Genomic DNA, 111,560 nt, shown 5'->3' with positions numbered 1-111,560 from the left:
GCCGGTGGGCTCGGTCTCGAGGTAGCGCAGCAGCGTGTCGACGACGAGGCGGGTGCCCTTGTTGCCGCTGATCGCCTGCTGGCCGGCCTCGTCGATCTCGAAGCCCTCGGGGTGCACGATCACGTCGACGTCGGGGGAGTGGGACAGCTCGCGCAGCTCCATGGGGGAGAACTTGATCTGCGCCGGGCCGCGGCGGGCGAAGACGTGGACGTCGCGGGCGCGGTTGGCGCGCAGGCCGTCGTACACGTTGGCGGCGATCTCGGTGGTGAGCTGCTCGTCGGCGGGCTTGGCGAGCATCCGGGCGACGTCGAGCGCGACATTGCCGGCGCCGATGACGGCGACGGACTCGGCGTCGAGCGGCCAGGTGCGCGGGACGTCGGGGTGGCCGGCGTACCAGGAGACGAAGTCGGCCGCGCCGTGCGAGCCCGGCAGGTCGATGCCGGGGATGTCGAGCGGCCGGTCCGCGACCGCGCCGGTCGCGAAGATCACCGCGTCGTAGAACCGGCGCAGGTCGTCGAGCTTGAGGTCGGTGCCGTAGTCGACGTTGCCGAGGAAGCGGATCTCGTCGCGGCTCAGCACGCGGTGCAGGGCCTTGATGATCTCCTTGATGCGCGGGTGGTCGGGCGCGACGCCGTACCGGACCAGGCCGTACGGCGCGGGCAGCCGCTCGATGATGTCGACGGTCGCGCCGGGGTGGTCGCGGGTGAGGATGTCGGCCGCGTAGATGCCGGCCGGCCCGGCGCCGACGACGGCGACCCGGAGCTCGCGCATGGAGTGCCTCCTGAGGCAAGGAAATAAGGTAAGGCAAACCTAACTACGTCGCGAGAGGGAGGCCAGGCCGGAGGACTGTGATCCCGGTCTCGACCGTCATGTCCGATTTCCGCGAGAGAGTGTCGGTGGGCCCCGGCAGGATGGAGCCATGACGACCGCCGAGAGCCTCGACTTCGAGCGCTGCTACACGGCCGTGCAGTCGCGGGACCGCCGCTTCGACGGGGTGTTCTACACGGCGGTCCGGACGACGGGCATCTACTGCCGCCCGTCCTGCCCGGCGCGCACCCCGGCCTCGCGCAACGTCTCGTTCCACCGCACGGCCGCCGCCGCGCAGTCCGCCGGCTACCGCGCGTGCAAGCGCTGCCTGCCCGACGCGACGCCCGGCAGCCCGGAGTGGAACCTCGCCGCGACCGTCGCCGGGCGTGCGATGCGGCTCATCGCCGACGGCGTCGTCGACCGCGAGGGCGTCGAGGGGCTCGCGACCCGGCTCGGCTACACCTCGCGCCACCTCGGACGGCTGCTCACGACCGAGCTCGGCGCCGGTCCGCTCGCGCTCGCGCGCACCCAGCGCGCCCAGACGGCGCGGGCACTCGTCGAGAGCACGACGCTCAGCCTCGCCGACGTCGCGTTCGCGGCGGGCTTCTCCAGCGTGCGCCAGTTCAACGACACCATGCTCGAGGTGTACGCCGCCACGCCCAGCGAGCTGCGCGGGCGCAAGGCGCCGGTGCCCGGCCCGGTCCCCGGCGCGATCGACCTGCGCATCGCGGTCCGCACGCCGTTCCGCGGCAGCGCGCTGCTGCGCTTCCTCGCCGACCGCGCGGTCCCCGGCGTCGAGGTCGCCGAGGTCGGTGCCGACGGCGGCGGCTGGTACGCCCGCACGCTCGACCTCCCGCACGGACCGGGGGTCGCGCGCGTCGACCTCGCGGACCTCGACGCGGTCGGGTCGTCGTACGTGCCGCTGCGGCTGGTGCTCGACGACCTGCGCGACACCGCGGCCGCCCTGGCCCGGATGCGGGCGATGCTCGACGCGGACGCCGACCCGGTCGCCGTCGACGAGCACCTGTCCGCCGATCCGCTGCTGCGTCCGCTCGTCGCCGCGCGTCCTGGGCTCCGGGTGCCCGGGCACGTCGACGGTGCCGAGATCGCTGTCCGCGCGGTGCTCGGCCAGCAGGTCACCGTGGTGGCCGCCCGGACGGCGGCGGCCCGGCTCGTCGCGGCGCATGGCCGTCCGGTCACGACGAGCGTGGCGGGGCTGACCCACCTGTTCCCCGACGCGGCCACCGTCGCGGCGCTCGATCCCGAGGACTTCCGGATGCCGCGGGCCCGCGGCCGGGCCCTGATCGGGCTCTCCGCGGCGATCGCGGCCGGCGACCTGGTGCTCGACCGCGGGCCCGACCGGGGCGACGTACGCCGGGACCTGGTGGCGCTGCCCGGCATCGGTCCCTGGACGGCCGACTACATCGCGCTGCGCGCGCTCGGCCACCCCGACGTGTGGCTGCCGACCGACGTGGGCGTCCGCAACGCGCTGGCCCGCCACGACGGAGCCGTCGTCGACCCCGAGGCGTGGGCGCCGTGGCGCTCCTACGCCCTCCTGCACCTGTGGACCTCGTTGGAAGGATGAGCCCCGCCATGTGGACCGTCATCGAATCGCCCATCGGACCGCTGCGCCTGGTCGAGCAGGACGGCGCGATCACCGCCATCGAGTTCTCGCCCTTCCGCGACGGCGCCCGCCCGCTCGGCGTCGAGGGCGCGGACCACCCGGTGCTCGTCGCGGCGGCGCACCAGCTCGCCGAGTACTTCGCCGGCGAGCGCACCGAGTTCGACCTGCCGCTGGCGCCCGCCGGCAGTGCCTGGCAGCGCTCGGTGTGGGCCCAGCTGCTGGGCATCGGCTACGGCGAGACCGCGTCGTACGGCGACATCGCGGCGCGGCTCGGCAAGACCAACGCCGCCTCGCGCGCGGTCGGTACGGCCAACGGCGCGAACCCGATCCCGATCGTCATCCCGTGCCACCGGGTGATCGGGGCCGACGGGACGCTGACCGGCTACGCCGGCGGGCTCGACCGCAAGCAGCTGCTGCTCGACCTCGAGACGGAGCCGCTGCAGGACGCCCTCTTCTAGCTCTGCTGGCTCCGAGGCGGACGCCCTAGCGGGCGAGGAGTCCCTGCTCGACGATGTCCGTCGCGACGTCGAGCAGGGCGCGCAGCTCGTCGGGTCCGTGCTGGAGGGCGTCGGGGCGCCAGGCCAGCCCGATGATGCCGTTCCAGGCCGCCCACAGCGCGGTCGCGGTCAGCTCGGGGTCGACCGGCCGGAGCTCGCCGGCCGCGATGCCGTGGGTGATCGCCGTGACCAGGCGCTGGTTCTGCTCGCGGACCCGGCGGGCGAGCTCGTCGGCCGTCCGTCGTCCGGCCGGGTAGCGGCCGGGCTCCGGGGGAGCGGCCAGCATGCGGAAGTGCTCGGGATGGGCCAGCGCGAACGCGAGGTACTCGTGCGCCGCGCCGCGGATCTGGTCGACCGGGCGCTCGCCGTCGACGTAGGCGCGGTCCATGTGGGCCCGGTCGACGTCGAGGGCCTGCTCGACGACGGCCGCGTGGAGCCCGGCCTTGGAGCCGAAGTGGTTGTAGACCGAGCCGACCGCGACGCCGGCCTCGGCCGCGATCTCGTCGAGCGTCACGTCGTCGAGGCGCCGGTCGAGGAAGAGCCGCTCGGCGGCGGCGAGCAGCGCCTCGCGGGTGCGGCGGGTCCGGGGATCCATCTTGCAAGCATTGCAAAAAGTTGGCCGAAGGACTACTTTCCGAGTTCTTGTAACCATTGCAAAAGGAGCTCCCAACCATGACGACCTCTCCGAGCCGGACCCCCGCACCGCCCCGGACCGTGCTGCCCGACGGCGCGGCCGCCTTCATCGCCGAGGCGGAGCGGCTGACCAACGCCTACGACGCCGCGGGCGCCGCGCGGGTCTACGCCGCCGACGCCAGCCTCGAGCTGGTGACCGACGGTGCGGTCGCGTGGCACCACGGGCGCGACGCGGTCGAGCGCGCGTGGCAGGTGGTGCTCGGCGCCGGGCGCGGGCGCGGTCTGCGGGTGACGAAGTCGCTCGTCGCGGTCTCGCCCACCACGGTGGTCAACCGGTGGGAGGGCACCTTCGGTGGCGGGGGTGCGTGCCGCGGCATCGAGTCGTGGACGTTCGGTGACGAGGGGCTCGTCGTGGAGCACCGGGCCGAAACGTTCCTCGTCGTACGGCCGGCGGAGTCGTGGCGGGCGCGGATCCGCGCGCTCGTCCTGGCGCCCCGGGTGGCGCTGGCGTTCGTCCGGGCCGAGCGCCGGGCCGGGCGGGCCGGTCGGGCCGGTCGCGACGGCGGAGCGCGCTGACGTGGCGGTCTCGGAGGCGCTCGGCGCCGAGCGGGTCGTCGTCCTCCCGCAGGGGCCGATCGCCCTTCGCGAGCGAGGAGAGGGAGTGCCGGTCGTGTTCGTCCACGGCGGCCTCGCCAATGCGGACCTGTGGCGGCACGTGGTGCCGCTGCTCGCCGAGCACGGCCGCTACCGGTTGATCAGCCCGGACTGGCCGCTGGGATCGCACCGGCATCCGCTGGGGCCCCAGGCGGACGTCACGCCGCCCGGGATCGTCGTCCTCATCAAGGAGCTCCTCGACGCGCTCGGCCTCGACCGGGTGGTGATCGTCGCGAACGACGCGGGCGGCGCGATCAGCCAGATGTTCGCGGCGGCGTACCCGGAGCGGATCGACCGGCTGGTGCTCACCTCGTGCGACCAGTACCTGCAGTTCCCGCCGCGCTGGCTCAAGCCGCTGCGCTGGGCCGCGGCGCTTCCGGGCGCGGGGGACCGGATCGCGCGGGCCTTCCGCCGGCCGCTGGTGCACCGGCCCTTCTTCTGGTCGGTGGCCCGGACGCCGCTGCCCCCGGAGATCCTCGACTCCTACCTGCAGCCGATGCTCTCCGACGCCGAGGTGCGCAGCGAGCTCGTCCGGTTCTTCCGCGGGACCCGGCCGCGGCACACCCTGCGCGCGGCGCGTGCCCTGCGCGGCTTCGCCCGGCCGGTGCTGGTGATCTGGGGCGGCTCGGACCCGTGGTTCTCGCGGCGCGGTGGCCGGCGCCTGGCCGCGAGCATGGCCGATGCGCGCTTCGAGGTCATCGCGCGGGCGCGGACGTTCGTCCCCGAGGACGCGCCGGCCGAGCTCGCCGCGCGGGTGGCGGCGTTCCTGGAGGCCGGGAGCGACGCCGTGCGCTGAGTACTACTCCGCCGCCGCGCGGCGCAGCGACTCCGAGAGCCGCTCGGCCGCGGCGAGCACCGCCGGTGCGTGCATCCGGCCGGGCTGGCGCGAGAGCCGCTCCAGCGGACCCGACACCGACACGGCGGCGATGACCTTGCCGCCGGGGGAGCGGACGGGGGCCGACACCGAGGCGACGCCCTGCTCGCGCTCGCCGACCGACTGCGCCCAGCCGCGGCGGCGGATGGCGGAGAGCTCGGCGGCGGAGAAGGCGGAGTTCTGCAGGCCGCGGTGGATGCGCTCCGGGTCGTCCCAGGCGAGCAGCACCTGGGCGGCGGAGCCGGCGCGCATGGTGAGCTGGGAGCCGACCGGGATGGTGTCGCGCAGGCCGGAGGGGCGCTCGGCGGCGGCCACGCAGACGCGGTGGTCGCCCTGGCGCCGCCAGAGCTGGGCGGACTCGCCGGTGATGTCGCGCAGCCGCGCCAGCACCGGGCCGGCGGTCGCGAGCAGACGGTCCTCGCCGGCGGCGGCGGACAGCTCGGCCAGGCGCGGGCCGAGCACGAAGCGGCCCTGCATGTCGCGGGCCACGAGACGGTGGTGCTCGAGCGCGACGGCGAGCCGGTGCGCCGTCGGGCGGGCCAGGCCCGTGCCGGCCACGAGGCCTGCCAGGGTGGCCGGGCCGGACTCCAGTGCGGTGAGCACCAGGGCCGCCTTGTCGAGTACGCCGACGCCGCTCGAGTTGTCCATATGGCAATACTGCCGTCTCGGGATCTGGGATGCAAGAGTAGGCTCGATCACGGTCGGCGGCAGTGGTGCCGTCGGCGACCCGAACGAGGAGGAGCGAGTCATGGGCAAGACCCTGGCGGAGAAGGTGTGGGACGAGCACGTCGTCCGTTCGACCCCGGGGGAGCCGGACCTCCTCTACATCGATCTCCACCTCATCCACGAGGTCACCAGCCCGCAGGCCTTCGACGGACTGCGCCTCGCTGGTCGCAAGGTACGCCGTCCCGACCTGACCCTCGCCACCGAGGACCACAACGTCCCCACGCTCGACTGGGACCAGCCGATCGCCGACCCGGTGAGCAAGACCCAGGTCGACACGCTGCGCAAGAACGCCGAGGAGTTCGGCGTCCGGCTGCACCCGCTCGGTGACATCGAGCAGGGCATCGTCCACGTCGTCGGCCCGCAGCTGGGCCTGACCCAGCCCGGCATGACGATCGTGTGCGGCGACTCGCACACCAGCACCCACGGTGCGTTCGGCTCGATCGCCTTCGGCATCGGTACCTCGGAGGTCGAGCACGTGCTCGCCACCCAGACGCTGCCGCAGGCCAAGCCGAAGACCATGGCCGTCACCGTCAACGGCACGCTGCCCGAGGGCGTCACCGCCAAGGACCTGATCCTCTACCTGATCGCGCAGACCGGCACCGGCGGCGGCCAGGGCTACATCGTGGAGTACCGCGGCCAGGCCATCGAGGAGCTCTCGATGGAGGGCCGGATGACGGTCTGCAACATGTCCATCGAGTGGGGCGCCAAGGCGGGCATGATCGCGCCCGACCAGGTCACCTTCGACTACATCGAGGGCAAGCCGGAGGCCCCCCAGGGCGCCGACTGGGACGCCGCCGTCGCCCACTGGAAGACGCTGGTCACCGACGCCGACGCGACCTTCGACCGCGAGCTCGTCATCGAGGCCGCCGACGTGACGCCGTTCGTCACCTGGGGCACCAACCCGGGCCAGGGCGTCCCGCTGGGCGCCAACGTCCCGAGCCCCGACGACTACACCGACCCGACCGACAAGATCGCGACCGAGAAGGCCCTGGAGTACATGGGCCTGACCGCCGGTACGCCGATGCGCGAGGTCAAGGTCGACACGGTCTTCGTCGGCTCCTGCACCAACGGCCGGATCGAGGACCTGCGCCTCGCCGCCGACATCATCAAGGGCCACCACGTCGCCGAGGGCACCCGCCTGCTCGTCGTCCCCGGCTCGGTGCGCGTGCGCCTCCAGGCCATCGAGGAGGGCCTGGACAAGGTCTTCATCGAGGCCGGCGCCGAGTGGCGCGGCGCGGGCTGCTCGATGTGCCTGGGCATGAACCCCGACACGCTCGCTCCCCAGGAGCGCAGCGCCTCGACGTCCAACCGCAACTTCGAGGGCCGCCAGGGCAAGGGCGGTCGTACCCACCTGGTATCGGTGCCCGTCGCGGCCGCGACGGCCGTGCGCGGCACCCTGTCCTCGCCCGCCGACCTCGTGCCGGCCACGGTCTGAAAGGGAGTCTGACCATGGAGAAGTTCACCACCCACACCGGCGTCGGCGTCCCGCTGCGACGCAGCAACGTCGACACCGACCAGATCATCCCGGCGGTCTACCTCAAGCGCGTCACGCGCACCGGCTTCGAGGACGGCCTGTTCGCCGCCTGGCGCAACGACCCGGAGTTCGTGCTCAACAAGGACGCCTACGCCGCAGGCTCGGTCCTCGTCGCCGGCCCCGACTTCGGCACCGGCTCCTCGCGCGAGCACGCCGTCTGGGCCCTGCAGAACTACGGCTTCAAGGTCGTCCTCTCCGCCCGCTTCGCCGACATCTTCCGCGGCAACTCCGGCAAGGCCGGCCTGGTCGCCGGTCAGCTCGACGAGGCCGACGTGGAGCGGATCTGGGCCTACCTGGAGGCCGACCCGGGCGCCGAGATCACCGTCGACCTCGAGGCCCGCACGGTCAAGGCCGGCGACATCGAGGTCACCTTCCAGATCGACGACTACACCCGCTGGCGCCTGCTCGAGGGCCTCGACGACATCGGCATCACGCTCGGTCACGCCGACGACATCGCGGCGTACGAGGCGGGCCGGCCCACGTTCAAGCCGGTCACCCAGCACGCGTGATCTGCGTCCCCTAGGGACGAATCCCGATGAAGGGACATGGGATGGACAGATACTGTTCATCTCGTGTCCCTTCTCGTTCGTGCGGACCGCGCGGACGAGGAGCCCCCTGAGGACACGGCCGATGCACCCGACGTCCCCGCTCCACCGCGCGAGGTGCTCCGGCGCGGCTTCCTCGGGAGCCTCCTCGCCGCGGTGGTCGCATCGGTCCTCCTCCAGGCCTCGACGCTGGGCCTGTTCAGCATCCGCTGGCTGGGCGACCAGCTGATCTTCGGCGTCGGCTTCTACGTCGACACCCTCGTGATCTGGCTGTTCCTCGGCCTGCTGTGGGCCGTGCTCGGCCGGCTGTGGTGGGCGATCGGCGTGGTGTTCGCGATCGTGCTCGCGGTCGGCGTCGCGACCCTCGTCAAGATCCAGTACCGCGAGGAGCCGGTCTACCCGAGCGACGTCGACTTCCTGCGGGAGCCGGGCTTCCTGACCTCGATGGTGTCGCCGGCGCTGCTGGTGCTGGCCGTCGCCGCGATCGCCGGCGTGGTCGTCGGCGGCGTGCTCCTGGGGCGCCGGATGGCGCGGCGCTACCCGCGGCCGCGGCTGCGCGACCTGCCCCGGCCCCAGGCATGGGTGCTCGCCGGAAGCCGTGTCCTGGTGGGCGTCGTGGCGCTCCTGCTTCTCGCGCAGGCCGGTCAGTTCAACCAGCCGGGCAACCTGTGGCGCGGCATGTACGAGGCGCGCGGCGAGCACTGGCGCTACTGGAACCAGAAGACGAACTACCGCTCCAACGGCTTCATCGGCGGCTTCCTCTTCAACATGCCGGTCGACGCGATGGCCGAGCCCGACGACTACGACGACGCGCGGATGGACGAGATCGCCGATCGCTACGAGCGGTTGGCTGCACGCACCAATGCCGGACGTACCGGCTCCCTCGACGACACCAACGTCGTGATCGTGCTGAGCGAGTCGTTCACCGATCCCACCGAGCTCGAGGGCTTCGACCTCGAGCGCGACCCGATCCCGCGCACCCGGGCACGGATGGCGGGCACGACGTCGGGCCACATGCTCTCCCAGATGTACGGCGGCGGCACGGCCAACATGGAGTTCGAGACCCTGACCGGCCAGTCCCTGGGGCTGTTCCGGCCGCAGATGCTCTCGCCGTACCAGATGCTCGTGCCCGAGCACGCCGACTATCCCTCGGCCGTGGGCTGGTTCCGGGCCCAGGGACACGACGCCATCGCCGTTCACCCCTACCGGGTGGGGATGTACAAGCGCGAGCAGGTCTACGAGCGCTTCGGCTTCCAGTCGTTCATCCACGACTCGACCATCCGCGAGACCGCCACGATCGACGACAACCCCTACATCTCGGACCATTCGGCGTTCGACGAGGTGCTCGCGCAGATCGACGAGCACGATCGTCCGCTGATGGTGAACCTCGTCACGATGCAGAACCACATTCCCGTCGACGGCAATTACGACGATCCGATCGGGGTCTCGGGCAGCGACGACGACAAGATCGGCCAGTACGCACGGGGTCTCGAGCACACCGACGAAGCACTCGACGAGTTCCTCGACACGTTGGAGAAGAAGCGCGAGAAGACCATCGTGCTCTTCTACGGCGACCACCTGCCCGGCATCTACGACTCCGACATCAAGCACCAGAACACCGGGATCTCGCTCTACCGCACGCCTTTCTTCATCTGGAGCAGCGAGCCCGGGCACAACCGCGCACGCACGATCCCGACCACGAGCCCGGCGTTCTTCCTGCCCCTGCTGTACGACGTCGCGGACGCGCCGGTGCCGCCTTACCTCGCGATGCTCGGCAAGCTCCACGAACGCGTCAGCGCACTGCAGCAAGGACGCATGCTGGACCCGTCCGGAGAGCGGATCGAGGAGTCCGACCTGGACGCGAAAACCGCTCAACTGCTGGCCGATCTGCGTCTCGTGCAGTTCGACTTCTCGATCGGCGGCCGGCGCGCGCTGGACCGCCTCTGGCCCGGCGCAGTGGCCCAAAAGCCCTGAAAAGGCCGAAATACCCCAGAAATCGCGAAAAAACACGCAAGAACATCGGCGTGGTGATTGTGAGTGTGCGTGCTAGTGCCTAGCGTTCCCATGAAAGGACGGCTGGGCGTGGGCTCAGCCGCATCATCCAGGGACGCGCAGGCGGTGCGTTTCGGAAGGACAGGTAGTGAACAAGTCTCAGTTGATCGACACGCTGGCTGACCGGTTCGAGGGCAGCCGCAAGGACGCGGCCCACGCTCTCGACGCGGTCCTCGACACCATCACGCGCCAGGTCGCCAAGGGCGAGAAGGTCGCCATCACGGGCTTCGGCTCCTTCGAGAAGGCCGTTCGCAACGCCCGTTGGGTCCGCAACCCCCAGACGGGCGAGCGGGTCAAGACCAAGAAGAAGTCGGTTCCGAAGTTCAGCGCCGGCGCTGACCTGAAGAACGTCGTCTCCGGCGCGAAGAAGCTTCCGGCCCTGCCGAAGCCCGCCAAGAAGGCTGCCGCCCCCGCGAAGAAGGCCGCCGCCTCCGTCGCCAAGAAGGCTGCTGCTCCGGCGAAGAAGGCTGCGACCGCCGCCAAGAAGGCCGCCCCGGCCAAGAAGGCTCCGGCCAAGAAGGCTCCCGCCGCGAAGAAGGCGGCTCCGGCCAAGAAGGCGCCCGCGAAGAAGGCTCCCGCCGCGAAGAAGGCGGCTCCGGCCAAGAAGGCGCCCGCGAAGAAGGCTCCCGCTGCCAAGAAGGCCGCTCCGGCCAAGAAGGCTCCGGCCAAGAAGGCCCCCGCCAAGAAGGCTCCGGCCAAGAAGGCCGCGAAGAAGGCCTGACGCCTCCTCCGTCCTCACGAACGGGCCGCACTCCCTCGGGAGTGCGGCCCGTTCGTCATGGTGCGACGACCTTCTGCGAGGCCGCGCCGAGACCGATCGCGATGGCGTCGGCGAGACCGTCGGCGTCGTCGACGTCGCGCCGCAGGGTGCGGAGCTCGCCCAGCGCGGGCCGTGCTCCGGCGCTCGTGTGGGCGCTCGCCGAGTCGACGCCGAAGCGCGGGTCGAAGTCGTCGTACCGCGCGGTGTAGAGGGTGGTGCCGGTCTCGTCGGCATCGCGCACGAAGCAGGAGGCGCCGGCCTGGGCGCCGGCGAACGCCAGTGCCGAGGCCAGATCGGCGGGACGCAGCGCCGGCAGGTCCGCGCACAGGGCGACGGGCTGGAGGTCCGGCCGCGCCCGTCGTACGACGTCCGCACCGTGGCGCAGCGCCGCGTTGAGGCCGCCGCCGGGATCCGCGCACGCCTCGGCTCCACGGGCCGCCAGCGAGGCCGCGAAGGCGGCGTCGTCGCTGACCACGAGGACGCCGGCGACACCGTCGGTGGCGAGGCAGGCATCGACCACGTCCGTGGCGAACGCCGCCGCCAACCGCGCGCGCTCATCGGGCTCGAGCGAGGTCAGGCGGGACTTGCCGGTGCCGGGTGACTTCACCGGCAGCAGCACGGCGAAGCCGCCGGAACGCGTGAACACCCTGGAATCCTCCCAGGCAAACAATGCCGTGCCCTCAAGTGGTCGGCGTCACTGACGGGTAACCTGCATCCTCGTGACGGTTCGGAAGTTGCAGGAGAAGCGGGGCTGGGCCTTCAACATCGCGGTGCCCATCCTCAAGCCCACCCTTCTCGCGACGACCCGGCGTGAGTGGATCGGCGGCGAGAACATCCCCGAGACGGGTGGGTTCATCATCGCGCTCAACCACATCTCCCACGCGGACCCGCTGACGGCCGCGCACCTCGTCTACGACCACGGCCACAAGCCGCGCTACCTCGCCAAGTCGGGGCTCTTCGACAACAAGGTGCTGGGCTACTTCCTGCGCGGCGCCGGGCAGATCCCCGTCAAGCGCGAGACCAAGGACGCCGTGGGCGCCTACGCGGCCGCGGTGGACGCCGTACGGGCGGGCGAGTGCGTGGTCATCTACCCGGAGGCGACGATCACCCGCGACCCCGACATGTGGCCGATGAAGGGCAAGTCCGGTGCCGCACGGATCGCGCTCGAGACGGGCTGCCCGGTCATCCCGGTGGGTCAGTGGGGAGCGCAGGAGATCCTGGCGCCGTACACGAAGCGGCCGCACCTGGTGCCCCGGCACAAGGTCACCATGCGGGTCGGCCCGCCGGTCGACCTCGCGGACCTGCGCGCCCAGGAGCCGCGCACCTCCGCGATCGTCAACCAGGCCACCGACCGCATCATGGACGCCATCACCCACCAGCTCGAGCTGGTCCGGGGCGAGACCGCGCCGGCGGAGCGCTACGACATGGCCGTGCGCGGCGACCGTTTCAAGAAGAAGAAGGCGAACTGATGGGTGGCAACAAGGTCGCGGTGCTCGGCGCCGGCTCGTGGGGCACGGCGTTCTCGATCGTCCTCGCCGACGCCGGCAACGACGTCTCGGTGTGGGCCCGCCGCGAGGAGGTCGCCGCGGCGATCAACGAGCAGCACGAGAACGTCGACTACCTGCCGGGCATCGAGCTCCCGCGCACCATCACCTCGACCCACGACCCCGAGCAGGCGCTCGCGGGCGCGGACGTCGTCGTCCTGGCTGTTCCTTCGCAGTCCCTGCGCGAGAACCTGCCGACCTTCCTGCCGTACATCCACCGCGACGCCGTCCTCGTCTCGCTGATGAAGGGCGTCGAGCTCGGCTCCCTCAAGCGCATGTCCGAGGTCGTCGCCGAGGTCGGCGACATCAGCCCGAACCGGATCGCCGTCGTCAGCGGCCCCAACCTCGCCCGCGAGATCGCCCGCCGCGAGCCCGCCGCCTCGGTCGTCGCGTGCGCCGACGAGGACGTCGCCAACCTCCTCCAGGCCCGCGTCCACTCGCCCGCCTTCCGCCCGTACACGAGCGTCGACGTCCTCGGCTGCGAGTTCGGCGGCGCCTACAAGAACGTCGTCGCCCTCTGCGTCGGCATGGCCGTCGGCCTCGGCTTCGGCGACAACACCACCGCCTCGCTCATCACCCGCGGCCTCGCAGAGACCGCCCGCCTCGCGATGAACCAGGGCGCCAACCCCCTCACCCTGATGGGCCTGGCCGGCCTCGGCGACCTCGTCGCCACCTGCTCCTCGCCCCTCTCGCGCAACCGCACCTTCGGCGAGAAGCTCGGCCAGGGCATGAGCGTCGAGCAGATCTACGCCTCCACCCGCCAGGTCGCCGAGGGCGCCAAGTCCTGCTCGTCGCTGCGCGCGCTCGCTGCCGCGACCGGCGTCGAGACGCCCATCGTGGACGCGGTCGACGAGGTCGTCCTCGGGCGGCTGACCACGGCGCAGCTGATGGATGCGTTCATCAGCCGCGACACCAAGGCCGAGCTCAGCTGAGCGTGGCGGGAGCGCTCTAGGCGTCGATCCGGTCGAGCGCCTGCTTGAGGTCGTCCCACAGGTCGTCGACGTCCTCGATGCCGACGGAGAGCCGTACCAAGCCCTCGGGGATCGTCGCGGCCTCCAGCTTCCAGCGCCGGCGCCGCTCGAACGTCGACTCCACGCCGCCCAGCGACGTCGCGTGCACCCACAGCGACGTGGCGCGGACCAGGAAGTCGCCCGCGTCGGCGCCGCCCTCGAGGACCGGCGCGACGATGGCGCCGAAGCCCGGGTAGCGGACCTCCGCGACGGACGGGTGCTCGGCGAGGCGGCGGGCGAGCTCGGCGGCGTTGGCGCAGGCGCGCTCCAGACGGACGTGGAGGGTGCGCAGGCCGCGCAGGGCCAGCCAGGTCTCGAAGGGGCCCGGGGTGGAGCCGGCGAGGCTGCGGCGGGCCTTGAGCGCGTCGTGCACCTCGTCGTCGGCGACCACCAGGGCGCCCATCAGCACGTCGCTGTGGCCGGCGATGTACTTGGTCGCCGAGTGCAGCACGATGTCCGCCCCGTCGGAGAGCGGCTGCTGGAGCAGGGGAGTGGCGAAGGTGTTGTCGACGACCACGCGGATGCCCAGCTCGCGCGCGGCCGCGGCCAGGGCCGGGATGTCGGCGATCTCGAGCGCCGGGTTGGTCGGTGACTCCAGCCACAGGAAGGCGCAGTCCTCGTCGTCGTGCATCGCCTGGACGACGGCGGCCGTGTCGGTGATGTCGACGAGGTTCGCGCGGAGCCGGCCGCGGGCCTCGGCGTCGGCGAGCGCGGCGACCGTGCCGTTGTAGGCGTGCCGGGGCGCGATCACGCTGCTGCCCTGGCCGACCAGGTCGAGCAAGGTGGTGACCGCGGCCATGCCGGAGGCGAAGGCCAGCGCCCGGCCGCCCTCCAGCGCGCCGAGGGCGTCCTCGAAGGCCGTCCAGGTGGGGTTGCCGAAGCGGCCGTACTCCAGCTCGCCCGTCGCGACGTACGTCGAGGTCATCGTGATCGGCACGTTCAGCGGCTCGTCGGGTTCGTGCGGGGGACGTCCGGCGGTCACGGCGAGAGTGGCAGGGCGCAACGTGGGGCCGGTCATGCCCCAAAGGTAGGGTCTTCCGCGATGAACGCTCCCACTGGCCGCCGTATCCGCGTCGCTGTCGTCTTCGGCGGCCGCTCCAGCGAGCACGCCATCTCGTGCGTGACCGCGGGGAGCGTGCTCCAGGCCATCGACCGCGACAAGTACGACGTCGTACCCGTCGGCATCGCGACCGACGGCCGCTGGGTGCTCGAGGCCGACGACCCCCAGCGTCACCGGATCACCGGTCCGGGGCAGCTCCCGTCCGTCGACGGCGACCGCGCCCCCGTCGCGCTCGCCCCGACCGACGACGGCACCGGCCTCGTCGTCAGCGAGCCCGCCGAGACCCCGCGCGCGCTGGGCGAGGTCGACGTCGTGTTCCCGCTCCTGCACGGCCCCTGGGGCGAGGACGGCACCATCCAGGGCCTGTTCGAGATGTCCGACGTCCGCTACGTCGGCTCCGGCGTCCTCGCTTCGGCGGTCAGCATGGACAAGGCGTTCATGAAGGTCGTCCTCAAGGACGCCGGCCTGCCCGTCATGCCCAGCGAGACCGTCACCGCCCGCGAGTGGAAGGCCGACCCCCAGGCCGTCCGCGAGCGCGTCGCCGAGCTCGGCTACCCGCTCTTCGTCAAGCCCGCCCGCGGCGGCTCCAGCATCGGCATCGCCAAGGCCCACACCCCCGACGAGATCGACGCGGCCCTCGAGGGCGCGCTCGCCCACGACCCCAAGGTCCTCGTCGAGGTCTCCGCCGAGGGCGCGCGCGAGGTCGAGTGCGGCGTGCTGGAGGCCCTCGACGGCGGCGTCGACACCAGCCTGCCCGCCGAGATCCGGATCACCGGCGAGCACGAGTTCTACGACTTCGAGGCCAAGTACCTCCCCGAGGAGCACACCGAGCTCGACGTCCCGGCGATCCTGCCCGACGGCGTCCAGGAGCGCATGCGCGCCATGGCCGCCCGCGCCTTCACCGCGGTCGGTTGCGAGGGCCTGGCCCGCGTCGACTTCTTCCTCATGCCCGACGGCTCGCTGGTCGTCAACGAGCTCAACACCATGCCGGGCTTCACGCCGCTGTCGATGTTCCCGCAGATGTGGGCCGCGACGGGGCTCGACTACGGCGCCCTGGTCGACCGGTTGCTGACGCTCGCGCTGCAGCGCGAGACCGGGCTGCGCTAGCCCGCCGCCGCTGCCCGCCGGACTGCGGCCGGCAGCAGCGCCATGTCGTCGACGACGACGCACTGCGCCGGCGGTACGGCGAGGGAGGCCGCCGCGTGCAGGAACAGGTCGGGCGCGGGCTTGCCGTGGACGACGTCCTCGGCGCAGGGGATCCGGCCCGGATCCGTCTGTCGGCGGGTGCAGCCGATGACGCCTTGGCACCGTACGCTCGCGGAAGGCGCCTAGCAGCGGCCGGTCTCGATGCTGGCCCGGTTGTCGGTCCAGGGCCGGCCGAGGCGATGCTCCTGGATCTCCGCGGACGTGATCAGCCGCCGTCGTCGCAGGGCTCGACCAGCTCGAGGTGCTCGCTCACCAGCGGCGCCAGCACCGACATCGCCGCCGCCACCGCCCCCGGCCGGTACGACGCGGGGATGGCCACCTCGATCCGCGGCCGGTAGCCCGCGGCATAGAGGGTGAGGTCGGCCTCCTGGTCGGTGTACTGCTCGTCGGGGATGTAGTAGCCGACCCCGTCGGCCTGCTCGCACGACGAGGTCAGGTCGAAGCCCTTCGGCTTGCCGACCCCGCAGGTGACCACGATCGCCGGGTCGCCGTACGCGCGGGCGGGGGCGTCGGAAGGCTCGATCTCGACGCGGTCCTGCTCGGCGAAGGTCGGGGGCAGGTCGTCGAGGAAGGCGTCGCAGGCGGTCTGGTCGGCTGCCGAGAGCTTCGGTACGTCGACCTCGACCGGGCCGCCGCAGGCGACCAGGGCGAGGGAGACGGGCAGGGCAAGGAGAGCCGGGAGCGGCGTGAGCCGCCGGCGGCGGGGGTGGGGCACCGTCAGATGTGGACGACGGGGCAGGTGAGGGTGCGGGTGATGCCCTCGAGGTTCTGGACCTTGGAGACGACCAGCTTGCCGAGCTCGTCGACGTTGCGGGCCTCGGCGCGCACGATCACGTCGTAGGGGCCGGTGACGTCCTCGGCGAGCGTGACGCCGCTGATCTGACCGACCTCTCGTGCTACCTCCGCGGCCTTGCCGACGTCGGTCTGGATGAGGATGTAGGCCTGAACCACCATGGGTCTGCTCCCGTCGACGTGATTGCCGGAACGATTCAACCTACCTTGCCCGGGCGCGGGAGGAGAACTCGCGCGTGATGGGATGGAGCCATGGCTGAGGCGATCGACCCTGACGCGACGGTGGCGGATCTCGGGGAGTTCGGGCTCATCGGCCGGATCGGCGAGATCGTCGCCGCGGGCGCGCCGGGTCAGGACGTCCTCGTCGGGCCCGGGGACGACGCCGCGGTGCTGCGCGTGCGCAAGGGGCACGTGGTGGTCTCGACCGACGTGATGGTCGAGGGCCGGCACTTCCGGCGCGACTGGGCCGAGGCGCTCGACGTCGGGCACCGGGCCGCCGCGCAGAACCTGTCCGACATCAACGCGATGGGCGGGCGCGCGCAGTGGCTGACGGTCGGACTGGCCACGCCGGCCGACCTGCCGGCGCAGTGGGCGCTCGACTTCACCCGCGGCTTCGCCGAGGAGTGCGCCGCCGTCGGTGCCGGGCTCGTCGGCGGGGACATCAGCCGCGCCGACCAGCTGATGATCTCGGTGACCGTCCTCGGCGCGTGCACCGTCTCGCCCGTGCTGCGCTCCGGCGCCGCGGCGGGCGACGTCCTCGCGCTCTGCGGGCGCCAGGGCTGGGCCGCCGGCGGGCTCGCGGTGCTGGGCCGGGGCTTCCGGTCACCCCGCGTGCTGGTCGAGGCCTACCGCCGCCCCGAGCCGCCGTACGACGCCGGGCCGGTCGCCGCCGAGGCGGGCGCGACCGCGATGATCGACATCTCCGACGGCCTGCTCGCCGAGGCCCGGCACCTGGCCGAGGGCTCGGGCGTGACGATCGACGTCGAGACCGCCTCCTTCGAGGTCCCCGAGCCGCTGGTCGCGGTGGGTCAGGCGCTCGGCGCGGACCCGATGCAGTTCATCCTGGGCGGGGGCGAGGACCACTCGCTGCTCGCCACCTTCCCGGCCGGCACCGCGCTGCCCGAGGGCTGGACCCGGATCGGCTCGGTCGGCGCCCGCGGGGACCTGCCGGTCACCGTCGACGGCGGGGCGTACGACGGCCCCACCGGCTGGACCCACTTCTGACCCTCCGGCGCGCGCGCCCAAAACGCCGAAGGCCGCCACCCGCGAGGGTGGCGGCCTCCGAACGAGGACTCAGCGAGTCGCGAAGGTCAGCGGGTGACCTTGCCGGCCTTGATGCAGCCGGTGCAGACGTTGAGGCGCTTCGGGGTGCCGTTGACCACCGCGCGCACGCGCTGGATGTTCGGGTCGAAGCGGCGCTTGGTGATCTTGCGCGACCACGGCCGGTTGTTGCCGAACGTCGGCTTCTTGTCGCAGATGTCGCACACGGCGGCCATGGTTGTCACTCCTGAGAGATTGCTCGTACTAAGTCGTGTCGCGCCCGTGCGCAGCAGGCGCTTCGGGCAACCGGAAGAGAATAGCCGACCGCGACGCGTCGGCCGAAATCGGCGAAGCCCGCGGGCCCTGCCCTAAGGTGACCTCGATGGATGAGGGGACGGCGCGCGAGGGGAGCCGGGAGACCGGCCCGGGGCGGAGCGGGATCGCACTGGCGTCCGTGGTCCGCTTCGTCGACATCGCGGTCGACGCGCTCGCCGAGGCGCGCGAGGAGGTCGACGCGCTCAACGTCTACCCCGTGCCCGACGGCGACACCGGCACCAACATGTACCTCACCGTCGTCGCCGCGCGCGACGCCATCCGGGTCGCGCTGGACGAGGACGCCGCGCCGCTGCCCGCGCTCGCCCGCGGCGCCCTGCTGGGCGCGCGCGGCAACTCCGGGGTGATCCTCAGCGAGATGCTCGGCGCCGCGGCCCGCCGGATCGCCGGGGCCACGCCCGAGGAGCGCAACGCGACCGTGATGGCCGACGCGCTGCGCGAGGCGTCCGTCGCGAGCTATGCCGCGGTGGGGGAGCCCGTCGAGGGCACCATGCTCACCGTCCTGCGGGCCGCCGCCGACGCCGGTACGGCGGCCGCGGCCCTGCCCGGCGCCCGCAGCGCCGACGTCCTCACCGAGGCGGCGGCCGCCGCTCGCGAGGCGCTCGGCCACACCCCCGAGCAGCTCGACGTCCTCGCCCAGGCGGGGGTCGTCGACGCCGGCGGGCGCGGGGTCTCGGTGATCCTCGACGCCGCCGAGACCGTGCTGACCGGGCGCCGCCCGATCCCGGTCACCGCGCCGCTCGGCAGCCACGTCATCCCGGTGCCGCACCTGGAGCCGGCCGCCGACGAGCTCAGCGCCGACGGCCCGGCGTACGAGGTGATGTACCTCCTCGACGCCGCCGACGACGCCGCTCCGGGTCTGCGCAGCCGCCTCGGCGAGCTGGGCGACTCGGTCGTGGTGGTCGGCCGCGAGGGCCTGTGGAACGTCCACGTGCACACCGACGACGTCGGCGCCGCGATCGAGGCCGGTCTCGGCATCGGCCGCCCGCACCGGATCCGGGTCACCCACTTCGCCGAGCAGATCGCGGCCAAGGCCGCGGCCGCCGAGGCGCCCGCTCCCGCGCTGCCCACGCTGACCGGACGCCGCGTCGTCGCGGTCGCGGCCGGGCCCGGGCTGGCCGAGCTGTTCGAGGAGGCCGGCGCGGTCGCCGTCCGCGGCGGCCCCGGCCGGCGGCCCTCGACCGGAGAGCTGCTCGCGGCGATCACGGCCTGCGGGGCCAAGGAGGTCGTCATCCTCCCCAACGACGAGCCGAGCGTGCGTGCCGCGCTGGCGGCCGCGTCGACCGCCGAGGCCGACCACGGCACCCGGGGGCTGCGGGTCGCGGTGATCCCGACCCACACCCAGGTGCAGGGCCTGGCCGCGGTCGCGGTGCACGAGCCGGGACGCACGTTCGACCAGGACGTCACCGAGATGACGGCGACCGCCCGCCACGTGCGCCACGGCGCGGTCACGATCGCGGCCCGCCAGGCGATGACGATGGCCGGCCCGTGCGAGCCCGGCGACGCGCTCGGCGTCATCGCGGGCGACTTCGCGGTGGTCGGCGAGGAGCTCGGCGGGGTCGCGCTCGTCGTCCTCGACCGGCTGCTGGCCGCGGGCGGCGAGCTGGTCACGCTCGTCAGCGGCGAGGACGCCGGCGACCTGGCCGACCGGGCGACCGCCTGGGTGGAGGAGTTCCACCCCCATGTCGACGTCGTGGTGTACGACGGTGGGCAGGAGCGGTACCCGCTCCTCATGTCCGTCGAATGAGGTTCTAGGTGGCTATCGACTTCGCATCGTCCGTGACCGCGGTCCTGGGGGCGACCACGCCTGCCAAGCGCAAGCGGTTCGCCGAGGGGCTCGGCATCGAGACCGTCGGCGACCTGATGAGGCACTTCCCGCGGCGCTACCTCGAGACCGGCTCGTTGACCCGGATCGACAACCTGCGTGTGGGTCAGCTGCTGTGCGTGGTCGGCGAGATCGACCAGTGCGAGATCAAGACCTACAACGACCGCCGCACCGGCCGTCCGGCGTACCGGGTCGAGGCGGTGCTGCGCACCGGCGGCCCGCGGCTCAAGATGACGTTCTTCGCCAAGAACCAGGGCACCGCCGGCTGGCACGCGCGCCGCGTCGCCCAGGGCAACCGCGGGGTCTTCCTCGGCAAGGCCGACCGGTTCCGCGACCAGTGGCAGCTGGTCAACCCGGCGATGACGATCTTCGGCATGGGCGACGAGGCCGAGGGCGAGGGGAGCGGTGTCGAGGACGTCTTGGACTTCGGCCCGCTGTTCCCGATCTACCCGCTCACCAAGGGCGTCGAGACCTGGGACATCACCCGCGCGGTGACCTTCGCCCGCAAGGTCATCGAGCCGGTCGCCGAGCTGCTGCCCGACCCCGTCCGCGACGAGTACGACGTCCTCGGCATCCAGGACGCCTACGACTGGGTCCACCAGCCCGAGGACCGCGACCAGGTCGAGCGCGCCCACCACCGGTTCCGGTTCGAGGAGGCGCTGGTCACCCAGCTCGTCCTCGGCCGCCGCCGCCGCGCCCGCCAGGCCGAGGGCGCGACCGCCCGCACCGGCGGGGACGGCGCCCTGCTGCGCGCGTTCGACGAGCGGCTGCCGTTCCAGCTCACCGCCGGCCAGGTCGAGGTCGGCGCCCAGGTCGAGGCCGACCTGGCCCAGCCGCACCCGATGAACCGCCTGCTCCAGGGCGAGGTCGGCTCCGGAAAGACCCTCGTCGCGCTGCGCGCGATGCTCCGCGTCGTCGACTCCGGCGGCCAGGCCGCGCTGCTCGCGCCGACCGAGGTGCTCGCCCAGCAGCACTACCGCTCGATCGTCGCCATGCTCGGCGACCTCGCCGACGGCGGCACGATCTTCGGCTCTGGCGAGGGCACCCGCGTCGAGCTGCTCACCGGCTCGATGAACAAGACCCAGCGCACCGGCCCGCTCTCGCGGATCGCCTCCGGCGAGGCCGGGATCGTCATCGGCACCCACGCGCTGCTCCAGGACCAGGTCATGTTCGCCGACCTCGGCTTCGTGGTCGTCGACGAGCAGCACCGCTTCGGCGTCGAGCAGCGCGCCGCGCTCACCGACAAGGCCGCCGCCCCGCCGCACCTGCTGGTGATGACGGCGACGCCCATCCCGCGGACCGTCGCGATGACCGTCTTCGGCGACCTGGAGACCTCGACCCTGAGCGAGCTGCCGGCCGGACGCGCGCCGATCCAGTCCAACGTCGTCCCGCTGGCCGAGCAGCCGACCTGGTTCGGCCGGGTGTGGGAGCGGGTGCGCGAGGAGGTCGGCAAGGGCCACCAGGTCTACGTCGTGTGCCCCCGCATCTCCGGCGACGAGGCCGAGGCCGGCCAGGTCGACGCGGTCGACCTGCCCGACCCGGACGACGGCGAGGTCGAGGTCGCCCCCAAGCCGCCCGCCGCCGCGGTCGAGGAGGTCGTCTCCCGGCTCGCCGAGGGCCCCCTGGCCGGACTGCGGATCGGCCGCCTCCACGGCCGGCTGCCCGCCGACGAGAAGGACGCCGTGATGCGCTCCTTCGCCGCCGGCGACATCGACGTGCTCGTCTCGACGACCGTGATCGAGGTCGGCGTCGACGTCGCCAACGCGACCGGCATGGTGATCCTCGACGCCGACCGGTTCGGCGTCTCCCAGCTCCACCAGCTCCGCGGCCGGGTCGGCCGGGGCGGGCTGCCCGGGCTGTGCCTCCTGGTCACCCACACCGACGCCGGATCGCCCGCCCGGGAGCGGCTCGAGGCGGTCGCCTCGACCACCGACGGCTTCGTGCTCAGCCGGATCGACCTGGAGATGCGCCGCGAGGGCGACGTCCTCGGCGCCGCCCAGGCCGGCGGCCGGACCAGCCTGGAGAACCTCCGCGTGCTGCGCGACGAGGACACCATCGTCGCCGCCCGCCAGGCCGCCGAGGGGCTCCTCGACGCCGACACGGACCTGGGCCAGGCGCCGGGCCTCGGTGCGGCCGTGCGCGACCTGGAGCGCTCCGTCCAGGCCGACTTCGTGGACAAGTCGTGACCCGGATCATCGCCGGAGCGGCCGGCGGCCGCCGGCTCCAGACCCCCAAGGGCGACCAGACCCGGCCCACCAGCGACCGGGTCCGCGAGGCGCTGTTCTCCGCCGTCGAGGCGTGGGCGGGGTCGCTCCAGGGCCTGCGCGTCCTCGACCTGTACGCCGGCTCCGGCGCGCTCGGGCTCGAGGCCTGGTCGCGCGGCGCCGCCGCCGTCACGCTCGTCGAGTCCGACCGCCGTACCGCGGACCTGGTGCGGGCCAACGCCCGCTCGATCGGCTGCGACGCCGCCCAGGTCCTGGCCCGCCCGGTCGCCGCGGTGCTCGCCGAGCCGCCGGCGGGGGAGCCCTACGACCTCGTGGTCGCCGACCCGCCGTACCCGCTGACGGACGAGGCGGTCGCCGCCGACCTCGCCGCCCTGGCCGCCCACGGCTGGCTCGCGCCCGACGCGCTCGTCATCGTCGAGCGCTCCCGGCGCAGCCCGGCGCCGCTGTGGCCCAGCGCCCTGGTGCCGCTCGCGGGCAAGCGCGGCCAGCGCAAGTACGGCGAGACCACCCTCTGGTTTGCCGGGGTGAGCGCGTCTCCGGCGTAGGTGGGTCAGCAAGCTGCCGGTGCCCCGCCTCCCGCCGCGCTGCCACCCGCTGGCTCGCCGAGCACCCGTCAGCCACTAGCCTCGCCCCATGACCCGCGCGGTGTGCCCCGGCTCCTTCGACCCGGTCACCTACGGCCACCTGGACATCTTCCGGAGGGCCTCGGCCCTCTTCGACGAGCTGGTCGTCGCGACCGGCACCAACATGTCCAAGTCGCGCCTGTTCGAGCCCGACGAGCGCCTGGAGATGCTCCGCGAGGCGTGCGCCGACCTGCCGAACGTGACCGTGATGGGCTTCACCGGCCTGATCGTCGACTTCTGCAAGGACATCGACGCCCACGCGATCGTCAAGGGCCTGCGCGGCGGCAACGACTACGAGTACGAGCTGCCGATGGCCCAGATGAACGCCCACCTGACCGGGGTCGAGACGGTCTTCGTCCCGACCACCGCCAGCCTGGGCTACGTCTCCTCCAGCCTGGTCAAGGAGGTCGCCTCGCTCGGCGGCGACATCTCGGCGTTCGTGCCTCCGGCGGTGCTCGCCCGGCTCACCGAGAAGCTCGCTGAACGGCAGTGAACGACGGGGCGGACGACCCCTGAATTGGCCCTGTCCCACCCGCCCCTCTAACATTGAACCGATCTGTTGTGCCCGGACCTGGAAGTGAACCCCTGAAGCATCTGGACCCGAGAGCGCCGCTCGTGCTCGACACCCGCGAGCTCGGACGCCGCCCGGGGTCCCAGCGACAGGTGTCACGGTCAGTGCCGGCACCAGCAGATCTGGGCATCGAAGTCCTCTCCGTCCCCGAGGGCGCGCCGGTCGAGCTCGACCTGCGCCTGGAGGCGGTCATGGAAGGCGTGCTCGTCACCGGGTCGGCGAAGGCCGGCCTGGAGGGTGAGTGCGTGCGGTGCCTGGAGCCGATCCGCGACGAGATCGCGGTGACGTTCCAGGAGCTGTTCGTCTACGACGACATCCGTGACGCCGAGGGAGCCGAGGAGGACGACGAGGTCAGCATGCTCCAGGACGACCTGCTCGACCTGGAGACCGTGCTGCGGGACGCGGTGGTGCTCGCACTGCCGTTCCAGCCGCTGTGCCAGGACGACTGTCCCGGGTTGTGCCCCGAGTGTGGGGCCCGGCTCGCGGACGAGCCGGACCACACGCACGAGGCTGCGATCGACCCGCGTTGGGCGGAGCTGACCAAGCTCGAGCAAGACCCCACGGACTGAAGAGGCGCTCGACCCCGAGCGCACCCGAACCAAGGAGAAGACAGTGGCTGTTCCGAAGCGGAAGATGTCGCGCAGCAACACGCGGCACCGTCGCTCGCAGTGGAAGGCTGTCGCCCCGTCGCTGGTGACCTGCGCCAACCCGGCCTGCGGCGCCAAGCACCTCCCGCACCGCGCTTGCGGCACCTGCGGTCAGTACGGCGCGCGCGCCGAGCGTCGCCAGGTTCTCTGAGCGACCGACCGGACGACGTCAGGTACACCAGCATCACCGCGTACGACGAGCTGCGTCGAGCGCTCGGGGATCCCTCGCTGACCCCCGAGCTGCTCGACCTCGCGCTGACGCACCGCTCCTACGCCTACGAGAACGGTGGTCTTCCGACCAACGAGAGGCTGGAGTTCCTCGGTGACTCGGTGCTCGGCGTCGTGGTCACCGAGACGCTGTACCTGACCCACCCGGACCTGTCCGAGGGTCGCCTCGCCAAGCTGCGCGCCGCGGTCGTCAACGCCCGCGCGCTGGCCGGCGTGGCCCGCGAGATCGGGCTGGGCGCCCACATCAAGCTGGGCCGCGGCGAGGAGGCGACCGGCGGGCGCGACAAGGCGTCCATCCTCTCCGACACGGTCGAGGCCGTGATCGGGGCGATCCACCTCACCGGCGGCATCGAGGTCTCCTCGGTCGTCGTGCACCGGCTGTTCGACCCGCTCATCGAGGCGGCCTCGGCGCTCGGCGCCGGCCTGGACTGGAAGACCTCGCTCCAGGAGCTCGCCGCCGACCAGACGCTCGGCGTGCCCGAGTACGTCATCGAGGACGACGGCCCGGACCACATGAAGACGTTCACCGCCCAGGTGCGCGTGGGCGACAAGCTCTACGGCAACGGCGTGGGCCGCTCCAAGAAGGAAGCCGAGCAGGGCGCCGCCCAGACCGCCTTCGGCGAGATCGCGGCCGCGCTCGGCCTCGACACCAACGGCCGCCCGGTCGGCTCCGGCAGCTGAGCAGGGCGTCGTGCCCGAGCTCCCCGAGGTCGAGGTCGTCCGAGCCGGCCTCGAACGTCACGTCACCGGCGCCACCATCGCCGCGGTCGACGTCCTCCACGAACGTCCCGTGCGCCGCCACCCCGGCGGTCCGCTCGGCTTCGCCGCGGCCCTGACCGGACGCCGTATCGACGGCGCGCGGCGCCGCGGCAAGTACCTCTGGCTGCCGCTCGACAACGGCGACGCGATCCTCGGCCACCTCGGGATGAGCGGCCAGATGCTCGTCCAGGAGCCGGCCGCCCCCGTCGAGCGCCACCTGCGCGTGCGGTTCGTCCTCGACGGCGCCGCCGAGGGGCGCGAGCTGCGCTTCGTGGACCAGCGGATGTTCGGCGGGCTGTCGGTCTCGGTCGACGGTGCCGAGCTGCCCCACGAGATCGCCCACATCGCGCGCGACCCGCTCGACCCGGAGTTCGACGACGACGCCTTCGTCGCCCGGCTCCGCAAGCGCACCTCCGGGGTCAAGCGGCTGCTGCTCGACCAGGGTCTGATCTCCGGCGTCGGCAACATCTACGCCGACGAGGCGCTCTGGCGCACGAGCCTGCACGGCGAGCGGCCCGGCGACCGGCTCACCCGCGCCCAGGCGCTCGCGCTGCTCGGCAACGCCCGCGACGTGATGAACGAGGCGCTCGCCCAGGGCGGGACGTCGTTCGACGCGCTCTACGTCAACGTCAACGGTGAGTCCGGCTACTTCGACCGCTCGCTGCACGCCTACGGGCGCGAGGACGAGCCGTGCGACCGGTGCGGTACGACGATCCGCCGGATCGCGTTCATGAACCGCTCGTCGTACTTCTGCCCGTCGTGCCAGCCGGCCCCGCGCCGGCGCCGGGGCTAGCCCCAGGGCGTCTGCTCCGCGCCCGGGGTGGGCTCGGGGGACGGCTCCGGCTCCTGCGGGCCGCTGCCCAGCCGGAGCACGACCCAGCGCTCGGCGCCCAGGTGGGCCGCCGTCCGCGCCAGCCGGACCCGCACCTTGACCTGCCCGCGGAACCGCGCCAGGTCGTAGGTCGCGCCGCCCTGCTCGTCGAGGCGCACCGTGCCGACCCGCAGGATCCGCCCACCCGGGCCGCGCCGGGCCAGCCAGACCTCGTCGCCGGCCTGCCCGCCGGTGACGTGGACCGTGAGCAGGCTGCCCGCCGTGCTCGTCGTGAGCGCCGGCCGGACCGCGACCCGCCGCTGCTCGCTCTGGAGCACCGTCGCCTCGCCCAGCCCGTCGACGACGGTCGTCTCGAGGCGCAGGTCGGTGCTCGCGGTGACCGGCTCGGTCGCGATCGAGACCCACCCGTCGGCGTCGGTGACCCCGCCGCCCACCTGGCTCCACTCGCCGCCCGCCGGCCGCTGCCAGAGCACGACCTCCTGGGAGGTGATCGGCATCAGCGCCGCGTCGCGCACCCGCGCGGTGATGGTGGTGCTGGCGCCGGCATCGACGGTCCGCGCGGTCAGCGAGACCCGGACCACGGCCGGCCCGGTCGGCGCCTCGTGCCGCCGGATGTCGGCGTGGCCGCGTTGCCGCGGGCGGCCCTCCCGGCCCGCGTCGGCGCCCGGGCGGGGGTCGGTGGGGGAGTGCGTCCGCGGGGAGCCGGTCGTGCGGCCGTCCCGCGGGTCGCCGTCGGGGCCCGCCGACGGGGGCTGCTGCGCGTCCGGCGTACGGGCCGGGGGGACGCCGAGACCGCCGAGCGCGTCGTGCGCGAACGCCTGGACCCGGTCGGGCAGCGCCTGGTTGTAGGCCGCCGCGGCGACCCCTCCGGTCAGCGCCAGCGCGGCGACCAGCGCGGTGCCGCCCGCGCCGATCCGGCCGACGACCCGGCCGGGGCCGCGGCGGCGTCGTCCGGGGTGGTGGTCGCGGAACGCGGCGAGCACCTGCTCCTCGCCGGCCAGCTCGGCCGCCGTACCGGGGGCGCGGAGGGCTCGCACGAGCGGGCTGTCCGCCAGCTCGCCGAGGTCGTGGTCGTCGTAGGTCATCGTGTTCCGTCCGCCGTCGGGGCGCCGTGGGCGCCGGCGAGCTTCTTGAGGGCCCGGTGGACCGCGACCGCCACCGTGCCGGGCTTCTTGCCGACGATCGTGGCCACCTCGGCGACCGACAACCCGGCCACCACCCGCAGCATCACCATCTCGGCCTGGACCGTCGGCAGCGTCGCCACCAGCCGTACCGCGGCCTCGGTGTCGGCCCGCTCCAGGGCTGCGGCCTCCGCGCTCGGCGCCGTACTGATGTCGATCACCTCGGCCGTCGGCACGCTCGGCCGCGCCGCCTGCGCCCGCGCCGCATCGATCGCCCGGTGCCGTGCGAGCGTGAACACCCACGCCCGGAACTCCGCCGCCCCACCCGAGAACCGCCCCAGGTCGCGCACGACGTGCAGCCAGGTCTCGGCCGCGATGTCCTCGGCGTACTCCCGGTCGCGGACCTTCAGGTAGCGCAGCAACGGCGGCTGCAGCAGCCGCCACACCTCCCCGAACGCCGCCTCGTCCCCCTCCAGGGCACGCGCCAGCGACCCACCGAGCGGGTCGGCGGGACCGTGACGCTCCGACGCGGTCAGGGTGCCTCCTCGCTCGGTGGTCAGGCGGGTCGACGATCCTGACACAACCAGGACAGCGGATCGCGGCGCGAAGTCATTACATCCGGCCGAGCCGGTAATGGATGCGGTGCCCCGGCCGCTGTCGGGGTCATGAACACGGACTCCCAGGACTCGGGCACCCACACCATCCCCTGCTGCTTCCGGCGCATCGCCGCCGGCGCCGGGCTCGCGCTCGGTATCGCTTCGCTCGCCGTCGGGCTGGGCGGGCCGTCCAGTGCTTCGGCTCCGCTGACCTGTCTCGGCGAGAGCGTCACGATCACCGGGTCCGACGGGTCGGACACCCTCGTCGGCACCCCGGGCAACGACGTGGTGCTGCTGGGAGGGGGCGACGATGTCTTCCACGGGCTCGGCGGCAACGACCTCATCTGCGGTGGCACCGGGGACGACGTGATCGTGGGTGGCGACGGCCACGACGTGATCGACGGCGAAGCCGGCGCCGACCGGATCGACGCCGGTGACGGCAACGACTGGGTGCGGACCTTCGAGGGCGACGACCTTGTCACGACGGGGGCTGGGCGCGACAGGGTCTACGTCAGGTCACCCGGCGCCCGGATCGACACGGGCGCCGGCAACGACTACGTCAGCGCGGAGTACCTCACCACCACCTTGGTCCTGGGGGAGGGGGACGACAGCGTGCGCCTGGTCCGGACCTCGGGCAAGGTCCGTGGTGGCCCGGGCAACGACACCTTCACCGTCTCGGAACGCATGAAGGGCGGACCGCCCGGGCTCAACACGTCCACGACCTCCACGATCCAGGGCGGCACCGGCACCGACTACCTCCGGATGCACACGGCAGGGGCGCGTGTCGACCTCGCCGCCCAGCGGGCGCGCTGGGCAGACGGGCGGATCGCCCTCGCCAGCATCGAGCGGGTCAGGGGCAGCGTCCGGGCCGACGTCATCCTGGGCGGGCCCGGGGCCGACGCGCTCGACGGCAACGGGGGAGCGGACGTGATCCAGGGACGTGGCGGCAACGACCGGATCGTGGGCGGCCTGGGCTACGACATCGCCGACGGCGGCCCCGGCCGCGACCGCTGCTCGGCCGAGCAGAAGCGGTCCTGCTGAGCCTCCGGGGGACGGTCGAGCGGGGCCGTCCCCCGGAGGTTTGACCCTGGCGAGCCGAAGTGGGACTCTTGTAGACGGCCCCCCTCGGGCTGACACCCTGTCGAACCGGAAGGCTCACTTCATGGCCAAGGCGCTGATCGGTCACCTGAACAGCGACCTCCGCGACCCCCGTCTCGCCGTCGAGAATGCTCGTCTGCGCAACCGGGTCGCCGAGCTGGAGTCCCTCGTCCTTCGCCTCTCGGAGGAGAACGACAAGTTGATGTCGGCCCGCGCGGCCGAGATCCTGACCGGCGACGCGCAGGAGATGCAGCCGGCCTGACCCCGGACTCCGACGACGAGCTCCCGTCGTCGCCCAGGTGCACCACACCACGGACCACCCTCGCCGTACGGCGCCGGGTGGTCCGACTGGTTTTCCGGCCCCGGCAATTGATTGGCGCCGGGGCCGGGTGCGGGCATAGCGTCTCGACCTTGTGGGCCGGGTGATCGAAGCAGTCGCGCCGGCCCGGCTCGGCCCGGGCTTCCGGCACCTCATGGCGTCGGCCTGGGTGAGCAACCTGGGCGACGGGATCGCGCTGGCCGCCGGGCCGCTGCTGGTGGCCTCCCAGACGCGCTCGCCGGCGCTGGTGTCGATGGCGATGCTGCTCGTCGGGCTGCCCTGGCTGCTGTTCGGGCTGCTCGCCGGGGCGGTCGCCGACCGGGTCGACCGGTTGCGGATGGTGGTCGTCGCGAACCTGCTGCGGTCGGTGGTCCTCGCGGTGCTCTGCGTGACGATCGTGACCGGGGTCGTGAACATCGCGCTGGTGCTGGGCGCGATGTTCCTGCTGGGGACCGCGGAGGTGTTCGCCGACACGGCGTACCGGACCTTCCTGCCGATGCTGGTCGACAAGGCGGACCTCGGTATCGCCAACGCGCGGCTGCAGGCGGGGTTCATCACGCTCAACCAGTTCGCGGGGGCGCCGCTGGGTGCGGCGTTGTTCGCGGTCGGGATGGCGGTGCCGTTCGGGGCCCAGATCCTGTGCGGGCTGCTGGGGGTCGTGCTGGCGACCCGGATCGCGCTGCCGCCGGGGCCGGTGCGCGGCGAGGTCGACACCCACGTGCTGCGCGACATCGGCGAGGGGCTGCGCTGGCTGATGGGCAATGCGCCGGTCCGCACGCTGGCGCTGGTCATCGTCACGTTCAACATCACCTGGGCGGCGGCGTGGTCGATCCTGGTGCTGTACTCGCTCGACGTCCTCCACATGGGCCCGATCGGCTACGGCCTGCTCACCAGCGCCGCGGCGGCGGGCGGCCTGGTCGGCACCTTCCTGTACGGCTGGCTGGAGCGGCACGTCCCGCTGGCCACGCTGATGCGCGCTTGCCTGAGCCTCGAGGTGGTCATGCACCTCGGCTTCGCGGTGACCCGGGTGCCCTGGGTCGCGGTGCTCATCATGTTCGGGTTCGGGGTCTACGCGTTCGCGTGGGGGACGCTCTCGCAGGCGGTACGCCAGCGCGCGGTCCCGATGGATTTCCAGGGCCGGGTGGGCTCGGTCTACAGCGTCTCGATCTTCGGCGGCACCGTGATCGGCAGCGGGCTGGGCGGGCTGATCGCGCAGCACGGGGGAGTGCTGGCGCCGTTCTGGTTCGCGTTCGTGGGCTCGGGGGTGACGCTCGCGCTCGTGTGGCGCCAGCTGGGGCACATCGCGCACGCCGACGACGGCGTCCCCGGGGTGCAGCGATCCGTCGGCCCCGCGGGGTAGCCTGAGACCCGCCGAGCTTCCCCCGCGTCGGACCCGACCTGACCGACCCCGAAGGGAGCCTGCGTGTATCTGAAGAGCCTGACCCTCAAGGGGTTCAAGTCCTTCGCGTCCGCGACCACCCTCCAGCTCGAGCCCGGCATCACGTGCATCGTCGGCCCCAACGGCTCCGGCAAGTCCAATGTCGTCGACGCCCTCGCATGGGTGATGGGCGAGGCGAGCGCCAAGAGCCTGCGCGGCGGCAAGATGGACGACGTCATCTTCGCCGGTACGTCGGGCCGCCCGCCGCTGGGCCGGGCCGAGGTCGTGCTGACCATCGACAACACCGACGGCGCGCTGCCGATCGAGTACTCCGAGGTCACGATCAGCCGGACCATGTTCCGCACCGGCGGCTCCGAGTACGCCATCAACGGCACCACGTGCCGGCTGCTCGACGTCCAGGAGCTCCTCAGCGACTCCGGCATCGGCCGCGAGATGCACGTCATCGTCGGCCAGGGCCAGCTCGACCAGATCCTGCACGCGACGCCGGAGGACCGGCGCGGGTTCATCGAGGAGGCCGCCGGCGTCCTCAAGCACCGCAAGCGCAAGGAGAAGGCGCTCCGCAAGCTCGACTCCACCGAGGGCAACCTCAACCGGCTCAACGACCTGCTCAGCGAGATCCGGCGCCAGCTCAAGCCGCTGGGCCGGCAGGCCGAGGTGGCCCGCCGGGCGGCGACGGTCCAGGCGGACGTCCGCGACGCCAAGGCCCGGCTGCTGGCCGACGACCTGGTGACCGCGCGGACGTCGCTGGAGCAGGAGCTCGCCGACGAGAGCGTGCTGCTCCAGCGCCGCGAGGAGGTCGAGACCGCGATCGCGACCGCGCGCGAGCAGGAGACCGCGCTCGAGGCCGCGCTGCGCGAGGACCTCCCGGCGCTGTCCGCCGCCCAGGAGACGCTGTCCTCCCTCCAGGCGCTGCGCGAGCGCTTCCGCGGCACCCAGAGCCTGGCCGCCGAGCGGGTCCGCAACGCCGCCGGCGTCGCCGAGGCCGAGGTCGAGACCGGCCGCGATCCCGACGAGCTCGACGCCGAGGCCGCCCGCTTGGCCGCCCACGAGGCCGAGATCACCGCGCTCGTCACCGACCAGCAGGCCGCGCTCGAGGCCGCCGTCGCGGCCCGGCGCGAGTCCGAGGACGCCGCCGCCGCCGAGGAGCGCCGGGTCGCCGGCCTGCTCCGGGCCGCCGCCGACCGGCGCGAGGGCCTGGCCCGGCTCCACGGCCAGGTCAACACGCTGCGCTCGCGAGCCACCGCCGCCGAGGAGGAGATCGGCCGCCTCGAGTCGGCCCGTACCGACGCGATCGCGCGCGCCGAGCGCTCCCAGCGCGACTTCACCGCCCTCGAGACCCAGGTCGCCGGCCTCGACGCCGGTGAGGAGGGCCTCGACGCCGAGCACGAGGCGGCCGTCGCCTCCTTCGACGACCTCGAGGACCGCCTCGCCAAGGTCCGCGAGGAGGCCCAGCAGGCCGACCGCGACAAGGCCGGCCTCAGCGCCCGCAAGGAGGCGCTCGAGCTCGGCCTCGCCCGCAAGGACGGCGCCGGCGCCCTCCTGGCCGCCAGCGACGAGATCTCCGGCCTGCTCGGTTCGGTGGCCGCGCTGGTCACCGTCCGCTCGGGGTACGAGGGCGCCGTGGCCGCCGCCCTGGGCGCGGCCGCCGACGCGGTCGCCGTCACCGACGCCGACACCGCCGTCGCCGCGATCCACCACCTCAAGGCCGACGACCTCGGCCGCGCCGGGCTGCTGCTCGGCGGGTTCGGCGGTGCCGACGCCGAGACGCCCGCGTCCTGGCCGGCGCTGCCCCCCGGGACGGCGTACGCCGCGACGGTGGTCGACTGCCCCGCCCCGGTCCGCCCGGCCCTCAACCGCCTGCTGCGCAAGGTCGCCGTCGTCGACGACCTCCCCGCCGCACGCGCGCTCGTCGCCGACCTGGCCGACGTCGTCGCGGTGACCCGCGACGGCGACCTGTTCGGCGCCCACTTCGCCTCCGGTGGCTCCCACGCGACCCAGAGCCTGATCGAGATCCAGGCCGCCGTCGACGAGGCCACCGAGTCGCTCGCCGAGGCCGTCGCCGCCGCCGAGCGCCTCTCCTTCGACCTGGCCCGGATCGAGAACGAGCGGGCCGAGGCCAAGCAGCGCGTCGACGTCGCGCTCGCCCGCCTCCACGAGTCCGACGCCACCCTCGCCGCCGTCGCCGAGGAGCTCGGCCAGCACGGCTCGCTCGCCCGCGCCGCCCGCGCCGAGGCCGAGCGGATGACCGAGGCGATCGCCCAGGCCGAGACCTCCCGCGAGCAGGCCCTGGTCGGCCTCGCCGAGCTGGAGCAGCGCCTCGCGAGCGCCGAGCAGGACACCGACGAGGAGCCCGACACCACCGAGCAGGAGCGGCTGGTCGAGGCCACCCGCAACGCCCGGCAGTCCGAGATGGAGGCCCGGCTCGCGCTGCGCACCTCCGAGGAGCGCGGCCGCGCCCTGCACGGCCGGGTCGAGGGCATGCGCAAGGCCGCCGAGGCCGAGCGGGTCTCCCGCGCCCGCGCCGCCGAGCGCCGCGAGCGGCTGCTCACCGAGGGCCGGGCCGGCCAGGCGGTCGCCACCGCGGTCACCTTCGTGCTGGCGCGCCTGGAGTCGTCGATCGACGAGGCCACCGGACGCCGTACGGCAGTCGAGGACTCGCGCCGCGGCCGCGAGCACGAGCTCATGGGCGTGCGCCAGGCGCTGCGCGACCTCGGCAAGGAGCACGGCGAGCTGATCAGCTCGGTGCACCGCGACGAGATGGCCCGCGCCCAGCAGCGGATGCGGATCGAGCAGATCGAGACCAAGGCGCTCGAGGAGCTCGGCCTCGAGCCCGACGGCCTCGTCGCCGACTACGGCCCCGACCAGCCGGTCCCGGTGCTCGAGCCCGCGGTCGCCGTCCAGGCCGACGCGGACGCCGGTGCCGGCGACGGCCCAGGTGACGCCGACGAGGCGGATGACGTACCGCGCACCGTGCCCTACGTCCGCGACGAGCAGGTCAAGCGCCTCAAGTCCGCCGAGAAGGCGCTCTCGATGCTCGGCAAGGTCAACCCGCTGGCGCTCGAGGAGTTCTCCGCGATGGAGGAGCGCCACCAGTTCCTCTCCGAGCAGCTCGAGGACCTGCGCCAGACCCGCAAGGACCTCCTCGACATCGTCAAGGACGTCGACGTCCGCGTCGAGGCCGTCTTCACCGAGGCCTACGCCGACGTGACCAAGGCCTTCGACCAGACCTTCGCCCGGCTCTTCCCCGGTGGCGAGGGCCGCCTGGTCCTCACCGACCCGGCCAACATGCTCACCACCGGCATCGAGGTCGAGGCCCGCCCGCCCGGCAAGAAGGTCAAGCGCCTCTCGCTGCTCTCCGGCGGCGAGCGCTCGCTGGTCGCGGTCGCCTTCCTGGTCGCGCTGTTCAAGGCCCGCCCCTCGCCGTTCTACATCCTCGACGAGGTCGAGGCCGCGCTCGACGACACCAACCTGGGCCGGCTCCTGGAGATCTACGAGGAGCTGCGCGAGAACTCCCAGCTCCTCGTCATCACCCACCAGAAGCGCACCATGGAGGTCGGCGACGCCCTCTACGGCGTCACCATGCGGGGCGACGGCGTGTCCGCGGTGATCAGCCAGCGGTTGCGGGACGAGTCCGCGTGACGCAGGCCGTCCGGGTCCGGAGCAGCCCAGGCGCCTACGGGTTGCACGGTGCCTTCGGGCTCGCCTTCCTCCTGATGGCCTGGTCCGTCGACTACCCGCTGATCGGCTACGCACCGGGCGCGCTCCTGCTGCTGCGGTCGCACTGGATGTGGCGGTGGCCGTACGTCGAGGTGCACCGCGACGAGGTGCTGGTCCGTGACGGCTACCTCCTGCCGCGGGCCCGCCGGGTGCCGATCGGGCCCGGTGATCGCCTCGAGCTCGACGGCACCACCCTGCAGATCCAGCCGGGCGGCCGTGAGGTCGTCCGCCTGCGTGCGCTCGACGGGATCCTCGCGGCCGACCGGGAGGCCCTGCGTCGCGCCCTGACCGACGACAACAGGAGTCTCACCCCGTGACGACCGCTCCCGACCGCACCCGCCCCGACCGCTCCGCCTACCGCGCCTGGCGTACGGCGACGACCCGCTGGTCCGACGACGACGTCTACGGCCACCTCAACAACGCCCGCTACTTCGACCTCATCGACACCGCCGTCAACGCCCACCTGCACGACGCCACCGGCACCGACATCCGGCGGCTGCCCGCGATCGGCGTGGTGGCCGAGGTGTCGTGCCGCTACTTCGCCGAGATGGGCTACCCGCGCCCGATCGAGATGGGCCTGGCCGTCGAGCGGCTGGGGACCTCCTCGGTCGTCTACCGGATCGGGCTGTTCCAGGGCGACCCCGAGGGCGAGGGTGCGCTGGCGTGCGCCGAGGGCCGCTTCGTCCACGTGTACGTCGACGACACCGACCCCGCGCGCCGCCCGACCCCGGTGCCGGACCTCATCCGCGAGGCGCTCGCGCCGCTCGTGGTGTGACCTCGGCCTCTCCGGCGCCGCCCGCGGGCGAGCCGGGGCCGAGCGGTGTGGACCGCCGAGGCAGGATGGGGACGGACGGAGATCCCTACTCGGAGGAGTCGAAGTGCTGTTCGTCGTACTGGCGGTCCTGGTCAGCCTCGCGGTCGCGGGCGCCGTGGTCCTCTACGTCGCCTACCCCCACCGGGGCGAGCAGGTGCCGGGCGTGCCGTGGCTGGGTGATGCGATGGCCAAGGCGGCCGACGCCGCGCCTGTCATCGAGGACGAGGAGCGCGACGTCCTGCGGCTGAGGTAGGGCGTGCCTCTCGGGCCCGCGCCTGCTGCGCGGTGCCGGGGACTCGATCTGGCGGCGTTCTCGCCGACTCGACCCACCCTCGGCCCCGCCTGCGGCCCGCCTTCGCGACTCGGCCTTGCCAGATCGGCCGCCGACACCGCTCGCGACGGCGCGGACCCGAGCGCCACGCCCTAGCCCAGCCACCAGCCGATTCTGGCGCCCGGGCGCGCGCGTGATGGGATACCCCCATGCAGGAATGGGTCTACCTCGTCATCGGTATCGCCGTGGTCGGCGTCCTCGCGATCGCCGGCTTCGTCGGCACGCGCGTACGGCGTACCGGGCGGCTGCCCGAGGACACCTCGACCGACGTCATCACCACCCCGGTCGAGACGCCCCCGGCGTCCACCGAGGCACCGGCGGCCGAGGCCCCGGTCGAGGCGGAGCCGGAGCCCGAGCCGGCCGCCCCGGCGGTCGAGACGCCGGAGAAGCCGGCCTCCCGCCTGGTCCGGCTGCGCCAGCGCCTGGCCGGCTCCAACGCGCTGGGCCGGGGTCTGCTCGGTCTGCTGAGCCGTGACCAGCTCGACGAGGACACCTGGGAGGCGATGGAGGACCTGCTCCTCGCCGCCGACATCGGCGTCGCGCCCACCCAGGAGCTCGTCGAGCGCCTCCGTACCCGCCTGCGCGTCGAGGGCGGCTCGACCCCCGACGCCCGCACCGTGCTCCGCGAGGAGCTCATCAACCTGGTCGACCCGGCCATGGACCGTGCGCTCAAGGTCAGTGGCGAGGGCGACCAGCCCGGCGTCGTCCTGGTCGTCGGCGTCAACGGCACCGGCAAGACCACCACCGTCGGCAAGCTCGCCCGGATCCTCGTCGCCGACGAGCGCACCGCCCTCCTCGCCGCCGCCGACACCTTCCGCGCCGCCGCCACCGAGCAGCTCGCCACGTGGGGCGACCGGGTCGGCGTCGAGGTCGTCCGCGGCCCCGAGGGCGGCGACCCGGCCAGCGTCGCCTTCGACGCGGTCAAGCAGGGCATGGACCGCGGCGTCGACACCGTGGTCGTCGACACCGCCGGCCGCCTGCAGAACAAGCAGGGCCTCATGGACGAGCTCGGCAAGGTCAAGCGCGTCATCGAGAAGCAGGCCCCGGTCACCGAGGTGCTGCTCGTCCTCGACGCGACCACCGGCCAGAACGGCCTGATCCAGGCCAAGGTCTTCTCCGAGGTCGTCGACGTCACCGGCATCGTGCTGACCAAGCTCGACGGCTCGGCCAAGGGCGGCATCGTGGTCGCCGTCCAGCGCCAGCTCGGCGTACCGGTCAAGCTGGTCGGGCTGGGCGAGGGCCCCGACGACCTCGCGCCGTTCGACGCGGCCGCGTTCGTCGACGCGCTGCTGGGCTGAGGCCGATCCCGGCGGCGGCGCTCGCCGCCGCCGTCACCGGACCGTAACGACCCGGCCGCACTCGTTACGACCCCGAAACAAGCGGCCGCCCGCCCCGAAACCTCCCCGGCCGAGGGTCGGGGCATGGAAAACGGCTACTACACCTGGATGCTGGTGTCGGCCTCGCTCGTCCTGTTGATGACCGCCCCTGGCCTGGCGCTCTTCTACGGCGGCATGAGCCGGACCAAGTCAGTCCTCAACATGATGATGATGTCGTTCAGCGCCCTCGGGGTCGTCGGCATCGTCTACGCCCTCTGGGGCTGGTCGATGTCGTACAGCACGACGTTCCTCACCGCGGACGGCGCGGCCGGCAAGGAGATCGGCAAGCTCTTCTCCAACCCGTTCACGCAGTTCGGCCTGGAGAAGACCGACCCCGCCAACTACGTCTTCGTCGCCTTCCAGCTGACCTTCGCGGTGATCACAGCGGCGCTCATCAGCGGTGCGGTCGCGGACCGGATGAAGTTCTCGGCGTGGCTGGTCTTCCTGCCGATCTGGGTGACGCTGTCGTACTTCCCGCTGGCCCACATGGTGTGGGGCGGGGGCTTCCTCAGTGGGGTGAAGGGCGGTCTGGCCGACCTGCTCTTCTCCGGTGAGGACGGCGCGGCGGTCGCGCCGATCGACTACGCGGGCGGCACCGTGGTGCACATCAACGCCGGTGTCGCGGGTCTGGTGCTCGCGCTGATGCTGGGCAAGCGGATCGGGTTCGGCAAGGAGCCGATGAAGCCGCACAACCTGACGCTGACGATGATCGGCGCCGGTCTGCTCTGGTTCGGGTGGTTCGGGTTCAACGTGGGCTCGATCGTCAACCTCGACGACTACACGACCGAGACCGGCCTGGTCTGGCTCAACACGACGCTCGCCACCTGTGCGGCGATGATCGGCTGGCTCGCGATCGAGAAGCTCCGCGACGGGCACGCCACCTCGCTCGGTGCGGCCTCGGGTGTCGTCGCGGGTCTGGTCGCGATCACCCCGGCGTGCGGCAACCTCGTGCCCTGGAGCGCGATGGTGCTCGGCCTGGTCGCCGGCGGCCTGTGCGCCCTGGCGGTCGGCCTCAAGTACAAGCTCGGGTACGACGACTCGCTCGACGTCGTCGGCGTCCACCTGGTCGGCGGTCTGGTCGGGACGATCGGCGTCGGCTTCCTGGCCTCCAACAGCGGCGGACTCCTCACCGGCGGCGGTCCGAAGCAGCTGGTCGTGCAGGTCGTGGTCGCACTGTTCGCGATGGTCTGGTCGGCGATCGCCACGCTCGTGGTCGCGCTGCTGGTCAAGGCGGTCATCGGGCTCCGGCTCGACGACGAGTCCGAGGTCGAGGGCATCGACTACGCCGAGCACGGCGAGGCGGCGTACGACTTCGGCACGGGGGGCGGCGCCCGTCGTACCTCGTCGATCCTGGGCACGGCCTCGCCGGCGTCCGCACCCGCGCCCACCGCATCGGAGGTCAACGCATGAAGCTCGTCACCGCGGTCATCAAGCCGCACAAGTGGGAGGACGTCCGCGAGGCGCTGGAGGCGTTCGGCGTCGCGGGGATGACCGTCAGCGAGGTCTCCGGCTACGGCCGGCAGAAGGGTCACACGGAGGTCTACCGGGGCGCGGAGTACGACATCGCGCTGGTGCCGAAGATCCGGATCGAGATCGTCGTCGACGGGAGCGACGCCGCGGACGTGGTGGAGATCATCGCCAAGACCGCGCACACGGGCCGGATCGGCGACGGCAAGGTCTGGGTGAGCCCGGTCGACACGGTCGTCCGGGTACGGACTGGGGACAAGGACACCGCCGCGCTGTGAGGCCCACGAGGCCGGGGTCCGCCGTCGGCGGACCCCGGCTTCACCCATGTGTAACGCTCTCGGGAAGACCTGTTACACCCGCGAAACAAAGCGCCCGCACAGTGGGCGGATGCCCGATCTGCTCCTCGCCTCCGCCCCGGCGACCGCCGCCGGCGACACCGCCTGGCTGCTCGCCGCCGCGGCGCTGGTGCTGCTCATGGCGCCGGGTCTCGCCTTCTTCTACGGCGGGATGGTCCGCTCCAAGAGCGTGCTCAACATGATGATGATGGTCTTCGGGGCGCTCGCCGTGGTGATGGTGGTGTGGGTGCTCGTCGGCTACTCCCTCGCCTTCGGCGACGACCTCGGCGGCGGTCTGCTGGGGGACCCGACCCAGTACCTCGGCTTCCGGGACATGCTGGCTCCGGATCCCGACGCGGCGTACCCGATCACGATCTTCGCCGCCTTCCAGGGCCTGTTCGCGGTGATCACGGTCGGCCTCATCGCCGGCGCGATCGCCGACCGGACCCGGTTCGGTACCTGGCTGCTGTTCGCCGGGCTGTGGACGGTGCTGGTCTACGCGCCGGTCGCGCACTGGATCTTCGGCGGCGGCTGGATGCAGGAGCGCCTGGGCGCCCTCGACTTCGCCGGCGGTACGGCGGTCGAGATCAACTCCGGAGCCGCCGGTCTCGCCGCTGCGCTCGTGCTCGGCCGCCGGGTCGGCTTCGGCCGGGACCCGATGAAGCCGCACAACCTGACCCTCGTCATGGTCGGTGCGGGTCTGCTGTGGTTCGGCTGGTTCGGGTTCAACGCCGGCTCTGCGCTGGCCGCCGACAACACCGCGGCGATCGTCTTCGTCAACACGCTGCTGGCCGGGTGCACGGGCCTGCTGGCCTGGCTCGGGGTCGAGCGCTTCCGCGACGGCCACGCGACGTCGTTCGGCGCCGCCTCGGGTGTCGTTGCCGGTCTGGTCGCGATCACCCCGTCGTGCGGCGCGGTGACGCCCATCGGCGCGATGCTCGTCGGCGTCGCGGCTGGTGCGATCTGCGCGCTGGCGGTCGGCCTCAAGTACACCTTCCGGTACGACGACTCGCTCGACGTCGTCGGCGTCCACCTGGTCGGCGGTCTGGTCGGCACGATCCTCATCGGCCTGCTCGCCTCGACCTCGGTGACTGGCGTCGACGGCCTGTTCTACGGCGGCGGCACCGGCCAGCTGGGCCGCCAGCTCGTGGCGGCCGGGGCCACGCTGGTGTTCTCGTTCGCGATGACCGCGCTGCTCGTGTGGGTGCTGGAGAAGACGGTCGGCTTCCGGGTCGACCCGGAGCACGAGGTGGCCGGCGTCGACCTGGCCATCCACGCCGAGACGGCGTACGACCTGCACACGACCGGTGGTGCTCGCCCCCATTTCGGTCCCGGGACTGGCACGCTGCACCCATGAAGCTGATCAGCGCGGTGGTCAAGCCGCACAAGTGGGAGGACGTCCGCCAGGCGCTGGAGGTCGTCGGCGTCACCGGGATGACCGTCAGCGAGGTGAGCGGCTACGGCCGGCAGAAGGGCCACACCGAGGTCTACCGCGGCGCCGAGTACGACATCGCGATGGTGCCCAAGGTGCGCATCGAGATCGTCGCCGACGACGCCGACGTCGACCGGATCGTCGAGACCATCACCACCGCCGCCCAGACCGGGCGCGTGGGCGACGGCAAGATCTGGGTGACCCCGGTCGAGTCCGTGGTCCGGGTCCGTACCGGCGACACCGGACCGGCCGCGGTCTAGCCCGCCCCAGGACCTGGATGACCGCCGCCGACCGCGCCGCCCGTACCGAGGCCGCCGACCTCCTCGCCCGCAGCGCGTACGACGGCGCGGGTGGTGCCGACGCCGGGACCGCCCTCGTCGCGGTGGGCGGCTACGGCCGGGGCGAGCTGGCGCCGTACTCGGACCTGGACCTGGTGCTCGTCGCCGACGAGGGACTGCCCGAGGACCAGTGGCGCGAGCTCGCCGGTCAGGTCTGGTACCCGCTGTGGGACTCGGGGCACCAGATCGACCACTCGGTGCGCACGCTGCCCGAGATGCTGGCCGCGGCCGAGGGGGACGTCCGGGTCGCCTCGGGGCTGCTCGACGTGCGCCACGTCGCGGGCGACCACAGCCTCGCGCTGCGCCTGCGCACGACCGTCCTGGCCCACTGGCGGCGCCAGGCCCGGGAGCGGCTGCCCGAGCTGCACGAGCTGGTCCGCAGCCGGCACCGGCTCGTCGGCGAGCTCGCGCACCTCTCGCTGCCGGACCTCAAGGAGGCCGAGGGCGGCCTGCGTGACGCGACGGTGCTCAAGAGCCTGACCGCGACCTGGCTGGTCGACGTACCGGCGGCGGACCTGGAGCGGTGCCGCCAGCAGCTCCTCGACGTCCGCGACCTGCTGCACGCCGCGGCGGGCCGGGCCACCGACCGGATCGCGCCCGAGCACTGGGCGCCGCTCGCCGAGGGGCTCGCACTGCCGGACGAGGCGTCGGCTCAGCGCTACGTGCGTGAGCTGGGACGCCGAGTCACCCACCTGTCGCGGCTGGCCTGGCGGCGTACCGACGACGCGCTGCGCCGGACGTCGGCCGCGCGACCCCGGCGGCCCGAGCTGACCCGGCTCGCGCCCGGCGTCGCGCTGTCCCAGGGCGAGGTCGTGCTCGACCGCGGCGCCCAGCCCGAGCGCGACCCCGTGCTCCTGCTGCGGGCGGCGGCCGAGGCCGCGGTGCGCGACGTCGTGCTCGCCCCGCCGACCGCGGCCCGCCTGGTCCGCGACTGCCCGCCGCTGCCCGAGCCGTGGCCCGACGAGGCCCGTCGCCAGCTGGTCCGCCTGCTCGCGGCCGGCCCCGGGCTGCTCGCCGTGTGGGAGACGCTCGACGAGACCGGTGCGCTCGACCGGATCCTGCCCGAGTGGGAGCGGATCCGGCTGCTCCCGCACGCCTCGGTCATCCACCGCTTCACCGTCGACCGGCACGTCGTCGAGACCTGCGTCGAGGCGGCGGCGCTGATCCGCGACGTCTCGCGCCCCGACGTGCTCGTCGTCGCGGCGCTGCTGCACGACATCGGCAAGGGCGGGCTGACCGAGCACAGCGTGGCCGGCGCCCCGATCGCCCGGGCGATCGCGGTGCGGATGGGCTTCGGTCCCGACGAGGCCGAGCTGATCGCGCGGCTCGTGCGCTGGCACCTGCTGCTCGCCGACGTCGCGACCACCCGCGACCCCGACGACCCGGCCACCGTCGAGGCCCTCACCGAGCACATCGACACCCCCGAGGCGCTCGCCCTGCTCACCGCGCTGACCGAGGCTGACGCCAAGGCCGCCTCGCCCAAGGCCTGGTCGTCGTGGCGGGCCGGGCTCGTGCTCGACCTGGCCCGGCGGGCCCGGGCGGTGCTGGAGCGGGGGAGCGCGCCGCCCGCCTTCGGCGACGAGGAGGTCCCGGTCCCGGCCGAGGTCGCCGACGGCGAGGTCGCGATCAGCGTCGAACCGGTCGCCGACGGCTCCCGGGTGACCGTGGTGGCGCTCGACCGGGTGGGCCTGCTCGCCGACGTGGCCGCGCTGTTCGCGCTGCGCCGGGTCGGGATCCGCGCCGCGCGGCTGTGGGCGCAGGGGGAGCACGCCGTCTCGGTCTGGGACGTCGACGCCGACCACCTCGACGTCGGTGCGCTGCGCGACCAGCTCGACGCGATCGTCGCGCGCCGGGTCGACCCGGCCGAGCGGCTCGCGCCCCGGCGCTCGCCCGGGGACCTCGACCCGGCGGTCGTCGTACGGCCGGAGGCGAGCGACCACGCGACCGTCATCGAGGTACGGGCGGCCGACCGGCTCGGCGTCGTGCACCAGGTCAGCGCGGCGCTCGCAGCGCTCGACATGACCGTGCGCTCGGCGCACATCTCCACGCTCGGACCGCAGGCGGTCGACGTGTTCTACGTGCAGGAGGCGGCGGCCGGCGGGCTCTCGGACACCCGGGCGGCCGAGGCCGCGCACGCCGTACGCCGGGCGCTCAGAGGCCCTTCTTGACCCTCACGACGCCCTTGGCCAGGTCGACGCGGACCGGCCGGTCGTCATCGTCGGGGTTGGGCGTGACCGCGCCCTGGTTGTCGTGCGACTTCAGGTCCCGGTCGGCCCGGGCACGTGCGGGGTCGAAGACGTCGATGAAGTTGCCCATGCCGTCGGCCACGCCGCTGCCGGTCGGGCCGCCGCTGCGCAGCGTCCGGTGGCCCGCGAGGATGACGAGCACGAGCAGCAGGACGCCCGCTCCGGCGAAGACGGCGACGGTCATGCGGGGGAGTCTACGTCCCTCAACTAGAGTGGAGCCCGGCCGTTTTCCGTCTCCCTGAGGACTCGCTCTTGTTCGCCACATTGTCCGACCGCCTCACCGCGACCTTCAAGAACCTCCGCGGCAAGGGACGGCTCTCCGAGGCCGACATCGACGCGACCGCGCGCGAGATCCGCATCGCGCTCCTCGAGGCCGACGTCGCGCTGCCCGTCGTCAAGGAATTCGTCGCCGCGATCAAGGAGCGCGCCCGCGGCGAAGAGGTCAGCGGTGCGCTGAACCCCGCCCAGCAGGTCGTCAAGATCGTCAACGACGAGCTCGTCGCGATCCTCGGCGGCGAGACCCGCCGGCTGCGCTACGCCAAGTCCGGCCCGACCGTCATCATGCTCGCCGGCCTCCAGGGCGCGGGCAAGACGACCCTCGCGGCCAAGCTCGCGCTGTGGCTCAAGGAGCAGGGCAAGACCCCGATGCTCGTGGCCTGCGACCTGCAGCGGCCCAACGCCGTCCAGCAGCTCCAGGTCAACGGCGACAAGGTCGGCGTCCCGGTCTTCGCGCCCGAGCCGGGCAACGGCGTCGGCGACCCGGTCTCCGTCGCGAAGGCCTCGATCGAGGAGGCCAAGCGCAAGCTGCACGACGTCGTCATCGTCGACACCGCGGGTCGCCTGGGCGTCGACGCCGAGATGATGGCCCAGGCGGCCGGCATCCGCGACGCCGTCCAGCCCGACGAGGTGCTCTTCGTCGTCGACGCGATGATCGGCCAGGACGCGCTCGTCACCGCGCAGGCCTTCCTCGACGGCGTCGGGTACGACGGCGTCGTCCTGACCAAGCTCGACGGCGATGCCCGCGGTGGTGCCGCCCTCTCCATCCGCCAGGTCACCGGCCGCCCGGTCATGTTCGCCTCCTCCGGCGAGAAGATGACCGACTTCGACGTCTTCCACCCCGACCGGATGGCCTCGCGCATCCTGGACATGGGCGACGTCCTCACCCTGATCGAGCAGGCCGAGAAGGCCTTCGACCAGGAAGAGGCGATGAAGGCGGCCGAGAAGCTCTCCGGCGGCGACTTCACGCTCGACGACTTCCTCTCGCAGATGCAGCAGCTGAAGAAGCTCGGCTCGATGCAGAAGATCCTCGGGATGCTGCCCGGCATGGGCCAGATCCGCGAGCAGCTCGAGAACTTCGACGAGCGCGAGATCGACCGGGTCGAGGCGGTCATCCGCTCGATGACCCCCGCCGAGCGCGCCAACCCCAAGATCATCGACGGCTCGCGCCGCGCCCGGATCGCCAAGGGCTCGGGCCGCAACGTCTCCGACGTCAACCAGCTCGTCGACCGCTTCTTCGAGGCGCGCAAGATGATGATGCAGATGGCCAAGGGCGGCGGCATGCCCGGGATGCCCGGCATGCCGGGGATGCCCGGCATGGGCGGCCCCGGCGGCGGCAAGCGCGTCAGCGCCAAGCAGAAGGCCAAGCAGACCAAGGGCAAGGGCGCCCGCCGCTCCGGCAACCCGGCCAAGGCCGCCCAGGACGCCGCGGCCGCGAAGGCCAAGGCCGCCGAGGCCAAGCCGAACCCGTTCGGCATCGGCCAGGACATCGACTACGAGGCGGCCGCTCAGAACCTCGAGCTGCCCAAGGACTTCTCCAAGTTCCTCAAGTGAGCACGCTCATCGTCGACGGCGCCAACGTCGTCGGTGCGCGCCCGGACGGTTGGTGGAAGGACCGCGCGGGCGCGGCAGCCCGCCTGCACGAGCAGCTGCTCGTCGAGGACGTCGGCTACGACATCGTCGTCCTCGTGCTGGAGGGACAGGCCAAGGGCGGCGTCCGGGCCGGACGTGACGCCCACGTCCGTACCGTCCACGCCCCCAAGGACGGCGACGCGACGATCGTCGCCGAGGCGGCCAAGGCTGCCGAGAAGGGCGGCCGGGTCGTGGTCGTGACCGCCGACCGGGCGCTCGACGCCCGGGTGCACGGTGTCGGCGCGACCACGGTGTCACCGACCTGGCTGCTCTCCGCGCTGGGGCGATAGCGTCGGGCGCGTGAGTGCGCTGCGGTTCTCCGGTCCGGTCCTGCCCGACGGCGACGTCCGGGAGGTGTACGTCGTCGACGGCCACGTCACCTACGAGCGGCCCGCTGGCGCCGAGCTCGCCGGCGAGGGCTGGATCGTCCCCGGCCTGGTCGACGCCCACAACCACCTCGGGCTCGAGGACGGGGGAGCGGTCTCCGACGACGAGATCGAGCGGACCGCGATCGCCGACCGCGACAACGGCGTCCTGCTCACCCGCGACTGCGGCTCCCCGGCCGACACCCGCTGGGTCCAGGACCGCGAGGACCTGCCCCGCCTGATCCGCTGCGGACGGCACGTCGCCCGTACCCGCCGCTACCTGCGCAACTACGCCCACGAGGTCGAGCCCGACGCCCTGCCCGACATCCTCGGCGAGCAGGCCCGCGAGGGCGACGGCTGGGTCAAGCTCGTCGGCGACTGGATCTCGCGCGACGACGGCGACCTCACCCCCTCCTTCCCGGCCGACGCGGTCGCGGCGGCCATCGGCGTCGCCCACGCCGAGGGCGCCAAGGTGACCGCCCACTGCTTCGGCGCCGACTCGCTCGGCCCCCTCCTCGACGCCGGCATCGACTGCATCGAGCACGGCACCGGCCTGACCGAGGCCCACCTCGCCCAGATGGTCGCCCGGGGGGTGGCGCTCGTGCCGACGGTGCTGCAGACCAGCAAGTTCCCGGAGTTCGTCTCGGCCGCGCGCGACAAGTTCCCGGCGTACAGCACGACGATGGAGTCGCTCTATGCCACCCGGCGCGAGGTCCTCATGAGCGCCTACGACGCCGGCGTCGCGATGTACGTCGGCAGCGACGGCGGCGGCTCCTCGCGCCACGGCGTCCTGCACGAGGAGATCCTCGCGATGGCCGCGATGGGCCTGCCCAACGACTACGTCCTCGGCGCCGCCTCCTGGCGCGGCCGCGCCTGGCTCGGCTGGAACCCGGGCCTGGACGAGGGCGACCCGGCCGACTTCGTCGTCTACCCCCGCAACCCGGTCGAGGACCTGTCGGTGCTCGCCGAGCCGTCCCGGGTGGTGCTGCGCGGCAAGGTCGTCGCCTGATTTCAGCCTCGGCGCACCCCCGTGGCAGACTTGATCCTTGAGTTCTGCGCCGTCCGGTCCCTCTCAACCGGTCGGTGCGGCGCCCATCGAGTCCGGGCCCCGGTGTTTCCCCACCTGGTCGCCCGCGCCTCACCCACCACGAAATCTCAAGGAGACACCACAAACGTGGCCGTCAAGATCCGTCTGAAGCGCCTGGGCAAGGTCCGGGTCCCGCAGTACCGCATCGTCATCGTCGACTCGCGCAAGAAGCGCGACGGCGCGGTGATCGAGGAGATCGGCAAGTACCACCCCAAGGAGGACCCGTCGTACATCGACGTCGTCTCCGAGCGGGCGCAGTACTGGCTGGGCGTCGGCGCGCAGCCGTCCGAGGCCGTCGAGGCGATCCTCAAGATCACCGGTGACTGGCAGAAGTTCAAGGGCATCGACGGCGCTGAGGGCACCCTCAAGGTCAAGGAGCCCAAGCGCGACAAGCTCGAGATCTTCAACGAGGCCCTCAAGGAGGCCGCCAACGAGCCCAAGGGCGCGGCGGTGACCAAGAAGGCCGACAAGAAGGCCGAGAAGGTGGAGAAGGCCGAGGAGAAGCCCGCCGAGGCTGCTGCCGAGACCCCCGCCGAGGAGCCGGCCGCCGAGGCCGAGGCTCCCGCCGAGGAGGCCTGAGCCGATGCTCGCTGACGCGCTGGAGCACCTCGTCCGCGGAGTGGTCGACCACCCCGACGACGTGGTCGTGCGCGACAAGCAGCTGCGGCGCGGGTCCGTGCTCGAGGTCCGGGTGCACCCCGACGACCTCGGCAAGGTGATCGGTCGGGGCGGCCGTACGGCCACCGCCTTCCGCACCGTGGTCTCCGCGATCGCCGGCAACAGCGGCACCCGGATCGACTTCGTCGACACCGACCGCCGCTGAGCTGATTCGTCGAGCAGCCCCGCACCGATGTGCGGGGCTGCTCGCATTTCCGGGACAATGGTGCTCGTGGAGAGCATCGAGGTCGTCGTCGGCCGGATCGGCAAGCCGCACGGCATCCGTGGCGAGGTGACGGTCGACGTCCGCAGCGACGAGCCCGAGCGCCGGTACGCCGACGGCGCGGTGCTCCAGGCCGAGGCCCCCCGCGGCTCGGCGTTCGCGGCGCGCACGCTCACCGTGAGCCGGACCCGCTGGCACCAGGGCGTGCTGCTCGCGACCTTCGCCGAGCTCGGCGACCGCAACGCGGCCGAGGCGGCGCGCGGTGTGGTGCTGCGGGCCGCCGTGCCGGCGGACGAGACGCCGGAGGACCCCGACGAGTTCTACGACCACCAGCTGATCGGCCTCGCGGTCTACGACGTCGAGGGCACCCACCTCGGCGAGGTCGCCGGGCTGACCCACGGCGCCCAGGACCTGCTGCGGGTCAAGACCCTCGACCGGCGCGAGGCGCTGGTCCCGTTCGTCAGCGCGCTGGTCCCCGAGGTCGACGTGGCCGGCGGCCGGGTCGTCGTCGCCGACCGCCCGGGCCTGGTCACGCCCTTCCCCGACGAGGCGGACGACGCGGACGGGGCCGAGGCGTGAGGCTCGACTACCTCACGATCTTCCCGGACTTCTTCGCGCCGCTCGAGCTCTCGCTGCCCGGCAAGGCCGCGGCGAGCGGACTGCTCGAGCTCGGCGTCCACGACCTGCGCGGCTGGACCCACGACCGGCACCGCACCGTCGACGACACCCCCTACGGCGGTGGCGCCGGCATGGTGATGAAGCCGGAGCCGTGGGGCGAGGCCCTCGCCGCGGTGGTCCGCCCGGGCAGCACGGTCGTGTTCACCACCCCGTCCGGTGAGCGCTTCGACCAGCGCCTCGCCGAGGAGCTGTCCACCCGTGAGCACCTGGTCTTCGCCTGCGGTCGCTACGAGGGCATCGACCAGCGGGTGATCGACCACGCCCGCGAGATCGCCGAGGTCCGCGAGATCAGCCTGGGCGACTACGTCCTCAACGGCGGCGAGGTGGCGGCGCTCGCGGTGACCGAGGCCGTCGTCCGCCTGCTGCCGGGGTTCATGGGCAACGCCGCCTCGCTGGTCGAGGAGTCCCACGCCGCCGAGTCCGGCGGGCTGCTGGAGTACCCCGTCTACACCAAGCCCCGCACCTGGCAGGGCCGCGACGTCCCCGACGTCCTGCTCAGCGGTGACCACGGCGCGATCGCCCGCTGGCGCCACGCCGAGGCCGTACGCCGCACGGCCGAGCGCCGTCCCGACCTCCTCACGCCGTCCGTCCTCGACGACGGCACCCCGATCGTCCGCGCGGTCCCCGGCGACGCCGGCGAGCTGCTCACCCTGCAGCGCGCCTGCTGGGTCCAGGAGGCGATCGCCAACGACATGCTCGACATCCCCGCGCTGCACGAGTCGCTCGACGACGTCCGGGCCTGGCTGGGGGAGTGGGACACCTATGTCGTACGACGCGCCGGGCGCCTGGTCGCCGCCGTCCGCGGACGCCTCGAGGGCGAGGCCGGCGACCGCTGGGACATCGGCCGGATCATGGTCGCCCCCGACCTCCAGGGCTCCGGGCTCGGCCGGGTGCTGCTGGAGCACATCCAGGCGGTCGCGCCGGCCGCGGCGACGTCGTACGTGCTGTTCACGGGGGCGGCCAGCGCCCGCAACCAGCGGATGTACAAGAAGGCCGGCTTCCGGCTGCGCGGGGACCTGCCCTCGCCCCCGGGTGCCGTGGTGCTCACCAAGCGTCGGGAGCGCTGATTTCCGCGCCCCCGGGCTGCTGTGGGAGGATCGTCAGTCGGTGACGCGGACGCTTCTGCCACAGGGGAACCGCCGACCGTGTCGCCTCGATCCGTTTCCACCCACTGTTCCGCGGCTGACCTGTGCGCATTCGCGAGGAGAATCATGAGCAACCCCAGCCCCGCCGTGGTGACCGAGCTCGGCAACGCCGTCAAGCGCGACGACGTCCCCGCCTTCCGCGCCGGTGACACCGTCAAGGTCCACGTCAAGGTCATCGAGGGCAGCCGGTCCCGCGTCCAGGTCTTCCAGGGCGTCGTGATCCGGGTCCACGGTTCCGGCATCGGCCGTACCTTCACCGTCCGCAAGGTCTCCTTCGGCGTCGGTGTCGAGCGGACCTTCCCGCTCCACTCGCCGATCTTCGAGTCCATCGAGGTCGTCACCCGCGGTGACGTGCGTCGCGCCAAGCTCTACTACCTGCGCAACCTGCGCGGCAAGGCCGCCAAGATCAAGGAGCGCCGGGAGGCCTGAGCCTCTCCCGCCCTGCCGAAGGCCCGACCTGGACTCCAGGTCGGGCCTTCGTCGTTCCTGCTGGGGCCGCCTCCTAGACTCGCACCTTGTGACGAACGACGAGACGCCGCCGGAACCCGCCGACCAGGCGCCGGCCGCTGCGGAGGACGACGCGGCAGACGACGCGGCCCCCGCGAAGCGGGAGCGCAAGCACCTCCCGGTCTGGCAGGAGAGCATCCTGCTGCTCGTCGTGGCCCTCGGTCTGGCGATCGTGATCAAGGCGCTGTTCGTCCAGGCGTTCTACATCCCGTCGGAGTCGATGGAGCCGGGTCTGGTCAAGAACGACCGGATCCTCGTGCAGAAGGTCTCCTACTGGTTCGGCGGCTCCCCCCAGCGCGGGGACGTCGTGGTCTTCGAGGACCCGGGCCAGTGGCTCGGCCCCTCCGACGAGCAGGGCCCCACCGGCATCGCCAACCTGCTCTCCAAGGTCGGGCTGTACCCGACCGGCGGCCACCTGGTGAAGCGCGTCATCGGCACCGAGGGCGACGTCATCGAGTGCTGCGACAAGCAGGGCCGGATCAAGATCAACGGCAAGCCGCTCGACGAGCCCTACCTCAACAAGGACCCGGGTGAGTGCCACGCGGCGCTCTTCGACGACTGGTCGATCACCAAGGACTCCGCCCTGTCGGGTCCGTGCGACTGGATCATCGGCCCGATCCCCAAGGGCAAGCTGCTCGTGCTCGGCGACAACCGTGCCCACTCGGCCGACTCCCGGGCCCACCTGTGCTCGCCGGACGACGATCCGTGCACCCAGAGTCCCTGGGTCGACAAGAGCCTGGTCGTCGGCAAGGTCTTCACCCTGATCTGGCCGCGCGACCGCTGGCGCTGGATCACCCGCCCCGACACCTTCGACGCCATCCCGGACAGCCCGCCGGCCGACCTGGTCAAGAAGGCCGAGAAGGCCGACGCGGTCCCCGGGACCTAGGAGGAGCGGAGGGCATGTCCACCCTGCCCAAGGGCGCGACGGTACGGCGCGACGCCGGCCTCTACGGCTACGAGCGGGCGCTGCGCCGGCACGGCTTCGAGCCCGTCGCCGGCGTCGACGAGGCCGGCCGCGGTGCCTGCGCCGGGCCCCTGGTGGCCGGCGCGGCGATCCTGCCCGCCGGCAAGGCCGGGATCGTGCCGGGCCTGGCCGACTCCAAGCTCCTCACCGCCGCGGCCCGCGAGCGCTGCTACGACCAGATCGTGCGGCGCGCGCTGGCCTGGTCCGTGGTGGTGATCCCGCACGACGAGTGCGACCGGCTCGGGATGCACGTCGCCAACGTCGAGGCGCTGCGCCGTGCGGTCGCCAAGCTGGCCCTGCCCGCGTCATACGTGCTGACGGACGGGTTCCCCGTCGACGGCCTGGGCGTGCCCGGCCTCGCGGTCTGGAAGGGCGACCGGGTCGCGGCCTGCGTCGCCGCGGCGTCGGTGCTCGCCAAGGTCACCCGCGACCGGATGATGGTCGAGCTCGACGAGCAGTGGCCGGCGTACGACTTCAAGACCCACAAGGGCTACATCACCGCCACCCACACCGCCGCCCTCGAGGAGCACGGACCCTCGCCGGTGCACCGGATGCGGTTCGTCAACGTACGACGCGCGGCGGGACTGGAGCCGCTGCCGGGTGACGAGGGCTAGGGTTGGTCCCGTGAGTGCCGAGGAGCTCGAGAAGTACGAGACCGAGCAGGAGCTGAACCTCTACCGGGAGTACCGGGACGTCGTCGGCATCTTCAAGTACGTGGTCGAGACCGACCGCCGCTTCTACCTCTGCAACACCGTCGACGTGAAGGCCCGCTCCGAGGGCGGCGACGTGTTCTTCGAGGTCACCATCACCGACGCCTGGGTGTGGGACATGTACCGCCCCGCGCGCTTCGCCAAGAACGTCAAGGTGCTGACCTTCAAGGACGTCAACGTCGAGGAGCTCGCCACCTCCGACCTGGAGCTCCCCAAGTCCTAGGACGGGCGCCGGGACCTACGTCCTGAGTTCGGCGCACACCGCTCCGTTCCGGCCTCCCGCGGCCGACACTGTCCCTGACAGGTGCTCGGGGGGCGAGCGCCTGCGTCGTGGCAGGCAGCGGGGGAGGCGCCATGCGACGTATGGACGAACGCGGCGCCGTCATGCTGCTCACGACGCTGCTGATGTCGGTCATGCTCGTCAGCTCCGCGTTCGCGGTCGACCTGGGGCTCCAGCGCGTCGCGCGCTCGGACGTGCAGGCGCTGGCCGACGTGGTCGCGCTCGACCTCGCGCGCAGCATCGACGGCCGCACCGTCGAGCAGCTGCGCCCGGTGCTCGACGCGCAGCTGCCGCTGAGCCGGCAGCGCAACCAGACCGTCCTCGGCCGCGACGTGCCCGAGCTGACCTACCGGCTGGGCGTGATCGACAGCACCGGCGCCTTCGAGGAGCGCACGACCGGCGTACCGAGCGCCGTGCAGGTCGCCGCGCGCACGGACGTCGACTTCGCGTTCGCCGCGGTGCTGGGCACCGACCACGGCTCGGCCCGCCGCCAGGCCGTCGCGGCGAGCTCGTCCACCGCGTGCTTCCGACTGGGCACGTTCGTCGCCGCCGTCCGGTCGGGGGACAGCACGGTCCTGGCTCCACTCAACGACCTGCTGGGCGTGAACCTCGACCTGGTCAGCTACCGCGCGCTCGCCGACGCCGACGTACGGCTCTCGCAGCTCACGGCGGTCAGCAGCATCGGCAGTCCCGAGCACCTGCTGACCGGCAGCATCGCGTACGCCGACCTGCTCCGCGCGACGGCCGAGGCGCTGACCCGCGAGGGCGGCGGTACCAACGCGGTCGCCGTCCAGGCGCTCAACAAGCTCGCCTCGTCGAGCACCGCCGCGACGGTCGGGATGATCAACCTCGCGAACGTCCTGCACGTCGCGCCGACCGACCGGGCGGCGCTCGAGGTGGCGCTCAGCGTGCTCGACATCGTCGGCTCGGCCCGGCTCGCGAACGGCAGGTACTTCCTCGGCGTGCCCAACATCCAGGCCCAGGTGCCCGGCGTGGGCTTCCAGTTCACCGGCGGGATCTCGCTCGTCTCCGCCGCCGAGCTGGCCTGCGGGATGCCGAACACGACGCAGGCGACCGCCCGCACGGCGCAGCTCGACGGCGCCGTCGGCATCGCCTTCACCAACCTGCCCAGCCTCAACGTCGCGGGGATCGGCACGCTCCAGACGGCCAAGGGCACGGGCTCGATCGCCGTCGTGGCGGGGGACGGGACGGGCGCTCTCGTCGCGCCGCCGAGCATCCGCTGCGGTGCCGGCACATTGGCCGACCCCTCGAGCTTCGGGGTGGACGTCTCGACCGGGCTGGCGTCGTACACGATGACGGTGGACCTGAGCGCCGGCGGCGACGTCAAGCTGACCGACCTGATCGGTCTCAACCTGACCAGCGTCCTGGTCGACCTGCTCGGCAACATCCTCACGCTGGGCAACAAGATCTCCGTCGAGGTGGGCGTCAAGCTCACCATCGGCACCAGCCGGACGCCGTCCCACGGCACGGTGGCGGTGGCGATCCCGCCCAACGACAAGACGCCGGTCAGCACCGGCGGGTCGGTGTTCCTCGACGTCGCGGGCGTCGTGCCGACCATCACCGGCGTCAAGCTCAACGGCAAGGTGGTGCCGGTGCTCAGCCAGGTCACCGCGCTGACGAACCCGATCCTCAACGAGCTCGTCGTCGCCACCGGGGGCTTCGTGAAGAAGTCGCTCACGCCGCTGGTCGACAACATCAACGAGAAGTTCATCGGGCCGGTCGCCCGGATGATCGGGCTGCGCCTCGCCGGTGCCGACGTCTACGGCGTGGGCGTCACCTGCGGCATGCCGCGGCTGGTCGGCTGACCCGGCTCGGGGGCCGCCGTAGTCCCAACGGACTAGGGCCGCTCGCTCGTCCGGGTCGAATGACCCAGGATTCGTCCCCCACGGTGAGATCCGCCACTACTGTGTCCCCAACGCCGCTCGGGGGCGTCATGGGAGCGAGCGCGGGGAGGCCGGCCGATGAGGCGTTGTGTGCTGCGAAGGCGCGTTCCGTCGCGCCCTGACGCGCGGGGTGCCGCGGCGGTCGAGTTCGCCCTGATCCTCCCGGTGCTGATGATCATCGTCGTCGGGATCATCAACTACGGCGACATGCTCAGCGTCCGCCAGTCCGTCAGCCAGGCCGCCGCCGAGGGCGCCCGCGCCGCCGCGGTCACGACCGGCAGCGACAGCGACAAGACCACCGCCGCGATGAGCGCCGTCAGCGGCGCGCTGTCCGCGCAGGGCAAGACCTGCACCAGCAACTGCAAGGTCACCCTGGCGCCCTGCGTCGGCGAGACCTCCAAGCAGTGCGCGACCGTCACGGTCGAGATCGCCTACAAGGGGATCATCCCCGGGTTCGGGCTGATCCTCCCCGACAAGCTGAAGTACACCGCGGTCGCGAGGGTGAGCTGACGTGGCGCCGCGACGGCGTACGGGGCCTCACGCCGGCGACGAGCGTGGCGCGAGCGCCGTGCTCATCGCGGCGCTGCTCTCGGTGGTGCTCATGGTGTCCGCGGCGTTCGCGGTGGACCTCGGCCAGCAACGCGTCGTACGGCGGGACGTGCAGGCGGTCGCCGACATGGTCGCGCTCGACATGGTGCGGCTGCTCGACGGGCGCAAGGCGAAGGACTACACGGCGACCGCGTTCGACGACGCCAAGAAGCTCAGCCTGCAGCGCAACAGCAGCGCGCTCGGTGGGGCGCTCAAGCCGGCGGACGTCTCGTGGACGTTCGCCGTCCCGGGCAGCACGGCCGGCACCTGGACGACGGTCGCGTCGAACGCCGACACCGTGCCCACCGCGATCAAGGTGACCGCCAAGTCGCAGACCGGCTTCGCCTTCAGCGGGTTCACCGGCGTCAGCGAGGGCGGCGCGACCCGTACGGCCGTGGCGCGCAACGAGGAGTCGGCCTGCTTCCGGGTCGGCTCGTTCATCGCCTCGCTCGACAGCGGCCAGAGCACGCTGCTCAACCCGATCCTCAGCGCGCTCTTCGGGAGCACCGTCAACCTCGACCTGATCGGCTACAAGGGGCTCGCCGGCGCCAACGTCTCGCTGCTCGACCTCGTCAACCTCGGCGGGCTCGGCGTCGGGTCGGTCGACGAGCTGCTCAAGCTCGACGGTGTCGAGGTCGCCAAGATCTTCGTCGCGGCCGCCAAGGTGCTGGAGAACCAGGGCAAGCTGGCGGCCGCCAACATCCTGCGCGCCATCACGGTCTCGGCCGCGACGCCCAAGATCGCGATCGCCGACCTGATCCAGGCGGCACCGGGCGCCTCGTCGGCGCTCGACGCCTCGCTCAACGTGCTCGACCTGATCACGACCGCGGCCTTCGTCGCCAACAAGAACCACGCCGTCGAGATCCCCAACCTGGGGATCACCCTGCCCGGCGTGGCCAGCGTGACCACCAGCCTGACGGTCATCGAGCCGCCGAAGCCCAAGTGCGGCCCGGTCGGCACGGAGTCCGAGACGGCGCAGATCTCGCTGCGGCTCAACGCGCACATCAACCCGCAGTCGATCCGGGTCGGGGTGCTCGACACCTCGGTCGACATCGGCGCGATCGACCTGGCCGTCTCGATCGACCTGGGCAAGGCGATCGCCAAGCTCACCAAGGTGACCTGCAACGTCAACGGGCCCGACAGCCTCCAGGTGGCGCTGAAGTCCGGCGTCGTGGGCGGGATCAGCATCACCGCGAGCGCCGGGGTCAAGGCGCGGGTCAATCCCGTCGGCGGCCTGCTCGACAGCATCCTGGGTCTGCTGGGGCTCAACAGCCTGCTCAAGCCGCCGTACCTGACGCTCGACTCGTCGGTCTCGATCAACGCCGGCTCGCCGTCGCTCTCGGGCTACAACAAGACGGTGACCGTGCCCATCCCCGGCGGCTACACGGTGCCCAGCGGCAGCGGCTCGGGCGCCCTGATCGGCCCGGTCAGCATCGACCCGGCGATCAACACCGACCTGGTGCTCCACTACTGGGACGGGCTGCTGATCCTCGGCAGCTGGAAGGAGCGGCACATCACCGATCCGCTCAACAGCGTCTTCGACAGCGTGCTCCGGCCGCTGGTGAGCACCCTGCTCAGCGCCCTGGTGAACCCGCTCGTCAGCACCCTGCAGACCGCGCTGATCGGCCCCCTCGGCAAGCTCCTCGGCCTGCAGGTCGGCGGCGCCGACGTGTTCGCGATGCCGACCCCGACCTGCAGCGGCCCCAAGCTCGTCGGCTGACGTTCCACCCGCCCCACCCGTCCCGCACCTCGCCACCTCCCGTCCACAGCCCCCGCTCCCGGGACGCTCTCTCCCCAGGCCCGCACCAGCCCCTGTGCCGCCCGCGCCCTCCCCGCCGACGCTGGGGGCATGACGACAGCACAAGCCCGGCACGCGATCGGGGCATACGGCGAAGCGGTGGCGGCCCGCCACCTCGGTGACCTCGGGCTGGTGGTGCTCGAGCGCAACTGGCGCTGCGACGAGGGCGAGCTCGACCTCGTCCTGCGCGACGGACCGGTCCTCGTGGTCTGCGAGGTCAAGACCCGCTCCTCGCTGGTCGCCGGCTCCCCGCACGAGGCGGTCACCGCGGCCAAGCTCGCCCGGCTCCAGCGGCTGGGGGAGCGGTGGGCCCGCGAGCGGGGCCTGCGCCCGGCGGGTCTCCGCATCGACCTCGTCGCGGTCCTGCGCCCCGAGCGCGGACCCGCTGTGGTCGACCACGTCCGGGGGCTGTGCTGATGCCGTTCGCGACCGCGCGCTGCGTCGCGCTCGACGGAGCCCGCGGCCACCTCATCGACGTCCAGGCCGACGTCTCGCCCGGCCAGGCCAACGTCGTCCTCGTGGGCCGCGCCGACACCGCGCTGCGCGAGGGCATCGACCGGGTCCGGATGGCGATCACCAACAGCAACCTCACCTGGCCCGCCACCAAGCGCTCGACGATCCTGCTCTCGCCCGCCGACCTGCCCAAGTCCGGCACCCAGTTCGACCTCGCCATGGCGTTGGGCGTGCTCGCCGCCGACGGCCAGGTCGAGCACGAGGCGCTGCGCGGCACCGTCTTCCTCGGCGAGCTGACCCTCGCCGGCGGGCTGCGGCCGGCGATCGGGGTGCTGCCGATGACGCTCGCCGCGGCCGAGCGCGGCATCCGCCGGGTCGTCGTACCGGAGCCGCAGGTGGCCGAAGCCGCCATGGTCCCCGACGTCGACGTGATCGGCGCGCGCTCTCTCGCCCAGGTCGTCGCCCTACTCGCCGGCGAACCCCCGCCCGACGCCCCTCCGGTCGCCGCCCTCTCCGGCGCCCACCTGATCGGCTGGCGCGGCGACGAGCGCCTCGACGAGGTCGACCTCGCCGACCTGCGCGGCATGCTCGACGAGAAGTACGCCGTCGAGGTCGCCGCCGCCGGCGGCCACGCCGTCCTGCTGACCGGCCCCAAGGGCTGCGGCAAGACCAGCCTCGCCGAGCGGATCCCGACGATCCTGCCCGACCTCACCGCCGAGGAGTCGCTCGAGCTCACCGCCCTGCACTCCCTCGCCGGCGTCCTCGATCCCGGCCAGGGGATGCTCGTGCGCCCGCCCTTCGCCGCACCCCACCACGACGCGAGCAAGGCGAGCATCATCGGCGGCGGCCTCGGCCGGGTGCACCCCGGAGCCCTGAGCCGCGCTCACTGCGGCGTGCTCTTCCTCGACGAGTTCCCGCTCTTCCGCAGCGACGTCATCGAGGCCCTGCGCCAGCCCCTCGAGAGCGGCGAGATCACCATCGCCCGCCGCGACGAGTCGGTCACCCTCCCCGCCGCCGGCCTGCTCGTCCTCGCCAGCAACCCCTGCCCCTGCGGCAACTGGCGCCCCCACGCCCGCTCCAACCGGTGCGCCTGCGCCGAACGCGTCCGCCGCGCCTACCAAGCCCGCACCGCCGGCCCCATCGCCGACCGCATCGACGTCCTGCGCCAGCTCCAACCCGCCTCACCCGCCAGCCACGACCCCTTCCGCCCGCCCGAGCCCTCGGCCGCCGTACGTGCTCGGGTGACCGCGGCCCGCGACCGCCAGCTCGCCCGCTACGACGGCCACCCCTGGCGCCTCAACTCCCAGGTCCCCAGTCCCCGCCTCAAGGACCCCTGGCCCGTCTCCGCCCCCGCCCAGCGCCTCGTCGACGCCGAGATGTACGCCGGCCGCCTCAGCGCCCGCGGCGCCGTCCGCGTCCAGCGGCTCGCCTGGACCGTCGCGGACCTCCTCGCGGTCCGCGCCGGCGTCGACGTCACTCCCGGACGCGCGGAGGTCGAGGTGGCGCTCCGGCTGCGGTTCGGGTTGCCGCTCGAGATGGGGACGCTGCGGCCCGAGGCCCGCGAGCCGGAGCTCGATCTCCGCCCGGCTGAGCCCGGGCTGGTCGCGGTTCCCAGCGATGTGGAGTGCGTCCGGTGAGCGCCGTCGATCCCCTCGGTCCGGCGGCCCCGGCTGCTCCGACTGCTCCGGTGCCCGCGCCGCCCGCGCCGCCCGCGCCGCCCGTGGCTCCCGTGCCGACCCGGGCCGCCGTGGCGGCGGCCACGGTGACCGCCGATGCCGACGCCGAGCGCCTCGCCCGCGCCACCATCAGCCTGGTCGTCGAGCCCGGAGACGTCCGCTGCCTCGCACTGACCCGCGAGCTGGGCGGCGTGGCCTTCCTGGACGTCCTGCGCGAGCACCCCGAGCTCCGCGCGGAGTTCGCCGCCGCGGCCGGCCGGCTCGCGACGGTGGAGCCGGAGCGGGTGCTCGAGCAGTCCGCGCGGCGCGGCATCCGGTTCGTCGTACCGGGGGACGAGGAGTGGCCCACCTCGCTCGACGACCTCGCCGGAGCGGGCTCCCTCCAGGAGCGCGGCGACGTACCGGTCGGCCTCTGGGTCCGCGGCCCGCTGCGGCTCGACCGCCTGGCGGCCAGCGTCGCCGTCGTCGGAGCGCGGTCCTCGACGTCGTACGGCGACCAGGTCGCTGCCGACCTCGCCGCCGTCGTCGGCGCGCACGGCCGCCCGATCGTCTCGGGCGCCGCCTTCGGGGTCGACTACGCCGCCCACCGCGGCGCCCTGAGCGCCGGCGCACCCACCGTCGCGGTCCTTGCGTGCGGCGCCGACCGCGCCTACCCGGCAGCCCACCGTCCCCTGCTCGCTCACCTCGCCGAGAACCACGCCGTGGTGTCGGAGGCGCCTCCCGGATCCGCGCCCTTCCAGATCCGCTTCCTCGCCCGCAACCGGATCATCGCCGCGCTCGGCCGCGGCACCGTCGTCGTCGAGGCGGCGCTGCGCAGCGGCGCGCTCCACACGGCGTCCTGGGCCGAGCGCCTCCACCGCGTCGTCATGGGCACCCCGGGACCGCTGACCAGCGCCGCTTCGGAAGGCGTCCACCAGCTCCTGCGGGGTGGGGGAGCGGTCCTGGTGACGGGCGGCGCCGACGTACTCGAGCTGCTCGGTCCGGCCGGTGAGGACCTCGTGCCCGTCCGCCGCGGCCCGGAACGCCCCCGCGACCGGCTCACCGTGCGTGCCCGCCAGCTCCTGGACGCCGTACCGGTCGCCGTACCCGCCCCGACCTCCTCGATCGCCCTCGTCGCCGGCCTGCCGCCCCAGGAGGTCGAGCAGTTGCTCCAGGGGATGCGCCAGGACGGCTTCGTCGAGCGGTCGCCCGCGGGCTGGCGCCTCGGGCCGCAGGGGATCGAGCGGAGGTGAGAGCGCGACCGAGGCGTGTCCGGCCGCCGCCACGGGCCCTGGCGCCTACGATCGGCAGGTGGCGACGGAGCGGACCAGCGCGGACGCCGGAGCGCCGGACGACGCCCCGGCCGAAGACGTGCTGCCCGAGGCCTTCGCGCGGGTCTTGGGGGACTACGAGCGGCACCTGGTTGCGGAGCGCGACCTCGCCCCGCACTCGGTGAAGGCCTACCTCGGCGACATCGCGGGCCTGCTCGACCATGCCGGCCGCCTCGGCCTCACCGACATCGCCGAGCTGGACCTGCGCAGCCTGCGCAGCTGGCTGGCCAAGCAGCAGTCCCTCGGCCTGTCCCGTACGACGCTCGCCCGCCGCGCCACCGCCGCCCGGGTGTTCACCGGATGGCTGGCCCGCAGCGGCCGGACCCCCACGGACGTCGGCTCGGCGCTCGGCTCGCCCCGGCCGCACCGCACGCTGCCGGACGTCCTGCGCGTGGACGAGGCGAACGAGCTGATCGCCGCCGCGACCGGGCTCGCCGACGACGGCAGCCCCGTCGGCGTCCGAGACGTCGCGATGCTCGAGCTGCTCTACGCCACCGGCGTGCGCGTCGGGGAGCTGTGCGGGCTGGACGTCGACGACGTGGATCGCGACCGCAACGTCGTCCGGGTGTTCGGCAAGGGCCGCAAGGAGCGGACCGTTCCGTTCGGCCACCCCGCCGCGGCCGCGATCGACCGCTGGCTCGCCGCCGGCCGCCCGCAGCTCGCCCGGACCGGCTCGGGCCCGGCGCTCTTCCTCGGCGCCCGCGGAGGCCGGATCGACCAGCGCGCCGTACGCACCCTGGTCCACCGCCGCCTCGCCGACGTACCGGGCGCGCCCGACCTCGGCCCGCACGGTCTCCGCCACACCGCGGCGACCCACCTGCTCGAGGGCGGTGCGGACCTCCGCTCGGTCCAGGAGCTCCTGGGCCACGCCTCCCTGGCGACGACCCAGCGGTACACCCACGTCACCACCGACCGCCTGCGCCGCGCCTACCAGCAGGCCCACCCCCGAGCCTGAGCCCGCGACGCCCGGCCCCACCAACCCCGGCCGCTCACCCGTGAGCGGGAGCAGGCGCACCGGTCCGGCGAAGCCGACGAGCCGCAGCGGGTCGAGGTAGGTCCGGCCGGCGATCCATCCCCAGTGCAGGCATGCATGGGGGTGGCAGTGCGATCCCACGAGCTCCAGCACGCCGAGGACGTCTCCGGCCGCGACGCGGGTGCCGACGGAGAGGTCGGCGGAGGCGGCGACCGGCTCGTAGGTCGTACGGGTCGCGCCGTGACCCACGACAACGACTCCGCGGCCGGCGATCCGTCCGGCGAAGGTGACCTGTCCGGGGAGTGCGGAGCGGACCGGCTGTCCGGCGTGGCCGGCGAGATCCACTCCGCGGTGGCCGGCGCCGTAGGGGAGGTCCGGCGGATCGAACCCGTGCACGACCTGGGGGACCGGGGCGAGGGGCCAGACCCCGGTCGGATCCGACGCTCCCGCCTCCCGGTAGCCGGGCGGGCCGGATGACGACCCCGCACCGGGCAACCCAACCGGCCATGCGGGAGCCGCGGGAGCCGCGGGAGCCGCGGGAGCCGCGGGAGCCGCGGGAGCCGCGGGAGCCGTCGGCCTCAGGGCGAAGGTCAGCGCCGGGACCAGGGCGAGGACCGCGAGGAGGAGCAGCCGCGGGGCGAGTAGGCGCCGCGTCGGCGCGGTGCAGTCGGTAGCGGGGCGGGGACGGGTGGAGGGAGTGGGCGCGGTCATGGGTCGAGCCTGGGCCGGATGGGCCGGACCGGGGAGCGGCGCGGTCCACGCCTGTGGAGGAAGTGAGCACGGCGGCCGCCTGTGGAGAGCGGACGGCTGACTCAGCGACTGCCGAGACGGCCGGGACTGTCGGGACGGCCGAGACGGCCAAGGAATCGCTCGCCAGCCCAGCGCCCGCCGGCAGTTCGGCCCGACCCGCCCGACCGCCCGCCCGACCGCCCGACCGCCCGACCCCGCCCGACCGCCCGACCCACCTGCCACACGACCGACCCGCCACCCCGCCCCGCCCCGCCAAGGCCACAATTGGCTCCCACCCACCCAACGCCGTACGCTGGACGCACCGGTCCGCCCTGGGCCGGAATTCGCTCGTCCGCAGACCACGACGGGGCCACTCCGGTCCCGATCGCCCGTGGGCGTCGATCCTCAGTCCGTTCGAGGGGCTCGCTGAGCCCGGCAGAACGGTCGGATCGCGCGCAGACGACAGGACCAACTGAAAACCACACAGGAGAGAACCACCATGGCTGTCGTGACCATGCGCCAGCTCCTCGAGAGCGGCGTCCACTTCGGACACCAGACCCGTCGTTGGAACCCGAAGATGAAGCGATTCATCCTCACGGACCGCAACGGCATCTACATCATCGACCTGCAGCAGTCGCTGGCCTACATCGACCGCAGCTACGCGTTCGTCAAGGACACCGTGGCCAAGGGCGGGACGATCATGTTCATCGGCACCAAGAAGCAGGCGCAGGAGTCGATCGCCGAGCAGGCGACCCGCGTCGGCATGCCGTACGTCAACCAGCGGTGGCTGGGTGGCATGCTCACCAACTTCTCGACGATGAACCAGCGGATCAACCGCCTCAAGGAGCTCGACGAGATCGACTTCGACGACGTCGCGGGCTCGAACCGCACCAAGAAGGAACTGCTGCACATGCGGCGGGAGCACGCCAAGCTCGAGAAGACGCTGGGCGGCATCCGTGACATGGCCCGCGTTCCCTCCGCCGTGTGGATCGTCGACACGAACAAGGAGCACCTCGCCGTCGAGGAGGCGCGCAAGCTGCGCATCCCGATCATCGCGATCCTGGACTCCAACTGCGACCCGGACGACGTCGACTTCCCGATCCCGGGCAACGACGACGCGATCCGTGCGGTCGGCCTGCTGACCCGCGTCATCGCGGACGCCGCTGCGGACGGCCTCATGGCGCGTTCGGGTGCCGGTTCGGCCAACACCGCTGCCGAGGAGCCGCTGGCTCAGTGGGAGCGCGAGCTGCTCGAGGGTGACGCCACCCCGGCTGCTGAGACCACGGAGGCCGCCGAGGCTGCCGAGGCCCCCGCTGCCGAGGCCGAGGTCGCCCCCGAGGCGCCTGCCGCCGAGGCCGAGGTCGCCCCCGAGGCGCCCGCCGCCGAGGCTGTCGAGGCCACCGAGGCCCCCGCCGAGGCTGCTGCCGACGCGCCGGCCGAGGCCTGAGCCCCGCCCCACCACCGAACCTCCTGACCCTCAGACCCGAAGAAGGGATCCATGGCTTTCACTGCTGCTGACGTCAAGAAGCTCCGCGAGCTGACCGGCGCCGGAATGATGGACTGCAAGAAGGCGCTCGACGAGACCGACGGCGACTTCGACAAGGCGGTCGAGCTGCTCCGCGTGAAGGGTGCGGCCAAGGCTGCTGCCCGGGGCGCCGAGCGCGAGACCTCGGCCGGCCTCGTCGCCAACCACGGCGGCGCGCTGATCGAGCTGAAGTCGGAGACCGACTTCGTCGCCAAGAACGAGGAGTTCATCAAGGCCGCCCAGCAGATCGTCGAGGCGATCGACGCGGGCAAGGCCGGGGACACCGAGTCCGCCAAGGCGCTGCCGCTGGGCGACAGCACCGTGGGTGCGGTCGTCGAGAACCTCGCGATCACGATCGGCGAGAAGATCGAGCTCGGCAACGTCGCGTACTTCGACGGTCCGGTCGCGGTCTACCTGCACAAGCGTGCGGCGGACCTCCCGCCGGCGGTCGGCGTCATCGTCGAGTTCGACGGCGACGAGGCTGCTGCCCGCGGCGCCGCGATGCAGGTCGCGGCCCTCAAGGCGCAGTACCTGACCCGCGACGAGGTCCCCGCGGACCTGGTCGCCTCGGAGAAGGACGTCCTGACCAAGAAGACGATCGAGGAGGGCAAGCCCGAGGCTGCCGTCGCGAAGATCGTCGAGGGTCGTCTGGGCGGCTTCTTCAAGGAGATCGTCCTGCTCGAGCAGGAGTCCGTGGCGGAGAGCAAGAAGACGGTCAAGGCCGTCCTCGACGCCGCCAACACGACCGTGAAGCGGTTCGCCCGCTTCGAGGTCGGCGCCTGATCGCTCACTGAGCACACCGACGGCCGGCGTCCACCCCAGGGTGGACGCCGGCCGTCGGGCTTTTCAGCCGTCGTTCCGCCGCGACGGTGCCGTCCCAGGTTGTAGGTTTGACGGGTCCGGTCGACGGACAGGTGTCGTCGTGCGCCGCGCACGTTGCGGGCGCACTTTCGTGTCAGGTGAAGGAGATCGTCAAGTGGGACTCATTCAGGCTGCGATCGGCGCGATCGGCGGCACGCTCGGTGACCAGTGGCTCGACTTCTACGGCGTCCCGGACGGCGTCACCTCGACCGTGGCGGTCTTCCCCGCCGTGGCCAAGGGGCAGAACGCCGGACGCGGCAGCAACACCCGTGGGTCCGAGGGTGTGATCACCAACGGCTCGAAGATCATCGTGCCCGAGGGCTACGGACTGGTCCTGCTCGAGGACGGTGCCTTCACCGGGTTCGCCGCCGAGCCGGGCGCCTACATCTGGAACTCCGACGACCCGGCCTCGCAGTCGGTCTTCTCCGGCGGCGGCCTGGTCGACTCGATCATCAAGCAGAGCTGGGAGCGCTTCAAGTTCGGTGGGCGTCCCTCCGCGCAGCAGACCGCGGTGTTCGTGACGCTCAAGGAGCTGCCGAACAACAAGTTCGGCACCCAGTCGGAGATCTACTGGGACGACGCCTTCCTCAACACCCAGGTCGGCGCGATCACCCGCGGCACCTACACGCTCAAGATCACCGACCCGCTGACCTTCATCCGCAACTTCGTTCCGGCCGAGGTGATCGGCGGACGCGCGAACTTCGACTTCACCGACATGGACAACCCGGCGGGGGAGCAGCTGTTCAACGAGGTCGTCGGCTCGCTCGCGCCGGCGTTCTCGATGTACACCAACGACCCCGCCAAGGGGAACCGGATCTCCCGCCTGCAGCAGGACTCCATCGGGTTCGCCCAGTCGCTCTCGGCCGCGGTCGAGCAGAACTACCAGTGGCGCACCGACCGCGGTCTCGAGATCGTCAAGACCGCGATCATCTCGATCGAGTACGACGCCAACACGCGCGAGCTGCTCAAGAACGTCCAGCGTGCCGACGCGCTGTCCGGCTCGCGGGGCAACTCCAACCTTCAGGCGTCGGTCGCGGCCGGCATCGAGGCGGCGGGCGAGAACGCCGGCCCCGGCGGCCTGATCGGCATGGGCATGGCGACCGGCGGCATGGGCCTGGGCGGTCTCCAGCAGCCCGTCCCGCAGCAGCAGGCCCCGGCCGCTCCGGCCGCGCCCGCGCCGCCGGCTGCCGCCCCGGCCGCTCCGGCTGCCCCCGCAGCGCCCGCGGCCCCGGCCGCCGACGACCCGATGGCGGTCCTCAAGCGCGCCAAGGAGATGCTCGACGCCGGCCTCATCACCCAGGAGGACTACGACGCGGCAAAGGCGAAGGCGCTCGGTCTCTGACATGTCCCAGGAGTCCGCTGAGCCGCAGCACCCGACCTTCGACGGGCCACCCCTGTCGCTGGAGGAGGAGCTGGCGGCCGCCAAGGCCGAGCCGGAGCCCACGCCGAGCATCGAGACCGTCAACGAGTCGCTCAAGGACGGCCTGAACCGCTGTCCCAAGTGCGGCTCGACCGACGTCCAGCTGCGCGGGTCGACGGGCATGCTCGTGTGCCTCTTCTGCCGCAACGAGTGGCAGGAGGCGCGCGTCGAGGAGGAGTTCGGCCTCGGCGAGGGCATCGACGAGCTCGAGGGCACGATCATCGCGAGCGGCGCCGGCGACATCGCCGCCGACGCCGCGGTGATGCTCACCTTCAAGTGCGAGGCCTGCGGGGCCGAGGTCGTCGTCGACACCGCGCACGCGCTCAACGCGCGCTGCCACTGGTGCCGGCACACGCTCAACGTCAACCAGCAGATCCCCAACGGCGCCGTCCCGGACGCCGTCCTGCCGTTCCGGTTGACCAAGGACGAGGCGGTCGAGAAGATCCGCGAGTTCGCCTCGAAGCGGCGGCTCTTCGCGCACAAGCGGTTCAAGAAGGAGTTCGTCCCCGAGAACGTCCTGGGCGTCTACCTGCCGTACCTGATCATCGACGCCCGCGCCGAGTCGCAGTACTGGGGCAAGGGCGAGGTCCAGACGCGGCGCTGGACCGAGAAGCAGGGCGACAACAACGTCACCTACTACGCGGCCGACGTCTACCAGGTCCAGCGCGGGGTGAGCTTCACCGTCGACGACCTGACCATCGAGGGCTCGACCGAGCGGGCGTCGTTCGGCCCGGCGAACACCAACAACATCATCAACGCGATCCTGCCGTTCGACACCAAGAACGCCGTGAAGTGGAACGCCAGCTATCTCGTCGGCTTCACCAGCGAGAAGCGCGACGTCAACGTCGAGGCGGTGCGCCCGGTGTTCGAGGAGCAGCTGCTCTCGATCGGCCGCTCCGAGGTCCGCGCCTCGCTGGGCCGCTTCGACCGCGGCGTGCGCTGGGAGCAGGAGAAGATCGACGTCGGCGGCTCGCGCTGGGTCTCGATGTACCTCCCGGTCTGGCTCTACTCCTACCGACAGGAGAGCAACGGCTTGCTGCACTACATCGCGGTCAACGCGCGCACCGGCGAGACGATGGGCAGCATCCCGGTCTCGCAGCCCAAGCTGCTGCTCGCGGCGTTCACGGTCGGCACCTTCCTCGAAGGCATCGCCGGTGCGATCCTGGTGGCGACGGCATGATCACCGACCTGATCCTGCAGTCGTCCAGCGGGGACGGCGGCCCGCTCTGGCTGCTCGCGGCGGGGCCGGCGGGCGGCGCGGCGACGTACTGGGCCTTCTACCGCTACTACCGCAACACCGACAAGTCCCACGCGTTCGAGCGGGACACGATCATCGCCGCCCAGCCGGTCACCGGCGGGGAGGACAAGGTCGACCACATCGGACGTACCCGCGCCTCGGAGATCGACGGCGACAACGGGGGCGACTACCGCCGCCGGGTCCAGCGGATCCGCTGAGCCGGGCGCGAGCCCGCCCAGGTAAGGTCAGCCCGTGCCCGGTTACAAGCGAGTCCTCCTGAAGCTCTCCGGTGAGGTGTTCGGCGGTGGCAAGGTCGGGGTCGACCCCGACGTCGTCCAGGCGGTGGCCCACGAGATCAAGGCGGTCGTGGACGCCGGCGTGCAGATCGCGGTCGTCACCGGCGGTGGCAACTTCTTCCGCGGTGCCGAGCTCCAGCAGCGCGGCATGGACCGGGTCCGTGCCGACTACATGGGCATGCTCGGCATCGTCATGAACTGCCTCGCGCTCCAGGACTTCCTGGAGAAGCAGGGCGTCGAGACGCGCGTGCAGACCGCCATCACGATGGGCCAGGTCGCCGAGCCCTACATCCCGCGCCGCGCGATCCGGCACATGGAGAAGGGCCGCGTCGTGATCTTCGGCGCCGGCATGGGCATGCCCTACTTCTCCACCGACACCGTCGCGGTCCAGCGTGCGCTCGAGAGCCGCTGCGACGTCGTCCTGGTCGCCAAGAACGGCGTCGACGGCGTCTACAGCGCCGACCCGAACGTCGACCCCACCGCTACGAAGTACGACGAGCTGACCTACGACCAGGCGATCGCCGAGGGTCTGCGGATCATGGACCAGACGGCGTTCGCGCTGTGCGGCGAGAACAAGCTGCCGATGATCGTCTTCGGCATGGAGCCCGAGGGCAACATCCTGCGCGTCGTGCAGGGTGAGAAGATCGGTACGCGGGTCAGCGCGGGCTGAGCAGCAGCGAACGAAGGAGAACCGGTGATCAACGAGACGCTCAACGAGGCCGACCAGAAGATGGGCAAGTCGGTCGACGCGACCCGTGAGGAGTTCGCGGCGATCCGGGCCGGCCGGGCGCACCCGAGCATGTTCAGCAAGATCCTGGTGGACTACTACGGCACGCCGACGCCGCTGCAGCAGCTCGCGTCCTTCACCGCCCCCGAGGCGCGCATCATCATCGTCGCCCCCTACGACGTGGGCGCGATCAACAACGTCGAGAAGGCGATCCGCGACTCCGACCTGGGCGTCAACCCGTCCAGCGACGGCAAGCAGCTGCGCTGCGTCTTCCCGGAGCTGACCGAGGAGCGCCGCAAGGAGTTCATCAAGCTCGCCAAGGAGAAGGCTGAGGGCGGCAAGGTCGCCGTGCGCCAGGTGCGCCAGAAGGCCAAGCAGGGCCTGGAGAAGCTCGAGAAGGACGGCGAGGTCGGCAAGGACGACGTCACCGGCGCCGAGAAGCGGCTCGACGGGCTGACCAAGAAGCACACCGAGGCCATCGACGAGATGCTCAAGAACAAGGAGGCGGAGCTGCTCGAGGTCTGACGACCCCGCGCACCCTCCGACTCCCTCGATGACGACACCGACGCCGTCCGACCCTGCCCCGACGAAGGACCACGGCCGGGCCGGCCGGGACCTCAAGGCAGCCGTCGGCTCGGCCGTCGTCCTGTTGTCCGCGATCGCCGCGTCGCTGCTGTTCTGGAAGCCGGCGTTCATGGTGATCGTCGCGGTCGCCGTGGTGGTCGCGGTCTGGGAGCTCCGCAAGGGGCTCCTGGCCAAGGACATCGACCTGCCCGAGCAGCCGCTGATGCTGGGCGGCGTCGTGATGGTCGTCGTCGCCTACCTGTGGGGCGCGCCGGCGCTGGTCACCGCCACCGCGGTGAGCGCGCTGGTGGTCATGCTGTGGCTGCTGCGCCGCGGCATCGACGGCTACGTCAAGAACGCCACGGCCTCGGTGTTCGCGCTCGTCTACGTGCCCTTCCTGGGCTCGTTCGTGGCGCTCATGCTCGCCGAGGGCGGGCGCTCCGGCGGTGGTCTGGACAACCCCGGGGTCAAGGGCATCATCACCTTCATCCTGGTCACGATCGCCTCCGACATCGGCGGGTACGTCGCGGGCGTGCTCTTCGGCAAGCACCCGATGGCGCCCGTCATCTCCCCGAAGAAGTCGTGGGAGGGCTTCGCCGGCTCGGCGATCGCCACGGTCGGTGCCGGCATCGGCCTGGTGGTCTGGCTGTTCGAGGCCGAGTGGTGGATCGGCATCGCGCTCGGCCTGATCGCGGTCGTCATGGCCACGCTCGGCGACCTGTGCGAGTCGGTCATGAAGCGCGACCTGGGCATCAAGGACATGAGCCAGGTCATCCCGGGCCACGGCGGCCTGATGGACCGGCTCGACTCGCTGCTCGCCACGATCGCCCCGATCTGGCTGCTGCTGCACTACGCCGTCTTCTGAGCCGCTGCCGCTTCCGCCAGCGCCGCGATCGCGGCGGTGAGCTGGTCCTCGCGCAGGTACGGCGCCGGCCCGAGCCGCAGGAACGTCCCCCGGCAGTCGGTGCTCACGCCGCGCGCGGCCAGCGCGCGCTGGAGCCCGGCCGCGTGCGGGCTGCGCAGCGCGAGGAAGCCGCCGAAGCCCTCGGCAGGGGTCTCCCGGTCGCGGGTGACGAGGCCGGGCGGCAGGTCGAGGGCGTCGAACGCGGTGGTCAGGACGCCGCGCTGGTGCAGCGCGATCTCCCGCAGCCGCGGCGGCGTCAGCCCCTGCTCGGCGAAGAAGTCGAGGACCCGGGCCGCGCGGTAGTGGCTCGTCGGGTCGTACGTCGCGCCGGCCCACGGGTCGCGCTCGTCGGCGTACCAGCCGGAGACGAGGGGGCGCAGACCCGCGGCGTGGGGCGGGAGGCGCAGGAAGCAGCAGCCCTCGCCGAGCTGGAGGTACTTGTAGCCGCCGCCGACCACCCACGCCTCGCCGAGGCCGGCCGCGCCGAGCCCGAGCGGGACGACCCCGAGCTGGTGGTAGGCGTCGACGAGCAGCTCGGCCCCGGTCCGGGCGCAGGCCGCCGCGACGGCGTCGAGGTCGGGGACGACCTGGCTGGTCGCGTAGAGCACCGAGGAGACGACGACCGCGGCGGTGCGGTCGTCGACGGCGGCGGCGAGCCGCTCGGCGAGGGAGGCCACGGGGTGGGCGGGGACGCGGGCGACGTCGAGGCCGGCCGTGGCGAGGTTGTCGAGCAGGTGGCGCGCGGAGTGGAACTCGGCGTCGGTGGTGACGATCCGCGGCCGGGTGCGCAGGTCGAGCGCGGACAGGAACCGCAGGAGCAGGTCGTGGGTGCTCGCGCCCAGCGCGACCGTGCCGGCCGGGTCGTCGAGGAGCAGCCGGACCCCGGCGCGCAGCCGCTCGGCCTTGGCCTCCGCCCGGTCCCACTTGGCGCCGACCTCGCGCGCCGCGTCGTCGTAGGCCTCGACGACGCCCTCGCGGGCGACGTCGGGCCAGGCCTGGTGGGAGTGACCGGTCAGCAGCAGCCGCTCGGCGACCCGGAAGTGCGTGTAGTGAGCCGCCAGGCTCACATCTCGCTCCGGATCGCCCACAGGTCGGGGAAGAGCGCCTGGGTGACCGTGCTCCACAGGTACGCCGCGCCGGACGAGCCGCCGGTGCCGGGCTTGGCGCCGATGGTGCGCTCGACCATCTTGACGTGGCGGTAGCGCCACTCCTGGAGGCCCTCGTCGAGGTCGACCAGGCGCTCGGCGACCTGGGCGGCGCCGCTCTCGTCGGCGTACGCCGCCAGGAGCAGGCGCTGGACGTCGGGGGAGGGCTCCCAGGGGGTGCTGAGGTCGCGGTCGAGCGCGGCGGCAGGGACGTCGTACCCCTGGGTGGTGAGGTAGCGCAGGAACGAGTCGAAGACCGACGGGCGCGACATCGCGGCGGCGATCCGCGCGCGCCCCGCGCTGCCCTCGGGGTAGTGCTCGAACACGCGGCGGTCGCGGCGGCCGAGCGTCGCCTCGAGCTCGCGGAACTGCTCGGACTGGAAGCCGCTGGAGGCGTCGAGGCGGCCGCGGAAGCTGGTGAACTGGCGCGGCGTCATCGTCTCCAGGACGTCGACCTGGGCGACGGCGACCTTGAGGATCGCGCGGACCCGGCCGAGCGTCTGGAGCGCGCGCGGGGTGTCGCCCTCCTCGAGCCGCACCTGGAGGCCGGTCAGCTCGTGCAGCATCTGCTTGAACCAGAGCTCGTAGACCTGGTGGATCACGATGAAGAGGAGCTCGTCGTGCTCGTCCGAGCGGGGGTGCTGCGCGGCGAGGACGTCGTCGAGGGCGAGGTAGGTGCTGTAGGTCAGCGCCGGGTGCGGCGCGCTCTGCTCGGTCACCTGCCTACTCTCACAGGTCGGCCAGCTTCGCGGCCAGTACCGCGCGCTCGGACTCGTTGCCGCACAGCGCGAGCGCGTGCTCCAGCTCGGTACGGGCCTCCTCGGTGCGCCCCATCCGGCGCAGCAGCTCGCCGCGCACGCTCGGCAGCAGGTGCGAGCCCGCGAAGGCGCCCTCGGCGGCGAGGGCGTCGACCAGGGGGAGTGCGGGGCCGGGGCCGGCCGCCATGGACACGGCGACCGCGCGGTTGAGCTCGACGACGGGGGAGGGCGCGATCCGGCCGAGGGCCTCGTAGAGCAGGACGATGCGGTCCCAGTCGGTCGCCGCGACGGAGACGGCACGGGCGTGGCAGGCGGCGATGGCGGCCTGGAGGCCGTAGGCGCCGAGCCCGCGGCCGACCCGCTCGGCGCGGTCGAGGGCGGCGAGACCCCGGCGGATCGCCGTACGGTCCCAGCGGCGGCGGTCCTGGTCCTCCAGCAGCACCGGGCGCCCGTCGGGCGCCGTCCGGGCCGGGAACCGGGCGGCGGTGAGCTCGAGGAGGGCCAGCAGGCCGTGGACCTCCGGCTCGTCCGGGCTGAGCCGGGCCAGGACCCGGGCCAGGCGCAGCGCCTCGCGAGCCAGGTCGACCCGGATCTGCGCGGTGCCGGAGGTCGCCGAGGAGCCCTCGGTGAAGATCACGTAGACCACGCTGAGCACCGCCCGGAGCCGCTCGCGCCGCTCCTCGGGCGGCGGTACGACGAACGGCACCCGCGCCGCGCCCAGCGTCTTCTTCGCCCGGGTGATCCGGGCTTGGACGGTCGCGGTCGGCACCAGGAAGGCGCGGGCGATCTCGTCGCTCGTCAGGCCGCCGATCGTGCGCAGGGTCAGCGCGACCTGCGCCTCGGGCGAGAGCATCGGGTGGCAGGAGATGAACGCCAGCGCCAGCAGGTCGTCGTCGATCTGGTCGGGATCGGCCAGCAGGTCGAGGTCGCCGTCGTCGCCCGCCTCGGTCGCGCTCGCCAGGTCGCGCGCCAGGACGGCGTACCGGTCGTCGCGGGTGGCGCGCCGCCGGAAGCCGTCGACGGCGCGCCGCCGTCCCACGGTCAGCAGCCAGCCCGCCGGGCGCTCGGGGACGCCGTCGCGCGGCCACGCCACGAGCGCCTCGGCGAACGCCTCCTGGGCGAGGTCCTCGGCGAGCGGGAAGTCGCCGACGTACCGGGCCAGCGCACCGACGATCCGGGCGGACTCGATCCGCCAGACGGCCTCGACGGCGCGCCGGCCCTCGGCAGCGCTCACCGCTGGCCGGTGGCCTCGCGCCAGGCCCGCTCCTTGCGGATCCACTCGTTGTCCTGGGGGAACTCGTCGATCGAGGTGATCCGGCGGATCTCGGCCTTCATGCCGGGCCCGGACAGCGGCGCCCGGGCGGCCCACGCGGCGGCCTCCTCGAGCGAGGCGACGTCCACGATCCAGTAGCCGCCGAAGAGCTCCTTGGTCTCGCCGTAGGGACCGTCGGTGACGACCGGGGGCTGGCTGGAGTAGTCGACGACCACGCCCGTGGCCGGGTCGGGGTCGAGACCCTCGGCGGCGAGCAGGACGCCGGCCTGGATCATCTCGTCGTTGAACCGGCCCATCGCCTCCATGATCTCCTCGAACGGGACCTCGCTGGCCCCCCAGGCCGCCTGGGCCTCGTCGTTCGAGCGCATGATGAGCATGTACTTCATGGTGTCTCCTCGGTGTGCGGGGCCGCCCTCTGCGACCCTTTCACCCTTCGGTCGAACGGGGAACCGCCTGGATCGACACGAACCGCGAAGAACTTCGCGTGTGGGTCGCGTCACGCGTCATTGTGGGCAGGCCGCTACGATCGCCCGGACATGAGTGACGCAGACGAGGCCCGGGTGGGCGACCGCGAGGCGAGCGACGACCGGTCGCGTCGTCCCGACTGGTTCCACCGGGGACATCCGGTGTTCTTCCCGCTCGCGGGGTTCTTCACCGGCATGGTGTCGATCATCGTGGTCCCGGGGCTCTACGCCGCGATCATCAAGTGGATCGCCGGGTACAAGCGGGTCGAGGAGCTCTTCCCGTTCGTCCTCCTGCTGCTGGTCGTCCCGATCGGTCTGCTGGTGCCCCACCACACCCGCCGCTTCGGCCGCTACATGCTGCTCGGCATGCTCTCCACGCTCGTCGTCGTGGCGGGCGTCGGCGCCGCCGTCGGCTGGTACCTGTACCAGAAGGACACCTGAGCCGCCGCACGATTGGGCCAGCGCCTCGGGCGGTGGGAGAATCGGTGACGATGTCCGAGCCGAAGCCGCTTCCTCTCGTCCTCGCGGAACCGCGGGGGCGCAAGAAGCCACCCCGGCACCTGGCCGACCTGACCCCGGCCGAGCGCAAGGACCTCCTGGTCGAGATGGGTCTGCCGGGCTTCCGGGCCAAGCAGGTCGCGACCCACTACTTCTCGCGCCTGGCCGACGACCCCGAGCAGATGACCGACCTGCCGGCGGCTCAGCGGGCCGAGCTGGTCGACGTACTGCTGCCGGAGCTGATGACGCCGCTGCGCAAGCTCGAGGCGGACAAGGGCACCACCCGCAAGACGCTGTGGAAGCTCTTCGACGGCGCCCTCGTCGAGTCGGTCCTCATGCGCTACCCGGGCCGGACCACGATGTGCGTGTCGAGCCAGGCCGGCTGTGGCATGGCCTGCCCGTTCTGCGCCACCGGCCAGGGCGGCCTGCAGCGCAACATGTCCACCGCCGAGATCGTCGAGCAGGTGCTCGCCGGCGCCCGCGCGCTCGACCGCGACGAGATCCCCGGTGGCACCGGGCGGGTCAACAACGTCGTGTTCATGGGCATGGGCGAGCCGCTGGCCAACTACAAGGCCGTGATCGGCGCCGTACGCCGCCTCACCGAGCCGGCCCCCGACGGCTACGGCATGTCCGCGCGCGGCATCACCGTGTCCACCGTCGGCCTCGTGCCGAGGATCAAGCAGCTCGCCGACGAGGGCATCCCGGTCACGCTCGCGCTGTCGCTGCACGCGCCGGACGACGAGCTGCGCAACGAGCTCGTCCCGATCAACACGCGCTTCTCCGTCGCCGAGACGCTCGACGCCGCCTTCGAGTACTTCTCCAAGACCGGGCGCCGCGTCTCGATCGAGTACGCCATGATGCGCGGCATCAACGACCACGCCTGGCGTGCCGACCTGCTCGCCGACCTGCTCAACGAGCGCGCGCACGGCTGGGTCCACGTCAACCTGATCCCGCTCAACCCGACCCCGGGGTCGAAGTGGACGGCGTCCGACCCGGCCGACGAGCGGGAGTTCGTCCGGCGGCTCGAGGCCAAGGGTGTGGCGACGACGGTGCGCGACACGCGGGGTCAGGAGATCGACGGGGCGTGCGGGCAGCTCGCTGCCAAGGAGTAGCGCTGCGGCCTAGGTGTCGTACTCGACGCCGTCCCAGGGCTCGAAGTACGCGATGAAGTCGCCGGGCTCGATGTTGATCATGTAGACGTCCTCGTCCTGGATGCTGACCTCCCAGCCGAACGTGACGCCGTCGACCTCGGTGGTGAACGGCTCCACCTCGATCGGCTCCAGGGTGTAGTCGCCGAGTGCGGCCAGGTGCTCACGGGTGGCACGGTCGACGCCGGCGCGATCGTCGACCCGGTCGACGAGCACCTCGTCGAACGAGCCGTCGGCGTTCCAGAGGAAGAGGCCGACGTACGACTGCTCGGCGTCGAACAGTCCCGGGCTGAGGAAGAACCGGCGGCCGTCGGCCGCCGTGCCGGCGTAGGGGACGTGGTAGTCGTCGGGGCGGATCGTGAACCGGGTGGGAGCGGCACCCTCCGGTGCCGACGAGCAGGCCGACGCGGCGATGATCAGCGACACCAGCGCCAGCGTGCGGGTGAGGCCCAGTCTCAGCATCGGGCCAGCGTAGGGGCTGGACCCAGTCAGGTCAGCGGGCTCGGCACCAGCAGCTCGACGTTCCGGTCGTCCAGCGTCCCCAGCCCACCGCGGTTCTCGTGCCAGTCGTTGGCAGCCAGCTCGCGGGCCAGGCCCGCGAGCGCGGGAGCGTCGGTGGTGCCGGCGCCCGTGGAGGCGGGGCCGGCGTGGTCGACCATGGTGGTGAAGAGCGAGAGAGTGCCGTCGGCGTTGTCGGCGACCTCGATGATGCGGGCCTGCTGGGGCCAGTCGATGTGCGAGGCGGTGGTGATCTCCCACAGGCCTCCGCCGCCGGTGCGGGGGCGCGGGGTGATCTTGTTGCGGTGGGTGTGGCCGTTGATCCAGGCGATGACCTGGGGGGTGGCGAGGAGGGCGTCGAGGACGGCGCCGCCGGTGATGCGCTGCTCGAGCTGGCCGCCGGTGCCGATGAGGGGGTTGCCCATGGTGTCGGAGGTGTGGTGGCTGAAGACCAGGACGGCCTTGCCGGCCGACTGGGCGAGCAGGTTCTTGAGCCAGGTGAACTGGGTCTTGTCGAGGGAGCCGTCGGAGTAGCCGTTGGGGTTGACCGTGTCGAGGACGATGAACCGGAACGAGCCCTGGTCGAAGGTGTAGTACGCCGTGCCCTGCTGGCGGTTGGTGGCGGTGAAGCCGTGCCCGAAGGGCGCGCCGCCGAGGGCGAAGTGCTGCTCGACGATCTGGCGGCGGGTGAGCAGCCGGCGGTTGAGGTCGGGGGCGACGGCACGGACGACGGTGTTGAGGGCGCCGCCGAGCAGGTTGGTGAGGAGCGCGGCGGGGTCGGTGGTGAGGTCGTCGAGGAGCTGTGCGGGGTTGAGGCCGAGCGGCGGGGAGACGATCTTGACGGCGCCGAGGGCGATCAGGTTGAGCTGGAGGGTGTTGGCGGGGAAGTTGCCCTGGGCGAGGCCGTCGTGGTTGCCGAAGACGGAGTACCAGGGGATGTCGAGGCCCTCGGCGGTGAAGGGGCGGCGGGCCGCGTCCAGGAGCCCCGGTACGACGGGGAACCCGTACTCCGCGCGCGGCCGGTCGACGGGCTTGCCGGCGGGCGCGCCGTGCGGGTGCCAGTAGGCCGTGTCGTAGGTCAGCGGGGTGCTGTCGGCGACGCCCTCCCAGCGGGTCAGGTTGCCGGAGTCGACGCGGACCTGGCCGCCGTTGAGGACGTTGATGTTCCAGCGCACCTCGTTGAACTGCGAGTTGTCGGAGTTGTCGCCGGTCTGGATGGCGAGCGCGAACGGCTTGCCGGTCACCGGGCCGGTGGCGATCTGGTTGATGGCCCGCACCATCGAGTCCGCGACGTGACCGGTGAGCATCTCCTGCGGCCGGTACGCCGACGAGAACAGCCCGAGCGCGGGCAGCGGGCTCGGGTCGTCGAGGCGGTCGGTCCACTCCAGGCGCAGGGGCGACTGGGCGTCGACGATGTGGACGTCGCTGAGCTGGACGAACGAGATCAGTCCCTGGCGCCGGGCCGCGCGGCCGGCCTCGGCGGCGACGCCCAGGCCCTCGCGGACCCGGTGCGGCTCGCCCGCGGCGGCGATCACCGGGCGGTACCCACCGGTCCCGGCGGCGCCGGTGGCGTAGGTCTGGGCGAGGGTCGATCCGGTCGGTGCGAGCGCGGGGACGACGGGGGCCGCGGCCGGGGCGGGCGCGGCGGAGGCGACCGAGGAGCGCAGCACGCCGGGCAGGGTGGTCGCCGCGACGGCGAGGCCTCCGGCGGTGACGGCGTTGCGGATCAGGTTTCGGCGAGTGATCTCCACGAACGGGCCAACGAAGCGGGGGTGAGCCGGGTCACGTCGTACGCCGAACCGGCCCCGGGCGTTCACGAAGCGGATGCCCGCCACTCCCGCAACCGTGACGGCGCGTTGACGCGGCGTCCTTAGCGTCCGAGCCATGACCAAGCTCCGGGTTCTGGTGGTTGCCGAGTCGTTCCTCCCGCAGATCAACGGCGTCACGAACTCCGTGCGCCGGGTGCTGGAGCATCTCTCCGCGGAGGGTCACGAGGCCGAGCTCGTCGCCCCCACCGGCCCGGACACCTACGCCGGGTTCCGGGTACGCCGGGCGCGCGGGGCGAACCTGCCGTTCTACCCGGACTTCCGGCTCGGCCTGGAGACCCGGCGCCGGCTGCGCCAGGTGCTGGCCCAGTACCGCCCCGACGTGGTCCACATCGCCTCGCCGGCGACGCTGGGCTACCAGGCCTCGCGGGCGGCCGAGGAGCTCGGGATCCCGACGGTCGCGATCTACCAGACCGACCTGGTCGGCTTCGCCGAGCGCTACGACGTCCCCGGGGGCGCCCGGGCGGCTGCCGGCCTGACCCGGCGGATCCACCACCACGTCGACCGCACCCTGGCGCCCTCGACGGCGAGCATCGCCCAGCTGGAGGCGCTCGGCGTACCGGAGGTGCACCGGTGGGGACGCGGCGTCGACCTCGTCGCCTTCCACCCGCGGCACCGCGACGAGGGGCTGCGGCAGCGGCTCGCGCCGGACGGCCGGCTCCTCGTCGGGTACGTCGGCCGGCTGGCCGCCGAGAAGGAGCTGGACCTGCTCGCCCACCTCGCGCGCGACCCGCGCTACGCCCTCGTGGTCGTCGGCGGTGGCCCGGAGGAGCAGCGGCTGCGCGGCCTGCTGGGCGACCGGGCGCACTTCCTCGGCCTGCTGCATGGTGACGAGCTGAGCCGGGCGTACGCCTCGCTCGACGTGTTCGTGCACACCGGCCGCTACGAGACCTACTGCCAGTCGGCGCAGGAGGCGCTCGCCTCGGGCATCCCCGTCGTCGCGCCCGCCGCCGGCGGACCCCTCGACGTCGTCGCCGACGGTGCCTCGGGCCTGCTCTACCGCCCGGGTGACGGGTCAGCGCTGGCCGCGGCCGTCGACCGGCTCGCGCGCGACGAGGAGCTGCGCCGCGCGATGGCGCTCACCGCGCTGCGGGCGGTGCAGGAGCGCTCGTGGTTCGCGATCAACGAGCAGCTCGTCACGCACTACCGCGCGGTCATCGGGGCGCGCGCGGGCGCACGGGCTGCGTGACGATCGCGGCCGCCTCCTCGACGGTGTCGACGAGGTGGACGTGCGACTCCATGGGCCGCCCCTTGGCCAGCGCGCTGAGGAGCGGCCAGGCGGGCAGCTCCTCGGTCCAGTAGGAACGCCCGACGAGCACCATCGGCGCGATCGTCTGCTCGGTCGCGTAGTAGTTCTCGCAGGCGTCCTGGAAGATCTCCTGCACGGTGCCGCCCGCGCCGGGCAGGAACACGATGCCCGCGTCGCAGACCTGGAGCAGGATCGCCTCGCGCAGCGCGTTGCGGAAGTACTTCGCGATCGCGGTGGCGAACAGGTTCGGCGGCTCGTGGCCGTAGTGCCAGGTCGGTACGCCGAGCGAGGGCCGCGGATCGGGGCACAGCGCGAGCGCCTCCCGGGCCGTCGCGACCCACGCGTCGATCGAGGGCCGGAACGACGGCACGGCGGCCAGCCGGCCGAGCGCCTCGGTGAGCGCCTCCGGGGGAGCCGCGGCCATCCGGCCGCCGAGGTTGGCGGCCTCCATCGCGCCCGGCCCACCGCCGGTGGCGACGGCGTGCGCCGTACCGAGCGCCGCACCCAGCCGGGCCGCCTCGGCGTAGGCCGGCGTACCGCGGTCGGCGGCGTGGCCGCCCATCACGCCGACCAGGGAGCGCTCCCGGATCCACGCCGCGAGGGCGCGGTCGACCGCCTCGTCGTGCAGCGCCTGGGCGAGCGTGTCGGCCTGCCCGTCGCGGCTCTGGGCCCAGGCGTAGGCGCGGGCGTCGAGGCTGTCGGCATAGGGGACCGCGTCGTAGAGCTCGTCGCCGGCGTAGAGCTCGGTGCGCTGCGGGTCGACCGGGGGAGTCCCGATCGCGGGCAGCACCAGCGCGCCGCGGGCGACCAGGCGGTCGAGGTCGCCGGGGGCGAAGGCGCAGCCGACGAACGTCGTCCGGCTGACGTCGCAGTCGGACAGCGCGTCGGAGCGCTCGCTGAGGTCGACCCCGATCAGCCGCCAGCCCTGGAGCCGGCGGGCGCCGTCGGCGCGGCGGCGGTCGAACTCGGCCAGCGTGGTCACGGTGACGACCCGGCCGCGTCTGCTTCTCACGGGTGCACGGTAGCGATCCTGGCCACATGGCGGACATGTACAATCTTAATGAAGTTACTTGACAATAGGCTGTGGGTTTCCCCCCAGCGACGCACCCGAATCAGGAGCAGCGCACGATGACGCATCGTCCCGAGACCCTCGCCGTCCACGCCGGCCAGGAGCAGCCCGACCCCGCCACCAACGCGCGGGCGGTCCCGATCTACCAGACCACGTCGTACGTGTTCAACGACACCGAGCACGCGGCGAACCTCTTCGCCCTCTCGGAGCCGGGCAACATCTACACCCGGATCATGAACCCGACCCAGTCGGTCTTCGAGGACCGGATGACCCAGCTCGAGGGCGGCGTCGGTGCGCTGGCGACCGCGTCGGGCTCGGCCGCGATCACCTACTCGGTGCTCAACCTGACCTACGCCGGCGACAACATCGTCGCCGTCTCCACGCTGTACGGCGGCACGTACGCGCTGTTCGCCCACACGCTGCCGCAGTACGGCATCGAGGTCCGCTTCGTCGACCCCGACCGCCCGGAGGACCTGGCCGCCCTGGTCGACGACAAGACCAAGCTGGTCTTCGCCGAGACGATCGGCAACCCGAAGGTCAACGTCGTCGACGTGCGTGCCTGGGCCGACGCGGCCCACGCGCAGGGGCTGCCGCTCATCGTCGACAGCACGGCGACGACGCCGCTGCTGGCGCGGGTCTTCGAGCACGGTGCGGACGTCGCGGTGCACGCGGCGACCAAGTACATCGGCGGTCACGGTACGTCGATCGGCGGCATCATCGTCGACTCCGGCAACTTCGACTGGGCCGCGCACGCGGAGCGGTTCCCGGGGCTGACCCAGCCCGACAGCGCCTACCACGGTGTCGTGTGGACCGAGGCGGTCGGCAACCTGGCCTACATCATCCGGGCCCGTACGGTGCTGCTGCGCAACACCGGTGCCGCGATCGCGCCGCTCAACTCGTGGCTCTTCCTCCAGGGTCTCGAGACGCTGCACCTGCGCATGGAGCGCCACAGCGAGAACGCGCTCGCGATCGCGAAGTACCTGCAGGGCCACGACTCGGTGGCGTGGGTGTCCTACCCGGGCCTCGAGGACAGCCCCTACAAGGCGGCGGCCGACGGCTACTTCACCGGGCGCGGCTACGGCGGCCTGGTGTCGTTCGGCCTCAAGTCCGGCCGGGACGGCGGCAAGCGCTTCATCGAGGCGCTCGAGCTGTTCAGTCACCTGGTCAACATCGGCGACGCGAAGTCGCTGGCGGTGCACAACGCCACGACGACGCACTCCCAGCTCACGCCCGACGAGCTCGAGGCGGCCGGCGTGCCGGAAGAGCTGGTCCGGCTCTCGATCGGTATCGAGCACGTTGATGACCTGATCGCCGACCTCGACCAGGCGCTGACCGCCGCGAAGTGACCCTGACGACGTGACCGCCGCCGCCGGCGGCCTCGGCATCGTCGCGACCCAGCGGGCCGTTCTCACCGAGAGCGGCCCGCTGGTCCTCGCCTCCGGGGCGGAGCTGCCCCACGTCGAGGTCGCCTACGAGACCTACGGCGCGTTGAACCCCGCGCGGGACAACGCCGTCGTCGTCTGCCATGCCCTCACCGGCGACGCCCACGCCGCCGGCTGGCACGAGGGCGCCCGCCGTCCGGGCTGGTGGGACAACCTCATCGGGCCGGGCCGGGCGGTCGACACCGACCGCTTCTTCGTCGTCTCGGCGAACCTGCTCGGCGGCTGCTCCGGCACCACCGGGCCCTCCTCGCCCGACCCGGTGACCGGGCGTCCCTACGGGCCGGACTTCCCGCTGCTCGACATCGCCGACTTCGTCACGGCCCACCGCGGCCTGCTCGACCACCTCGGCATCGAGCGGCTGCACGCCGCGGTCGGCGGATCGCTCGGCGGCATGCAGGTCCTGGAGTGGGCGCTGCAGGAGCCGGACCGGATCGACCGGGCCGTCGTCGTCGCGGCGAGCGCGCGGCTCACGCCCGAGAACATCGCGTTCTCGTCGGTCGCCCGGGCGGCCATCCTGGAGGACCCCGACTTCCACGGCGGCCGGTACGCCGACCACGGCGTCGCGCCCCGCCACGGCATGAAGGTCGCCCGGATGATGGCCCACATCACCTACGTCTCCGAGATCTCGCTGGAGGAGAAGTTCGGCCACCGGCGCGACACGACCGGCCACGACAAGCGGCTCGCCGCGGACTTCGAGGTCGAGCACTACCTCCAGCACCAGGGCACCTCGTTCCTGGAGCGCTTCGACGCGCTGTCGTACCTCCACCTCACCCGGCCGATGGACTACTTCGACCCGTTCGGGGCCTATCCGGACGCCGTCCCGTCGACCCGCTTCCGGCTCGTCTCGTTCGACAGCGACTGGCGCTTCCCGACGGCGCACTCGCTGCGGATCCGCGACGAGCTGGCCGCGCGCGGGGTCGCCGTCGAGCACACCGAGCTGGCCTCGCCGTGGGGGCACGACTCGTTCCTGCTGCAGCCGCCCGGCTACCACGAGGCGATCAGCGCCTTCCTCGCCTGAGCGCGGCTACCATGGCGAGATGACCAGGCCGGTGCTCGAGCGGTTCTCGGTGGTCGACGCCGACGACCTCGACGAGTTCCGGGTCTCGGTGTCGCGGGCGCTGACGCCCCACCGCCTGGTCCCGCTGGAGCGCTCCGGCCGGGTCGAGCGGGTCTCGGTCGCCGTCGCCCCGCTGGGGGCGCTCTCCCTGGTCTACGGCGAGCACCGCGGTGCCGCGCTCGGCGCGACGCTGACCGAGCAGGTCGACTACTACGACATCAACCTGTCCTGGGGCGGGCGCAACCTGATCACCTGCGGGGACGACGAGGTGGTCGTCGACCCGCACACCGCCGGGATCATCTCGCCGCGGATGCAGGCGCAGATGCGGCTGAGCGACGACTACCGCCAGCTCCACGTGCGCTTCGAGCGCTACGCGCTGGAGCGCCACCTCGAAGGGCTCCTGGGCCGCACCGTGGTCGCGCCGATCCGGTTCCGGATGGCGATGGACCTGCGCGGCCCGGCGGCGGCCTCGTGGGCGCGCGCCGTACGGCTGCTGGTCGAGGACCTCGACGAGCCGCTCGGGCTCGGGGGAGTCGGCGGCGCCGTCGACGCCACCAACCCGTGGTCCGGCTTCTTGATGACCGGGCTGCTGCTGGCCCAGCCGCACAACTACAGCGACCAGCTCGCCGAGCGGCGCCACGGCGCCCACCGGCCGGCACCGGTCAAGGGGGCGATCGACCTGATCGAGGCCCGGCCCGACGAGGAGCTCACGGTCGAGCGGCTCGCCGCCGAGGCCGGCGTGAGCCCGCGCTCGCTCCAGCGCCACTTCCGCGACCACGTGGGCGTCGCGCCGCGCCAGTACCTCCAGCAGGTCCGGCTCGCGCGGGTCCACGCCGACCTGCGCGCGGCCGCTTCCGGCAGCGGGCTGACCGTCGCCGACGTCGCCCTGCGCTGGGGCTTCTCCCACGTCCCGCGGTTCGCCGGTGCCTATCGCGAGCGCTACGGCGAGAGCCCCTCGGCGACCCTGCGCGCCGCCCCCGAGTGACCGCTCGCACACTCCTGTCGCTCGCCGGATCACCCTGACGCGAAGCGGATCGTCGTGAGGCCGCGGCGAACCTAGCGTCGCCGTCATGAGCAACGAGTACGACGTCGCGATCGTCGGATACGGCCCCGCCGGACTGGTCCTCGCCTCGGCCCTGGGCCGCGCCGGCCACAAGGTCGTGGTCTTCGAGCGCTGGCCGGGCCTCTACGGCCTGCCGCGGCTGACCCACATCGACGGCGAGACCGCCCGCGTCATCGCCTCGGTCGGCGACCTGGACCACGCCCTGCGCGACGCCCTGCCGCTGGACTACTACCGCTACTTCAGCGCTGCGGGCGAGCTGCTGGTCGAGCTCGACTGGCGCGGGACGTCGGCGGGTCACCCGGCCCACATCTCGATGTACCAGCCCGACATCGAGGACGCCGTGGACGCGGCGGCCCGCGCCGCCGGAGTCGAGGTCCACCAGGGCTGGTCCGTGGTCAACCTCCGGCCCCACGCGGACGGCGTCGAGGTGACGGCCCGGCCGTGGAGCCAGTCGCGCACCGGACAGTGGTCGCACGCCGACGAGGAGCGCACGATCACCGCGTCGTACGTCGTGGGCGCGGACGGCGCCAACAGCTTCGTGCGCGCCACCCTGGGCATCGAGCGCAGCGACAACGGCGTCGACGACCGCTGGCTCAACGTCGACACCGAGCAGCTGCGCGAGCTGCCCGAGAGGTTCCGCCGGACCACGCAGTTCTGCGATCCCGCGCGCGGGCACATGTTCATGCCGATCGGGCGCAGCCGGCAGCGCTTCGAGGTGGCGGTGCTGCCGGGCGAGGACCAGGCGGCCTACGAGGACCCGGACTACGCGTGGCGCTGGCTGGCCGAGACCCACGGGCTCGGGCCGGAGGACGTGCGGATCCTGCGCCAGGTCGTCTACACCTTCCAGGGCCGGATCGCCGAGCGCTGGCGCGAGGGACGGGTGCTGCTCGCGGGCGACGCGGCGCACACGACGCCGCCGTACATGGGGCAGGGGGCGTGCTCGGGCATGCGCGACGGGATCACCCTGGGCTGGAAGCTCGACCTGGTGCTGCGCGGCCTCGCCGGGGACGCGCTGCTCGACACCTACGAGGCCGAGCGGCGGCCGCACGCGACCGCGATCACCGAGATCTCCACGGCGCTCGGCAAGGTCGCCAACACCCACGACCCGGCCGAGGCGGCCGCCCGCGACGAGGCGTTCCGGACCGGCAACGTCCCGCCCCCGCCGCCGTTCCCGACGCTGGTCGCCGGGGTCGTCCACCACGAGGCCGACGGCGCGGTGAGCCCGCTGGCCGGCACGCTCACGCCGCACGGCGTGGTCCGCGTGGGCGACGCCGAGGGGCTCCTCGACGACGTCGTCGGGCGCGGCTTCAGCCTGGTCTCGGCGAGCGCCGCGGACCTCGGCGCGGCCGACCTCGCGTTCCTCGACAAGCTCGGCGTGGTGACGGCGTCGCTCGACACGGTCGCGGATGTCGCCGGGACCTACGCGGACTGGTTCGCCGCCCACGGGGTCGAGGCGTTCGTCGGCCGCCCCGACCACCACCTGTTCTGGGCCGGCGCGCTCGCCGACCTGCCGGCCGCGCTCGCGCAGCTGCGCGAGCGGCTCGACTGGACCGTCGCGTGACGCCCCCGGCCGACGTGCTCTGGCGGTCGATGTCGCCGGAGCGGATGACCGACGGCGGCCTCGCCCCCGCCGACGTACGACGGCTGCGGGCCGCGACCGACGCGGGCACGCCGTGGGACGAGGCGCTCGTCGCCATCGCCGACGACCGCGCGGCCGCCGCCGAGCGGGCGCTCGCCGACGGACACCGCACCACCGCCCGGGCCGGGTTCCGGTGGTCGGCCGCGGCCCTGCTGTTCGCCCAGATGGCCTGGAACGACGACAGCCCCGAGCGGGCGGCGCTCTACGCCCGCTTCACCGCGACCGTGGGCCGCGCCGGTGCGCTCGCTGAGCCGGCCTGGGAGCACGTGACGCTGCCGTTCGACGCGGGTCGGCTGCACGGCTGGCTGCTGCGCCCGCCGGGTCGGGCGCGCGGGACCGTGATCGTGCTCGGCGGCCAGAGCGGCTGGGGCGCGACCTACCTGCGGGCGGCGGATGCCCTGCTGGAGCGCGGGATCGCGGCCTTCCTCGTCGAGGGTCCGGGGCAGGGGGAGACCCGGATGAGCGGGGGAGTCCTGCTCGACGTGGACGTCCGCGCGGCGTACTCGGCGTTCGTCGACCACGTCCTCGCCGACCCGTCGCTCGGCGGCAGCGTCGGCATCTGGGGCAACAGCATGGGCGGCCTCTTCGCCGGTACGACGGCCGCGAGCGACCCGCGGATCAGCGCGGTCTGCGTCAACGGCGCCCCCGCACGCCCGCGCCTGCTGGGCTTCCGGACGTTCGACGAGCAGGCCGGCGCGATGCTCGGCACCACCGACGCGGCGCGGGTGCAGGCCAACTTCGACCGGATCGCGCTGCAGCCCGAGGACCGGATCACCGGCGCGGTCCTCGTCGTGCACGGCGGCCAGGACCCGATCGTCAGCCGCGAGGAGCAGCAGCCCTTCCTGGACGCGGCTGTCGGCGTCGCCACCCTGCGCACGTGGGAGGACGGTGACCACACGATCTACAACCACGGCGAGGAGCGCACGGCGTACGTCGCCGACTGGTTCGGCGAGCACCTCGCACCCGCCCGCACGACCCTGCTCGACGAGGTGCGCGCGAGCTTCGCCCGGACGCCGGACCCGCGGCAGCGCGACGTCCTGGACGCCGTCACCCGCCACGTGCACGCGCTCGTGGCGGAGCTGCGCCCGACGCTGGCCGAGTGGGAGCAGGCGATCGGCTTCCTCACTGCGGTCGGGCAGACGTGCGACGACACCCGGCAGGAGTTCGTCCTGCTCTCCGACGTGCTGGGGGTCTCGATGCTCGTCGAGACGCTCAACGGCGGCGACCACGGCACCGAGAGCACGGTGCTCGGACCGTTCCACATGACCGCGTCCCCGCAGCGCGCGCTCGGCGACTCGATCAGCGAGCTCGGGCTCGACCGGCCGTGCGTGGTGACCGGCACGGTCGCCGGTCTCGACGGACAGCCGCTTGCCGGCGCCGCCGTCGACGTCTGGCAGTGCGACGAGGAGGGCTTCTACGACGTGCAGCGGCCAGACACGCAGCCGCCGGGCAACGGGCGCGGCATGTTCCGCACCGACGAGGGCGGGCGGTTCTGGTTCCGCACGGTCGTGCCGTCGCACTACCCGATCCCGACGGACGGGCCGGTCGGCGCGCTGCTGCGCGCCAGCGAACGCCACCCGTACCGGCCCGCGCACGTGCACTTCATCGCCGAGGCCGAGGGCTTCGAGCCGGTCACCACGCACGTGTTCGTCGCCGACAGCCCCTATCTCGACAGCGATGCCGTGTTCGCGGTGAAGCCGAGCCTGGTGCGCGACTTCGCGGTCGTCGCCGATCCCGCCGAGGCCGAGCGGTACGGCGTCACGGCGCCCTTCCGGCACGTGCACTTCGACATCCGGCTGGTGCCCGCATGAGCGGCGGGTTCGTCCACGAGGCGCTGCCGATGCGGGTGGTCCTCGGCGCCGGTGCCCTCGCGCGGATCGGCGAGGAGGTCGAGCATCTCGGCCTGCGCCGGGTGCTCGTGCTGAGCACACCCGAGCAGCGGGACCTGGCCGACCGGGTCGCCGGCCTGCTGGGGGCGCGGGCCGCCGGGGTCTTCGACGGCGCGCGGATGCACGTCCCGGTGCCGGTGGTCGACGCCGCGGCCGCGGTGGCCGGCGAGGTCGGCGCGGACGGCTGTGTGGCCGTCGGCGGCGGCTCGACGATCGGGCTGGGCAAGGCGCTCGCGCTGCGGCACGCGCTGCCGATCCTCGCCGTCCCGACGACGTACGCCGGCTCGGAGATGACCCCGATCTGGGGGCTGACCGAGGACGGCCGCAAGCGCACCGGCCGGGACCGCGCCGTGCTGCCGCGCTCGGTCCTCTACGACCCGGAGCTGACGGTGTCGCTGCCGCCGGCGATCTCCGGGACGAGCGGGCTCAACGCGCTGGCTCACGCGGTCGAGGCGCTTTACGCCCCGGACGGCTCGCCGCTGATCACGGCGATGGCCGAGCAGGGCGTGCGCGACCTGGCCGCGGCGCTGCCGCTCGTCGTCGCCGATCCCACCGACCTGGACGCCAGGACGCGCGCGCTGCAAGGGGCGTGGCTGTGCGGGGCGTGCCTCGGCGCCACCACGATGGGCCTGCACCACAAGCTCTGCCACGTGCTCGGCGGGATGCTCGACCTGCCGCACGCCGAGACCCACGCGATCGTGCTGCCGCACGTCGCGCGCTACAACCTCGCGATGGCGCCGGAGGCTGACGCCGCGCTCCGGCGGGCGCTCGGTGTCGCCGACGTGCCGGCCGCGCTGGCCGACCTGGGGGAGCGGCTCGGCGTACCCGGCGGGCTGGCCGCGCTCGGCGTCGAGCGGGCGGACCTGGCCCGGGTCGCGGACGAGGTGCTCGCGGCGCCGTACCGGAACCCGCGCGTGCCCACGCGGGCCGACGTGGAGACGTTGCTGGAGGCGGCCTGGCGCTCCCGGTGACCGGTACGCGCGGACGCCCCGTGGCGCCGGGCCTTCCTAGGTTCGGCGCCATGAGCACCGCCGACAGCGCCGCCGACATCGCCGCCGACATCGCCGCGATCACCCGCCTGAAGTACCGCTACCTGCGCTGCCTCGACACCAAGCAGTGGGACGACTTCGCGGCCTGCTTCGCGCCGGACGCGACGGCCGACTACAACGGCCTGGCCTTCGACTCGCCCGGCCCGCTGGTCGCCTACATGCGCGCGAACATGGGGGAGGGCGTGCTGACGATGCACCAGGCGCACCACCCCGAGATCGATCTCGACCCGGAGGACGCGGACCGGGCGAGCGGCACCTGGTACCTGCACGACAAGGTGATCGTCGACGCCTTCCGGTTCGCTCTGGAGGGTGGGGCGATCTACTCCGACACCTACGTGCGCACCGTGGACGGGTGGCGGATCCTGCGCACCGGCTACCGGCGCACGTTCGAGATGACCTGGAACCTCGACGAGCCGGCGCAGGTCAAGGTGCGCGGACCCGAGGTGCGCTCGCGGTTCTAGGCCGTGGGGTCGACCTGGCCGACCTGGCCGACCTGGCCGGCGCGCGCGAACAGCGCCCGGGACGCGGGGTCGCCGTCGAGCTGGCGGATCGTGCGGTGCGCGATCCGCCAGCCCTGCGGCGTGCGGACGAGGTCGAAGTGGTTGGCGCCGATCCGGGCCGGGAAGTTGCGGCCCTCGTGGCGCACCAGCAGCACCGACGGGCACACGGCGACCGCGCGGTCGCCGTCCACGGTGACGTGGGCGGGGCCGAGGAAGTGGCAGCAGCCGTTCTGGATCAGCCCCTGGTGCCGGTCGCCGCGCACCATCGCCTCGATCGCGGCCTGGTCGCCCATGTAGATCTCGTCGACGTCGTAGACGCCGTCCTCGGTCCACATCCCGGCGACCCGCTCGGCCTCGCCGGCGTCGACGAGGGGGCCGTAGGACGCGATGAGGAGGGTGATCTCCTGGACGTCCTCCAGGCGCTGCAGGCGTTCCTCGATGCTCATGCGTCCTCCGGTGCGGTGGGAGTGGTGGGGGTGGGGGTGAGCCCGGCCAGGGCGGCCAGGGCGGAGAGCTGGTCGGCGTAGTGGGTCGCCGAGGTGGCGGCCACGTGCACGTTGACGACGGTGGCGCCGGCCGCGACGGTGCGGTCGAGGGCGCGGCGGGTCCGGTCCGGCTCGCCGATCGGGTCGACCGGGCGGCCGGCGCCGAGGACGACCTCGAACCCGTCGGGCAGGTCGGTGCCGTCGAGCATCGCGCGCAGCCGGTCGTGGGGCAGCCCGAACGGGATCCAGCCGTCGCCGTGCTCGCGGGCGCGGCGCAGGCTGCGCGCGGTGTGGCCGCCGATCCAGAACGGCACCCGCGCCTGGACGGCGTGCGGCTCGACGACCACGTCCGCGAACGGGAACCGCGGCCCGTCGTACGTCGGGCGGGGGCCGCCGAGCGCGGCCCGCAGGGCGGGGAGCGCGTCGTCGGCGACGGCGCCCCGCTCGTCGTACGCGGCGCCGAGGAGGTCGAACTCCTCCTCGAGCGAGCCGACGCCGAGACCGAGCACGAGCCGCCCGCCGCTGAGCAGGTCGAGGGTGCCGTAGCGCTTCGCGAGCGCGAGCGGGTGGTGGTAGCCGAGCACGAGCACCTGGGTGGCGAGCCGGATCCGCGTCGTGTGCGCGGCGAGGTGGCTCAGCGTGGCGAGCGGGTCCCAGTAGGTGCCGCCGCGCTGCTCGGCGACCGGGACCGGGACGGCGACGTGCTCGGAGCAGGTGAGGTGGTCGAAGCCGAGCCGGTCGGCGGCGGTGGCGACGGCGACCAGGTCGGCGACCGTCGCGGTGCGCTCCCAGGGGGAGCAGGCGCCGGGCAGGGCGGTCACGACCGGGCTGGTGATGCCGATGCGCATGGGCCTCATCCAAGCGGCCGGACGCCGCGGGTGCGGCCGGGCGTCCCGATCACTGGAAGTAGAACGAATTTCAGAAATGGTCTTCCGGAGGGTTCGTCCCCGGTGTTACCGTCGTCACTAGAATTCATTTCAGTTCTGGATCTCCGGGAGGACCCATGTCGGCGCTGGTCATGGAGCAGGTGGATGTCATCAGCACGGCCGCGGCACGCGAGCTGCCGCCGTCGATGGTCGAGCGGATGACGCTCATCCTCGACCGGTTCACCACCCGCCAGACCTGGCTGAGCCTGGAGGAGATCGCCCGCTCGACCGGGCTCCCGCGCTCCACGGCGCACCGGATCCTCGACCAGCTCGTCCGCCTCGACTGGCTGGAGCACGGCACCAGCGGCTACGGCCTCGGCCGCCGCTCGCTCGTGCTCGGCGGCGGCTCGGCGGGTGAGGCGGACCTGCGCGCGGCGGCGTCGCCGTACCTGCACGACCTGCTGCTGCGCACCGGTGCGGTGATCCACCTGGCGGTGCTCGACGGCGACCGGGTGCGCTACCTCGACAAGCTGGGCGGGCCGTTCGCGGCGACCGTCCCCTCGCGCGTCGGCGGCTCCGCGCCCGCGCACTGCACCGGGCTCGGCAAGGCGATGCTCGCCTGGCTGGAGCCCGAGCGCGTCGACGAGCTCGTCGGCGACCACCTGCCCACCCGGACCGCGGCCACGATCGGCGAGCTCGACGTGCTGCACGGCGAGCTGGTCCGGATCCGTGCCCGCAGCGGGCTCGCGTTCGAGCGCGGGGAGTGCTTCCCCGACATCGCCTGCCTGGCCTCCGCGGTGCGCGGGCCGCAGGGGCCGATCGGCGCGCTGTCCGTCGTCGCCGCGGTCGGTACGGCGCTCGAGCGGGTCGCGCCGCTGGTCCTGGACGCCGCGCGGCGGATCTCCGAGGACCTCTACCCCGACCTCGACCTGCGCAGCCAGCGGCTGCACGTCACCGAGGACTGAGGAGGCGGCGCAGGACCTTCTCGGTCCCCGCCACGAGCCGCGCGCGGTCGTCGGTCGAGCGCATCGCCACGACGTCCTCGTTGCCGCTGACGACGTGCACCGGCCCGTGGGGGAGCGCGGCGAGGCCCTCGCGGGCGACGTCGGCCGGCTCCGAGACGTGCAGGCCGGGCAGGTCGAAGTCGAGCCCGGCCCGCTCCATCGCGGGTGTGCGGGTGACGCCGAGGACGAGCTCGAGGACGTCGACGCCGTGCTCGCGCAGCTCGGCCCACAGGCCCTCGGCGAAGATCCGGCTGAACGCCTTGACGCCACCGTAGACGCCCTCGGTCGACGTACCGACGTAGCCGGCGAGTGAGCCGACGAGCAGGATCCCGCCGCGGCCCCGCTCCCGCATCGGCAGGGCGTAGTGGTGGGTCAGCGCCAGCAGCGCGGTGATGTTGAGGTCGATCACGCCCTGGAAGCCCGCCAAGGTGCCCTGCGTGAACGCGCGGCCGTGCGTGTTGGCGCCCGCGTTGTAGATCAGCAGGCCCACCTCGACGTCGGCCGTGGCGGCGGTGACCGCCGCTATGGAGGCGGGATCGGTGAGGTCGGCGGCGACGGTGCGCACCTCGACGCCGAGGTCACGCACCGATGCGGCGGTCTCCTCGAGCGGACCGGGCTTGCGGGCGACGAGCACCAGGTTGAGGCCGGCGCCGGCCAGCGCCCGGGCGAACTCGGCGCCCACGCCCTCGGAGCCGCCGGCGACGACGGCCCACGGTCCGTAGCGGTCGGGATCAGTCATGAGCGGCCTCCGGGTTGGTCTTGAGGGGTTCGTCGGACTGCACGTCGAGGGTGCCCGCGACGGCGGCCGCACGCAGCGAGGCGCGCAGGGCCGCGCAGCCCGGGAAGGCGTTGCGGTTGGGGCGGTCGGAGACGGCAGCGCCCTGCGTCGTACGGCGCTCGGGGCAGCGGGCGAGCGCGGCCGTGTTCCACTGCACGGTGGTCTGGTCCCAGCTGCTCTTGCGGGCGAGGACCTCGGCGCCGCACGTCCCGCACCCGACCGGCTGCATCGGCGCGGACTCCAGTCGGACGTCCGGCCGGGGGCCGGTCATGAGCGCCGTGCGGCGAGGTTCTGCTCGACCTCCGCACGCCAGGCCTCGTTGGGCCGCGTCGTGTCGATCTCGAACTCGAACCGGTCGGTCATCTCCGCGGTGACCTCGGCGGCGTCGACGTAGAACTGCTGGTACCACCGCCGCAGCTGGTAGACCGGCCCGTCCTCCTCGCACAGCAGCGGGTTGTCGATCCGCGCCTTGTTCTTCCAGATCGCGACGTCCTGCTCGAAGCCGTAGCGGATGAACTTGCCGGTCTTCTCCGCCATCAGGTCGGCCTCCTCGTCGGAGATGCCGTCCTTCTTCTCCACGATGATCCCGTACTGCAGCACGAACGAGCTCTCGTCGATCGGGTAGTGGCAGTTGATCAGGATCGTGTCCACGTCGAGGTCCTCGTAGTGGTAGGTCACCTCGTCGATCATGAAGCTCGGCCCGTGGTACGCCGCCACGCTCGTCGTGCCGAGGACCGTCGGGTTGCTCTTCGAGGGCCGGGCGGGCCGGACGTCCTCGCGGCCGTCGCCGTTCATGTACTGGTAGGCGCTCGTGCCCTCGAAGACGTTCTTGAAGTACGTCGGGAACGAGTAGTGGATGTAGAAGAAGTGCGCCATGTCCACGACGTTGTCGACGATCTCGCGGCAGTTGGCGCCCTCGATGACCGTCTCGTACCAGAGCCACTCGGTCCACCGGTCGTCGTCGACCTGGGGGATGCGGGGGATGGTCACGTCGGCGGGCGGCGGGTTGCCCTCGGGGTCGTTCCAGACGAAGACCATGCCGTCCTGCACGAGCGTCGGCCAGGCCGCCGTACGGGCGCGGAGGGGGACGCGCCGGGCATAGGGGATCTGCTTGCAGCGGCCGTCGCCGCCCCAGCGCCAGTCGTGGAAGGGGCACGCGATCTCGTTGCCCTTGACGGTGCCCTGGGACAGGTCGCCGCCCATGTGGCGGCAGTAGGCGTCGAGGACGTTGAGCTCGCCGTCCTCGCCGGCGAAGACGACGAGCTTCTGGCCGAAGGCGTTGACCTGGTGCGGCTGCCCGTCGGCGAGGTCGCGGGCCAGGCCGAGGCAGTGCCACCCGCGGGCGAACCGGCGCGGGCCGGCATCCACCTCGATCTGCCGGACGTGGTCGTTGAGCGTCATGGGGGGAGTCTGCGGCGGCGGGCGCGCGGCACGCCGTCCACGGTCCCACTCAGCGGTAGCCTGCGAGGACCGCGAGTGCGGTGCGGGCCGAGGATGGCGGTCCATCGAGACACCAGGAGTGACGCGTGCCGCGAATCGCCGAGGCCCGGCAGCCCGCCGAGCCCACCTCCGCGGAGCAGAAGGACCGCTACCGCCGGATCCTCCGCGCCGCCAGCAAGCTCGGCGCCGAGCACGGGCTCGAGCGGATGCAGATGAACGACGTGGCCAAGGAGGCCGGCGTCGCGATCGCCACGCTCTACCGCTACTTCCCGTCCAAGACCGACCTCTTCGTCGGGGTGCTGCACAGCCAGATCCAGCGCCTCAGCAGCGCCGGCGCGGACGTCATCGCCGTCGGTACGCCGGGCGAGCGCGCGGACGCCGTCGCCGACGTCCTGATCGGCGCCGGCCGCGGCCTGCTCGCCCGCCCCCAGCTCGCCACCGCCATGCTCCAGGCCAACAACGCCGCGCAGCTCCAGGGCGGCCGCGAGTACACCGAGGCCAATGCGGCGTTCCATCGCGTCCTGCTGCGCGCGCTCGGCGTCGCCGAGCCCGAGGACGAGGACTTCCGGATGGTCCGGATCACCGAGCAGACCTGGTACGGCGTCCTGGTCTCGGTCCTCAACGGCGTCATCACCGCCGAGCAGGCCGAGGCCGACATCCGCCTCGCCACCCGGCTCCTGCTCGGCCCCCGGTACGACGGCCCGGCGGCCGTGGCATGACCGGCAGCGTGACCAGCCGCGTGACCGGCCGGGTGATCGCCGTGACCGGCGTCGCCTCCGGCATCGGCGCGACCACCGCCGCCCTGCTGCGCTCGCGCGGCGACCGCGTCCTCGGCGTCGACCTGCGCGACGCCGAGGTCTGCGCCGATCTCTCCACCGCCGACGGCCGGGCGTCCGCCGTGTCCGGCCTCGCCTCCGCCCTCGGAGACGCCCCGCTCGACGGCCTCATCACCTGCGCCGGCCTCAGCCGCGCCGGCGCTCCCCAGGTGAGCGTCAACTACTTCGGCACCGTCGACCTCGTGCTCGGCCTGCGCCCCCTGCTCGCCGCCGCGCCCGCCCCACGGGTCGCCCTGGTCAGCTCCATCTCCTCGACCCAGCCCCACGACCCCGCACTCGTCGAGGCCTGCCTGACCGGCACCGAGGCCGCCGCCCTCGCTCTCGCCGAGAAGGCCGTCGCCGACGGCCGCCCGCACGAGATCTACGCCTCGACCAAGGCCGCGCTCAACCGCTGGCTGCGCCGGATCGCGGTCACCGACGACTTCGCCGGGGCGGGGATCGCGGTCAACGCGATCGCGCCGGGCGTCGTACTGACGCCGATGACGGCCGAGCTCGTCTCGAACCCGCAGTGGAAGGCGGTCATGGACGCCGCCGTACCGATGCCTCTGAACGGCTACGCCCCGCCCGAGGCGATCGCGAACGCCCTGCTGTGGCTGGTCGCGCCGGAGAACTCGCACATGGCGGGGCAGGTGGTCTTTGTTGACGGCGGGGCCGAGGCGCTCACCTCCACCGGTGGTTGAGGTGTGACGAGCGCTAGCGAGGAGCCTCGAAACCACCTGCCTTGCGCTGCACAGCGGCACGCCGCGAGAGACCCGGAAGAGCCTCGTAGTCGTTGTGGATGAGTGCCTCGCGCTTCTTCCGGCTCCACCCCTGGATCCTCTTCTCGTAGGAGAAGGCATCCTCGATTCGTTCGAACCAGACGCTCCAGACGAGCTCGACGGGCCTCCGACGCCGGGTGTATGCGGCACCGAGGTCGCTGTGGTTGTGCTGCCAGACACGGCCGTCGAGGTCCCAGGTGCTTCCGACGTAGTACGACTGATCGCTGCAACGCAGCATGTAGGTCCAGGGCATGGAGTATCGCTGCCGCTGCAGCAGTCCGGGCAAACCATCGGATCGGCGTCCTGTGGATCGCCGCGGCGGCTCGCGAACCTCCGGAGGTTTGAGGCTCGGCCGTGGCCGGCCTCGCACCTCAACCACCGGAGTCAGAAGTGCGCCTGCCCGCCGTCCAGCGGCACCGTCGCGCCCGTGAGGTAGGCCAGGTCCGGCCCGACGAGCGCGACGACCGCGCGCCCGATGTCCGCCTCGGGGTCGCCGATACGCTTCATCGGGATGGCGGCGACGAACTCGGCGGCCTCCTCGGGGTGGGTCTCGGTCCACCACTTCAGACCGGGGGAGAGGGCGTGCGGGGCGACGCTGTTGACCCGGATGCCGTCGGGGGCCCACTCGACCGCGGCGGTGCGGGTCAGTGAGCGCAGGGCGGTCTTGGCGGCGGCGTAGGCGCCGTAGGTGGTGGGGTCCCAGCGGACCATCGCGGAGGTGACGAGGTTGACGATCGAGCCGCCGCCGGCGGCGACGAGGTGGGGGTGCGCGGCCTTCATGAAGGCGAAGGCGGCGAAGGGGCCGGTGACGAAGCCCTTGGTGAAGTTCTTCTGGCTCATGTCGAGCAGCGGCATCATCACGCCGTCGTAGGCGTTGTTGACGAGGATGTCGAGGCGCCCGAAGTCGCCGGCGATCCGGTCGACCAGCGGCGCGATGGCGTCGGTGTCGAGCAGGTCGAGGGCGTACGCCTCGGCCCGGACGCCGCGGGACCGCAGCAGGGCGCAGGTCTCCTCGAGCTTGGCCACGGTCCGGCCGACCACGGCGACCGACACGCCCTCGGTGGCGAGGGCGAGCGCGATGCCCTGCCCGACCCCCTGACCGGCTCCGGTGACGATGGCGACATTCCCCTGCAGTGCGTTCATGGCGCCACCCTCAGGGGTACGACGCGCGCCCGGCGCGCCCGCATCCCGGTCACCGGGAGCCTTCGCAGCCGACGGCCCGAGCCCCGCCGAATACTCCCCGCCATGACATCGACGACCGAGGGGACGACCGTGACCGAGCTGCGCGTGGAGACGGTCCTGGGCGCCCCTGTGCAGGTGTTCCCGGACCGCTTCCGCGCGCTGCACGAGGTGCTCGCCGCGTCGCTGGAGCACGGCGACCGGCCCTACGTCGTGACGCTCGACGGGCGGCTGACCTTTGCCGAGCACGCCCGCCGGGTGTCCTCGCTGGCGCACGCGCTGCGGCACGACCACGGCGTCCGCAAGGGAGACCGGGTCGCGATCGCGGCCGCCAACTCGCAGGCCTGGATCGAGACCTTCTGGGCGACCGTGTCGATCGGCGCGATCGCCGTCGGCTGCAACGCCTGGTGGTCGCCGCGCGAGCTGCGGCACGCGCTCGAGCTGACCCGGCCCGTGCTGGTGCTCGCCGACGAGCGGCGGCGCGCGCTCCTCGACACCGACGCCGACGCCGACATCCCCGTCCTGGACGTCGACAACGCCCTCGCCACGGCGTACCCGGACGCGGCACTGCCGAGCGCCGACGTCGCCGAGGACGACCCGGCCGTCATCCTCTTCACCTCCGGTACGTCGGGCCGCCCCAAGGGCGCCGTCCACACCCACCGCAACCTCTGCTCGGTGATCGGCTTCCACCGCAGCATGGACGCCATGGCCGCCCGGTACGGCGACCCGGTGGCCCCTCAGGACAAGGTCTACCTGCTGGCGATGCCCCTCTTCCACGTCGGCAGCCTGCACAACCTGGCCGTGCCGCGCCTCGCCAACGGGAGCACCGTCGCGCTGCACCTCGGCGCCTTCGACCCGGCCCGGGTGCTGCAGCTCGTGCAGGACGCGCACGTCACCCACTGGGGTGCGGTGCCGACGATGGCCAACCGGCTGCTGGAGTTCGACGGGGTCGGCGACTACGACACCTCGTCGCTCTACGCCTTCTCGCTCGCCTCGGCGCCGTCGAGCACCGCGTTCAAGGAGCGGCTGCGCGCGCACCTGCCGTTCGCCGGCGCGCTGGTCGACAGCTACGGACTCACCGAGTCGTGCACGGCCGTCGCGCTGGCGACGCCGCTCGACCTCGCCGAGGCGCCGGGCACGCTCGGCACGCCGATCGTCGGGGTCGAGATGGAGGTCCGCGATGCGCTGGGCAACGTGCTCCCGCCCGGCGAGGAGGGGGAGATCTGCGTGCGCAGCGCCTACAACATGCTCGGCTACTGGGAGAACCCCGAGGCCACTGCCGCCGCGATCGACGACGAGCGCTGGCTGCACACCGGCGACCTCGGGATCTTCGACGACAAGGGCCGGATCCGGCTCGTCGCGCGGCGGACCGACCTGATCATCCGCGGCGGCGAGAACGTCTATCCCGCCGAGGTCGAGGCGGTGCTCACCGATCACCCCGAGGTCCGCGAGTGCGTCGTGCTCGGCGTCCCGCACGACGACCTCGGGCAGGAGGTCGCGGCGGTCGTCGTACCGGCTGACCCGCAGGCCGATCCCGCGGTGCTGCGGGCGAGGCTGGAGGCTCACGCCCGGCAGGAGCTCGCGCACTACAAGGTCCCGGCCCACTGGCGGATCGGCGTAGACCCGTTGCCGCGCAACGCCACCGGCAAGGTCGTCCGTACGGCGGTCGCCCGGTGAGCGCCCCCGACGTCTTCAGCCCCGGCCGGCTCGGCCCGGTCACCCTGCGCAACCGCACGATCAAGGCGGCGACGTACGAGGGGCTCAGCCACCGCGGCCGGGTCACCCAGGACCTCATCGACTTCCACGTCGCCTACGCCCGGGGCGGGGTCGGCATGACGACGGTCGCCTACCTCGCCGTCGACAAGGACGGCCGCACCGACCGGCACCAGGTGCTCTGGACCGACGAGGCCATGCCCGGCCTGCGCGCCCTCACCGACGCCGTCCACGCCGAGGGTGCGGCGGTCAGCGCGCAGATCGGGCACGGGGGACCGGTCGCCGAGTCCCGCGGCAACCGCGCGCCCGCGCTGGCGCCGTCCGCACGGGTCAACGTGATCGCGATGAACAAGGCCCAGCAGGCGACCGTCGCCGACCTGGAGCGGATCGTCGCCGCCCACGGCCGCGCCGCGGTCCGTGCCGTCGAGGCCGGGTTCGACGCCGTCGAGGTGCACCTGGGCCACAACTACCTGGCCAGCGCCTTCCTCAGCCCCAAGCTCAACCACCGTGACGACGGCTACGGCGGCGGTCTGCGCAACCGCGCCCGCCTGGCGCGCGAGATCATGCAGGCGGTGCGCGACGCCGTCGGGGACCGGATCGCGATCGTCGCCAAGATGAACATGGACGACGGCGCCCCCGGCGGCTTCTGGCTCGACGAGGCGATCCCGGTCGCCCAGTGGCTGGAGGCCGACGGCACGCTCGACGGGCTGGAGATGACGGCCGGCAGCTCGCTGCTCAACCCGATGTACCTGTTCAAGGGCGACGTCCCCCTCGACGAGTTCGCCGGGGTCATGCCGCAGCCGGTCAAGGCCGGCGTCAAGCTCATCGGCCACCGGCTGCTCAAGAGCTATCCCTACACCGACGGCTTCCTGCTGGAGGACGCCAAGCAGGTCCGCGCGGCGGTGGACCTGCCGATGATCCTGCTCGGGGGAGTGACCAGCCGCGCGGTCATGGACACCGCCATGGCCGAGGGATTCGGCTTCGTCGCGATGGCGCGCGCCCTGCTGCGCGAGCCCGACCTCGTCCACCGGATGCAGGCCGACGCGACCCGTACGTCGCTCTGCATCCACTGCAACAAGTGCATGCCCACCAACTACACCGGGACCCGCTGCGTGCTGGTCGATCGCCGGACCACCCGCAGCGCGAGCTGGGGCAAGCCGGAGGGCTACGCGGGCACGCCCGCCGAGCCTTCCGGTGAGTGGGACGCGTCACACCGCGCCGGCTGAGACGGGTGCGAGGTTCCTCCTGTGGCTCGACGACTTCTCCTCTCCGTCCTGGAGCTGGCCGCGGTCCTGTTCCTGGTCAGCATCGGCGTCTTCCTGCTGCTCTCGCTGGTCCCCGGTGACCCCGCGGTGGCGGTGCTCGGCGAGGGCCGCACGCCCCAGGAGTACGCCGCGATGCGCCACGAGCTCGGGCTCGACCAGCCCCTCCTCGCCCGGTACGGCGACTGGCTGGGCGGCGTCCTGCACGGCGACCTCGGCACGTCCCTGGTGCCCCCGCAGACCAGCGTGCTGGACCGCATCGTCTCCGCCTTCCCGGTGAGCCTGGAGCTCGCGGTGCTCGGTCTCGTGATGGCGCTCGTCATCGCGGTCCCGCTGGCGATGTGGTCGGCGTACCACCAGGGCGGGCGGGCGGACCGGGCGATCAGCGCGATGACCTTCGGCCTGCTGTCGATGCCGTCGTTCCTCATCGGGATCGTGCTCATCGCCCTCCTGGTCGACGGGCTGGGCCTCTTCGCCCGCAACGAGTGGGTGCGCCTGGGAGACAGCATCGGCGGCAACCTGCACCACGCCTTCCTGCCGGCGCTCACGATCGCGCTGATGGAGGCGGCGATGTTTACCCGCATCCTGCGCGGCGACCTGGTCACCACGCTGCACGAGGACTTCATCCTCGCCGCGCGAGCACGAGGCATGTCGCCGCTGCGGATCATGGTCAGCGACGCGCTGCGCCCGTCGTCGTTCTCGCTCGTCACCGTGCTCGGGCTGAGCATCGGGCGCCTGGTGGGGAGCACCGTGATCGTCGAGTACCTCTTCGCGCTGCCCGGCATGGGCAAGCTCGTCATCGACGCCGCCAACCAGGGCAACTACCCGGTCGTGCAGGGGGCGGTGCTCGTCATCGCCCTCGTCTACGTCGCCAGCAACACCCTGATCGACCGCAGCTACGGGCTGCTCGACCCGAGGACCCGCCGTGCGCACGTCTAGGAAACGTCTCGATCTCGTCTTCTGGCTGGGCATGACCTGGCTGACGCTGGTCCTCGGTGCGGCGCTGCTCGCGCCGCTGCTGCCCCTGGGCAACCACGACGACTCCGTCGCCGGCCTGACCCAGCCGGTCTTCGCCTCGCCGGGCGGGCTCGGTGCGGAGCACCCGCTCGGCACCAACAACTACGGCCTCGACGTGCTCGCCCGCGCGGTCTACGGCGCCCGGACCTCCATCGTGATCGCCCTCCTCGCCGTCCTCATCGGTACGACGGTCGGCGGCCTGGTCGGACTGGTCTCGGGCTTCGTGCGGGGCACCACCGACCGGGTCGTCGGCATCGCGTCCAACGCGCTGCTCGCCGTACCGCCGCTGATCCTGCTCATCGCCCTCGGCACCGTGCTCGACCCGAGCGTGCGCAGTATCGCGTTCGCCCTGTCCCTGCTGACGATCCCCAGCATGGTGCGGCTGGCGCGGGCCAACACGATCACCGTCGCGCAGCGCGAGTACGTGCTCGCCGCCCGGGCGCTCGGCGCCAGCCGGGTGCGGCTGATGCTGCGCGAGGTGCTGCCGAACGTGGTCCTGCCGGTGCTGTCGCTGTCGGTGGTGATGATCTCGGTGCTCGTGGTCGCCGAGGCGTCGCTGTCGTTCCTCGGCATCGGCATCGAGCAGCCGCAGCCCACCTGGGGGAACATGATCGCCGAGGGACAGGGCGGCGTGATGCAGGAGCACCCGTTCATCGTGGTGGTGCCGGGGATCTGCTTGTTCCTGACCGTGTTCTCGTTCAACCTGTTGGGGGAGAAGGCGCAGAAGCGCTGGGACCCGAGGAGCGCCAAGCTGTGACCACGCCCCTGCTGGAGGTCACCGACCTCCGTACCGTCTTCCACACCGCGCGCGGCGACGTGCACGCGGTGGACGGCGTCTCGTTCTCGCTCGCGCCGGGAGAATCCCTCGGACTGGTGGGGGAGTCCGGCTCCGGAAAGTCCGTGCTCGGACGCACCGTGATGGGCCTGATCGGCTCCAGCGCGACCACCACCGTGTCCGGATCCGTGCTGCTCGACGGCCGCTCGGTGCACGACCTGCGGCCTGCTGAGCGCCGCCGGCTCTGGGGCCCGGAGGTCGCGATGGTGTTCCAGGACCCGATGACCTCGCTCAACCCGGTCAAGCGGGTCGGCACCCATCTCACCGAGACGCTGCGCCGGCACCTGCGCTGCTCGCGCGCGGAGGCGACGGAGCGCGGCATCGACCTGCTCCGCCAGGTCGGGATCCCGGAGCCCGCCCGGCGGATGCGCCAGTACCCCCACGAGCTCTCCGGCGGTATGCGCCAGCGCGTCGTCATCGCCACCGCCCTCGCGTGCGACCCGCGGCTGCTCATCGCCGACGAGCCGACGACGGCGCTCGACGTGACCGTGCAGAAGCAGATCCTCGACCTGCTCGGCTCACTCGTCGCCGAGCGCACCATGGCCCTGGTGCTGGTCAGCCACGACCTCGGCGCCGTCGCCGGCCGGACCGACCGCGTCCAGGTCATGTACGCCGGCCGCACGGTCGAGTCCGGCCCCACCCGCCCGGTCTTCGGCGCACCGCGGCATCCCTACACCGACGCGCTGCTGGCCTCGATCCCGCGGCTCTCGAACGCCCCGCACACGGTGCTGCGCACCATCGAGGGCAACCCGCCGGACATGGGCCGCCCCCCGGAGGGCTGCCGCTTCGCGCCGCGCTGCGGGTCCGCCTCCGACCGGTGCCGGGCAGACCAGCCCGCCGTGACCGACGTCCCGGGCGGGCGCGACGTAGCCTGCCACCATCCGATCCTGGAGGTCTCCCGTGGCCGGTAGTGGCACCGCGCACCTGCGCCCTGAGGCCGAGCGGGCCCTCGTCGTCGACGACCTGGTCGTCGAGTACCCGGCGGGCCGCGGCACCGTCCACGCCGTCTCGGGGCTGAGCCTCGACCTCCTGCCGGGCGAGACGCTCGGGATCCTCGGCGAGTCCGGCTGCGGCAAGTCCAGCGCCGGGCGGGCCGTGATGCAGCTGCCGCCGCCGACGTCCGGCGAGGTGCGGCTGGGCGACGTCGACCTGACCGCCCTGCCCGCACGCCGGATGCGCGCGGCCCGCGCCCGCATGCAGCTCGTCCTCCAGGACCCGGTCTCCGCGCTCAACCCCCGCCGCCGGGTCAAGGACCTCGTCGTCGAGGGCCTGGAGATCTGGGGCTGGGGCGAGCGGGACCGGGACCGGTTCGTCGACGAGCTGCTCTCGTCGGTCGGGCTCGATCCGGCGACCGTGCGGGACCGGCGGCCCCACGAGCTGTCCGGCGGCCAGTGCCAGCGGGTCTGCATCGCGCGCTCGCTCGCGCTCGACCCCGACGTGCTCATCTGCGACGAGCCCGTGTCGAGCCTGGACGTGTCGGTGCAGGCCCAGATCCTCAACCTGCTGGAGCGGGCGCGCGAGCGGCTGCGGCTCAGCATGATCTTCATCGCCCACGACGTCGCCGTCGTGAAGAACATCAGCGACCGGGTGCTCGTGATGTACCTCGGCAAGACCTGCGAGGTGCTCCCGTCGGCGTCCCTGGAGGCCGCGCTGCACCCGTACACCCGGCTGCTGCTCGCGTCCGTGCCCGAGTCCTCCGGCGCCGAGGACGCCGCGGACCCGGCGGACCCTGCGGACCCTGCTGCCGCGGTCGTGGGCGAGCTGCCCTCGCCGCTGGCGCCGCCGTCGGGCTGCCGGTTCCGGACCCGCTGCCCGCTCGCCACCGAGCGCTGCGCGGCCGAGGAGCCGGTGCTGCGCGAGGTCCGGCCCGGCCAGTTCACCGCCTGCCACCACGTCGAGGAGTCCTGATGCACGACGCCATCGCCACCGCTGCCGCCATCCGCTCGGGGGAGGTGTCCGCGCGCGAGGTCGTCACAGACGCCATCGCCCGGATCGAGGAGCACGACGGCGTCCTCAACGCCGTCGTGGCCGAACGCTTCGAGCAGGCACTCGCCGAGGTGAACGCCGGGCTTCCGGCGGGGCCGCTGCACGGCGTACCGACACTGGTGAAGGACCTCGGCATGCAGGTCGCCGGGCTGCCGCTGACCCGGGGCAGCCGGCTGTGGGCCGACGCCGTGTCCACCGAGGACAGCGCGCTCGTGCAGCGCTACCGCCGGGCCGGCATGGTCGTGCTCGGCGTCACCAACAGCCCCGAGCTCGGCAAGAACGCCAGCACCGAGCCGCTCCTGCACGGCCCCACCCGCAACCCGTGGGCGACCACGCACTCACCGGGCGGCTCCTCGGGCGGTGCGGCCGCGGCCGTGTCGGCCGGCCTGGTGCCGGTGGCCCACGGCAACGACGGGGGCGGCTCGATCCGGATCCCGGCCTCGGCGTGCGGGCTCTTCGGGCTCAAGCCGAGCCGTGGGCGGGTGACGACGTACCCGGTCGCGGGGACGCTCGCCGCGCCCCTGTCCGCCAACCACGCGCTCACGCGCTCGGTCCGGGACTCCGCGCTCCTGCTCGACCTGTCGTCGGGCCCCTTGCACGGGGACGCCCTGGCGGCGCCCACGCCGTCCTCGCCCTTCGTCGCCCAGGCGGCCCACGCGCCGCTGCGGCTGCGGATCGGTCTGCTGACCCGGCGCGCCGACGGCGGCGTCGTCTCACCCGAGGTCGTCGACGCCGTCCGTACGACGGCCGCGCTCTGCGAGGACCTGGGACACGTCGTCGAGGAGGTCGAGCCGGCGTACGACGCCGAGCTGCTGATGAGCGGGTTCGGCACCCTGATGGGCGTCTCGCTCCTCGCCGACGTCGAGCACCGCCTGGCCGAGCTCGGCCGGGACCTGCGCGACGACGACCTCGAGCCGTTCACCCGGATGATCCACGACCACTACCGCGCCACCATGACGCCCGTCGACGTGTACGACGCGCTCGCCGCGGTGCAGACGGTCGGCTGGCAGGTGGGCACGATGTTCGACCGCTTCGACCTCCTGCTCACCCCCACGCTGCCGCTCCCGGTCCCCGAGCTCGGTGTCCTCGACACCACGGACCCGGCCGTCATGTGGCAGCGCGGCGGCGACTACTCGTCGTTCACCGCGGTCGCCAACGCCACCGGGATGCCCGCGATGTCGCTGCCCTGCGGGCTCGACGCAGCCGGCCTGCCGCTCGGTGCGCACTTCGTCGGCGACCTGGGTGCGGAGGGGACGCTCCTCGCGCTCGCCACGCAGGTCGAGGCCGCACGGCCGTGGCCGCTGCTGGCCCCGGCCTACCGCTGACCTTTCCCACGAAGTGCGGGGGTTGCTGCGCCGAGGTGTCCCACCGGTCCCAGGGCCGTCCACCGTACGTCCACACGCTGGCGGGTGACCGCCGGTCTTCCCCAGCCCGCGCCTTCTCGGGTCCGGTGACCGCGTTCCAGCCCCCAGCCTGGGCGCATGACTCTGGTGCACCAGATGGACGGCCGCCCCTTCACCGCGGCGATGGCGCGCGCCGCCGGGCTGACCCGCAACAGGCTGGGTGCGCTCGTCACGAGCGGCCAGGTCCGCCCCGTCCTGTACGGCGTCTACGTGGCCGCCGTCGTACCTGACTCGGTCGACCTGCGTGCCCAGGCTGCAGCACTGGTCCTCCCGTCGCACGCGGTGGTCGGTGATCGGTCCGCCGCGTGGTTGCTGGGGATCGATGTCCTCGCGCTCGAGGAGCACGACCTTCTGCCGCGGCTCGAGGTCGTGTCGGCCGGGGGCAAGGGACCGTCGGTCCGCGACGGGATCCTCGGTGGCAAGCGCGATCTGGCCGAGAGCGACGTCGTGACGCTTGCCGGCGGCGTGCGCGTGACGACGCCGCTGCGGACCGCCTGCGACATCGGCTGCCTCTACGGGCGCTACCGGGCGCTGGCGACCATCGACGAGTTCCGCCGTGCCTATGGCCTCACCTTGGGCGACTTCGAGGCGATCCTGCCGCGCTACCGCGGCCGCCGCGGCGTGATCCAGCTGCGCGAGCTGGTTCCGCTCTCCACGGATCGCGCGGACTCCCAGCCGGAGTCGTGGGTGCGCCTCATGGTGCACGACGAGGGCCTCCCGATGCCGGCGGCGCAGGTCGACGTCGTGGTGTCCGGGTGGGGGCGCGCGCGGCTCGAGAACGCCTACGAGCACCTCCGCATCGCCATCGAGTACGACGGCGAGCGGTTCCACTCGCTGCCCGAGGATCGCGAGCGCGATGACGTACGACGGGCGGCGCTCGACGCGGGCGGCTGGATCGTGCTCGTGGTCCGCCGGGGTGACCTGGCGGCGGAGCGGCGGGCGGGGTGGTTGGGCGAGCTGGGGGAGGCGATCGCCGTACGGACGCCGGGGCGGGTGGGGAAGCGGCGCTATGTGCGGAGGCCGGACGGGGGTGGCGGCGGGGCGTCGTACCGGTGGCGGGGGCGGTGATCCGCGCCTCGCACCAGCAACCCCCACACTTCGCGCCAGCAACCCCCGCACCTCGCGCCAGCAACCCGCGCACTTCGCGCCAGCAACCCCCGCACCTCGCACCAGCAACCCCCAGACTTCGCGCCAGCAACCCCCGCACCTCGGACAAGGGCGCGCCCCACCCGACGTGGTCGGGTGGGGCGCGCGGGGAGGGGGAGGGTCAGCTCTTCCAGGCCTGCCCGAGCAGCAGCAGTGTCTCGGACGTCGAGGAGACACCGTGGACGTCGTCGTTCCACGGCATGAAGAACGCGCCCGCGCCCATGGCGACACCGGGGACGGTCTCCTGCCACAGCTCGTTGATCTGCTTGAGCAGCGCGGTCGCGTCGGCTCCGGAGGCGGCCTGCAGCTGGGCGATCAGGTCGTCCATCTTCGGGTCGGCGTAGCCGGAGGGGTTCTGCGGGGACTTGCTGTTGAGGTTGGTGGCCAGGCGCGAGTACGGGTCCTCGTCGGGGATGCTCATCGCGGCCACGGCGATGTCGTAGTCGTGGGTGACGTAGATGCGCTGGGTCTGGTCGGCGATATTGCGGAGCAGGTCGGTCTTGACCGTGAAGCCGACCGCCTCGAGCAGCGCCTGCACGGTGACCGCCTGGGTCTGCGAGGCCTGGTCGGACTGGCCGATGTAGGTCAGCGTGCCGTCGTACCCGTCAGCCTTGGCGGCCTTCAGCAGCTCCTTGGCCTTCTCCGGGTCGTAGTCGGAGGTCGCCACGTCGGAGTAGTACGGCGCGCTGGGGGAGAAGATGTTGCGTCCCGGCAGGCCCGCTCCGCCGTTGACGCGCTCGGCGACGACCTTGGGGTCGATGGCGTAGTTGATCGCCTGGCGCACCCGTACGTCGGACGCCGCGCGCCCCTCGCGGTTGTTGAGCCAGTAGAGGCTGCCGAGGCCGCTGGGCGCCATGATGCCGGCGAAGCCGTCCTTGCGGGCCTTCTCCAGCGTCTGCGGTGCGCGGATGCTGGTGAGGTCGACCGAGCCGTCGGTGAGCGACTTCAGCCGGTCGTCGTCACTGCCGAGCCAGACGAAGCGGACCGACTCCAGGTGCGGTTTGCCGCCCCAGTACTGGGGATTCGCGTCGAGGACCAGCTCCTCGGCGGGCTTGTAGTCCTTGAGCACGAACGGTCCGGCGCCGATGGGGCGGAACTTGTCCGGCCCGCCCTGGTACGACGCGGGCGCCATGATCATGCCCGGCCCGCTGGCGAGCATGTTGGGGAACGTGATCCACGGCTGGTGGAGGGTGAACACCACGGTGCGCTCGCCCTGCGGCTTCATGTCCTTGATGTTGGTCGCGAGCAGGAGCGTGTTGTAACCGGCGTTCTGCATGTAGTAGCCGATGCTGCCGACGACCGCGCGGGCGTCGAGCGGCGTACCGTCCGAGAACGTGACGCCCTCGCGCAGCTCGAGCGTCCAGGTGACGTTGTCCTCGGTGGTGAGCGACTTCGCGAGCCAGGGCTCGAACTTGTCGGTGGGCTGGTCGTAGCGCATCAGCACGTCGTAGACGGCGGCGAGGGCGTTGCCGCCCGCGGCGCCGTTGGGGATGGTCTTGGTGGGGTCGAGGCTGCGGGCCTCGGAGTAGTCGGCGAGCGTCAGCGTGCCGCCGTCGACCGGGTCGCCCGCGTCCTTCTGGTCGCCGACCACGCCCGCGGCGTAGATCTCCTGCTTGCCGGACGGCGATCCGCCCGTGCCGTCCGTGTCGTCCGAGCCGCCCGAGCCGGCGCATCCGGCAGCCAGCAGCGTGGTCGCCAGGAGAGCGACGGCGACCCGGCTCCGTGTCGTGATGCGGTTCCTCACAGATCCTCCAGAGGGTTCGTCCGGAGCGCCGAGAGCCGGCGTCCGGAGGTGTGTTGCGCGTCACGCTAGGAGCGCCGGGCGCCGAGCCTCGTCGAGCGATCCCGCTCACCGGGAAGCGCCCCGGGACGGCCGGTCGGGCGCCCCTAGCGTCCGCCGCATGGTGACGCTCGTCGTCGGCGCGGCCGGCGCCTTCCTCGCGTACGCCGTGGGCGGCCTCGTCGGGTTCGCCAGCTCGTTGCTCTTCCTCCCGGTGCTGCTCCTGCTCGGCGTACCGCTGCCGGAGGCGGTGGCGCTCAACCTGGTGCTGGCGATCGTGACCCGGCTGCCCTCGGTGGTGGCGCTGCGCGCCGACGTCGACGTACGGCGGACGGCGGTGCTGGTCGCGGGCTCGGTCCCCGGCATCGCGCTGGGCGTGGTCACCACGCGGGTGGTGCCGCAGCACGCGCTGGAGGTGGCGGCCGGCGTCCTCGTGCTGGCGAGCGGGCTCTACCTCCTCGCCGCCCGCGAGGTGCCCGCGGACCACCCGGGCGTCTCCGTGCCTGCCACCGCGCTCACCGGCGCCTGCAGCGGCCTGATGGGGATCACGACGAGCCTCAACGGCATCCCGCCCGCGGTGCTGCTGGCCCGCAGCGGCGCGACGGTCCGGACTCGGCTCGCCGACCTGAGCGTGTTCTTCGCGGTGGGCAACTGCCTCACGCTGGCGGCGCTCGCGGTGACCGGCAGCGCGTTCGTGCTGCCGGTCACCGCGACGACCGCGGGCTGGCTCCTCGCCGGGCTCGTCGGCAACGCCGTCGGCCTGGCCCTGGCCGGGCGCCTGGACGCCCGGCGGTTCGACCTGCTGACGATCGGGCTCGTCCTGCTCAGCGGCGTCGGCGCGCTGGTCGGAGCGGCGTTCTGACCCGCGCCCCTAGAACGCGTGCGCCATCAGCTCGCCGAACAGCTCCTGCGGATCGACCTCCAGCCCCCGTCGCGCGAACCACGTGCAGATGTTGGTGCAGTCGCGGAGCAGGAAGTCGAAGCCCTGGGCGTTGCCGACCAGGTCGACGAGCTGGGGCAGGTCGATGATCACGAGCCGCTCGTCCGCCGCCAGGATGTTGTACGGCGACAGGTCGCCGTGCACCAGCCCGGACTGCACGAGCGTCAGCATCGCCTCGCGCAGCTGCTCGTAGTACGACGCGAGCAGGGCCGGCTCCGGCCGGGTCTGGGCGAGCCGCGGCGCGGTCTCGCCGTCGGCGCCGGCGATCCACTCCATGAGGATCTCGGTGCCGTCGACCTGGACCGGGTAGGGGACCGGCAGGCCCAGCGACCAGCAGCGGTTGAGCGCCGTCCACTCCGAGACCGCCCACTCGCCGGCGGCGACCTCGCGGCCGAAGGTGCTCTTGCGCTTGAGCGCCCGCTCGTCGCGGGAGCGGCGCATGCTGCGGCCCTCGGTGTAGGTCGCCGAGCGGTGGAACGTGCGGTGCTCGGTCGAGCGGTAGCGCTTGGCTGCCATCACCACCGACTGGGCGGGGTCGTGCGGGTCGCTGCGGTCGAGCAGGAAGACGTCGGCTTCCTTGCCGGTCTTGAGGATGCCGAGCTCGGTGTCGATCGCGCCCTGGGACGTGACGACCCAGTCGGGGCGCGGCTCGGGGCCGCGGGAGAGCGGCTCGACGGAGAGCCAGGTGGACCAGCGCTGGCCGGCGGCCAGGTCGTCGTACGCCTGGTAGTCGAAGACGAAGCGGGCGTCGAGGTCCGAGAGGTCTGCGCCGAGATCTGCGCTGAGATCAGGGGTGGAGGAGTGCTCCTGGGACACGGTGGTTCCTTGAGGTCGAGAGGAGGTTGCGGACTGAGGGCAGGCCGACGACAGCGATCGACATGTCACGCTCCTCTCGAGGGGGCCCGCGGTGGTCGCGGACGGAACCGGCCCAGCGTGCCGGATCGGAGAATCGGGTGGCAACCGATTTTCCGGCGACATAGGTTGAGTCGGTGCGCAATCGGATCCTGCTGGTGCTCCTGCTCGTCCTCTGCCTGCCCGGCCTCGCGGCGGTACCCGCGGCCCAGGCCGAGCCTGCCGGGTCCGCCGAGGCCGGTACGCCGAGCGCCGGCTCCGACCGCGGCGGCGACCCGTACTGGCCGCTCGACGGCAACGGCGGCACCGACGCGCGCCACTACGACGTCCGGGTGGCCTACGACTTCGCCTCGGGCCGGCTGACCGGGCGCACGGCCGCGACGATGGTCGCGACCGCCGACCTCAAGTCGTTCTCGCTCGACCTGCTGCTGCCGGTCACCGCGGTCACGGTCGACGGGCGGCCGGCGCGCTTCCGCAAGCCGAGCAAGCACGAGCTGCGCATCGTCCCGAAGCGCCCGATCGCCCAGGGCAGCCGGTTCCAGGCCGTGGTGACCTATGCCGGGCGCCCCGGCGCCGTCGGCTACGCCGGTGAGCGCAACTGGCTGGCCGACCGGCGCGAGGTCGTCGCGATGAACCAGCCGCACATGGCGCCGTGGTGGTTCCCGTCCAACGACCACCCCTCCGACAAGGCGACCTTCGACATCCGGGTGACCGCGCCGCGCGGCAAGCAGGTCATCAGCAACGGCCGCCGGGTGGCGCGCAAGGTCTCCGGCGCCCGGGCGACGACCCACTGGCGGATGACGGACCCGATGGCGACCTACCTGGCGTTCTTCGCGGCCGGTGACTTCGTGGTCGAGAAGGGCCGCTCGGCGGCGGGCATCCCGTTCTACAACGCGGTCTCGAAGCAGCTCCCGGCCGCCCTGCGCGCGCAGTCGGTGCGGATGCTGCGGCGTACGGCGGGGATGACCGACTGGCTCCAGCGCCGCCTCGGCACCTACCCCTTCGGCTCGACCGGCGGTCTGGTCACCGGGCTCGACGTGGGCTTCGCGCTGGAGAACCAGACCCGCCCGACCTACGGCTCGTGGATCTACCCGAGCGTGATGGTCCACGAGCTCGCCCACCAGTGGTTCGGCGACAGCGTGGCGGTGCGGCGCTGGCGCGACATCTGGCTCAACGAGGGCTTCGCGTCGTACCTCGAGGTCGAGTACGCCGCCGCGCACGGCGGACCGAGCGTCGCCTCCTGGCTCGACGACCGCTGGGACGCCACCTGCGACAACACCGGCTCGTTCTGGCGCCTCGACATCTCGAACCCGGGCGCGGCCCGGGTCTTCGACGACGCCGTCTATGACCGCGGCGCCATGGTCATCGCCGCCCTGCGCAACGTGATCGGCCCGGCCCAGCTCACCACCCTGCTGCGGACCTGGGTCCGCGACCACCGCGGCGGCAACGCCACCGTCGAGCAGTTCGAGGCGCTCGCCACCCAGGTCCACGGTGCGGACCTGAGCGGCTTCTTCGACGCCTGGCTCCGCGGCGGGCAGGCCCCGGCCGCGACGCCGGCCAACGGCCTCACCGACGCCTGCGCCTGACGCCCCCGGGCGCGCCTCCCGTGTGACCGGTGGGGTCTTTGGTACGAATGTGTCGACCTGTGCCGCCACGGCACGCTCGTACCCAGGATGGAGACACCCGCACATGGACGCCAAGAAGCTCATCGGTGTCGTCGTGATCGTGTTCCTCGGCTTCTGGATGTTCACCGACCCCTCGGGCCTGGCGACCACGTCGAAGGAAGCCGCCGGCGGCGGCTGGGACCTCGCCACGCAGGCCTTCAAGGGCGTCATCGACTTCGTCGGCGCGATGGACTGACGGGACGCCTGCCATGGCGTTCGTCTCCGACCTGCTGGGCTCGCTCGGCGATCCCAAGATCGGCAAGCACCTGCTCCGCGAGGAGGGGGAGGTCGTCGTCGACGAGGTGGTCCACCACTGGTTCGCCTACACCCGCCCCGCGCTCGAGCTGGCGCTCTCGCTCGTGCTGCTCGTCTGCAGCTGGTTCGTCTCGGTCCAGGTCGCCTGGTTCCTCATCATCGTCGCGGCCGGACTCATGCTCCACGCCGGCTGGGGCTGGCTCGCCGTCCTGCGCGACCGCTTCGTGATCACCAACATGCGCGTCTTCCGGGTCCACGGCGTGCTCTCCCAGAGCCTGGCCACCATGCCCCTGAGCCGGATCCTCGACATCTCGGTCAAGAAGCCGCTCCACGGCCGGATGCTCGGCTTCGGGCACTTCTGCTTCGAGTCCGCCGCCCAGGAGCAGGGGCTGCGCGACATCCGGTACGTCGGGCGGCCCGACGACCGCGACCTCGCCATCCAGCGGGTGGTCCAGCGAGCGGGTCTGCGCGGGCCCCGCGTGCCCAACTAGCCCGGACCGGCCGAGCGCGTCGTCGAGGCGCCCGGCACGCCGGCAACCCCGGCCGCGTCGGCTCCGGTCGCTCGTTCCTCGCTCCCTCCACCTCCTGGTCCGGCGTCTGGTCCGGCGTTCCCGCCGTGGCCTTGTCGTGGGTGCCGGTGCCGGATCCGTAGGATTGCCGCCATGACGCAGCAGCCGTTCTCCCGCCCCGGTGCGATCGACCTGTCCGCACTGAAGCAGCAGCGGCCCGCCGCCCCCGCCGGAAGCGCCCCCGCGGCCTCCGGCGGCGGTACGGCGTACTCGGTCACGGTGGACGAGGCGAACTTCCAGACGGTCCTCGAGGCCTCGATGACCGCGCCCGTGGTGCTGGTCTTCCACTCGCCGACCCAGTCGCCCGAGAGCACCGAGATGGCGCGCGACGTCGCCACCGTCGCCGACGAGTACGACGGCCGGTTCCTCGCCGCCTCCATCGACGTGGACGCCTCGCCCCAGATCGCGCAGGCGATGCAGATCCCGCAGGTGCCGTTGATGCTGGTGATCCTCGACGGTCGCCCGGCCACCCAGCCCATCCCGGGGGCGGCGCCGATCGACGACATCCGGGCGCTGTTCAACCAGCTCGCCCAGCAGCTCACCGCCCAGGGCATCGCCGGGCGGCACCAGCCCAACGCCTTCGGCGGTGCCGGGGCCGGTGCCGGTGGCGCCGAGGGCGAGGACGGCGAGCCCGAGCTCGACCCGCGCTACGCGCCGGCTCAAGAGGCGCTGGCCGCCGGGGACATCGACGCCGCGGTCGCGGAGTACCAGAAGCTCGCCGACGCCAACCCCGCCGACCACGAGGCGGCGGCCGGGCTCTCGATGGCCAAGGTCCTCCAGCGCACCCAGGGCGTCGACCTCAACGCGGCCCGGGCTGCCGCGGCGGCGAGCCCCGACGACATCGACGCGCAGACGATGGTCGCCGACCTCGACATGCTCGGCGGTCACGTCGAGGACGCGTTCGCGCGCCTCGTCGAGCTGATCCGGCGGACGGCGGGCAAGGACCGCGATCGGGTGCGCGAGCACCTGATCGGCCTCTTCGGCGCGGTCGGCAACGACGACCCGCGGGTGCTCAAGGGGCGCCAGGCCCTCGCCTCGGCGCTCTTCTGAGCCGACCGGCGACACCGAGCGCGAGCACGAGCACGGCCATGGGTTTCGGGCGCGGCGTCGGCTTCCTCCTCCGCGGGCTGCGGATGTGGCGGGAGCGGCCGCGCCTGATGCTGCTCGGCATCGTGCCGGCGCTCATCGTCGCCGTCCTGGTCGGTGCGGCGCTGGTGACGCTGGTCTTCGTCGCCGACGACCTGATCGACTGGGCGACCCCGTTCGCCGACGGGTGGGGGGACGCCCCGCGCGGGCTGTTCCGGGGCGCGCTCTACCTCCTCGTGCTCGTCGGCGCGGGCATGCTCGCGATCGTCACCTTCACCGGGCTCACGCTCGCGGCGGGCGATCCCTTCTACGAGAAGATCTGGAAAGAGGTCGAGCTCTCGCTCGGCGGTGACGTCCCCGAGCGGGGCGTCGGCTGGGTGCGCGGCGCGGTCGACGGCCTGGTGCTCGTGGGGCTCGGCATCGTGACCGCGGTGGGGGTCTTCGTGATCGGCCTGCTGCCGGTCGTGGGCTCCGTGGTCGGTGCGGTGCTCGGTCTCGTCGTCGCGGGCCGGCTGCTCGCCGGCGAGCTGGTCTCGCGCGCCCTCGAGGCGCGCGGCATGGACCGCGCCGCGCAGGCTGCGCTCCTGCGCCCGCACCGCGGCGCGATGCTCGGCTTCGGGGTCTGCGTGCAGGCCTGCTTCCTGGTGCCCGGCGGCGGCATCCTCGTCATGCCCGCGGCGGTGGCCGGGGCGACGTACCTGGCGCGCGAGGCGCTCGCCACCGACCCGCGTCGGTAAAAACTTCCCGGCCATCCCGTAAGGACCAAGGTCCCGGGGTGTCTGTCCCTCGGGACAGGGTGCGCGCCTGGGGGGAGCGCACCCTGCTGATGAGGGACAACAGGCGAGGGAGCCGACAGGTGGCAATGGGTCGCGCCGTCATGCGCGCACACAGGAAGAACACGCACGCAAGGACTCGGGGGAGCGGGGTGCGCTGGATCGCGGCGCTCGCGGTCGCAGCGGCGGGAGTCGTGGTGCCCGGCACCATGGCCGCGCCGGCGCAGGCCGCGGTGCCCCTGACGAACATCACGGGCGCCGTCTCCGGCGTCGGTGGTGTCGACGGGACGGTCGCGGACTGCATCAACTACAACCCCGCCGCCGGTACGGCGTCCGCGGGCGAGGTGAACGTGGCCTACGGCCGGCCCTCGGGGGAGAGCTGCCCGGGCTCGCTCGACCTCGGCCGCCAGAGCGGCGTGGGCTTCGACGCCAGCGCGCCGGGCAGCGTGACCGCGGGTCAGCCGTTCCTGCTGGCCTCGATCATCCACTACAACAACCCGATCCAGGGCCTGACCTATCCGGCGGGCACGAGCTCGGCGTACATCGGCGGCACGCTGACGCTGCGGCTCGGTGACTTCCAGGGCAACCCGACGGTCGCCTACCCGTGGCTGCTCGAGGAGACCGCGAACTCCGGCGACTGCCCCTACGGCGCGACCGACGGCGTCAA

115 protein-coding genes and 2 pseudogenes (1 of these 117 running past the window's edge) are annotated in these 111,560 nt (G+C 72.8%); 88 read left to right on the top strand and 29 right to left on the bottom strand.

The features are described from left to right. Window positions 1-771, bottom strand: the 5' portion of a protein-coding gene (locus tag CCO04_RS29415; RefSeq protein WP_215817257.1) for an FAD-dependent oxidoreductase. 576 nt of this gene lie to the left of the window's left edge; the window shows 771 of its 1,347 coding nt (coding positions 1-771); its start codon is at window positions 769-771; its stop codon lies off the left edge, out of view. A gap of 148 nt (window positions 772-919) precedes the next feature. On the opposite strand from CCO04_RS29415, the gene CCO04_RS26885 reads away from it, so the two are divergent. Further along, window positions 920-2,392 carry an AlkA N-terminal domain-containing protein gene (locus CCO04_RS26885; RefSeq protein WP_215817256.1) on the top strand — a complete coding sequence of 491 codons (1,473 nt, stop codon included), beginning with the start codon at window positions 920-922 and terminating at the stop codon, window positions 2,390-2,392. A gap of 8 nt (window positions 2,393-2,400) precedes the next feature. Further along, complete coding sequence (locus tag CCO04_RS26880) at window positions 2,401-2,889, top strand: methylated-DNA--[protein]-cysteine S-methyltransferase (RefSeq protein WP_215817255.1); 489 nt, start codon at window positions 2,401-2,403, stop codon at window positions 2,887-2,889. Between the two features lie 25 nt (window positions 2,890-2,914). On the opposite strand, the gene CCO04_RS26875 is transcribed toward CCO04_RS26880, so the two are convergent. Next, on the bottom strand, window positions 2,915-3,523 hold the full coding sequence (locus CCO04_RS26875) for a TetR/AcrR family transcriptional regulator (RefSeq protein ID WP_215817254.1): 609 nt from the start codon (window positions 3,521-3,523) through the stop codon (window positions 2,915-2,917). A 77-nt stretch (window positions 3,524-3,600) separates the two neighbouring features. On the opposite strand from CCO04_RS26875, the gene CCO04_RS26870 reads away from it, so the two are divergent. Beyond that, a complete protein-coding gene (locus tag CCO04_RS26870; RefSeq protein ID WP_215817253.1) occupies window positions 3,601-4,137 on the top strand; it encodes a nuclear transport factor 2 family protein in 537 nt (178 codons plus the stop codon). A gap of 1 nt (window position 4,138) precedes the next feature. Continuing rightward, complete coding sequence (locus CCO04_RS26865) at window positions 4,139-5,011, top strand: alpha/beta fold hydrolase (protein WP_215817252.1); 873 nt, start codon at window positions 4,139-4,141, stop codon at window positions 5,009-5,011. A gap of 3 nt (window positions 5,012-5,014) precedes the next feature. On the opposite strand, the gene CCO04_RS26860 is transcribed toward CCO04_RS26865, so the two are convergent. Continuing rightward, window positions 5,015-5,737, bottom strand: a complete 723-nt coding sequence (locus tag CCO04_RS26860) for an IclR family transcriptional regulator (RefSeq protein WP_038680330.1) — start codon at window positions 5,735-5,737, stop codon at window positions 5,015-5,017. 100 nt (window positions 5,738-5,837) lie between these two features. Here CCO04_RS26860 and leuC point away from each other — a divergent pair, with 100 nt between their 5' ends. The 4 genes from leuC to CCO04_RS26840 all read left to right on the top strand — a co-directional run bounded on the left by leuC (window position 5,838) and on the right by CCO04_RS26840 (window position 10,667). Next, window positions 5,838-7,250: a 3-isopropylmalate dehydratase large subunit gene (leuC, locus tag CCO04_RS26855; RefSeq protein ID WP_215817251.1), complete on the top strand. Its 1,413-nt coding sequence runs from the start codon at window positions 5,838-5,840 to the stop codon at window positions 7,248-7,250. Window positions 7,251-7,264: 14 nt separating this feature from the next. Beyond that, on the top strand, window positions 7,265-7,858 hold the full coding sequence (leuD, locus tag CCO04_RS26850) for a 3-isopropylmalate dehydratase small subunit (RefSeq protein ID WP_215817250.1): 594 nt from the start codon (window positions 7,265-7,267) through the stop codon (window positions 7,856-7,858). 63 nt (window positions 7,859-7,921) lie between these two features. Then, the gene (locus CCO04_RS30020) at window positions 7,922-9,868 is read left to right on the top strand and encodes a sulfatase-like hydrolase/transferase (RefSeq protein ID WP_215817249.1); all 1,947 of its coding nucleotides are present in this window, start codon (window positions 7,922-7,924) and stop codon (window positions 9,866-9,868) included. 166 nt (window positions 9,869-10,034) lie between these two features. Then, window positions 10,035-10,667, top strand: coding sequence for an HU family DNA-binding protein (locus CCO04_RS26840; RefSeq protein WP_215817248.1), 633 nt, complete (start codon window positions 10,035-10,037; stop codon window positions 10,665-10,667). 55 nt (window positions 10,668-10,722) lie between these two features. Here CCO04_RS26840 and cofC read toward each other — a convergent pair whose 3' ends face one another. Next, window positions 10,723-11,352 carry a 2-phospho-L-lactate guanylyltransferase gene (gene cofC / locus CCO04_RS26835; protein WP_215817247.1) on the bottom strand — a complete coding sequence of 210 codons (630 nt, stop codon included), beginning with the start codon at window positions 11,350-11,352 and terminating at the stop codon, window positions 10,723-10,725. A 73-nt stretch (window positions 11,353-11,425) separates the two neighbouring features. Here cofC and CCO04_RS26830 point away from each other — a divergent pair, with 73 nt between their 5' ends. Together CCO04_RS26830 and CCO04_RS26825 are read left to right on the top strand one after the other, a co-directional pair. After that, window positions 11,426-12,175: a 1-acyl-sn-glycerol-3-phosphate acyltransferase gene (locus tag CCO04_RS26830; RefSeq protein WP_215817246.1), complete on the top strand. Its 750-nt coding sequence runs from the start codon at window positions 11,426-11,428 to the stop codon at window positions 12,173-12,175. Beyond that, entirely contained in the window at window positions 12,175-13,182 is a 1,008-nt protein-coding gene (locus tag CCO04_RS26825) for an NAD(P)H-dependent glycerol-3-phosphate dehydrogenase (RefSeq protein WP_215817245.1), read from the top strand. The genes CCO04_RS26830 and CCO04_RS26825 overlap by 1 nt, the downstream gene beginning before the upstream one ends. A 16-nt stretch (window positions 13,183-13,198) precedes the next feature. Here the strand turns inward: CCO04_RS26825 and CCO04_RS26820 are convergent, their stop codons facing one another. Continuing rightward, a complete protein-coding gene (locus CCO04_RS26820) occupies window positions 13,199-14,278 on the bottom strand; it encodes a PLP-dependent aspartate aminotransferase family protein (protein WP_215817244.1) in 1,080 nt (359 codons plus the stop codon). A 24-nt stretch (window positions 14,279-14,302) separates the two neighbouring features. On the opposite strand from CCO04_RS26820, the gene CCO04_RS26815 reads away from it, so the two are divergent. Next, entirely contained in the window at window positions 14,303-15,427 is a 1,125-nt protein-coding gene (locus CCO04_RS26815; protein WP_215817243.1) for a D-alanine--D-alanine ligase family protein, read from the top strand. Here the strand turns inward: CCO04_RS26815 and CCO04_RS28985 are convergent. From CCO04_RS28985 to CCO04_RS26800, 3 genes are all read right to left on the bottom strand, one after another. Further along, window positions 15,424-15,579 carry an HAD-IA family hydrolase gene (locus CCO04_RS28985; RefSeq protein ID WP_308281584.1) on the bottom strand — a complete coding sequence of 52 codons (156 nt, stop codon included), beginning with the start codon at window positions 15,577-15,579 and terminating at the stop codon, window positions 15,424-15,426. The genes CCO04_RS26815 and CCO04_RS28985 overlap by 4 nt on opposite strands. Window positions 15,580-15,731: 152 nt before the next feature. Beyond that, window positions 15,732-16,241 carry a DUF3515 domain-containing protein gene (locus tag CCO04_RS26805; protein ID WP_215817242.1) on the bottom strand — a complete coding sequence of 170 codons (510 nt, stop codon included), beginning with the start codon at window positions 16,239-16,241 and terminating at the stop codon, window positions 15,732-15,734. 2 nt (window positions 16,242-16,243) lie between these two features. After that, window positions 16,244-16,477 (bottom strand): Lrp/AsnC family transcriptional regulator, encoded by a 234-nt coding sequence (locus tag CCO04_RS26800; protein ID WP_200887184.1) that lies wholly within the window; start codon window positions 16,475-16,477, stop codon window positions 16,244-16,246. A 93-nt stretch (window positions 16,478-16,570) separates the two neighbouring features. On the opposite strand from CCO04_RS26800, the gene CCO04_RS26795 reads away from it, so the two are divergent. Next, window positions 16,571-17,542, top strand: coding sequence for a thiamine-phosphate kinase (locus CCO04_RS26795; RefSeq protein ID WP_215817241.1), 972 nt, complete (start codon window positions 16,571-16,573; stop codon window positions 17,540-17,542). 86 nt (window positions 17,543-17,628) lie between these two features. Here CCO04_RS26795 and rpmB read toward each other — a convergent pair whose 3' ends face one another. Further along, complete coding sequence (gene rpmB / locus CCO04_RS26790) at window positions 17,629-17,814, bottom strand: 50S ribosomal protein L28 (protein WP_038680308.1); 186 nt, start codon at window positions 17,812-17,814, stop codon at window positions 17,629-17,631. Window positions 17,815-17,960: 146 nt separating this feature from the next. On the opposite strand from rpmB, the gene CCO04_RS26785 reads away from it, so the two are divergent. The 8 genes from CCO04_RS26785 to mutM all read left to right on the top strand — a co-directional run bounded on the left by CCO04_RS26785 (window position 17,961) and on the right by mutM (window position 25,582). Continuing rightward, window positions 17,961-19,658: a DAK2 domain-containing protein gene (locus tag CCO04_RS26785; protein WP_215817240.1), complete on the top strand. Its 1,698-nt coding sequence runs from the start codon at window positions 17,961-17,963 to the stop codon at window positions 19,656-19,658. Between the two features lie 8 nt (window positions 19,659-19,666). After that, window positions 19,667-21,922, top strand: coding sequence for an ATP-dependent DNA helicase RecG (locus tag CCO04_RS26780; protein WP_215817239.1), 2,256 nt, complete (start codon window positions 19,667-19,669; stop codon window positions 21,920-21,922). Then, a complete protein-coding gene (rsmD, locus tag CCO04_RS26775; protein WP_215817238.1) occupies window positions 21,919-22,506 on the top strand; it encodes a 16S rRNA (guanine(966)-N(2))-methyltransferase RsmD in 588 nt (195 codons plus the stop codon). Before CCO04_RS26780 ends, rsmD begins: the two co-directional genes overlap by 4 nt. A gap of 88 nt (window positions 22,507-22,594) precedes the next feature. Further along, window positions 22,595-23,077, top strand: coding sequence for a pantetheine-phosphate adenylyltransferase (gene coaD, locus CCO04_RS26770; protein ID WP_215817237.1), 483 nt, complete (start codon window positions 22,595-22,597; stop codon window positions 23,075-23,077). Window positions 23,078-23,169: 92 nt separating this feature from the next. After that, on the top strand, window positions 23,170-23,724 hold the full coding sequence (locus CCO04_RS26765) for a DUF177 domain-containing protein (RefSeq protein WP_215817359.1): 555 nt from the start codon (window positions 23,170-23,172) through the stop codon (window positions 23,722-23,724). Window positions 23,725-23,767: 43 nt separating this feature from the next. After that, window positions 23,768-23,953 carry a 50S ribosomal protein L32 gene (gene rpmF, locus CCO04_RS26760; protein WP_038680298.1) on the top strand — a complete coding sequence of 62 codons (186 nt, stop codon included), beginning with the start codon at window positions 23,768-23,770 and terminating at the stop codon, window positions 23,951-23,953. 32 nt (window positions 23,954-23,985) lie between these two features. After that, the gene (gene rnc / locus CCO04_RS26755) at window positions 23,986-24,711 is read left to right on the top strand and encodes a ribonuclease III (RefSeq protein ID WP_257754491.1); all 726 of its coding nucleotides are present in this window, start codon (window positions 23,986-23,988) and stop codon (window positions 24,709-24,711) included. Window positions 24,712-24,721: 10 nt separating this feature from the next. Next, window positions 24,722-25,582: a bifunctional DNA-formamidopyrimidine glycosylase/DNA-(apurinic or apyrimidinic site) lyase gene (gene mutM, locus CCO04_RS26750; RefSeq protein WP_215817236.1), complete on the top strand. Its 861-nt coding sequence runs from the start codon at window positions 24,722-24,724 to the stop codon at window positions 25,580-25,582. On the opposite strand, the gene CCO04_RS26745 is transcribed toward mutM, so the two are convergent. Together CCO04_RS26745 and CCO04_RS26740 are read right to left on the bottom strand one after the other, a co-directional pair. Then, complete coding sequence (locus CCO04_RS26745; RefSeq protein ID WP_215817235.1) at window positions 25,579-26,706, bottom strand: hypothetical protein; 1,128 nt, start codon at window positions 26,704-26,706, stop codon at window positions 25,579-25,581. The genes mutM and CCO04_RS26745 overlap by 4 nt on opposite strands. Then, a complete protein-coding gene (locus CCO04_RS26740) occupies window positions 26,703-27,323 on the bottom strand; it encodes an RNA polymerase sigma factor (protein ID WP_215817234.1) in 621 nt (206 codons plus the stop codon). Before CCO04_RS26740 ends, CCO04_RS26745 begins: the two co-directional genes overlap by 4 nt. 84 nt (window positions 27,324-27,407) lie before the next feature. On the opposite strand from CCO04_RS26740, the gene CCO04_RS26735 reads away from it, so the two are divergent. The 13 genes from CCO04_RS26735 (at window position 27,408) to CCO04_RS26675 (ending at window position 42,132) form a co-directional block, all read left to right on the top strand. After that, a complete protein-coding gene (locus tag CCO04_RS26735; protein WP_215817233.1) occupies window positions 27,408-28,379 on the top strand; it encodes a calcium-binding protein in 972 nt (323 codons plus the stop codon). Between the two features lie 121 nt (window positions 28,380-28,500). Then, on the top strand, window positions 28,501-28,698 hold the full coding sequence (locus CCO04_RS26730; RefSeq protein ID WP_038680294.1) for a hypothetical protein: 198 nt from the start codon (window positions 28,501-28,503) through the stop codon (window positions 28,696-28,698). A 160-nt stretch (window positions 28,699-28,858) separates the two neighbouring features. Next, window positions 28,859-30,115: an MFS transporter gene (locus CCO04_RS26725; protein WP_308281563.1), complete on the top strand. Its 1,257-nt coding sequence runs from the start codon at window positions 28,859-28,861 to the stop codon at window positions 30,113-30,115. 63 nt (window positions 30,116-30,178) lie between these two features. Continuing rightward, window positions 30,179-33,793, top strand: coding sequence for a chromosome segregation protein SMC (gene smc, locus CCO04_RS26720; RefSeq protein ID WP_215817231.1), 3,615 nt, complete (start codon window positions 30,179-30,181; stop codon window positions 33,791-33,793). Next, complete coding sequence (locus tag CCO04_RS26715) at window positions 33,790-34,188, top strand: hypothetical protein (RefSeq protein ID WP_215817230.1); 399 nt, start codon at window positions 33,790-33,792, stop codon at window positions 34,186-34,188. The genes smc and CCO04_RS26715 overlap by 4 nt, the downstream gene beginning before the upstream one ends. Next, on the top strand, window positions 34,185-34,646 hold the full coding sequence (locus CCO04_RS26710) for a thioesterase family protein (RefSeq protein ID WP_215817229.1): 462 nt from the start codon (window positions 34,185-34,187) through the stop codon (window positions 34,644-34,646). Before CCO04_RS26715 ends, CCO04_RS26710 begins: the two co-directional genes overlap by 4 nt. A gap of 103 nt (window positions 34,647-34,749) precedes the next feature. Further along, entirely contained in the window at window positions 34,750-34,938 is a 189-nt protein-coding gene (locus tag CCO04_RS26705; RefSeq protein WP_215817228.1) for a hypothetical protein, read from the top strand. A gap of 227 nt (window positions 34,939-35,165) precedes the next feature. Then, on the top strand, window positions 35,166-36,314 hold the full coding sequence (ftsY, locus tag CCO04_RS26700) for a signal recognition particle-docking protein FtsY (RefSeq protein WP_215817227.1): 1,149 nt from the start codon (window positions 35,166-35,168) through the stop codon (window positions 36,312-36,314). Between the two features lie 123 nt (window positions 36,315-36,437). Next, window positions 36,438-37,802, top strand: coding sequence for an ammonium transporter (locus CCO04_RS26695; protein ID WP_215817226.1), 1,365 nt, complete (start codon window positions 36,438-36,440; stop codon window positions 37,800-37,802). After that, window positions 37,799-38,137 (top strand): P-II family nitrogen regulator, encoded by a 339-nt coding sequence (locus CCO04_RS26690; RefSeq protein ID WP_215817225.1) that lies wholly within the window; start codon window positions 37,799-37,801, stop codon window positions 38,135-38,137. The genes CCO04_RS26695 and CCO04_RS26690 overlap by 4 nt, the downstream gene beginning before the upstream one ends. Before the next feature lie 109 nt (window positions 38,138-38,246). Next, a complete protein-coding gene (locus CCO04_RS26685) occupies window positions 38,247-39,551 on the top strand; it encodes an ammonium transporter (RefSeq protein ID WP_215817224.1) in 1,305 nt (434 codons plus the stop codon). Further along, entirely contained in the window at window positions 39,548-39,886 is a 339-nt protein-coding gene (locus tag CCO04_RS26680; protein WP_038680281.1) for a P-II family nitrogen regulator, read from the top strand. The genes CCO04_RS26685 and CCO04_RS26680 overlap by 4 nt, the downstream gene beginning before the upstream one ends. A gap of 17 nt (window positions 39,887-39,903) precedes the next feature. Beyond that, window positions 39,904-42,132 (top strand): [protein-PII] uridylyltransferase, encoded by a 2,229-nt coding sequence (locus CCO04_RS26675; RefSeq protein ID WP_215817223.1) that lies wholly within the window; start codon window positions 39,904-39,906, stop codon window positions 42,130-42,132. Here the strand turns inward: CCO04_RS26675 and CCO04_RS26670 are convergent. Further along, on the bottom strand, window positions 42,116-42,394 hold the full coding sequence (locus CCO04_RS26670; protein WP_215817222.1) for a hypothetical protein: 279 nt from the start codon (window positions 42,392-42,394) through the stop codon (window positions 42,116-42,118). The two genes, CCO04_RS26675 and CCO04_RS26670, sit on opposite strands and share 17 nt — an antisense overlap. Window positions 42,395-42,462: 68 nt before the next feature. Here CCO04_RS26670 and ffh point away from each other — a divergent pair, with 68 nt between their 5' ends. The 19 genes and pseudogenes from ffh to CCO04_RS26580 all read left to right on the top strand — a co-directional run bounded on the left by ffh (window position 42,463) and on the right by CCO04_RS26580 (window position 59,418). Continuing rightward, on the top strand, window positions 42,463-44,040 hold the full coding sequence (gene ffh, locus CCO04_RS26665) for a signal recognition particle protein (RefSeq protein WP_215817221.1): 1,578 nt from the start codon (window positions 42,463-42,465) through the stop codon (window positions 44,038-44,040). Continuing rightward, on the top strand, window positions 44,037-44,408 hold the full coding sequence (locus CCO04_RS26660) for an NYN domain-containing protein (protein WP_215817220.1): 372 nt from the start codon (window positions 44,037-44,039) through the stop codon (window positions 44,406-44,408). The genes ffh and CCO04_RS26660 overlap by 4 nt, the downstream gene beginning before the upstream one ends. 10 nt (window positions 44,409-44,418) lie before the next feature. Then, on the top strand, window positions 44,419-45,492 hold the full coding sequence (locus CCO04_RS26655; RefSeq protein WP_215817219.1) for an amidohydrolase family protein: 1,074 nt from the start codon (window positions 44,419-44,421) through the stop codon (window positions 45,490-45,492). 165 nt (window positions 45,493-45,657) lie between these two features. Beyond that, window positions 45,658-46,149 carry a 30S ribosomal protein S16 gene (gene rpsP / locus CCO04_RS26650; protein WP_215817218.1) on the top strand — a complete coding sequence of 164 codons (492 nt, stop codon included), beginning with the start codon at window positions 45,658-45,660 and terminating at the stop codon, window positions 46,147-46,149. Window positions 46,150-46,153: 4 nt separating this feature from the next. Beyond that, window positions 46,154-46,393: an RNA-binding protein gene (locus CCO04_RS26645; protein WP_215817217.1), complete on the top strand. Its 240-nt coding sequence runs from the start codon at window positions 46,154-46,156 to the stop codon at window positions 46,391-46,393. 57 nt (window positions 46,394-46,450) lie between these two features. After that, window positions 46,451-47,029 carry a ribosome maturation factor RimM gene (gene rimM, locus CCO04_RS26640; protein WP_215817216.1) on the top strand — a complete coding sequence of 193 codons (579 nt, stop codon included), beginning with the start codon at window positions 46,451-46,453 and terminating at the stop codon, window positions 47,027-47,029. Beyond that, a pseudogene (gene trmD / locus CCO04_RS28980) lies at window positions 47,026-47,703 on the top strand (tRNA (guanosine(37)-N1)-methyltransferase TrmD); the annotation flags it as partial. The gene rimM and the pseudogene trmD, both read left to right, overlap by 4 nt. A gap of 117 nt (window positions 47,704-47,820) precedes the next feature. Further along, window positions 47,821-48,195 carry a GNAT family N-acetyltransferase gene (locus CCO04_RS28975; RefSeq protein WP_252373981.1) on the top strand — a complete coding sequence of 125 codons (375 nt, stop codon included), beginning with the start codon at window positions 47,821-47,823 and terminating at the stop codon, window positions 48,193-48,195. Between the two features lie 144 nt (window positions 48,196-48,339). Next, window positions 48,340-48,702: a 50S ribosomal protein L19 gene (rplS, locus tag CCO04_RS26630; protein WP_215817214.1), complete on the top strand. Its 363-nt coding sequence runs from the start codon at window positions 48,340-48,342 to the stop codon at window positions 48,700-48,702. Window positions 48,703-48,790: 88 nt separating this feature from the next. Beyond that, window positions 48,791-49,666: a signal peptidase I gene (gene lepB / locus CCO04_RS26625; RefSeq protein WP_215817213.1), complete on the top strand. Its 876-nt coding sequence runs from the start codon at window positions 48,791-48,793 to the stop codon at window positions 49,664-49,666. A gap of 14 nt (window positions 49,667-49,680) precedes the next feature. Then, entirely contained in the window at window positions 49,681-50,358 is a 678-nt protein-coding gene (locus tag CCO04_RS26620; protein WP_215817212.1) for a ribonuclease HII, read from the top strand. A 10-nt stretch (window positions 50,359-50,368) separates the two neighbouring features. Next, window positions 50,369-50,677: a DUF2469 domain-containing protein gene (locus tag CCO04_RS26615; protein ID WP_215817211.1), complete on the top strand. Its 309-nt coding sequence runs from the start codon at window positions 50,369-50,371 to the stop codon at window positions 50,675-50,677. Between the two features lie 131 nt (window positions 50,678-50,808). Next, window positions 50,809-52,560 carry a hypothetical protein gene (locus CCO04_RS26610; RefSeq protein ID WP_215817210.1) on the top strand — a complete coding sequence of 584 codons (1,752 nt, stop codon included), beginning with the start codon at window positions 50,809-50,811 and terminating at the stop codon, window positions 52,558-52,560. Window positions 52,561-52,728: 168 nt separating this feature from the next. After that, window positions 52,729-53,148: a TadE/TadG family type IV pilus assembly protein gene (locus CCO04_RS26605; protein ID WP_215817209.1), complete on the top strand. Its 420-nt coding sequence runs from the start codon at window positions 52,729-52,731 to the stop codon at window positions 53,146-53,148. A 1-nt stretch (window position 53,149) separates the two neighbouring features. Then, the gene (locus tag CCO04_RS26600) at window positions 53,150-54,946 is read left to right on the top strand and encodes a hypothetical protein (RefSeq protein WP_215817208.1); all 1,797 of its coding nucleotides are present in this window, start codon (window positions 53,150-53,152) and stop codon (window positions 54,944-54,946) included. Window positions 54,947-55,075: 129 nt separating this feature from the next. Continuing rightward, complete coding sequence (locus tag CCO04_RS26595; RefSeq protein ID WP_215817207.1) at window positions 55,076-55,441, top strand: YraN family protein; 366 nt, start codon at window positions 55,076-55,078, stop codon at window positions 55,439-55,441. Beyond that, window positions 55,441-57,114, top strand: coding sequence for a YifB family Mg chelatase-like AAA ATPase (locus CCO04_RS26590; RefSeq protein ID WP_215817206.1), 1,674 nt, complete (start codon window positions 55,441-55,443; stop codon window positions 57,112-57,114). The genes CCO04_RS26595 and CCO04_RS26590 overlap by 1 nt, the downstream gene beginning before the upstream one ends. Continuing rightward, on the top strand, window positions 57,111-58,385 hold the full coding sequence (gene dprA / locus CCO04_RS26585) for a DNA-processing protein DprA (protein WP_308281561.1): 1,275 nt from the start codon (window positions 57,111-57,113) through the stop codon (window positions 58,383-58,385). Before CCO04_RS26590 ends, dprA begins: the two co-directional genes overlap by 4 nt. A gap of 121 nt (window positions 58,386-58,506) precedes the next feature. Beyond that, a complete protein-coding gene (locus tag CCO04_RS26580) occupies window positions 58,507-59,418 on the top strand; it encodes a tyrosine recombinase XerC (protein ID WP_252373976.1) in 912 nt (303 codons plus the stop codon). Window positions 59,419-59,517: 99 nt separating this feature from the next. On the opposite strand, the pseudogene CCO04_RS26575 reads toward CCO04_RS26580, so the two are convergent. Then, a pseudogene (locus CCO04_RS26575) lies at window positions 59,518-60,147 on the bottom strand (peptidoglycan DD-metalloendopeptidase family protein); the annotation flags it as partial. Between the two features lie 517 nt (window positions 60,148-60,664). Between CCO04_RS26575 and rpsB the strand changes: the two are divergent. From rpsB to CCO04_RS26535, 8 genes are all read left to right on the top strand, one after another. Then, a complete protein-coding gene (gene rpsB / locus CCO04_RS26570; protein ID WP_215817205.1) occupies window positions 60,665-61,612 on the top strand; it encodes a 30S ribosomal protein S2 in 948 nt (315 codons plus the stop codon). Window positions 61,613-61,663: 51 nt separating this feature from the next. Then, window positions 61,664-62,473, top strand: a complete 810-nt coding sequence (gene tsf, locus CCO04_RS26565) for a translation elongation factor Ts (RefSeq protein ID WP_215817204.1) — start codon at window positions 61,664-61,666, stop codon at window positions 62,471-62,473. Between the two features lie 193 nt (window positions 62,474-62,666). Continuing rightward, entirely contained in the window at window positions 62,667-63,893 is a 1,227-nt protein-coding gene (locus CCO04_RS26560) for an SHOCT domain-containing protein (RefSeq protein WP_215817203.1), read from the top strand. A gap of 1 nt (window position 63,894) precedes the next feature. Then, window positions 63,895-65,151, top strand: coding sequence for a hypothetical protein (locus CCO04_RS26555; RefSeq protein ID WP_215817202.1), 1,257 nt, complete (start codon window positions 63,895-63,897; stop codon window positions 65,149-65,151). Further along, a complete protein-coding gene (locus CCO04_RS26550; protein ID WP_215817201.1) occupies window positions 65,148-65,426 on the top strand; it encodes a hypothetical protein in 279 nt (92 codons plus the stop codon). Before CCO04_RS26555 ends, CCO04_RS26550 begins: the two co-directional genes overlap by 4 nt. A 34-nt stretch (window positions 65,427-65,460) precedes the next feature. Then, the gene (gene pyrH, locus CCO04_RS26545; protein WP_215817200.1) at window positions 65,461-66,174 is read left to right on the top strand and encodes a UMP kinase; all 714 of its coding nucleotides are present in this window, start codon (window positions 65,461-65,463) and stop codon (window positions 66,172-66,174) included. A 27-nt stretch (window positions 66,175-66,201) separates the two neighbouring features. Continuing rightward, window positions 66,202-66,756, top strand: a complete 555-nt coding sequence (frr, locus tag CCO04_RS26540) for a ribosome recycling factor (RefSeq protein ID WP_075018772.1) — start codon at window positions 66,202-66,204, stop codon at window positions 66,754-66,756. Window positions 66,757-66,784: 28 nt separating this feature from the next. Beyond that, on the top strand, window positions 66,785-67,660 hold the full coding sequence (locus CCO04_RS26535) for a phosphatidate cytidylyltransferase (protein WP_215817199.1): 876 nt from the start codon (window positions 66,785-66,787) through the stop codon (window positions 67,658-67,660). Here CCO04_RS26535 and CCO04_RS26530 read toward each other — a convergent pair. The 4 genes from CCO04_RS26530 to CCO04_RS26515 are packed head-to-tail and all read right to left on the bottom strand — an operon-like array spanning window position 67,645 to window position 71,261. Then, the gene (locus CCO04_RS26530; RefSeq protein WP_215817198.1) at window positions 67,645-68,766 is read right to left on the bottom strand and encodes an aminotransferase class V-fold PLP-dependent enzyme; all 1,122 of its coding nucleotides are present in this window, start codon (window positions 68,764-68,766) and stop codon (window positions 67,645-67,647) included. The two genes, CCO04_RS26535 and CCO04_RS26530, sit on opposite strands and share 16 nt — an antisense overlap. Then, window positions 68,763-69,563: a tryptophan 2,3-dioxygenase gene (locus CCO04_RS30015; RefSeq protein WP_215817197.1), complete on the bottom strand. Its 801-nt coding sequence runs from the start codon at window positions 69,561-69,563 to the stop codon at window positions 68,763-68,765. The genes CCO04_RS26530 and CCO04_RS30015 overlap by 4 nt, the downstream gene beginning before the upstream one ends. 10 nt (window positions 69,564-69,573) lie before the next feature. Then, a complete protein-coding gene (locus CCO04_RS26520) occupies window positions 69,574-70,836 on the bottom strand; it encodes an RNA polymerase sigma factor (RefSeq protein WP_215817196.1) in 1,263 nt (420 codons plus the stop codon). After that, entirely contained in the window at window positions 70,833-71,261 is a 429-nt protein-coding gene (locus CCO04_RS26515; RefSeq protein WP_215817195.1) for a YciI family protein, read from the bottom strand. The genes CCO04_RS26520 and CCO04_RS26515 overlap by 4 nt, the downstream gene beginning before the upstream one ends. 150 nt (window positions 71,262-71,411) lie before the next feature. On the opposite strand from CCO04_RS26515, the gene CCO04_RS26510 reads away from it, so the two are divergent. Both CCO04_RS26510 and rlmN read left to right on the top strand, forming a co-directional pair. After that, a complete protein-coding gene (locus CCO04_RS26510) occupies window positions 71,412-71,780 on the top strand; it encodes a hypothetical protein (protein WP_215817194.1) in 369 nt (122 codons plus the stop codon). A gap of 50 nt (window positions 71,781-71,830) precedes the next feature. Beyond that, window positions 71,831-72,949 (top strand): 23S rRNA (adenine(2503)-C(2))-methyltransferase RlmN, encoded by a 1,119-nt coding sequence (rlmN, locus tag CCO04_RS26505; RefSeq protein ID WP_215817193.1) that lies wholly within the window; start codon window positions 71,831-71,833, stop codon window positions 72,947-72,949. A gap of 9 nt (window positions 72,950-72,958) precedes the next feature. On the opposite strand, the gene CCO04_RS26500 is transcribed toward rlmN, so the two are convergent. Together CCO04_RS26500 and CCO04_RS26495 are read right to left on the bottom strand one after the other, a co-directional pair. Next, a complete protein-coding gene (locus CCO04_RS26500) occupies window positions 72,959-73,447 on the bottom strand; it encodes a hypothetical protein (RefSeq protein ID WP_215817192.1) in 489 nt (162 codons plus the stop codon). Between the two features lie 26 nt (window positions 73,448-73,473). Continuing rightward, window positions 73,474-75,318: a TIGR03767 family metallophosphoesterase gene (locus CCO04_RS26495; RefSeq protein ID WP_215817191.1), complete on the bottom strand. Its 1,845-nt coding sequence runs from the start codon at window positions 75,316-75,318 to the stop codon at window positions 73,474-73,476. Between the two features lie 49 nt (window positions 75,319-75,367). Here CCO04_RS26495 and CCO04_RS26490 point away from each other — a divergent pair, with 49 nt between their 5' ends. After that, the gene (locus tag CCO04_RS26490; protein WP_215817190.1) at window positions 75,368-76,498 is read left to right on the top strand and encodes a glycosyltransferase family 1 protein; all 1,131 of its coding nucleotides are present in this window, start codon (window positions 75,368-75,370) and stop codon (window positions 76,496-76,498) included. Here CCO04_RS26490 and CCO04_RS26485 read toward each other — a convergent pair. Then, window positions 76,464-77,570: an LOG family protein gene (locus CCO04_RS26485; RefSeq protein ID WP_215817189.1), complete on the bottom strand. Its 1,107-nt coding sequence runs from the start codon at window positions 77,568-77,570 to the stop codon at window positions 76,464-76,466. The genes CCO04_RS26490 and CCO04_RS26485 overlap by 35 nt on opposite strands. A gap of 116 nt (window positions 77,571-77,686) precedes the next feature. On the opposite strand from CCO04_RS26485, the gene CCO04_RS26480 reads away from it, so the two are divergent. From CCO04_RS26480 to CCO04_RS26450, 7 genes are all read left to right on the top strand, one after another. Beyond that, window positions 77,687-78,973, top strand: a complete 1,287-nt coding sequence (locus CCO04_RS26480; RefSeq protein ID WP_215817188.1) for an O-acetylhomoserine aminocarboxypropyltransferase/cysteine synthase family protein — start codon at window positions 77,687-77,689, stop codon at window positions 78,971-78,973. Between the two features lie 10 nt (window positions 78,974-78,983). Further along, window positions 78,984-80,087 (top strand): homoserine O-acetyltransferase, encoded by a 1,104-nt coding sequence (locus tag CCO04_RS26475; RefSeq protein WP_308281557.1) that lies wholly within the window; start codon window positions 78,984-78,986, stop codon window positions 80,085-80,087. 19 nt (window positions 80,088-80,106) lie between these two features. Beyond that, window positions 80,107-81,111 carry an AraC family transcriptional regulator gene (locus CCO04_RS26470; RefSeq protein WP_215817187.1) on the top strand — a complete coding sequence of 335 codons (1,005 nt, stop codon included), beginning with the start codon at window positions 80,107-80,109 and terminating at the stop codon, window positions 81,109-81,111. A gap of 85 nt (window positions 81,112-81,196) precedes the next feature. Continuing rightward, window positions 81,197-82,750: a bifunctional 3-(3-hydroxy-phenyl)propionate/3-hydroxycinnamic acid hydroxylase gene (locus tag CCO04_RS26465; protein WP_215817186.1), complete on the top strand. Its 1,554-nt coding sequence runs from the start codon at window positions 81,197-81,199 to the stop codon at window positions 82,748-82,750. Continuing rightward, entirely contained in the window at window positions 82,747-84,639 is a 1,893-nt protein-coding gene (locus tag CCO04_RS26460) for a dioxygenase (RefSeq protein ID WP_215817185.1), read from the top strand. Before CCO04_RS26465 ends, CCO04_RS26460 begins: the two co-directional genes overlap by 4 nt. After that, the gene (locus CCO04_RS26455; protein WP_215817184.1) at window positions 84,636-85,688 is read left to right on the top strand and encodes a maleylacetate reductase; all 1,053 of its coding nucleotides are present in this window, start codon (window positions 84,636-84,638) and stop codon (window positions 85,686-85,688) included. Before CCO04_RS26460 ends, CCO04_RS26455 begins: the two co-directional genes overlap by 4 nt. Before the next feature lie 50 nt (window positions 85,689-85,738). After that, on the top strand, window positions 85,739-86,227 hold the full coding sequence (locus CCO04_RS26450; RefSeq protein ID WP_215817183.1) for a nuclear transport factor 2 family protein: 489 nt from the start codon (window positions 85,739-85,741) through the stop codon (window positions 86,225-86,227). On the opposite strand, the gene CCO04_RS26445 is transcribed toward CCO04_RS26450, so the two are convergent. Continuing rightward, window positions 86,224-86,712 (bottom strand): nuclear transport factor 2 family protein, encoded by a 489-nt coding sequence (locus CCO04_RS26445; protein ID WP_215817182.1) that lies wholly within the window; start codon window positions 86,710-86,712, stop codon window positions 86,224-86,226. The genes CCO04_RS26450 and CCO04_RS26445 overlap by 4 nt on opposite strands. Next, window positions 86,709-87,599, bottom strand: coding sequence for an LLM class F420-dependent oxidoreductase (locus tag CCO04_RS26440; RefSeq protein ID WP_215817181.1), 891 nt, complete (start codon window positions 87,597-87,599; stop codon window positions 86,709-86,711). Before CCO04_RS26440 ends, CCO04_RS26445 begins: the two co-directional genes overlap by 4 nt. 155 nt (window positions 87,600-87,754) lie before the next feature. Between CCO04_RS26440 and CCO04_RS26435 the strand changes: the two genes are divergently transcribed. Beyond that, complete coding sequence (locus CCO04_RS26435) at window positions 87,755-88,582, top strand: IclR family transcriptional regulator (protein ID WP_215817180.1); 828 nt, start codon at window positions 87,755-87,757, stop codon at window positions 88,580-88,582. Here the strand turns inward: CCO04_RS26435 and CCO04_RS26430 are convergent. From CCO04_RS26430 to CCO04_RS26420, 3 genes are read right to left on the bottom strand one after another with little or no spacing between them, the layout of a single operon-like run. Beyond that, window positions 88,569-89,360 (bottom strand): SDR family oxidoreductase, encoded by a 792-nt coding sequence (locus CCO04_RS26430; RefSeq protein ID WP_215817179.1) that lies wholly within the window; start codon window positions 89,358-89,360, stop codon window positions 88,569-88,571. The genes CCO04_RS26435 and CCO04_RS26430 overlap by 14 nt on opposite strands. Next, window positions 89,353-89,670, bottom strand: coding sequence for a hypothetical protein (locus CCO04_RS26425; RefSeq protein WP_215817178.1), 318 nt, complete (start codon window positions 89,668-89,670; stop codon window positions 89,353-89,355). Before CCO04_RS26425 ends, CCO04_RS26430 begins: the two co-directional genes overlap by 8 nt. After that, the gene (locus CCO04_RS26420; RefSeq protein WP_252373955.1) at window positions 89,667-90,800 is read right to left on the bottom strand and encodes a Rieske 2Fe-2S domain-containing protein; all 1,134 of its coding nucleotides are present in this window, start codon (window positions 90,798-90,800) and stop codon (window positions 89,667-89,669) included. The genes CCO04_RS26425 and CCO04_RS26420 overlap by 4 nt, the downstream gene beginning before the upstream one ends. A gap of 125 nt (window positions 90,801-90,925) precedes the next feature. Here CCO04_RS26420 and CCO04_RS26415 point away from each other — a divergent pair, with 125 nt between their 5' ends. Together CCO04_RS26415 and CCO04_RS26410 are read left to right on the top strand one after the other, a co-directional pair. Continuing rightward, the gene (locus CCO04_RS26415) at window positions 90,926-91,558 is read left to right on the top strand and encodes a TetR family transcriptional regulator (RefSeq protein ID WP_215817176.1); all 633 of its coding nucleotides are present in this window, start codon (window positions 90,926-90,928) and stop codon (window positions 91,556-91,558) included. 8 nt (window positions 91,559-91,566) lie between these two features. Next, on the top strand, window positions 91,567-92,355 hold the full coding sequence (locus CCO04_RS26410) for an SDR family oxidoreductase (protein WP_215817175.1): 789 nt from the start codon (window positions 91,567-91,569) through the stop codon (window positions 92,353-92,355). Window positions 92,356-92,368: 13 nt separating this feature from the next. On the opposite strand, the gene CCO04_RS26405 is transcribed toward CCO04_RS26410, so the two are convergent. Both CCO04_RS26405 and CCO04_RS26400 read right to left on the bottom strand, forming a co-directional pair. Continuing rightward, window positions 92,369-92,686: a GIY-YIG nuclease family protein gene (locus CCO04_RS26405; protein WP_215817174.1), complete on the bottom strand. Its 318-nt coding sequence runs from the start codon at window positions 92,684-92,686 to the stop codon at window positions 92,369-92,371. A gap of 131 nt (window positions 92,687-92,817) precedes the next feature. Continuing rightward, the gene (locus CCO04_RS26400; protein ID WP_215817173.1) at window positions 92,818-93,576 is read right to left on the bottom strand and encodes an SDR family NAD(P)-dependent oxidoreductase; all 759 of its coding nucleotides are present in this window, start codon (window positions 93,574-93,576) and stop codon (window positions 92,818-92,820) included. A 102-nt stretch (window positions 93,577-93,678) separates the two neighbouring features. Here CCO04_RS26400 and CCO04_RS26395 point away from each other — a divergent pair, with 102 nt between their 5' ends. The 8 genes from CCO04_RS26395 to CCO04_RS26360 all read left to right on the top strand — a co-directional run bounded on the left by CCO04_RS26395 (window position 93,679) and on the right by CCO04_RS26360 (window position 102,896). Next, complete coding sequence (locus CCO04_RS26395) at window positions 93,679-95,289, top strand: class I adenylate-forming enzyme family protein (RefSeq protein ID WP_215817172.1); 1,611 nt, start codon at window positions 93,679-93,681, stop codon at window positions 95,287-95,289. After that, window positions 95,286-96,551, top strand: a complete 1,266-nt coding sequence (locus tag CCO04_RS26390; protein WP_215817171.1) for an NADH:flavin oxidoreductase — start codon at window positions 95,286-95,288, stop codon at window positions 96,549-96,551. The genes CCO04_RS26395 and CCO04_RS26390 overlap by 4 nt, the downstream gene beginning before the upstream one ends. A 21-nt stretch (window positions 96,552-96,572) precedes the next feature. Further along, window positions 96,573-97,526: an ABC transporter permease gene (locus CCO04_RS26385; RefSeq protein ID WP_215817170.1), complete on the top strand. Its 954-nt coding sequence runs from the start codon at window positions 96,573-96,575 to the stop codon at window positions 97,524-97,526. A gap of 31 nt (window positions 97,527-97,557) precedes the next feature. After that, window positions 97,558-98,361 (top strand): ABC transporter permease, encoded by an 804-nt coding sequence (locus tag CCO04_RS26380; protein WP_215817169.1) that lies wholly within the window; start codon window positions 97,558-97,560, stop codon window positions 98,359-98,361. Then, a complete protein-coding gene (locus CCO04_RS26375) occupies window positions 98,358-99,350 on the top strand; it encodes an ABC transporter ATP-binding protein (RefSeq protein WP_215817168.1) in 993 nt (330 codons plus the stop codon). Before CCO04_RS26380 ends, CCO04_RS26375 begins: the two co-directional genes overlap by 4 nt. After that, complete coding sequence (locus tag CCO04_RS26370) at window positions 99,340-100,347, top strand: ABC transporter ATP-binding protein (RefSeq protein ID WP_215817167.1); 1,008 nt, start codon at window positions 99,340-99,342, stop codon at window positions 100,345-100,347. The genes CCO04_RS26375 and CCO04_RS26370 overlap by 11 nt, the downstream gene beginning before the upstream one ends. Beyond that, window positions 100,347-101,750, top strand: coding sequence for an amidase (locus tag CCO04_RS26365; RefSeq protein ID WP_215817166.1), 1,404 nt, complete (start codon window positions 100,347-100,349; stop codon window positions 101,748-101,750). Before CCO04_RS26370 ends, CCO04_RS26365 begins: the two co-directional genes overlap by 1 nt. A gap of 156 nt (window positions 101,751-101,906) precedes the next feature. Then, entirely contained in the window at window positions 101,907-102,896 is a 990-nt protein-coding gene (locus CCO04_RS26360; RefSeq protein WP_215817165.1) for a hypothetical protein, read from the top strand. Between the two features lie 199 nt (window positions 102,897-103,095). Here the strand turns inward: CCO04_RS26360 and CCO04_RS26355 are convergent, their stop codons facing one another. Beyond that, window positions 103,096-104,718 carry an ABC transporter substrate-binding protein gene (locus CCO04_RS26355; protein WP_215817164.1) on the bottom strand — a complete coding sequence of 541 codons (1,623 nt, stop codon included), beginning with the start codon at window positions 104,716-104,718 and terminating at the stop codon, window positions 103,096-103,098. Between the two features lie 157 nt (window positions 104,719-104,875). On the opposite strand from CCO04_RS26355, the gene CCO04_RS26350 reads away from it, so the two are divergent. Next, window positions 104,876-105,616, top strand: coding sequence for a sulfite exporter TauE/SafE family protein (locus CCO04_RS26350; RefSeq protein ID WP_215817163.1), 741 nt, complete (start codon window positions 104,876-104,878; stop codon window positions 105,614-105,616). Window positions 105,617-105,625: 9 nt separating this feature from the next. On the opposite strand, the gene CCO04_RS28970 is transcribed toward CCO04_RS26350, so the two are convergent. After that, window positions 105,626-106,510 (bottom strand): RIO1 family regulatory kinase/ATPase, encoded by an 885-nt coding sequence (locus tag CCO04_RS28970; RefSeq protein ID WP_308281554.1) that lies wholly within the window; start codon window positions 106,508-106,510, stop codon window positions 105,626-105,628. 173 nt (window positions 106,511-106,683) lie between these two features. Here CCO04_RS28970 and CCO04_RS26340 point away from each other — a divergent pair, with 173 nt between their 5' ends. The 6 genes from CCO04_RS26340 to CCO04_RS26315 all read left to right on the top strand — a co-directional run. Then, window positions 106,684-108,132 (top strand): M1 family metallopeptidase, encoded by a 1,449-nt coding sequence (locus tag CCO04_RS26340; RefSeq protein ID WP_215817161.1) that lies wholly within the window; start codon window positions 106,684-106,686, stop codon window positions 108,130-108,132. A gap of 103 nt (window positions 108,133-108,235) precedes the next feature. Next, window positions 108,236-108,406 (top strand): hypothetical protein, encoded by a 171-nt coding sequence (locus CCO04_RS26335; protein ID WP_215817160.1) that lies wholly within the window; start codon window positions 108,236-108,238, stop codon window positions 108,404-108,406. A 13-nt stretch (window positions 108,407-108,419) separates the two neighbouring features. Beyond that, a complete protein-coding gene (locus CCO04_RS26330) occupies window positions 108,420-108,956 on the top strand; it encodes a PH domain-containing protein (RefSeq protein WP_215817159.1) in 537 nt (178 codons plus the stop codon). 171 nt (window positions 108,957-109,127) lie between these two features. Continuing rightward, window positions 109,128-110,084 carry a co-chaperone YbbN gene (locus CCO04_RS26325; RefSeq protein ID WP_215817158.1) on the top strand — a complete coding sequence of 319 codons (957 nt, stop codon included), beginning with the start codon at window positions 109,128-109,130 and terminating at the stop codon, window positions 110,082-110,084. Window positions 110,085-110,122: 38 nt separating this feature from the next. After that, entirely contained in the window at window positions 110,123-110,857 is a 735-nt protein-coding gene (locus CCO04_RS26320; RefSeq protein WP_215817157.1) for an EI24 domain-containing protein, read from the top strand. A gap of 188 nt (window positions 110,858-111,045) precedes the next feature. Then, window positions 111,046-111,560: hypothetical protein (locus tag CCO04_RS26315; RefSeq protein ID WP_215817156.1), on the top strand; the 515-nt coding region annotated here is incomplete at its 3' end.

Source organism: Pimelobacter sp. 30-1 (assembly GCF_018831735.1).
In the GTDB taxonomy this organism is placed as follows: domain Bacteria; phylum Actinomycetota; class Actinomycetes; order Propionibacteriales; family Nocardioidaceae; genus Nocardioides.
Note: the sequence above shows the minus strand (reverse complement) of the source record. Positions and strands in the feature narration are given on the sequence as shown.

What these genes read in the sequence shown, in the direction of transcription:
- CCO04_RS26360 (WP_215817165.1), top strand. Translation starts at nt 101,907, where the DNA reads ATGACTCTGGTGCACCAGATGGACGGCCGCCCCTTCACCGCGGCGATG.
- coaD (WP_215817237.1), top strand. Translation starts at nt 22,595, where the DNA reads ATGACCCGCGCGGTGTGCCCCGGCTCCTTCGACCCGGTCACCTACGGC.
- leuD (WP_215817250.1), top strand. Translation starts at nt 7,265, where the DNA reads ATGGAGAAGTTCACCACCCACACCGGCGTCGGCGTCCCGCTGCGACGC.
- CCO04_RS26550 (WP_215817201.1), top strand. Translation starts at nt 65,148, where the DNA reads ATGATCACCGACCTGATCCTGCAGTCGTCCAGCGGGGACGGCGGCCCG.
- CCO04_RS26350 (WP_215817163.1), top strand. Translation starts at nt 104,876, where the DNA reads ATGGTGACGCTCGTCGTCGGCGCGGCCGGCGCCTTCCTCGCGTACGCC.
- rplS (WP_215817214.1), top strand. Translation starts at nt 48,340, where the DNA reads ATGAGCAACCCCAGCCCCGCCGTGGTGACCGAGCTCGGCAACGCCGTC.
- CCO04_RS26515 (WP_215817195.1), bottom strand. Translation starts at nt 71,261, where the DNA reads ATGAAGTACATGCTCATCATGCGCTCGAACGACGAGGCCCAGGCGGCC.
- CCO04_RS26730 (WP_038680294.1), top strand. Translation starts at nt 28,501, where the DNA reads ATGGCCAAGGCGCTGATCGGTCACCTGAACAGCGACCTCCGCGACCCC.
- CCO04_RS26455 (WP_215817184.1), top strand. Translation starts at nt 84,636, where the DNA reads ATGAGCGGCGGGTTCGTCCACGAGGCGCTGCCGATGCGGGTGGTCCTC.
- CCO04_RS26405 (WP_215817174.1), bottom strand. Translation starts at nt 92,686, where the DNA reads ATGCCCTGGACCTACATGCTGCGTTGCAGCGATCAGTCGTACTACGTC.
- CCO04_RS26465 (WP_215817186.1), top strand. Translation starts at nt 81,197, where the DNA reads ATGAGCAACGAGTACGACGTCGCGATCGTCGGATACGGCCCCGCCGGA.
- CCO04_RS26480 (WP_215817188.1), top strand. Translation starts at nt 77,687, where the DNA reads ATGACGCATCGTCCCGAGACCCTCGCCGTCCACGCCGGCCAGGAGCAG.
- CCO04_RS26555 (WP_215817202.1), top strand. Translation starts at nt 63,895, where the DNA reads ATGTCCCAGGAGTCCGCTGAGCCGCAGCACCCGACCTTCGACGGGCCA.
- CCO04_RS26690 (WP_215817225.1), top strand. Translation starts at nt 37,799, where the DNA reads ATGAAGCTCGTCACCGCGGTCATCAAGCCGCACAAGTGGGAGGACGTC.
- CCO04_RS26675 (WP_215817223.1), top strand. Translation starts at nt 39,904, where the DNA reads ATGACCGCCGCCGACCGCGCCGCCCGTACCGAGGCCGCCGACCTCCTC.
- CCO04_RS26875 (WP_215817254.1), bottom strand. Translation starts at nt 3,523, where the DNA reads ATGGATCCCCGGACCCGCCGCACCCGCGAGGCGCTGCTCGCCGCCGCC.
- CCO04_RS26490 (WP_215817190.1), top strand. Translation starts at nt 75,368, where the DNA reads ATGACCAAGCTCCGGGTTCTGGTGGTTGCCGAGTCGTTCCTCCCGCAG.
- CCO04_RS26860 (WP_038680330.1), bottom strand. Translation starts at nt 5,737, where the DNA reads ATGGACAACTCGAGCGGCGTCGGCGTACTCGACAAGGCGGCCCTGGTG.
- CCO04_RS26400 (WP_215817173.1), bottom strand. Translation starts at nt 93,576, where the DNA reads ATGAACGCACTGCAGGGGAATGTCGCCATCGTCACCGGAGCCGGTCAG.
- ftsY (WP_215817227.1), top strand. Translation starts at nt 35,166, where the DNA reads ATGCAGGAATGGGTCTACCTCGTCATCGGTATCGCCGTGGTCGGCGTC.
- CCO04_RS26430 (WP_215817179.1), bottom strand. Translation starts at nt 89,360, where the DNA reads ATGACTGATCCCGACCGCTACGGACCGTGGGCCGTCGTCGCCGGCGGC.
- CCO04_RS26445 (WP_215817182.1), bottom strand. Translation starts at nt 86,712, where the DNA reads ATGAGCATCGAGGAACGCCTGCAGCGCCTGGAGGACGTCCAGGAGATC.
- CCO04_RS26645 (WP_215817217.1), top strand. Translation starts at nt 46,154, where the DNA reads ATGCTCGCTGACGCGCTGGAGCACCTCGTCCGCGGAGTGGTCGACCAC.
- CCO04_RS26680 (WP_038680281.1), top strand. Translation starts at nt 39,548, where the DNA reads ATGAAGCTGATCAGCGCGGTGGTCAAGCCGCACAAGTGGGAGGACGTC.
- CCO04_RS26795 (WP_215817241.1), top strand. Translation starts at nt 16,571, where the DNA reads ATGGCTGAGGCGATCGACCCTGACGCGACGGTGGCGGATCTCGGGGAG.
- CCO04_RS26885 (WP_215817256.1), top strand. Translation starts at nt 920, where the DNA reads ATGACGACCGCCGAGAGCCTCGACTTCGAGCGCTGCTACACGGCCGTG.
- CCO04_RS26470 (WP_215817187.1), top strand. Translation starts at nt 80,107, where the DNA reads ATGACCAGGCCGGTGCTCGAGCGGTTCTCGGTGGTCGACGCCGACGAC.
- CCO04_RS26595 (WP_215817207.1), top strand. Translation starts at nt 55,076, where the DNA reads ATGACGACAGCACAAGCCCGGCACGCGATCGGGGCATACGGCGAAGCG.
- CCO04_RS26685 (WP_215817224.1), top strand. Translation starts at nt 38,247, where the DNA reads ATGCCCGATCTGCTCCTCGCCTCCGCCCCGGCGACCGCCGCCGGCGAC.
- CCO04_RS26500 (WP_215817192.1), bottom strand. Translation starts at nt 73,447, where the DNA reads ATGCTGAGACTGGGCCTCACCCGCACGCTGGCGCTGGTGTCGCTGATC.
- CCO04_RS26425 (WP_215817178.1), bottom strand. Translation starts at nt 89,670, where the DNA reads ATGACCGGCCCCCGGCCGGACGTCCGACTGGAGTCCGCGCCGATGCAG.
- CCO04_RS26590 (WP_215817206.1), top strand. Translation starts at nt 55,441, where the DNA reads ATGCCGTTCGCGACCGCGCGCTGCGTCGCGCTCGACGGAGCCCGCGGC.
- CCO04_RS26435 (WP_215817180.1), top strand. Translation starts at nt 87,755, where the DNA reads ATGTCGGCGCTGGTCATGGAGCAGGTGGATGTCATCAGCACGGCCGCG.
- CCO04_RS26330 (WP_215817159.1), top strand. Translation starts at nt 108,420, where the DNA reads ATGGCGTTCGTCTCCGACCTGCTGGGCTCGCTCGGCGATCCCAAGATC.
- CCO04_RS26450 (WP_215817183.1), top strand. Translation starts at nt 85,739, where the DNA reads ATGAGCACCGCCGACAGCGCCGCCGACATCGCCGCCGACATCGCCGCG.
- CCO04_RS26380 (WP_215817169.1), top strand. Translation starts at nt 97,558, where the DNA reads ATGACCTGGCTGACGCTGGTCCTCGGTGCGGCGCTGCTCGCGCCGCTG.
- CCO04_RS26670 (WP_215817222.1), bottom strand. Translation starts at nt 42,394, where the DNA reads ATGACCGTCGCCGTCTTCGCCGGAGCGGGCGTCCTGCTGCTCGTGCTC.
- CCO04_RS26395 (WP_215817172.1), top strand. Translation starts at nt 93,679, where the DNA reads ATGACATCGACGACCGAGGGGACGACCGTGACCGAGCTGCGCGTGGAG.
- CCO04_RS26820 (WP_215817244.1), bottom strand. Translation starts at nt 14,278, where the DNA reads ATGACCGGCCCCACGTTGCGCCCTGCCACTCTCGCCGTGACCGCCGGA.
- CCO04_RS26785 (WP_215817240.1), top strand. Translation starts at nt 17,961, where the DNA reads ATGGATGAGGGGACGGCGCGCGAGGGGAGCCGGGAGACCGGCCCGGGG.
- CCO04_RS26880 (WP_215817255.1), top strand. Translation starts at nt 2,401, where the DNA reads ATGTGGACCGTCATCGAATCGCCCATCGGACCGCTGCGCCTGGTCGAG.
- CCO04_RS26320 (WP_215817157.1), top strand. Translation starts at nt 110,123, where the DNA reads ATGGGTTTCGGGCGCGGCGTCGGCTTCCTCCTCCGCGGGCTGCGGATG.
- CCO04_RS26815 (WP_215817243.1), top strand. Translation starts at nt 14,303, where the DNA reads ATGAACGCTCCCACTGGCCGCCGTATCCGCGTCGCTGTCGTCTTCGGC.
- leuC (WP_215817251.1), top strand. Translation starts at nt 5,838, where the DNA reads ATGGGCAAGACCCTGGCGGAGAAGGTGTGGGACGAGCACGTCGTCCGT.
- CCO04_RS26365 (WP_215817166.1), top strand. Translation starts at nt 100,347, where the DNA reads ATGCACGACGCCATCGCCACCGCTGCCGCCATCCGCTCGGGGGAGGTG.
- rlmN (WP_215817193.1), top strand. Translation starts at nt 71,831, where the DNA reads ATGTCCGAGCCGAAGCCGCTTCCTCTCGTCCTCGCGGAACCGCGGGGG.
- CCO04_RS26335 (WP_215817160.1), top strand. Translation starts at nt 108,236, where the DNA reads ATGGACGCCAAGAAGCTCATCGGTGTCGTCGTGATCGTGTTCCTCGGC.
- CCO04_RS26440 (WP_215817181.1), bottom strand. Translation starts at nt 87,599, where the DNA reads ATGCGCATCGGCATCACCAGCCCGGTCGTGACCGCCCTGCCCGGCGCC.
- CCO04_RS28975 (WP_252373981.1), top strand. Translation starts at nt 47,821, where the DNA reads ATGCTCGACATCCCCGCGCTGCACGAGTCGCTCGACGACGTCCGGGCC.
- CCO04_RS26510 (WP_215817194.1), top strand. Translation starts at nt 71,412, where the DNA reads ATGAGTGACGCAGACGAGGCCCGGGTGGGCGACCGCGAGGCGAGCGAC.
- CCO04_RS26610 (WP_215817210.1), top strand. Translation starts at nt 50,809, where the DNA reads ATGCGACGTATGGACGAACGCGGCGCCGTCATGCTGCTCACGACGCTG.
- CCO04_RS26745 (WP_215817235.1), bottom strand. Translation starts at nt 26,706, where the DNA reads ATGACCTACGACGACCACGACCTCGGCGAGCTGGCGGACAGCCCGCTC.
- CCO04_RS26420 (WP_252373955.1), bottom strand. Translation starts at nt 90,800, where the DNA reads ATGACGCTCAACGACCACGTCCGGCAGATCGAGGTGGATGCCGGCCCG.
- rpmB (WP_038680308.1), bottom strand. Translation starts at nt 17,814, where the DNA reads ATGGCCGCCGTGTGCGACATCTGCGACAAGAAGCCGACGTTCGGCAAC.
- rpsB (WP_215817205.1), top strand. Translation starts at nt 60,665, where the DNA reads ATGGCTGTCGTGACCATGCGCCAGCTCCTCGAGAGCGGCGTCCACTTC.
- CCO04_RS26735 (WP_215817233.1), top strand. Translation starts at nt 27,408, where the DNA reads ATGAACACGGACTCCCAGGACTCGGGCACCCACACCATCCCCTGCTGC.
- rimM (WP_215817216.1), top strand. Translation starts at nt 46,451, where the DNA reads ATGGTGCTCGTGGAGAGCATCGAGGTCGTCGTCGGCCGGATCGGCAAG.
- CCO04_RS26325 (WP_215817158.1), top strand. Translation starts at nt 109,128, where the DNA reads ATGACGCAGCAGCCGTTCTCCCGCCCCGGTGCGATCGACCTGTCCGCA.
- CCO04_RS26535 (WP_215817199.1), top strand. Translation starts at nt 66,785, where the DNA reads ATGACGACACCGACGCCGTCCGACCCTGCCCCGACGAAGGACCACGGC.
- CCO04_RS26695 (WP_215817226.1), top strand. Translation starts at nt 36,438, where the DNA reads ATGGAAAACGGCTACTACACCTGGATGCTGGTGTCGGCCTCGCTCGTC.
- CCO04_RS26825 (WP_215817245.1), top strand. Translation starts at nt 12,175, where the DNA reads ATGGGTGGCAACAAGGTCGCGGTGCTCGGCGCCGGCTCGTGGGGCACG.
- tsf (WP_215817204.1), top strand. Translation starts at nt 61,664, where the DNA reads ATGGCTTTCACTGCTGCTGACGTCAAGAAGCTCCGCGAGCTGACCGGC.
- CCO04_RS26870 (WP_215817253.1), top strand. Translation starts at nt 3,601, where the DNA reads ATGACGACCTCTCCGAGCCGGACCCCCGCACCGCCCCGGACCGTGCTG.
- CCO04_RS26620 (WP_215817212.1), top strand. Translation starts at nt 49,681, where the DNA reads ATGTCCACCCTGCCCAAGGGCGCGACGGTACGGCGCGACGCCGGCCTC.